Origin of the sequence: Streptomyces coelicoflavus (genome assembly GCF_003112555.1) — a bacterium.
Taxonomy (GTDB): Bacteria; Actinomycetota; Actinomycetes; order Streptomycetales; family Streptomycetaceae; genus Streptomyces; species Streptomyces coelicoflavus.
The window spans coordinates 224,930-311,566 of the sequence record NZ_BEWB01000013.1 but is presented as its reverse complement, the minus strand read 5'-3'; the positions used below and the strand labels follow the sequence as shown (position 1 = coordinate 311,566).

Annotated in this window: 83 protein-coding genes, 1 pseudogene and 1 riboswitch (1 of these 85 running past the window's edge); of the genes and pseudogenes, 47 read left to right on the top strand and 37 right to left on the bottom strand. The window is 72.9% G+C overall.

What is annotated here, in order from left to right; all coding sequences use genetic code 11:
* Positions 1–264: 264 nt before the first annotated feature.
* Positions 265–906, bottom strand: coding sequence for a DNA-3-methyladenine glycosylase (locus Sco07f_RS30580; RefSeq protein ID WP_007388328.1), 642 nt, complete (start codon positions 904–906; stop codon positions 265–267).
* Positions 907–1,053: 147 nt separating this feature from the next.
* Between Sco07f_RS30580 and Sco07f_RS30575 the strand changes: the two genes are divergently transcribed.
* From Sco07f_RS30575 to Sco07f_RS30565, 3 genes are all read left to right on the top strand, one after another.
* On the top strand, positions 1,054–1,836 hold the full coding sequence (locus tag Sco07f_RS30575; protein WP_007388338.1) for a sporulation protein: 783 nt from the start codon (positions 1,054–1,056) through the stop codon (positions 1,834–1,836).
* Positions 1,837–1,900: 64 nt separating this feature from the next.
* A complete protein-coding gene (locus Sco07f_RS30570) occupies positions 1,901–2,440 on the top strand; it encodes a YbhB/YbcL family Raf kinase inhibitor-like protein (RefSeq protein ID WP_108989711.1) in 540 nt (179 codons plus the stop codon).
* Positions 2,441–2,639: 199 nt separating this feature from the next.
* Positions 2,640–3,146: an HNH endonuclease gene (locus Sco07f_RS30565; RefSeq protein WP_007388340.1), complete on the top strand. Its 507-nt coding sequence runs from the start codon at positions 2,640–2,642 to the stop codon at positions 3,144–3,146.
* Between the two features lie 142 nt (positions 3,147–3,288).
* Here Sco07f_RS30565 and Sco07f_RS30560 read toward each other — a convergent pair whose 3' ends face one another.
* The 3 genes and pseudogenes from Sco07f_RS30560 to Sco07f_RS30550 all read right to left on the bottom strand — a co-directional run.
* Positions 3,289–4,242, bottom strand: a complete 954-nt coding sequence (locus Sco07f_RS30560) for an SPFH domain-containing protein (protein WP_087791681.1) — start codon at positions 4,240–4,242, stop codon at positions 3,289–3,291.
* Positions 4,243–4,407: 165 nt separating this feature from the next.
* Positions 4,408–4,839 carry an NfeD family protein gene (locus Sco07f_RS30555; RefSeq protein ID WP_007388330.1) on the bottom strand — a complete coding sequence of 144 codons (432 nt, stop codon included), beginning with the start codon at positions 4,837–4,839 and terminating at the stop codon, positions 4,408–4,410.
* 321 nt (positions 4,840–5,160) lie between these two features.
* A pseudogene (locus tag Sco07f_RS30550) lies at positions 5,161–5,691 on the bottom strand (ABC transporter ATP-binding protein); the annotation flags it as partial.
* A 153-nt stretch (positions 5,692–5,844) separates the two neighbouring features.
* On the opposite strand from Sco07f_RS30550, the gene Sco07f_RS30545 reads away from it, so the two are divergent.
* Positions 5,845–6,633 (top strand): Rv1486c family protein, encoded by a 789-nt coding sequence (locus Sco07f_RS30545; RefSeq protein WP_007388341.1) that lies wholly within the window; start codon positions 5,845–5,847, stop codon positions 6,631–6,633.
* Positions 6,634–6,802: 169 nt separating this feature from the next.
* Here the strand turns inward: Sco07f_RS30545 and chpE are convergent, their stop codons facing one another.
* The 3 genes from chpE to Sco07f_RS30530 form a co-directional block, all read right to left on the bottom strand.
* Entirely contained in the window at positions 6,803–7,051 is a 249-nt protein-coding gene (chpE, locus tag Sco07f_RS30540) for a chaplin ChpE (RefSeq protein WP_007388332.1), read from the bottom strand.
* Positions 7,052–7,206: 155 nt separating this feature from the next.
* Positions 7,207–7,848 carry a response regulator gene (locus Sco07f_RS30535; protein WP_007388333.1) on the bottom strand — a complete coding sequence of 214 codons (642 nt, stop codon included), beginning with the start codon at positions 7,846–7,848 and terminating at the stop codon, positions 7,207–7,209.
* Positions 7,841–8,986: a GAF domain-containing sensor histidine kinase gene (locus tag Sco07f_RS30530; protein WP_087791676.1), complete on the bottom strand. Its 1,146-nt coding sequence runs from the start codon at positions 8,984–8,986 to the stop codon at positions 7,841–7,843. Before Sco07f_RS30530 ends, Sco07f_RS30535 begins: the two co-directional genes overlap by 8 nt.
* Positions 8,987–9,204: 218 nt before the next feature.
* On the opposite strand from Sco07f_RS30530, the gene Sco07f_RS30525 reads away from it, so the two are divergent.
* The 3 genes from Sco07f_RS30525 (at position 9,205) to Sco07f_RS30515 (ending at position 12,073) form a co-directional block, all read left to right on the top strand.
* Positions 9,205–9,900, top strand: coding sequence for an SDR family NAD(P)-dependent oxidoreductase (locus tag Sco07f_RS30525; protein WP_087791674.1), 696 nt, complete (start codon positions 9,205–9,207; stop codon positions 9,898–9,900).
* Complete coding sequence (locus Sco07f_RS30520) at positions 9,900–11,000, top strand: S-adenosylmethionine:tRNA ribosyltransferase-isomerase (protein ID WP_108989710.1); 1,101 nt, start codon at positions 9,900–9,902, stop codon at positions 10,998–11,000. The genes Sco07f_RS30525 and Sco07f_RS30520 overlap by 1 nt, the downstream gene beginning before the upstream one ends.
* A gap of 353 nt (positions 11,001–11,353) precedes the next feature.
* Positions 11,354–12,073, top strand: coding sequence for a transglycosylase SLT domain-containing protein (locus tag Sco07f_RS30515; protein ID WP_087791670.1), 720 nt, complete (start codon positions 11,354–11,356; stop codon positions 12,071–12,073).
* Between the two features lie 123 nt (positions 12,074–12,196).
* On the opposite strand, the gene Sco07f_RS30510 is transcribed toward Sco07f_RS30515, so the two are convergent.
* Entirely contained in the window at positions 12,197–14,791 is a 2,595-nt protein-coding gene (locus tag Sco07f_RS30510) for an ABC transporter ATP-binding protein/permease (protein WP_174855438.1), read from the bottom strand.
* Positions 14,792–15,031: 240 nt separating this feature from the next.
* On the opposite strand from Sco07f_RS30510, the gene Sco07f_RS30505 reads away from it, so the two are divergent.
* Together Sco07f_RS30505 and serB are read left to right on the top strand one after the other, a co-directional pair.
* Entirely contained in the window at positions 15,032–17,131 is a 2,100-nt protein-coding gene (locus tag Sco07f_RS30505; protein WP_244942169.1) for a streptophobe family protein, read from the top strand.
* Positions 17,128–18,372, top strand: a complete 1,245-nt coding sequence (gene serB, locus Sco07f_RS30500) for a phosphoserine phosphatase SerB (RefSeq protein WP_007448113.1) — start codon at positions 17,128–17,130, stop codon at positions 18,370–18,372. Before Sco07f_RS30505 ends, serB begins: the two co-directional genes overlap by 4 nt.
* A gap of 120 nt (positions 18,373–18,492) precedes the next feature.
* On the opposite strand, the gene Sco07f_RS30495 is transcribed toward serB, so the two are convergent.
* From Sco07f_RS30495 to Sco07f_RS30480, 4 genes are all read right to left on the bottom strand, one after another.
* Entirely contained in the window at positions 18,493–19,011 is a 519-nt protein-coding gene (locus Sco07f_RS30495) for a SixA phosphatase family protein (protein ID WP_007448081.1), read from the bottom strand.
* A 92-nt stretch (positions 19,012–19,103) separates the two neighbouring features.
* Positions 19,104–19,310, bottom strand: a complete 207-nt coding sequence (locus tag Sco07f_RS30490; RefSeq protein ID WP_007448083.1) for a hypothetical protein — start codon at positions 19,308–19,310, stop codon at positions 19,104–19,106.
* A 182-nt stretch (positions 19,311–19,492) separates the two neighbouring features.
* Positions 19,493–19,609 carry an SGM_5486 family transporter-associated protein gene (locus Sco07f_RS41145; RefSeq protein ID WP_007448085.1) on the bottom strand — a complete coding sequence of 39 codons (117 nt, stop codon included), beginning with the start codon at positions 19,607–19,609 and terminating at the stop codon, positions 19,493–19,495.
* A 75-nt stretch (positions 19,610–19,684) separates the two neighbouring features.
* Entirely contained in the window at positions 19,685–21,076 is a 1,392-nt protein-coding gene (locus Sco07f_RS30480) for a CynX/NimT family MFS transporter (protein WP_174855437.1), read from the bottom strand.
* Positions 21,077–21,134: 58 nt separating this feature from the next.
* Here Sco07f_RS30480 and Sco07f_RS30475 point away from each other — a divergent pair, with 58 nt between their 5' ends.
* Positions 21,135–21,827, top strand: a complete 693-nt coding sequence (locus Sco07f_RS30475) for a FadR/GntR family transcriptional regulator (protein WP_007448115.1) — start codon at positions 21,135–21,137, stop codon at positions 21,825–21,827.
* 72 nt (positions 21,828–21,899) lie between these two features.
* On the opposite strand, the gene fabI is transcribed toward Sco07f_RS30475, so the two are convergent.
* Both fabI and fabG read right to left on the bottom strand, forming a co-directional pair.
* Positions 21,900–22,667 carry an enoyl-ACP reductase FabI gene (gene fabI / locus Sco07f_RS30470; RefSeq protein WP_007448089.1) on the bottom strand — a complete coding sequence of 256 codons (768 nt, stop codon included), beginning with the start codon at positions 22,665–22,667 and terminating at the stop codon, positions 21,900–21,902.
* Positions 22,668–22,672: 5 nt separating this feature from the next.
* The gene (gene fabG, locus Sco07f_RS30465) at positions 22,673–23,377 is read right to left on the bottom strand and encodes a 3-oxoacyl-[acyl-carrier-protein] reductase (RefSeq protein ID WP_007448091.1); all 705 of its coding nucleotides are present in this window, start codon (positions 23,375–23,377) and stop codon (positions 22,673–22,675) included.
* 275 nt (positions 23,378–23,652) lie between these two features.
* Here fabG and Sco07f_RS30460 point away from each other — a divergent pair, with 275 nt between their 5' ends.
* Genes Sco07f_RS30460 through tyrS form a run of 3 tightly spaced genes read left to right on the top strand, consistent with a single transcriptional unit; the run spans position 23,653 to position 27,884 of the window.
* Positions 23,653–25,176, top strand: coding sequence for a TldD/PmbA family protein (locus Sco07f_RS30460; RefSeq protein WP_108989708.1), 1,524 nt, complete (start codon positions 23,653–23,655; stop codon positions 25,174–25,176).
* The gene (locus Sco07f_RS30455) at positions 25,173–26,570 is read left to right on the top strand and encodes a metallopeptidase TldD-related protein (RefSeq protein WP_108989707.1); all 1,398 of its coding nucleotides are present in this window, start codon (positions 25,173–25,175) and stop codon (positions 26,568–26,570) included. The genes Sco07f_RS30460 and Sco07f_RS30455 overlap by 4 nt, the downstream gene beginning before the upstream one ends.
* 45 nt (positions 26,571–26,615) lie before the next feature.
* Complete coding sequence (gene tyrS, locus Sco07f_RS30450; protein ID WP_108989706.1) at positions 26,616–27,884, top strand: tyrosine--tRNA ligase; 1,269 nt, start codon at positions 26,616–26,618, stop codon at positions 27,882–27,884.
* Between the two features lie 87 nt (positions 27,885–27,971).
* On the opposite strand, the gene Sco07f_RS30445 is transcribed toward tyrS, so the two are convergent.
* Positions 27,972–28,253, bottom strand: coding sequence for a GlsB/YeaQ/YmgE family stress response membrane protein (locus Sco07f_RS30445; protein WP_108989705.1), 282 nt, complete (start codon positions 28,251–28,253; stop codon positions 27,972–27,974).
* Positions 28,254–28,516: 263 nt separating this feature from the next.
* Between Sco07f_RS30445 and Sco07f_RS30440 the strand changes: the two genes are divergently transcribed.
* Together Sco07f_RS30440 and Sco07f_RS30435 are read left to right on the top strand one after the other, a co-directional pair.
* The gene (locus Sco07f_RS30440; protein ID WP_174855436.1) at positions 28,517–28,915 is read left to right on the top strand and encodes a DUF3099 domain-containing protein; all 399 of its coding nucleotides are present in this window, start codon (positions 28,517–28,519) and stop codon (positions 28,913–28,915) included.
* Positions 28,916–29,125: 210 nt separating this feature from the next.
* Positions 29,126–29,404, top strand: a complete 279-nt coding sequence (locus Sco07f_RS30435; RefSeq protein WP_007448125.1) for a hypothetical protein — start codon at positions 29,126–29,128, stop codon at positions 29,402–29,404.
* Here Sco07f_RS30435 and moaA read toward each other — a convergent pair.
* The 3 genes from moaA to Sco07f_RS30420 all read right to left on the bottom strand — a co-directional run bounded on the left by moaA (position 29,401) and on the right by Sco07f_RS30420 (position 32,564).
* Entirely contained in the window at positions 29,401–30,390 is a 990-nt protein-coding gene (moaA, locus tag Sco07f_RS30430; protein WP_007448095.1) for a GTP 3',8-cyclase MoaA, read from the bottom strand. The two genes, Sco07f_RS30435 and moaA, sit on opposite strands and share 4 nt — an antisense overlap.
* A 168-nt stretch (positions 30,391–30,558) precedes the next feature.
* Positions 30,559–32,193, bottom strand: a complete 1,635-nt coding sequence (locus tag Sco07f_RS30425) for a monocarboxylic acid transporter (RefSeq protein ID WP_007448097.1) — start codon at positions 32,191–32,193, stop codon at positions 30,559–30,561.
* On the bottom strand, positions 32,190–32,564 hold the full coding sequence (locus tag Sco07f_RS30420; protein ID WP_007448099.1) for a DUF485 domain-containing protein: 375 nt from the start codon (positions 32,562–32,564) through the stop codon (positions 32,190–32,192). Before Sco07f_RS30420 ends, Sco07f_RS30425 begins: the two co-directional genes overlap by 4 nt.
* Before the next feature lie 345 nt (positions 32,565–32,909).
* On the opposite strand from Sco07f_RS30420, the gene Sco07f_RS30415 reads away from it, so the two are divergent.
* The 7 genes from Sco07f_RS30415 to Sco07f_RS30385 all read left to right on the top strand — a co-directional run bounded on the left by Sco07f_RS30415 (position 32,910) and on the right by Sco07f_RS30385 (position 40,684).
* Positions 32,910–34,448 (top strand): S8 family serine peptidase, encoded by a 1,539-nt coding sequence (locus Sco07f_RS30415; RefSeq protein WP_108989704.1) that lies wholly within the window; start codon positions 32,910–32,912, stop codon positions 34,446–34,448.
* A gap of 148 nt (positions 34,449–34,596) precedes the next feature.
* Positions 34,597–35,604 carry a CopD family protein gene (locus Sco07f_RS30410; RefSeq protein ID WP_108989703.1) on the top strand — a complete coding sequence of 336 codons (1,008 nt, stop codon included), beginning with the start codon at positions 34,597–34,599 and terminating at the stop codon, positions 35,602–35,604.
* Between the two features lie 139 nt (positions 35,605–35,743).
* Positions 35,744–36,736: a DEDDh family exonuclease gene (locus Sco07f_RS30405; RefSeq protein ID WP_007448140.1), complete on the top strand. Its 993-nt coding sequence runs from the start codon at positions 35,744–35,746 to the stop codon at positions 36,734–36,736.
* A 98-nt stretch (positions 36,737–36,834) separates the two neighbouring features.
* On the top strand, positions 36,835–37,068 hold the full coding sequence (locus Sco07f_RS30400; protein WP_003976994.1) for a metallothionein: 234 nt from the start codon (positions 36,835–36,837) through the stop codon (positions 37,066–37,068).
* Positions 37,069–37,273: 205 nt separating this feature from the next.
* Positions 37,274–38,065 carry an SURF1 family cytochrome oxidase biogenesis protein gene (locus Sco07f_RS30395; protein ID WP_007448141.1) on the top strand — a complete coding sequence of 264 codons (792 nt, stop codon included), beginning with the start codon at positions 37,274–37,276 and terminating at the stop codon, positions 38,063–38,065.
* Between the two features lie 71 nt (positions 38,066–38,136).
* Positions 38,137–39,924, top strand: a complete 1,788-nt coding sequence (locus Sco07f_RS30390; RefSeq protein WP_087791646.1) for a glycoside hydrolase family 15 protein — start codon at positions 38,137–38,139, stop codon at positions 39,922–39,924.
* Positions 39,925–39,928: 4 nt separating this feature from the next.
* Entirely contained in the window at positions 39,929–40,684 is a 756-nt protein-coding gene (locus Sco07f_RS30385) for an SDR family oxidoreductase (RefSeq protein WP_054101571.1), read from the top strand.
* Between the two features lie 26 nt (positions 40,685–40,710).
* Here the strand turns inward: Sco07f_RS30385 and amaP are convergent, their stop codons facing one another.
* From amaP to Sco07f_RS30345, 8 genes are all read right to left on the bottom strand, one after another.
* A complete protein-coding gene (amaP, locus tag Sco07f_RS30380; RefSeq protein WP_108989702.1) occupies positions 40,711–41,298 on the bottom strand; it encodes an alkaline shock response membrane anchor protein AmaP in 588 nt (195 codons plus the stop codon).
* Positions 41,295–41,963 (bottom strand): DUF6286 domain-containing protein, encoded by a 669-nt coding sequence (locus Sco07f_RS30375; protein WP_108989701.1) that lies wholly within the window; start codon positions 41,961–41,963, stop codon positions 41,295–41,297. The genes amaP and Sco07f_RS30375 overlap by 4 nt, the downstream gene beginning before the upstream one ends.
* Complete coding sequence (locus Sco07f_RS30370) at positions 41,960–42,343, bottom strand: hypothetical protein (RefSeq protein WP_087791640.1); 384 nt, start codon at positions 42,341–42,343, stop codon at positions 41,960–41,962. Before Sco07f_RS30370 ends, Sco07f_RS30375 begins: the two co-directional genes overlap by 4 nt.
* Positions 42,340–42,525: a hypothetical protein gene (locus Sco07f_RS30365; RefSeq protein WP_054101573.1), complete on the bottom strand. Its 186-nt coding sequence runs from the start codon at positions 42,523–42,525 to the stop codon at positions 42,340–42,342. The genes Sco07f_RS30370 and Sco07f_RS30365 overlap by 4 nt, the downstream gene beginning before the upstream one ends.
* Positions 42,526–42,623: 98 nt before the next feature.
* On the bottom strand, positions 42,624–43,106 hold the full coding sequence (locus tag Sco07f_RS30360; RefSeq protein ID WP_007448108.1) for an Asp23/Gls24 family envelope stress response protein: 483 nt from the start codon (positions 43,104–43,106) through the stop codon (positions 42,624–42,626).
* A 172-nt stretch (positions 43,107–43,278) separates the two neighbouring features.
* Entirely contained in the window at positions 43,279–44,082 is an 804-nt protein-coding gene (locus Sco07f_RS30355; RefSeq protein ID WP_054101574.1) for an enoyl-CoA hydratase/isomerase family protein, read from the bottom strand.
* Between the two features lie 168 nt (positions 44,083–44,250).
* Complete coding sequence (locus Sco07f_RS30350) at positions 44,251–44,472, bottom strand: helix-turn-helix domain-containing protein (RefSeq protein WP_003976983.1); 222 nt, start codon at positions 44,470–44,472, stop codon at positions 44,251–44,253.
* 352 nt (positions 44,473–44,824) lie between these two features.
* Entirely contained in the window at positions 44,825–46,423 is a 1,599-nt protein-coding gene (locus tag Sco07f_RS30345; protein WP_054101575.1) for an ABC-F family ATP-binding cassette domain-containing protein, read from the bottom strand.
* Between the two features lie 206 nt (positions 46,424–46,629).
* Here Sco07f_RS30345 and Sco07f_RS30340 point away from each other — a divergent pair, with 206 nt between their 5' ends.
* Positions 46,630–47,043 (top strand): VOC family protein, encoded by a 414-nt coding sequence (locus tag Sco07f_RS30340; RefSeq protein ID WP_054101576.1) that lies wholly within the window; start codon positions 46,630–46,632, stop codon positions 47,041–47,043.
* Between the two features lie 31 nt (positions 47,044–47,074).
* Here Sco07f_RS30340 and Sco07f_RS30335 read toward each other — a convergent pair whose 3' ends face one another.
* From Sco07f_RS30335 to Sco07f_RS30325, 3 genes are all read right to left on the bottom strand, one after another.
* On the bottom strand, positions 47,075–48,493 hold the full coding sequence (locus Sco07f_RS30335) for a hypothetical protein (RefSeq protein ID WP_167468273.1): 1,419 nt from the start codon (positions 48,491–48,493) through the stop codon (positions 47,075–47,077).
* A 208-nt stretch (positions 48,494–48,701) separates the two neighbouring features.
* Complete coding sequence (locus Sco07f_RS30330; protein WP_087791636.1) at positions 48,702–49,832, bottom strand: alpha/beta hydrolase family protein; 1,131 nt, start codon at positions 49,830–49,832, stop codon at positions 48,702–48,704.
* A gap of 107 nt (positions 49,833–49,939) precedes the next feature.
* Positions 49,940–50,650: a class II aldolase/adducin family protein gene (locus tag Sco07f_RS30325; RefSeq protein ID WP_042825881.1), complete on the bottom strand. Its 711-nt coding sequence runs from the start codon at positions 50,648–50,650 to the stop codon at positions 49,940–49,942.
* A gap of 225 nt (positions 50,651–50,875) precedes the next feature.
* On the opposite strand from Sco07f_RS30325, the gene pitH reads away from it, so the two are divergent.
* From pitH to cobI, 9 genes are all read left to right on the top strand, one after another.
* The gene (pitH, locus tag Sco07f_RS30320; protein WP_108989700.1) at positions 50,876–52,132 is read left to right on the top strand and encodes a low-affinity phosphate transporter PitH; all 1,257 of its coding nucleotides are present in this window, start codon (positions 50,876–50,878) and stop codon (positions 52,130–52,132) included.
* 34 nt (positions 52,133–52,166) lie between these two features.
* Positions 52,167–52,388 (top strand): hypothetical protein, encoded by a 222-nt coding sequence (locus tag Sco07f_RS30315; RefSeq protein WP_007448028.1) that lies wholly within the window; start codon positions 52,167–52,169, stop codon positions 52,386–52,388.
* A gap of 149 nt (positions 52,389–52,537) precedes the next feature.
* Positions 52,538–52,679: riboswitch (cobalamin riboswitch) on the top strand.
* 107 nt (positions 52,680–52,786) lie between these two features.
* Positions 52,787–53,773, top strand: coding sequence for a cobalamin biosynthesis protein (locus Sco07f_RS30310; protein WP_054101580.1), 987 nt, complete (start codon positions 52,787–52,789; stop codon positions 53,771–53,773).
* Positions 53,770–55,302: a cobyric acid synthase gene (locus Sco07f_RS30305; protein WP_108989699.1), complete on the top strand. Its 1,533-nt coding sequence runs from the start codon at positions 53,770–53,772 to the stop codon at positions 55,300–55,302. The genes Sco07f_RS30310 and Sco07f_RS30305 overlap by 4 nt, the downstream gene beginning before the upstream one ends.
* Complete coding sequence (cobN, locus tag Sco07f_RS30300; RefSeq protein ID WP_108989698.1) at positions 55,299–58,949, top strand: cobaltochelatase subunit CobN; 3,651 nt, start codon at positions 55,299–55,301, stop codon at positions 58,947–58,949. Before Sco07f_RS30305 ends, cobN begins: the two co-directional genes overlap by 4 nt.
* Before the next feature lie 169 nt (positions 58,950–59,118).
* Positions 59,119–61,137 (top strand): putative cobaltochelatase, encoded by a 2,019-nt coding sequence (locus Sco07f_RS30295; protein ID WP_108989697.1) that lies wholly within the window; start codon positions 59,119–59,121, stop codon positions 61,135–61,137.
* Positions 61,137–61,736 (top strand): cob(I)yrinic acid a,c-diamide adenosyltransferase, encoded by a 600-nt coding sequence (gene cobO, locus Sco07f_RS30290; protein ID WP_108989696.1) that lies wholly within the window; start codon positions 61,137–61,139, stop codon positions 61,734–61,736. Before Sco07f_RS30295 ends, cobO begins: the two co-directional genes overlap by 1 nt.
* Entirely contained in the window at positions 61,733–63,193 is a 1,461-nt protein-coding gene (locus tag Sco07f_RS30285) for a cobyrinic acid a,c-diamide synthase CobB (protein WP_108989723.1), read from the top strand. The genes cobO and Sco07f_RS30285 overlap by 4 nt, the downstream gene beginning before the upstream one ends.
* Positions 63,190–63,921, top strand: coding sequence for a precorrin-2 C(20)-methyltransferase (gene cobI, locus Sco07f_RS30280; RefSeq protein ID WP_054101625.1), 732 nt, complete (start codon positions 63,190–63,192; stop codon positions 63,919–63,921). Before Sco07f_RS30285 ends, cobI begins: the two co-directional genes overlap by 4 nt.
* Before the next feature lie 20 nt (positions 63,922–63,941).
* Here the strand turns inward: cobI and Sco07f_RS30275 are convergent, their stop codons facing one another.
* A complete protein-coding gene (locus tag Sco07f_RS30275) occupies positions 63,942–64,670 on the bottom strand; it encodes a ZIP family metal transporter (protein ID WP_007448032.1) in 729 nt (242 codons plus the stop codon).
* 104 nt (positions 64,671–64,774) lie between these two features.
* On the opposite strand from Sco07f_RS30275, the gene cobM reads away from it, so the two are divergent.
* From cobM to cobC, 5 genes are read left to right on the top strand one after another with little or no spacing between them, the layout of a single operon-like run.
* Positions 64,775–65,587, top strand: coding sequence for a precorrin-4 C(11)-methyltransferase (cobM, locus tag Sco07f_RS30270; RefSeq protein WP_167468272.1), 813 nt, complete (start codon positions 64,775–64,777; stop codon positions 65,585–65,587).
* On the top strand, positions 65,584–66,819 hold the full coding sequence (gene cbiE, locus Sco07f_RS30265) for a precorrin-6y C5,15-methyltransferase (decarboxylating) subunit CbiE (RefSeq protein ID WP_167468271.1): 1,236 nt from the start codon (positions 65,584–65,586) through the stop codon (positions 66,817–66,819). The genes cobM and cbiE overlap by 4 nt, the downstream gene beginning before the upstream one ends.
* A complete protein-coding gene (cobJ, locus tag Sco07f_RS30260; RefSeq protein WP_244942168.1) occupies positions 66,816–68,567 on the top strand; it encodes a precorrin-3B C(17)-methyltransferase in 1,752 nt (583 codons plus the stop codon). Before cbiE ends, cobJ begins: the two co-directional genes overlap by 4 nt.
* Entirely contained in the window at positions 68,564–69,481 is a 918-nt protein-coding gene (locus Sco07f_RS30255) for a sirohydrochlorin chelatase (RefSeq protein WP_108989694.1), read from the top strand. Before cobJ ends, Sco07f_RS30255 begins: the two co-directional genes overlap by 4 nt.
* Entirely contained in the window at positions 69,453–70,562 is a 1,110-nt protein-coding gene (gene cobC, locus Sco07f_RS30250) for an Rv2231c family histidinol phosphate aminotransferase CobC (protein WP_108989693.1), read from the top strand. Before Sco07f_RS30255 ends, cobC begins: the two co-directional genes overlap by 29 nt.
* Before the next feature lie 45 nt (positions 70,563–70,607).
* Here the strand turns inward: cobC and Sco07f_RS30245 are convergent, their stop codons facing one another.
* From Sco07f_RS30245 to Sco07f_RS30235, 3 genes are all read right to left on the bottom strand, one after another.
* Positions 70,608–71,585 carry an SCO1860 family LAETG-anchored protein gene (locus Sco07f_RS30245; protein ID WP_167468270.1) on the bottom strand — a complete coding sequence of 326 codons (978 nt, stop codon included), beginning with the start codon at positions 71,583–71,585 and terminating at the stop codon, positions 70,608–70,610.
* Between the two features lie 197 nt (positions 71,586–71,782).
* Positions 71,783–72,874, bottom strand: coding sequence for an amidohydrolase family protein (locus Sco07f_RS30240; protein WP_108989691.1), 1,092 nt, complete (start codon positions 72,872–72,874; stop codon positions 71,783–71,785).
* 10 nt (positions 72,875–72,884) lie between these two features.
* The gene (locus tag Sco07f_RS30235) at positions 72,885–73,421 is read right to left on the bottom strand and encodes a hypothetical protein (protein WP_108989690.1); all 537 of its coding nucleotides are present in this window, start codon (positions 73,419–73,421) and stop codon (positions 72,885–72,887) included.
* 240 nt (positions 73,422–73,661) lie between these two features.
* Between Sco07f_RS30235 and Sco07f_RS30230 the strand changes: the two genes are divergently transcribed.
* The 5 genes from Sco07f_RS30230 to thpD all read left to right on the top strand — a co-directional run bounded on the left by Sco07f_RS30230 (position 73,662) and on the right by thpD (position 78,432).
* Positions 73,662–74,789: a pyridoxal-phosphate-dependent aminotransferase family protein gene (locus Sco07f_RS30230; protein WP_108989689.1), complete on the top strand. Its 1,128-nt coding sequence runs from the start codon at positions 73,662–73,664 to the stop codon at positions 74,787–74,789.
* A 329-nt stretch (positions 74,790–75,118) separates the two neighbouring features.
* Positions 75,119–75,631 (top strand): diaminobutyrate acetyltransferase, encoded by a 513-nt coding sequence (ectA, locus tag Sco07f_RS30225; protein ID WP_007448158.1) that lies wholly within the window; start codon positions 75,119–75,121, stop codon positions 75,629–75,631.
* A gap of 129 nt (positions 75,632–75,760) precedes the next feature.
* A complete protein-coding gene (gene ectB, locus Sco07f_RS30220) occupies positions 75,761–77,032 on the top strand; it encodes a diaminobutyrate--2-oxoglutarate transaminase (protein ID WP_007448159.1) in 1,272 nt (423 codons plus the stop codon).
* Between the two features lie 98 nt (positions 77,033–77,130).
* On the top strand, positions 77,131–77,529 hold the full coding sequence (locus tag Sco07f_RS30215; protein WP_003976954.1) for an ectoine synthase: 399 nt from the start codon (positions 77,131–77,133) through the stop codon (positions 77,527–77,529).
* Positions 77,530–77,535: 6 nt separating this feature from the next.
* Positions 77,536–78,432 (top strand): ectoine hydroxylase, encoded by an 897-nt coding sequence (gene thpD / locus Sco07f_RS30210; protein ID WP_007448161.1) that lies wholly within the window; start codon positions 77,536–77,538, stop codon positions 78,430–78,432.
* A gap of 80 nt (positions 78,433–78,512) precedes the next feature.
* Here the strand turns inward: thpD and Sco07f_RS30205 are convergent, their stop codons facing one another.
* The 4 genes from Sco07f_RS30205 to Sco07f_RS30190 form a co-directional block, all read right to left on the bottom strand.
* Complete coding sequence (locus Sco07f_RS30205) at positions 78,513–79,607, bottom strand: aminotransferase class V-fold PLP-dependent enzyme (RefSeq protein WP_108989688.1); 1,095 nt, start codon at positions 79,605–79,607, stop codon at positions 78,513–78,515.
* Positions 79,608–79,678: 71 nt separating this feature from the next.
* Positions 79,679–80,392 carry a DsbA family oxidoreductase gene (locus Sco07f_RS30200; protein WP_054101591.1) on the bottom strand — a complete coding sequence of 238 codons (714 nt, stop codon included), beginning with the start codon at positions 80,390–80,392 and terminating at the stop codon, positions 79,679–79,681.
* Between the two features lie 91 nt (positions 80,393–80,483).
* The gene (locus Sco07f_RS30195; protein ID WP_087791606.1) at positions 80,484–81,092 is read right to left on the bottom strand and encodes a DUF1349 domain-containing protein; all 609 of its coding nucleotides are present in this window, start codon (positions 81,090–81,092) and stop codon (positions 80,484–80,486) included.
* A gap of 143 nt (positions 81,093–81,235) precedes the next feature.
* Positions 81,236–82,765, bottom strand: a complete 1,530-nt coding sequence (locus tag Sco07f_RS30190) for an aldehyde dehydrogenase (NADP(+)) (RefSeq protein ID WP_087791604.1) — start codon at positions 82,763–82,765, stop codon at positions 81,236–81,238.
* A 122-nt stretch (positions 82,766–82,887) separates the two neighbouring features.
* Here Sco07f_RS30190 and Sco07f_RS30185 point away from each other — a divergent pair, with 122 nt between their 5' ends.
* The 5 genes from Sco07f_RS30185 to Sco07f_RS30165 all read left to right on the top strand — a co-directional run.
* Positions 82,888–83,661, top strand: a complete 774-nt coding sequence (locus Sco07f_RS30185) for an IclR family transcriptional regulator (protein WP_007448162.1) — start codon at positions 82,888–82,890, stop codon at positions 83,659–83,661.
* A gap of 3 nt (positions 83,662–83,664) precedes the next feature.
* Positions 83,665–84,135 carry a GNAT family N-acetyltransferase gene (locus tag Sco07f_RS30180; RefSeq protein ID WP_007448163.1) on the top strand — a complete coding sequence of 157 codons (471 nt, stop codon included), beginning with the start codon at positions 83,665–83,667 and terminating at the stop codon, positions 84,133–84,135.
* 90 nt (positions 84,136–84,225) lie between these two features.
* Entirely contained in the window at positions 84,226–85,260 is a 1,035-nt protein-coding gene (locus tag Sco07f_RS30175) for a hypothetical protein (protein WP_174855435.1), read from the top strand.
* Complete coding sequence (locus Sco07f_RS30170; protein WP_108989687.1) at positions 85,257–86,531, top strand: sensor histidine kinase; 1,275 nt, start codon at positions 85,257–85,259, stop codon at positions 86,529–86,531. Before Sco07f_RS30175 ends, Sco07f_RS30170 begins: the two co-directional genes overlap by 4 nt.
* Positions 86,528–86,637 carry the beginning of a response regulator transcription factor gene (locus tag Sco07f_RS30165; protein WP_108989686.1) on the top strand. 550 nt of this gene lie beyond the right edge of the window, so only the first 110 of its 660 coding nucleotides appear in the window; the start codon lies at positions 86,528–86,530; its stop codon lies off the right edge, out of view. Before Sco07f_RS30170 ends, Sco07f_RS30165 begins: the two co-directional genes overlap by 4 nt.

The window sequence follows — 86,637 nt, the reverse complement described above, 5'->3', positions numbered from 1 at the left end:
CCTTTTCGATCCGATTCCCTGTCGGCGGGATTTGTCTCCGGCTTTGGGCTTTCGCTCCTCGGCCTTTCGACATTCACTACGTTAGCCGATTTCTCCGCGGACTCATAATCGGGTCCGGCGAGTTCGAATTCGGGCATGCGGGCACGCCGAAATCGCTCCCGCTAAGGGAAGTCGTAGGTAGTGGGTTGGCCGCTTCCGGCTGCTGGCGATTGCCGTACCCGGGTCAAGCGGCTCGGGCTACATTACGCGTCTCCCAAAGGAGAGTCAACTTCGGCGCTTCCTCGGGACATGCGCCCGATACGGGCTGACCGTGGGGTCGTCGGCGACCCAGTAGCGCCAGGGGTGCACGCCGCCCTCGCCGGCCACACCGGTCCGGGGTCCGTTGCGCACCTGTTCACCGGGGACGGGGGCGCCCGTCAGGATGCGCAGCGGGGTGTCCTCGGAGGTGCAGGCGTCCGTGCCGTTCAGCGCGCGGTCCACGCCCAGGGCGGTCGCGAGGCGGGCCGGGCCCTTGGCCAGTTCCTTGTCGTTGCGGGCGGACTGCCGACGGATCCTGGCCAGCTCGGCACCCTCGATGATTTCGCCGGCTCGCAGCAGAACCGCGCTCGCCCGGCCCTCGGGACCGCACACGAGGTTCATGCAGAACCACATGCCGTACGTGAAGTAGACGTACACGTGTCCGGGCGGGCCGAACATCACGTCGTTGCGGGGTGTGCGACCGCGGTAGGCGTGGGAGCCGGGATCGTTCTGACCGTCGTAGGCCTCCACCTCCGTCAGGCGGAGGGCGATCGGACCGTCCGGGGTGTTGCGCACCAGGATGCGGCCCAGGAGGTCGGGGGCCACCTCGAGGATGGGGCGGTCGAAGAAATTCCTGGGCAGGGGCGTACGGTCGGGGCTCGCGATCATGCCGTCCGAGCGTAACGCAGCCGGGGCCGTGCGCGGGGTGGTCGGGGAGCGTCCGCCTTGCCAGGGTGTGGGGCGCGGAACCGGCCACGGCCGGATCGCGTTTGTATGGATCGAGGATCCACACGTAAAGCCTGGAGAGGGAGAGACATGGCGTTCAAGAAGCTGCTCGCGAGCCTGGGGGCCGGCGGGGCCTCGGTCGAGACCGAGCTGCACGAGGTCAACGTCGTTCCGGGGGGTGTCGTCCAGGGCGAGGTGCGGATCCAGGGAGGGTCCGTCGACCAGGAGATCGAGGGGCTGTCGGTCGGGCTCCAGGCCAAGGTCGAGGTGGAGAGCGGCGACCAGGAGTACAAGCAGGACATCGAGTTCACCAAGGTGCGGCTCGGTGGCGCGTTCCAGCTCAAGGCCGGCGTGGTGCACGCGGTGCCCTTCGGGCTCGAAATCCCGTGGGAGACGCCGATCACCATGATCGACGGGCAGTCCCTGCGCGGGATGAACATCGGCGTCACCACGGAGCTGGAGATCGCGCGCGCCGTGGACTCCGGTGATCTGGACGCGATCAACGTGCACCCGCTGCCGGCGCAGAAGGCGATCCTGGACGCGTTCATCGGCCTGGGCTTCCGCTTCAAGAACGCGGACATGGAGCGCGGTCACATCCGGGGCACGCGGCAGCAGCTCCCCTTCTACCAGGAGATCGAGTTCTTCCCGCCGCAGCAGTACCGCGGGCTGAACCAGGTCGAGCTGAGCTTCGTGGCCGACGCGCAGGCGATGGACGTCGTACTGGAGATGGACAAGAAGCCCGGGCTGTTCAGCGAGGGCAGCGACACGTTCCGTTCGTTCAAGGTCGGGCTGAACGACTACCAGGGCACCGACTGGACGGCGTACCTCAACCAGTGGCTGTCGGAGGTCGGCAGCAAGCGCAACTGGTTCTGAGGGATCCGGGGCCGAAGCCCGTAGGCTCGGTCGTCTCTGCACCAGAACATCAGGAGGTACCGAGGTGACCGAGCTGAAGCGGCGTCCGCTCCCCCATGACTTCCACCCGCCCGTGCCGTCGTTCACCGTCACGAGTGAGGACGTGCAGGAGGGCGGGACGCTCAAGGACGCTCAGGTCTACGCGGCCGGGAACACCTCGCCGCAGCTGCGGTGGGAGGGATTCCCGGCCGAGACCAAGAGCTTCGCCGTGACGTGCTACGACCCGGACGCCCCCACGGGCAGCGGGTTCTGGCACTGGGTGGTGTTCGACATCCCGGCCTCGGTGACCGAGCTGCCGGTGGGCGCGGGCAGCGGCGCGTTCGAGGGGCTGCCGCAGGGCGCCGTACAGGCCCGCAACGACTACGGCGGCAAGGAGTTCGGCGGTGCCGCGCCGCCGGCCGGGGACGGCCCGCACCGGTACGTGTTCACGGTGTACGCCGTTGACCAGGAGAAGCTCGGCCCCGACGCGGACGGCACCCCCGCCTTCGTCGGCTTCAATCTGCGGTTCCACACGATCGCGCGGGCCCAGCTGATCGGTGAGTACGAGGTGCCCGCGGACAGCTGAGTGTTCCCGGCGTTCATGGAACGTTTGCCCGCCCCCGGTCTTGGAATGGATCAGGGGCGGGCATTTTTGTTGCGGGGGGTGGCGCGGGGGTATCCCTCGTGGGAGCAGCAGATATTGCGTTGTCCATCCCGGCGTGCCCGGCCAGAGTTGTTCCCAGCCCGCCAGGGGGTGGGCCGGTGCGCACGGGAGGTGGGCTGGTATGCGGGACACGCTGGTACTGAACGCGAGCTTCGAGCCGTTGTCGACGGTGACGTTGAATCGGGCCGTCGTTCTGGTGCTCCAGGACAAGGCCGTCGTCGAGCAGGCCCACCCCTCGCTGCGGATGCGCGGAGCCGCGCTGGACATACCCGCGCCGCGGGTGATCAGGCTGTGCCAGTACGTACGGGTGCCGTTCCGAAGACGTGCCCCGTGGTCGAGGCGGGGGGTGCTGGTCCGGGACCGGCACCGGTGCGCGTACTGCGGGCGGCGGGCCACGACCGTCGACCACGTGGTGCCGCGGTCGCACGGCGGGCAGGACACGTGGCTGAACACGGTCGCCTCGTGCGCGGAGGACAATCACCGCAAGGCGAACCGGACGCCGGAGCAGGCGGGGATGCCGTTGTTGCGGGAGCCGTTCGAGCCGACTCCCGCGGATGCGATGTTGCTGGCGCTGGCCCGGGACGACTTCGCCGCGTTGCCGGAGTGGTTGGTTCTGGACGCTGCGTGACGGCTGCGCCGTCGGGGCTTGGGTGTTCTGCCTCGAGTGCGGGCCGTTCGTGGCTGGGCGCGCTCACGCGGCGGAGCCGCACATCGGTACAGCCCCGCGCCCCTTATGGGCGCGGGGGTCCCCCGGCGGGGTCGAGTGCTCGCTAGTCGATCGACGGCTTCTCGCGGCGTTCCTGGGCCGGGACGCTCGCGCCGCCGTTGCCGCTGCCCGAACCGCCGCCCAGGCCGCCGAGGTTGCCCATGGCGCCGGAGAGGCCCTTGAGGGCGTCGCCGATTTCGCTGGGGACGATCCAGAGCTTGTTGGCGTCGCCCTCGGCGATCTTCGGGAGCATCTGGAGGTACTGGTAGGAGAGCAGCTTCTGGTCCGGGTCGCCGGCGTGGATGGCCTCGAAGACCGTGCGGACGGCCTGGGCCTCGCCCTCGGCGCGCAGGGCGGCGGCCTTGGCCTCACCTTCGGCGCGCAGGATCTGGGACTGCTTCTCGCCCTCGGCGCGCAGGATCTCGGACTGCCGGACACCTTCGGCCTGGAGGATCGCGGCGCGCTTGTCGCGGTCGGCGCGCATCTGCTTCTCCATCGAGTCCTGGATGGAGGTGGGCGGTTCGATGGCCTTGAGCTCGACGCGGTTGACGCGGATGCCCCACTTGCCGGTGGCCTCGTCGAGGACGCCGCGCAGGGCCGCGTTGATCTCCTCGCGGGAGGTCAGGGTCCGCTCCAGGTCCATGCCGCCGATGATGTTGCGCAGGGTGGTGACGGTGAGCTGCTCGATCGCCTGGATGTAGCTGGCGACCTCGTAGGTAGCGGCGCGGGCGTCGGTCACCTGGTAGTAGATGACGGTGTCGATGTTGACGACCAGGTTGTCCTGGGTGATGACCGGCTGCGGCGGGAAGGGGACGACCTGTTCGCGCAGGTCGATGCGGTTGCGGATGGTGTCGATGAACGGGACCACGATGTTGAGGCCCGCGTTGAGGGTCCGCGTGTAGCGGCCGAAGCGCTCGACGATGGCGGCGCTGGCCTGTGGGATGACCTGGATGGTCTTGATCAGGGCGATGAAGACCAACACCACCAGGATGATCAGGACGATGATGACCGGTTCCATCGTGGGTGTCCGTCCCCTTCTCCGCCTCGGCGCTCCGGCAGATCCCGTTGAGCTGTCTGGCTCTGACTACTGCTGATCTTACGGCTGTTGAGGATCTTGCTGGTCGAGTCTGACAGACCGTCGCACGACTCGGGGGCCGTTCGGGCCACTTTCGGCACGTCGGGGTCACATGATGACGGCCGTGGCCCCGTCGATCTCCACGACGTCCACTTCCTCACCGGGCTCGAAGGAACGCCCGGTGTCCAGGGCGCGTGCCGACCAGATCTCCCCGGCGAGTTTGATCCTGCCGCCGGAGCCGTCGACCCGCTCCGTGACGACGGCCTGTCTGCCCTTCAGCGCGTCGACGCCTGAGGCCAGTTGGGGTTGTTGGGCGCGGTGTCGGGCGGCGACCGGCCGTACGACGGCGATGAGGGCGACCGAGACGACGACGAAGACGAGGACCTGGACGACCAGGTCCGCGCCCAGTCCGGAGGCGACGGCGGCGGCGACGGCGCCGACGGCGAACATTCCGAACTCCGGCATCGCGGTCACGACGAGCGGGATTCCGAGCGCTGCCGCGGCGACGAGCCACCACACCCATGCATCGATGTCGTTCACGCTGTCATGGTAGGTCCGTTGGGACCGTCGGGGACAGGGCGCACGGGGGGCGGGTCAGGTCAGCGGGAGTCCCTTCGCGGTCCAGCGGTCCCCGGCCTGCTCGACGATGAGCGGGAGTCCGAAGCAGAGGGACAGGTTGCGGGAGGTGAGTTCCAGTTCCAGCGGTCCCGCGGCCATGACCTTGCCCTGACGGATCATCAGGACGTGCGTGAAGCCCGGGGCGATCTCCTCGACGTGGTGGGTCACCATGATCATGGAGGGTGCGATGGGGTCGCGGGCGAGCCGTCCGAGGCGGCGGACGAGGTCCTCGCGGCCGCCCAGGTCGAGGCCGGCGGCCGGCTCGTCGAGGAGGAGCAGCTCAGGGTCGGTCATCAGGGCGCGGGCGATCAGGGTGCGCTTGCGCTCGCCCTCGGAGAGGGTGCCGAACCTGCGGTCCAGGTACTCGGTCATGCCGAGGCGGTCGAGGAAGGCGCGGGCGCGCTGTTCGTCGATGTCCTCGTACTCCTCCTGCCAGCCGGCGGTCATGCCGTACGCGGCGGTCAGGACGGTCTGCAGGACGGTCTGGCGCTTGGGCAGCTTGTCGGCCATGGCGATGCCGGCGACGCCGATGCGCGGGCGCAGTTCGAAGACGTCGGTGCCCGGCCTGCCGAGGGTCTCGCCGAGGATGGTGGCGGTGCCGCTGCTCGGGTAGAGGTAGCTGGACGCGACATTGAGGAGGGTGGTCTTGCCGGCGCCGTTGGGGCCGAGGATGACCCAGCGCTCGCCCTCCTTGACCGACCAGGAGACCTGGTCCACCAGAGCCCGGCCCTCGCGGACCACGGATACGTCCTGAAGCTCCAGAACATCGCTCATGAGCGCGTTGTCTCCCCTTGCATTGTGGCCGGTCTCGGCTGTCGCGTACACCTGTTGCTCGGGCCGCGGCGCCGGTGGGCGCAGGCCCCTCCAGGAAATCTACGCCACCGGTCGGCTTCACCGTTCCATCGGTCCGGTCCTTAGGGTGGGGGCATGCTCTCGGAACCACGCGCAGGGCGCCTTGCCGCCTGGGGAAATGCCCTTATTGCCGGAATGGTCTCACCGGACGACGCCGCGGTCGCCATCGTGGGCGCGGACGCGGTGCACCGGGTGGAGGGGCTGCCGGGTGAGGACGCGCCGGTCGGTCTCACGCTGGCGCTGGGGCGGCTGCGGGCGCTCGGGGCGAGTGGGCTGCGGGTCGCGCTGCCCGCGCCGGGGCATCCGCTGGGGCTGAGCGGGCCGCCGGAGTTCAACGCGCGGGCGTTGGAGGCCGAGCAGGCGGTGATCTGCGAGGGGGCGGCGCTGGGGCTGGTGCCGGAGGTGTACGAGGCGGGGCCCGCGGGTGACGTGCACGTCGAGGTGGTGTGGCACTGCCTGGTGGTGCGGGAGGCGCCGCCGGCGGACGTGCCCTCGCTCGGGGAGGCGGAGCGGGAGCTGGCGGAGGCGCTGCGGGACGCGACGGAGGTGCTGACGCGGCTGGACGTGGCCGGGTCGGGGCCGGTGGCGGAGGCGGCGGTCGCGGCGTACCGGGCTCGTGCGGAGCGGTCGTCCGGGCGGGAGGTGCTGGCGCCGGGGTATCCGCCGCGGGCGGTGCGGGTGCTGGAGTTGGCGCAGCGGGTGGGGGTGCTGGTGTCGCTGGCGTCCGAGAACGGGCACGGGGGTGCGGTGAGCGCGTCCGAGATGGCCGCGCGGGGGGATGCGCTCAGGCCGGTGGAGCGGGTGGCTCGGCGGGCGCAGGTCGCGGCGTACAACTCCGTTGTGGTGGAGCGGGGGATGCGGTGACCGTTTCTCCGGTCTGTGCTCCGTGCTGGTGTCACCGTCCCGGAGGCTGCGCCCCCAGACCCCCGCATTCGGCCTGAACGGCCTCGTCCTCAAACGCCGGACGGGCTGGATGATGCCGATGCGGCCTCCCAGGAGCCCGGGAGGCCGCAGGCATCGTTCGCGACCGGGGTCAGTGGTTGACGCCCAGGTTGCCGAAGGCCGGGTTCAGAACGCCGATGACGTTGACGCTGTTGCCGACGGCGTTGACCGGGATGTGGATCGGCGCCTGGACCAGGTTGCCGGAGACGACGCCCGGGGAGCCGATGGCCTCGCCGTGGGCGTGGGAGCCGCCGTCGGTAGCGGAGGCCATGCCCGCGCCGGCGGCGATCAGCCCGCCGGCCACCATCGTCACGGCCGCTGCCTTCTTCAGGTTCTTCACTTACAAGCCCTCCTTGCGGTCGCCGCGGCAGTCGCCGCGGCACGCACTGGAGAACGGCCGGGCCCCTCGAAGGATGCGCCATATGGGGGACATTCCCACGACGGTATGAATCTCCGACCGGAGGGGAACCCTCCGCCACGGTGGTGCGTACCCGGTCAGCCGGCCACACCGTGTCGTACGGCCCACAGGGCGGCCTGGGTGCGGTCGGCAAGGTCGAGTTTCATCAGGATGTTCGAGACGTGGGTCTTCACCGTCTTCTCGGAGAGGACGAGCGCACGCGCGATCTCCCGGTTGGAGCGGCCGTCCGCTATCAGGCCCAGCACCTCGCGCTCCCGTTCCGTGAGGGAGCCCGCCCTGCCCGGCCCGGAGCTGCTCTCCTCCTGGCTCAGCAGGGCGCCCGCGACCTCGGGCTGGAGCAGGATGTGACCGGCGTGGACGGAGCGGATGGCGCCGGCCAGCGCGTCGGGGTCGACGTCCTTGTAGACGTATCCGGCCGCGCCCGCGCGCAGGGCCGGGACCACGGTGCGCTGCTCGGTGAAGCTGGTGACGACGAGCACGCGCGCGTGGTTGTCCAGCTCGCGGAGCCGGCGCAGCGCGTCGACGCCGTCCATGCCCGGCATCTTGACGTCCATGAGGATCACGTCGGGTTTCAGCTCCTGCGCGCGGTCGACTCCCTCGGCGCCGTCGGCGGCCTCGCCGACCACCTCGATGTCGTCCTGTACCTCCAGGAAGGTGCGCAGTCCCCGGCGGACCACCTGGTGGTCGTCGACGAGCAGCACCTTGATCGTTTCAGCCACCGGGAACCTCCATCTCGATCGTGGTGCCCTCGCCGGGCGCGGACCGCACGGTCAGCCGGCCGCCGGTGCCGTTCGCCCGGTCGCGCATGGAGACCAGGCCGAGGTGGCGTCCGGCGCGGCGGACCGTGCGCGGGTCGAAGCCGCTTCCGTCGTCGGTGATCCGCAGGACGGTTCCGGTGTCCCGCCGGTGCAGGGTCACCTCGACGTGTTCCGCCCCCGAGTGGCGCAGGGCGTTGTGCAGTGCTTCCTGGGCCACGCGCAGCAACGCCTCCTCGTGGGCGGCGGGCAGGGCCTTGACGCCGTGGCCGGTGAAGGTCACGCGGGCGGTGTGGGCGCGGTCGAGGACCTGGATCTGGGTGCGCAGGGTGGCGACGAGGCCGTCCTCCTCGAGGGCGGCGGGGCGCAGCTCGACGACGGCGGCACGCAGTTCGTCGGCCGCCTCGGCGGCGAGCGTGGCGACCTGGTGCAGCTCGTCCTTGGCGCGCGCGGGGTCGCGGTCGACCAGGGCGGTGGCGGCCTGGGCGGTCAGGCGCAGGGAGAACAGCTTCTGGCTGACCGCGTCGTGCAGTTCGTGGGCGAGGCGGGAGCGCTCCTCGGCGATGGTCAGCTCGCGGCTGCGCTCGTACAGGCGCGCGTTGGTGAGGGCGATCGCGGCGTGCTGGGCGAGGATGCCGAGCAGTTCCTCGTCGTCCTGGGTGAAGCCGCAGGTGCCCGTGGGTTTGGGACAGTTCTTGTTGGCGAGGAACAGGGCCCCGATGACCTCGTCGCCGTCGCGGATCGGCAGGCCCAGGAAGTCGACCAGGTCGGGGTGGGCTGCGGGCCAGCCCCCGAAGCGGGGGTCCTTGCGGACGTCGCCGAGGCGCTCGGGGGTGGCCTCCTGGAGCATGGCGGCGAGGATGCCGTGCTGGCGGGGCAGGGGGCCGATGGCCTTCCACTGCTCGTCGCTGACGCCGTCGACCACGAACTGGGCGAAGCCGCCGTGGTCGTCGGGGACGCCGAGGGCGGCGTACTGCGCGTCGAGCAGTTCGCGGGCGGAGGCGACGATCGTCTTGAGGACGTCGCGCACCTCGAGGTGTCTGCTCATGGCCAGCAGCGCGGAACTCACCGCGGTGAGGCCGGACCGGGGGCCGTGACTCATGTCCTCACGGTACCCGCGGGGGGTGGAGGCGGGATCGGCCCGGTGACGGGCGTCGCCTAGGCCGGTGGGACTAGGTCCGGAGTCCCGCCCGCCGGGCCTAGGGCGAAGGGCCCTCCCCGGTCGGGACCCGTGCCCGAGGTGGCCGGCGGGGCCGGGTTCCTACGTTGGGGATCACGCCGGCCGAACGGACGGCGGGGACGACGAAGGGGACGTGCGTCATGCCGGTTGCGATCATCACGGGAGCGTCGAAGGGGCTGGGCAGGGCGCTCGCCGAGGCTCTGGCGGCACGGGGGTGGGACCTGGTGCTGGACGCCAGGAACCCCGAGGTGCTCGGGGAGGCGGCGACGGCGCTCGAGGCGTACGGCACCCGCGTGACGGCGTTGTCCGGCGACGTCACGGACTCCTGGCACCGCACGGCGCTGGTGGCGGAGGCCGGGCGGCTGGGCGGGGTGGATCTGCTGGTCAGCAACGCGAGCGCGCTGGGCGCCGAGCCGCTGGTGCGGCTGGAGGAGCTGCCGCTGGACGGGCTGCGACGGGCCCTGGAGGTGAACGTCGTGGCCGCGCTCGGCCTGGTGCGGGAGGCGCTGCCGTCGCTGCGGGCGGCTCCCGCGGGCGCGGTGATGACGGTCAGCTCGGACGCGGCCGCCGAGGCGTACGAGACGTGGGGCGGCTACGGGGCTTCCAAGGCGGCCCTGGACCAGCTGGCGGCGGTACTGGGCGCCGAGGAGCCGGGGCTGCGGGTGTGGGCGGTCGATCCGGGGGACATGGCCACGGATCTGTACGCCGCGGCCGTGCCGGACGACGACGATCCGCGACCGGATCCGGCCAGTGTCGTGCCGGCGCTGCTGCGGCTGCTGGACGAGCGGCCGGCGAGCGGACGCTACGGGGCTCCGGCGCTGCTGGAGGCGCGGTGATGCGGGCGCCGGCGGTGAGGGTGCCGGAGGAGTTGTCGGCCCGGGTGCCGGTGGAGCAGCGGGGGCCGGGCCTGGACCGGGACGGTGTGCGGCTGCTGGTGTCGCACGGCACCGAGGTGTCGCACCACGTCTTCGGGGAGCTGCCGGGGCTGCTGCGGGCCGGCGATCTGCTGGTCGTCAACACCTCGCCCACGCTGGCCGCCGCCGTGGACGGCCGGGTCGGGCACGCGCGCGTGGTGGTGCACTTCTCCACGCGCGGGGACGACGGCCGGTGGGCGGTGGAGCTGCGGGAACCGGACGGAAGGGGCACCACGCGCGCGCGTGCGGACGCGGCGGGCACCACGCGCGCGCGTGCGGATGCAGTGGAGGGGCGTGGGTGCGGTGGCCCGGCGGGGACGAAGGTGCGGCTGCCGGGTGGTGCGCGGCTGGTGCTGGAGGAGCCGCTGAGTGCGCGCGGGGAGCGGTTGTGGTGGGCGCGGGTGTCGCGGGCGGAGGTGCCCGCGCTGCTGCGCGAGCACGGGCGGCCCATTCGTTACTCCTATACGGAGCGGGACCAGCCGCTGTCCGTCTACCAGACGGTCTTCGCGGTTCCGCCCGGGGACGGGACGGGCAGTGCGGAGATGCCGAGCGCGGCGCGGCCCTTCACGGCGCGGCTGGTGGCGGAGCTGGTGAGCCGCGGGGTGCAGTTCGCGCCGGTGACGCTGCACACCGGGGTGGCGTCGGCGGAGTCGCACGAACCGCCGTATCCGGAGCGGTTCGCGGTGCCGGAGGCGTCGGCGCGGCTGATCAACGCCGTGCGCGCCGGTGACGGGCGGGTGGTGGCGGTGGGGACGACGGCCGTCCGGGCGGTGGAGTCGGCGGTCGGTTCCGACGGGGTCGTACGGGCGCGGGCCGGGTGGACCGATCTGGTGGTGACCCCGGAGCGCGGGGTGCGGGTGGTGGAGGGGCTGCTGACGGGGCTGCACGAGCCCGAGGCCTCGCATCTGCTGATGCTCGAGGCGGTGGCGGGGCGGGCGGCGATCGACCGCGGGTACGACGCGGCGGTGCGGGGGCGCTACCTGTGGCACGAGTTCGGGGACGTCCATCTCCTGCTGCCGTAGGAGAGCGTCGCCAATCCACTCACACATCGCATTGCTTCAGCAACCAACAGTGAGAAAGGCGGGGGGCCGATGTGAGCCCGCGCATAGGGCGCACGTCACGTACGAAGGGGAGTAGGAGAACGACTCGCCCGTTTTGAGCGGGGCAGATGGTCAAATCTGCCCCGCTTTGCCGTTCCCTGATCCACTATCCCGGATCGTACGTCACACCTTTGCCTCCGGATTTTGCGGTCGCTAAGAATTGCTCTCGTCGCTCAGCGCCGTGGGTTCTCCCCCGCGGCGTTTGTGCCGGAAGCACCAACTGTCCCCACCGGACGAGAGCGACCTCCGCGCTATTCGAAGAGGTCTATCCCGCCATGCTCAAGAACATCCTTCCCCGTGGTCGCAGTCGTTCCCTGACCCGCACGCACAAGGTCGCGATCGCCGGTGTCGGCACGCTCGGCGCCGCCGCCGTCGCCCTCACCGCCGTCCCGGCCAGCGGTCAGACGTCGACCACGAGCGAGGCCGCTCCGACGGCCAAGGTGGCGTACAGCACCAAGCAGATCCAGGACGTGCACGCCGGTGTCACCGGCCAGCTCGCCGGCGCGAGCCAGAAGGTCGCCGCCATCGAGGCCAAGAAGGAGGCGGCCGCCAAGAAGGCGACCGCCGAGAAGAAGGCCGCCGCCGAGAAGGCCGCCTCCAAGCGTGAGGCGAAGGAGACCACCAGCCGGTCCGCCCAGCGCACCGAGGTCAAGAAGGCCGCGCCGAAGTCCTACCCGGACAACCTGGACGGCTGGATCCGCGAGGCCCGGGCCATCATGAAGAAGCACGACATACCCGGCTCCTACGAGGGCATCCACCGCAACATCATGCGGGAGTCGTCCGGCAACCCGATGGCCATCAACGACTGGGACATCAACGCCATCAACGGCATCCCGTCGAAGGGCCTGCTCCAGGTCATCCCGCCGACGTTCAAGGCCTACCACGTGCCCGGCACGTCGAAGAACATCTACGACCCGGTCGCCAACATCGTCGCCGCGTGCAACTACGCCGCGGACAAGTACGGCACCATGGACAACGTCGACAGCGCGTACTGAGGTCGGCGCGGACCTCTTCACGACGTCGCCGACGCCGCACCGTACGCCGAAGGGCGGCACCCTCCTGACGGGGTGCCGCCCTTCGGGGCGTGCGGGGGCCTTCGGGACCCGCCGGACGTCGGCCTACTTGCGCATGACCTCGGGCTCGTGCCGGCGCAGGAAGCGGGCGACGAAGAAGCCGCAGATCACGCCGAGAACGATCAGCGCGGCCATGTCCATGCCCCAGGCGCCCACGGTGTGCTCCCACAGCGGGTCGGCCTCGGCGCCCTTCTCCGGCGGGCTGATCTTGTTGAAGTCCAGCGTGGCACCGGCCGCGGCGACCGCCCAGCGCGAGGGCATCAGGTACGAGAACTGGTTGACGCCGACCGCGCCGTTCAGGGCGAAGAGGCAGCCGGTGAAGACGACCTGGATGATCGCGAACATCACCAGCAGCGGCATGGTCTTCTCGGCGGTCTTCACCAGCGAGGAGATGACCAGGCCGAACATCATCGAGGCGAAGCCGAGGGCCATGATCGGCAGGGACAGCTCGACCAGCGTCATCCCCCCGAGGACCAGCCCCTCCTCCGGGATCTCGCGGCTGGCGAAGCCGATCACGCCGACCAGCAGGCCCTGGAACACGGTGATCAGGCCGAGCACGAAGACCTTGGACATCAGGTACGCGGACCGGGACAGGCCGGTGGCGCGTTCCCGCTCGTAGATCACCCGTTCCTTGATCAGCTCGCGGACCGAGTTCGCGGCACCGGCGAAGCAGGCGCCGACCGCGAGGATCAGCAGGACCGTGGTGGCGGTGCCGTTCGGGATGATCCGGCCGGTCTGCGGGTTGGCGGGGTTGGGCAGCAGGCCCTTGTCCGGGTCGATGAGCAGGCTCACCGCGCCCAGCACCGCGGGCAGGATCACCATCAGGGCGAGGAAGCCCTTGTCGGAGGCGATCACCGACGTGTAGCGCCGCACCAGCGTGACGAACTGCGACATCCAGCCCTGCGGCTTCGGCGGCCGCATCGCCTGCATCGGCGGCACCTGTACGGACTGCGGCGCGACGGCGTCCAGGTCCGCGGCGTACATCTGGTAGTGCTGCGAGCCCTTCCAGCGGCCCGCCCAGTCGTAGTCGCGGTAGTTCTCGAAGGCGGAGAAGACGTCGGCCCAGGTGTCGTAGCCGAAGAAGTTCAGTGCCTCCTCGGGCGGGCCGAAGTAGGCCACGGAACCGCCCGGCGCCATCACGAGGAGCTTGTCGCAGGTCGCCAGCTCGGCCACCGAGTGGGTGACGACGAGGACGGTGCGGCCGTCGTCGGCGAGGCCGCGCAGCAGCTGCATGACGTCGCGGTCCATGCCCGGGTCGAGACCGGAGGTCGGCTCGTCCAGGAAGATCAGCGACGGCTTGGTGAGCAGCTCCAGGGCGACGGAGACGCGCTTGCGCTGACCGCCGGACAGGGACGTGACCTTCTTGTCCTTGTGGATGTCCAGCTTCAGCTCGCGCAGCACCTCGTCTATCCGGGCGTCACGCTCGGCGGCCGTGGTGTCGGCCGGGAAGCGCAGCTTCGCCGCGTACTTGAGGGCCTTCTTGACGGTCAGCTCCTTGTGCAGGATGTCGTCCTGCGGGACCAGACCGATGCGCTGGCGCAGCTCGGCGAACTGCTTGTACAGGTTCCGGTTGTCGTAGAGGACCTCGCCCTGGTCGGCCGGCCGGTAGCCGGTGAGCGCCTTGAGCAGGGTCGACTTGCCGGATCCCGACGGGCCGATGACCGCGATCAGCGACTTCTCGGGCACGCCGAAGGAGACGTCCTTGAGGATCTGCTTGCCGCCGTCGACCGTGACGGTCAGGTGACGGGCGGAGAAGGAGACCTCACCGGTGTCGACGAACTCCTCGAGCCGGTCGCCGACGATCTGGAACGTCGAGTGGCCGACACCGACGATGTCGGTCGGGCCGAGCAGCTGGGTGCCGCCCTTGGGGATCGGCTGGCCGTTGACGTACGTGCCGTTGTGCGAGCCGAGGTCGCGGATCTCCATGCGCCCGTCGGGCGTCGAGTGGAACTCCGCGTGGTTGCGGGAGACCTGGAGGTCCGAGACGACCAGGTCGTTCTCCAGGGCACGGCCGATGCGCATCACCCGGCCGAGCGAGAACTGGTGGAACGTGGTCGGGCTGCGGTCCCCGTAGACCGGTGGCGCCCCCGCCGCGCCGCCGGATCCCTGCTGCTGGGGGAAGTGCGGCACGGCCTGCTGTTGCGGCGGCGCCGCCTGCTGCGGTGGCTGACTCTGCTGCCAGCCGGCCTGCTGGGCCTGGTGCTGCTGCCCGTGCTGCGGTGCCTGCTGCGGCGGTGCCTGCTGCTGGAACGGCTCCTGCGCGGGCGGCGCCTGCTGCGCCCAGCCCGCGTTGGCGCCCTGCGCGGCGTACGGCTGCTGTTGCTGTTGCGGCGTGCCGGCCGGGGCCTGCGCGCCGCTCAGGCTCACCCGCGGTCCGTCGGTCGCGTTGCCCAGGTTCAGCACCGTGCCGGCGCCGAGCTCCATCTGCTGGACCCGCTGCCCGTGCACGAACGTGCCGTTGGTGCTGCCGTGATCGTCGACCACCCAACTGCGGCCGTTGAAACTGATCGTGGCGTGCCGCCAGGAGACCCTGGCGTCGTCGAAAACAAGCTCCCCCTGCGGATCGCGTCCTAGCGCGTATGACCGGGACGGATCGAGCGTCCAGGTACGTCCATTGGATTCCAGTACGAGTTCCGGCACTCCATGCCCCACTGAGTTGTCCCCCGATGTGCTCCCGTCGCGGGGAGTCTAGGGATGTCGAACATCGGGGGGAACTATTTCAGGCTCGCCCCCCTGACCGAAAGTCGGGCCTTGTGAAAAGTGCGTAGGCACCCGGCGGCCGCTCCCGCCGACGGGGTTGATACCTGCCCGAAAAGTGGTATTCCACGTGAGGGGGACATGCGCGGCAACCCGACCGCGCAGCGGATCGGGGGGTCTGCCATGGGCGCGTCCACGAGCGTGGGAACCGAGGGCCACGGCGCCCGTGTGCCGTGGGGCGACGTGCTGCTGTCCGCCATCGCCTCCGTGAGCTGGGCGTTGATCGGCATGGCGGGCACGGCGGCGCTCGGCCTGCGGCTGCTGGACGCGGACGCGGCGGGCTCGCTGGGGCCGATGACCGCGGCGGTCGTGGCGCTCGGGGCGGGTGGTTCGGTCGCGCCGGCCGGTGATGTGTCCGTGTTCGGGCTGGAAGGGGCCCAGGCGCACTCGGCCGTCGAGATCACGCCACTGGGGGTGAGCCTGGTCGGTGCGCTGTTCCTGTCGTTCTTCTTCCTGCGGTCCCTGCGGGCGGCGGGAGTTGTGGTCGCCCCCGCCGAACTCCTGGCGCGCGCGGGCTCGGTGATCGCCCTGTTCGTGGCGATGACGGGTGGTCTGGCCTGGGCGGGTCACGACCTCATCACGATCGACGGCAGCTCGCTCGGGCTCGACGACCTGCCCGGCGGGGGCGGGGGCGGGGACGGCCGGCTGGAGGTGCCGGGGCTCGGTGAGGTGGGCGACATCGGCGGGCTGCTGCCCGACCGGGTCGGTGACCTCGCCGACGCCCGGGTCGCCGTCGGGTTCGGCGTCGACACCGCGCCGACGTTGCTGGGCGGTCTCGTCTGGTCCGCCGGGGTGCTGCTGATCGCGTTGCTGGCCTCGCGGCGCACTCCGCTGCCGCGTGGGTGGGAGGCCGTGCACCGGGTGGTGCGACCGGCCGTGTCCGCCCTGGTCACGGTGGCGCTGACGGCGGTGGCGGCGGGTTGCGCGGCGGCGGCCTGGGCGGCGGTCGGCGACGACCGTCCCCGGCGGATCGCGGGAGCCGCGCTGCTGGGCGCGCCGAACGGGGTGTGGTTCGGCGTCCCCGTCGGCCTGTTCGTGCCGTGGGACGGGCGGGCCACCGGCGCCCTGACCGGCGTCCTCCCGGCGCCCCTGGACGACCTGCTCGGTTCCGGCACCGAGGAGCCGGTCACGCTGGGGCGGCTGGCGGAGCTGGACGGGCGGGTGTGGCTGCTGGGAGTGGCCGCGGCACTGCTGATGCTGCTGGCCGGGGTCCTGACGGCGGTACGGACGCCGGTGGGGCCCGGCGACGCACGTCCCCTCGCCTTCGCCGGGCGCTGTGCGCTGCGGCTGGGCATCGCCACCGCGGTGACGCTGCCGCTGTCGGCCCGGCTCACGGAGGCCTCCGTGACCGCCTCCCTGTCGGTACTCGGCATCGACGCCTTCGGCACGGGCATCGACCTGCACGGACACCTCGGTGCGGCCCTGCTGCTGGGCGCCGTCTGGGGGGCGGGGGCGGGGGCCGCCGGGGCGCTGTCGGCGTGCGCGAGCGGGGCGGCGGGGGCCCGGGCGACGGGCTTGGCACGCAGTGCCGGGGCGGTGAGGGAGGCGGGACGGGTGCGGGCCCGGCCTGGGGGCCGCCGTACCGGGCGGGTACGCCGCACCGGCCCGGCCCGGGCGCCGATCCCCGCCCGCGGCCGTGGGAGTCGTGGGAGGGGGCGGCGCGGCCGGAGTCGGGCCCGGCACCGGGAAGGGGTGAACCCGAGGACGCCCGCCCGGCGGAGGCGCCCCCACCACCGCGCGGTGCCTGGTCCCTGCCGGGACCCGGGCACACGGCGTCCGGGGCCCAGCCGCCCGGCAGCACGGGACAGGGACAGGGGCAGGGGCGGCAGGGAGGCGGCGGGGGCCGTCCGAGCTGTGGCCCCGGGCAGTACGACTACGACGGGGCGGGCCGGGAGGAGGGCGGGACGGATCGCCGGCCCGACGACGACGTGTACGACGCCCCCACGGTGGCCGGGCCGCTGGGTCCGCCCCCGGGAACGCCGCGCCGGCCGCCGGGGCCGGAAGAACGGCCCCCACGGCCCCGGACCCGGACCCGGCCCTGGTACGAGGTCCCTCCTCCCCCACCGCCCCCGCCACCCGCACCCCCTCGGCGGCCCCGCGACGGGTAGCCACGGTCCGGTCCACTCCGCCACCGCCCGGGCGGAAAGGGGTGCCGTTCCTGTCCGCCAGTCGGACCGGGGGCGCGGGCGGCACGGGGTGCCGGATACGGTTGGAGCACCATGAGCGCTACGCAGACCTCTGACGTTCCCACGCTTCTCGTCAAGATCTTCGGCAAGGACCGGCCGGGCATCACGGCCGGCCTGTTCGACACCCTCGCCGCCTACTCCGTCGACGTCGTCGACATCGAGCAGGTCGTCACCCGTGGCCGGATCGTGCTGTGCGCGCTCGTGACCGAGCCGCCCCGCGGCCTGGAGGGCGATCTCCGGGCGACCGTCCACAGCTGGGCGGAGTCGCTGAAGCTACAGGCGGAGATCATCTCCGGCATCGGCGACAACCGGCCGCGCGGCCTCGGCCGCTCCCTGGTCACGGTGCTGGGTCACCCGCTCACCGCGGAGGCGACCGCCGCCATAGCGGCCCGGATCACCGAGTCGGGCAGCAACATCGACCGTGTCTTCCGGCTGGCCAAGTACCCGGTGACCGCCGTCGAGTTCGCGGTGTCCGGTGTCGAGACCGAGCCGCTGCGCACCGCGCTGGCCACCGAGGCCGCCGCGCTCGGCGTGGACATCGCGGTCGTCGCGGCGGGGCTGCACCGGCGGGCGCAGCGCCTGGTCGTGATGGACGTGGACTCCACACTGATCCAGGACGAGGTCATCGAGCTGTTCGCCGCGCACGCCGGGTGCGAGGACAAGGTCGCCGAGGTGACGGCGGCCGCGATGCGCGGGGAGCTGGACTTCGAGCAGTCGCTGCACGCGCGCGTGGCGCTGCTGGCGGGGCTGGACGCGTCGGTGGTGGACAAGGTACGCGCCGAGGTGCGGCTGACGCCGGGCGCGCGCACCCTGATCCGCACACTGAAGCGGCTCGGCTACCAGGTGGGCGTCGTCTCCGGCGGCTTCACCCAGGTCACCGACGCCCTGAAGGAGCAGCTGGGGCTGGACTTCGCGCAGGCCAACACGCTGGAGATCGTCGACGGCCGGCTGACCGGCCGGGTCACCGGGGAGATCGTGGACCGGGCGGGCAAGGCCCGGCTGCTGCGCCGGTTCGCGGCCGAGGCGGGTGTGCCGCTGTCGCAGACCGTGGCGATCGGCGACGGCGCCAACGACCTGGACATGCTGAACGCGGCCGGGCTCGGCGTCGCCTTCAACGCCAAGCCGGTGGTGCGCGAGGCGGCGCACACGGCGGTGAACGTGCCCTTCCTGGACACGGTGCTGTACCTGCTGGGCATCACCCGCGAGGAGGTCGAGGCCGCGGACACGCTGGACGAGGGCCTCGGCGAGGGCCTCACCCCGCCCGCCGAGCGGGTCTGACCCGGCGCGGGAGCGAACGGAGGTACGGGGGGGACGGGCCCGGGACGGGACCGGGCCGGGGCGCGCGACGCGGCGAGGGCCCGGACCACGTGGGTACCGGGCCCCCTGTCACGAGTGCGGTCAGTCGGTCGGCGCCCAGTAGTCGACCAGGGCGGCCGTGCCGGGCTCCACGTCCTTCCAGGAGCCCGTGAAGGTCAGGACGGCGAAGGCGGCGGTCGGGAAGCCCCGACGGCCGATCCGCTCACGGACCTCGTCCTCGGCCGAGCCGGCCAGGATCTCGGTGAGAGCCTCCATGCCCGGGTTGTGGCCGACCACCACCACGTTCCGCAGGTCGTCCGGGGTCTCGTTGAGCACGGCGATCAGCTCGCCGGGCGAGGCCTCGTAGATCCGCTCCTCGTAGACGGTTTTCGGCCGGTGCGGGAACTCCTGGACGGCCAGCTTCCAGGTCTCCCGGGTCCGGGCCGAGGTGGAGCACAGTGCCTGGTCGAAGGGCACGCCGGTATCCGCCAGCCGGCGCCCGGCCTCCGCGGCGTCCATGCGGCCCCGGTCGGCGAGCGGCCGCTCGTGGTCGCTCACCTGTGGCCAGTCGGCTTTCGCATGCCGGAAGAGAACAATCCTGCGGGGTTCTGCGACGCTCATGGCATCCAGCTTCGCATGAAACAGGCCACGGGGCTCTGAGAGTTGACATGCGGACCCACCACGGGACACGGGTGGGAGGAAACGGTCGGCGCTCAGCGTGCCGTCAGCTGCTCCACCCGCTCCAGCAGGTGGGCTATCGCGGGCTGCTCCGCGGCCGCGTGGGCGTCGGCGGGATTGAGGATGAGCAGGAGCAGCGCGACGAAGGCGAGCACGGGCAGGGCCAGTGCCCACCAGGGCAGCCGGGTGTCGGCGCCGCCCCGCGTCGCCTGGGGAGGCCGGGTGTGGGTAGTGGCCGACATGAGTGCCTCCGCTGGTCTTCGGGCGTCCCGGTCCGTGCTCCGCGGCCCGCCTGTCGCGGGCACATCTCGAAGTTACGGACTCGGCGGGGCCCGGCCCATCCGGAGACCCACCCACTTGACCCTGACCCTCGCCCCCTAGGGGACGGGGGGTTAACCCCACCATCCGCCCGGCGAGGGCGGTGTCACGGCGAGGCGATCGTCGCGATGACGCCGATGATCACGAAGATCGCGAGGAAGGAGCCGAAGACGATCAGCATCTTCTTCTGGCCGTTCTGGGGATTCGGATCGAGGACTGGCATGGGGCAAGTCTCGCATCCCCGGCACGGGACGCTTCCGGCGGGCCACCGGCCCACCGGTACGCCGCCCGCCGGGGCTCAGCGTGCCGCCTCGTCCTCCACCGTGCGGTCGCGTCCCGCCAGGACGCCCACCACGATCTGCGGCACCATCAGCGCGCTCATCAGCGCGATCGGCAGCCCCCAGCCGCCGCTGTGCTGGTAGAGCACGCCCACCAGGAGCGGACCCGGGATGGAGATCAGGTAGCCGGTGCTCTGCGCGAAGGCGGACAGCTGGGCGACGCCCGCCCCCGTCCTGGCCCGCATGCCGACCATGGTCAGCGCGAGCGGGAAGGCGCAGTTGGAGACGCCGAGCAGCAGGGCCCAGGCCCAGGCGCCGCCGACCGGGGCGAAGTACAGACCGGCGTATCCGGCGAGCCCGCACACACCCAAGACCAGCACGATCGGGCCCTGGTGGGGCAGTCGGGTCGCCACGCGCGGAATGACGAAGGCGAGCGGCACACCCATCACCATGATGACGGCGAGCAGCAGCCCGGCGGTGCCGGCGGACACGCCCGAGTCACGGAAGATCTGCGCCATCCATCCCATCGTGATGTAGGCGGCGGTGGCCTGGAGGCCGAAGAAGACGGCGAGCGCCCAGGCCGTACGGCTCCGGGTGATGCGCAGCGGCGGCTGTTCCGCGGGCTTCTCGGCGCTCTGCCCGCCCTCCGGCCGCGGCGACGTCGCGGCCTGCGCGGTGGATGCCGGCGCGGCGGACGTCGGCGCCTTGCGGTTGCGTACGAACGGGATCCACGGCAGGACGGCCAGCGCCGGGAGCACGGCCCAGACCGCGAGACCGGGCTGCCAGTGACCGCCCAGCGCGTTCGTGACGGGCACGGTCGCCGCGGCGGCGACGGAGGTGCCGAAGGCCAGGGCCATCGAGTAGAGGCCGGTCATGGAGCCGACGCGGTCGGGGAAGTAGCGCTTGACGATGACCGGCATCAGCACGTTGCTGACCGCGATGCCCATGAGTGCCAGGGCGGTGGCGGCCAGGAAGCCGCCCGTGCCGCCGACGTACGGGCGTATCAGCAGGCCGGCGGTGATGGCGACCATGCCGGCGCAGACCACCGCGCCGGGCCCGAAGCGGCGGGCCAGCCGGGGGGCGGTGACCCCGAAGACGGCGAAGCAGAGCGGCGGCACGGAGGTGAGCAGTCCGGCGACGCTGCCGCTCATGCCGAGCCCGTCGCGGACCTCCTCCAGCAGCGCGCCGAGGCTGGTGATGGCGGGGCGCAGGTTCATCGCGGCCAGGACGATGCCGACGATGAGCAGCCGGGTCGTCCACGTCGTCCACGCGCGCGCGGCGGGCGCCTCGGCGGACGTCTCGCGGGCACCGCCGTCCACGCGCGCGTGGGTACGCGTCTCGGCGGGCGCCTGCGCGCCGGTCTCCGTCCGGGTTTCCGTCCGGGTTTCGTCACTAGCCATGAGCCCCATCATAGAATCATGGGATGATTGGTTGTCCACTTGCTCGTCCACCCGTGTGCGAAGGTGAGCCATGCCACTGAGCCATCCCCGTCGTTCGGCACTGTCCGAGCAGGTCATCACGGCGCTGCGCCAGCAGATCGCCTCGGGCGAGTGGCCGGTCGGCTCCCGTATCCCCACGGAGCCGGAACTGGTCGAGCAGCTCGGCGTCGCGCGGAACACGGTCCGCGAGGCGGTCCGCGCGCTGGCGCACAACGGTCTGCTGGACATCCGCCAGGGCTCGGGCACGTACGTCGTGGCGACCAGCGAGCTCGCGGGCGTGATGCAGCGCCGCTTCGCCGGGGCCGCTCCCCAGCACATCGCCGAGCTGCGCTCCACGCTGGAGTCGGCCGCCGCGCGCCTGGCCGCCGAGCGGCGTACGGAGAAGGACCTCAAGCAGATCGACGGCCTGCTGCTGCGCCGGGAGGAGGCCTGGGAGTCGGGTGAGGCGGAGGCCTTCGTGGCGGCGGACGCCACGTTCCACCTGGCGGTCGTGGCCGCCTCGCACAACGACGTGATGACCGCGATGTACGCGGACCTGAGCGAGGTGCTGCGGGACTGGCTGCGCGGCGACGTGGGCGAGGGCATGTCCCCGGCGATGCACATGGACCACGGCCGGCTGGTGGACGCGATCCGCGTGGGCGACGCGGCGACGGCGGCCGAGGAGGCCGCCGCCTATCCGTTCGTGTGCCGCCCGGGGCTGTTCGGCCCGTCCTCGGCCGGCTGACCCGCGCCGGTGACGACGCGAGGGCCCGCACCCCCGTACGGGATGCGGGCCCTCGGCGGCACAGGTGTCCGGTCAGGCGCCGATGGCGTGCAGACCGCCGTCGACGTGGACGATCTCGCCCGTGGTCTTCGGGAACCAGTCGCTGAGCAGCGCGACGATGCCGCGGCCGGCCGGCTCCGGGTCCTTCAGGTCCCACTCCAGCGGGGAGCGGCTGTCCCACACGGCGGCCAGGTCGCTGAACCCCGGGATGGACTTGGCGGCCATGGACCCGATCGGGCCCGCCGAGACCAGGTTGCAGCGGATGTTCTGCTTGCCGAGGTCACGGGCCATGTAGCGGCTGGTGGCCTCCAGCGCGGCCTTGGCCGGGCCCATCCAGTCGTACTGCGGCCAGGCGTACTGCGCGTCGAAGGTGAGGCCGACGACCGAGCCGCCGTTCTGCATCAGCGGCAGGCAGGCCATGGTCAGCGACTTCAGGGAGTACGCCGAGACGTGCATGGCGGTGGCGACCGACTCGAACGGCGTGTTCAGGAAGTTGCCGCCGAGCGCGTCCTGCGGCGCGAAGCCGATGGAGTGCACGACACCGTCGAGGCCGCCCAGCTCCTCACCCACGATGTCGGCGAGCCGGGCGAGGTGCTCGTCGTTGGTGACGTCCAGCTCGATGACCTTGGTGGGCTTGGGCAGCTTCTTGGCGATGCGCTCGGTCAGCGTGGGCCGCGGGAAGGCGGTCAGGATGATCTCGGCACCCTGCTCCTGGGCCAGCTTCGCGGCGTGGAAGGCGATGGAGGACTCCATCAGCACACCGGTGATCAGGACGCGCTTGCCCTCGAGAATTCCGCTCATGGTGATCAGTGACCCATTCCCAGTCCGCCGTCAACGGGAATGACGGCTCCAGTGATGTACGAGGCGTCGTCCGAGGCGAGGAACCGCACCGTCGCGGCGATCTCCTCGGGCCGCGCGTACCGCCCCAGCGGCACCTGCGACACGATGTTCGCCCGCTGCTCGTCGGTGAGCACCTTGGTCATGTCGGTGTCGACGAAGCCCGGCGCGACGACGTTGAAGGTGATGTTGCGCGACCCCAGCTCACGGGCGAGGGAACGCGCGAAGCCGACCAGACCGGCCTTGGAGGCGGCGTAGTTCGCCTGCCCCGCGGAGCCGAGGAGTCCGACCACCGACGAGATGAGGACGACGCGGCCCTTCTTGGCGCGCAGCATGGCGCGGTTGGCGCGCTTGACGACGCGGAAGGTGCCGGTGAGGTTGGTCTCGACGACGGAGGTGAAGTCCTCCTCCGACATGCGCATCAGGAGCTGGTCCTTGGTGACGCCGGCGTTGGCGATCAGGACCTCGACGGGACCGTGCGTCTCCTCGATCTCCTTGTAGGCCTGCTCCACCTGTTCGTTGTCGGTGATGTCGCACTTGACGGCCAGGAAGCCCTCCGGCGGCTCACCCGAACGGTACGTGATCGCGACCTTGTCGCCGGCGTCGGCGAAAGCGCGGGCGATGGCGAGGCCGATGCCCCGGTTTCCTCCGGTGACGAGAACCGAGCGGCTCAACGGATCACCCTTTCCCTAGCGGTCGTCCACCCGTCCGGTCACCCGTACGGCGGGCGGCGAGAGCAGGCGGCTTCCTCGAAAATCTATCGGTCCCCCACCTCGCTCAGAGACTCGGGCACCCACAGTGGCTTACGGGGCTGTCTGTCGGGTCCCTACAGAACCGGTGCCGGATGCGAGGGGAAAGGTGTGGTCGCCGAACCGCCGACGCGACATGATGCGGCGCAGCCCCCGGTGTCGCGGCAGACGACCGGTCACGCCGACAGAAAGAGACGCAGGTGCCTCACAGCATCGACCAAGCCTTCACGGCACTCCCCCTACGCGCCCTCGCCGACGCCGCCCTCGCCCGTGCGCGTGCCCTCGGCGCGGAGCACGCCGACTTCCGCCTCGAGCGGGTGCGCAGCGCGTCCTGGCGCCTGCGGGACGCCAGGCCCGCCGGGTCCTCGGACACCACCGACCTCGGGTACGCGGTGCGGGTGGTGCACGGCGGCACGTGGGGCTTCGCGTCCGGCGTGGACCTGACCCTGGACGCGGCCGCCAAGGTCGCCTCGCAGGCGGTGGCGATGGCGAAGCTGTCGGCACAGGTGATCAGGGCGGCCGGGTCCGACGAGCGGGTGGAACTCGCGGACGAGCCCGTGCACGCCGACAAGACCTGGATCTCGGCGTACGAGATCGACCCCTTCACCGTGCCCGACGCGGAGAAGTCGGCCCTGCTGGCCGACTGGAGCGCGCGGCTGCTGGCGGCCGACGGGGTCGACCACGTGGACGCCTCGCTGCTCACCGTGCACGAGAACAAGTTCTACGCCGACACCGCCGGGACCACGACGACGCAGCAGCGGGTGCGGCTGCACCCGGTGCTCACGGCCGTGTCGGTGGACGACTCCAGCGGCGAGTTCGACTCCATGCGGACGCTGGCGCCGCCGGCCGGGCGCGGCTGGGAGTACCTGACCGGGACGGGCTGGGACTGGGAGGCCGAGCTGGCCGTGATCCCGGAGCTGCTCGCGGAGAAGATGCGGGCGCCGAGCGTCGAGGCGGGCCTGTACGACCTGGTCGTCGACCCGTCGAACCTGTGGCTGACCATCCACGAGTCCATCGGGCACGCCACCGAGCTGGACCGCGCCCTCGGCTACGAGGCCGCCTACGCCGGCACGTCCTTCGCCACCTTCGACCAGCTCGGCAAGCTGCGCTACGGCTCCGAGCTGATGAACGTCACCGGCGACCGCACCGCCGAGCACGGGCTGGCGACCGTCGGGTACGACGACGAGGGCGTCGCGGGCCAGTCCTGGGACCTGGTGAAGGACGGCAGGCTGGTGGGCTACCAGCTCGACCGGCGGATCGCGCGGCTCACCGGCTTCGAGCGGTCCAACGGGTGCGCCTACGCCGACTCCCCCGCGCACGTGCCGGTGCAGCGCATGGCCAACGTGTCGCTGCGGCCGGATCCGGGCGGGCTGTCGACCGAGGACCTGATCGGGGGCGTCGAACGCGGGATCTATGTCGTCGGCGACCGGTCGTGGTCCATCGACATGCAGCGCTACAACTTCCAGTTCACCGGCCAGCGGTTCTTCCGGATCGAGAACGGGCGGCTCGCCGGGCAGCTGCGGGACGTGGCGTACCAGGCGACGACCACCGACTTCTGGGGGTCCATGGCGGCCGTCGGCGGCCCGCAGACGTATGTCCTGGGCGGTGCCTTCAACTGCGGCAAGGCCCAGCCGGGGCAGGTCGCGGCCGTGTCCCACGGCTGCCCGTCCGCCCTCTTCAAGGGAGTCAACATTCTGAACACGACGCAGGAGGCCGGTCGATGAGCGTCCGCAGCAGCAAGCCGCACGAGATCGTCGAGCGGGCGCTGGAGCTGTCCCGGGCGGACGGGTGCGTCGTCATCGCCGACGAGCGGTCCACCGCCAACCTGCGCTGGGCGGGCAACGCGCTCACCACCAACGGCGTCACGCGCGGGCGCACGCTGACGGTCGTGGCCACCGTCGACGGGCAGCAGGGCACGGCGTCCGGGGTCGTGTCGCGCTCGGCCGTGACCGTGGACGAGCTGGAGCCCCTGGTGCGTGCCGCCGAGGCCGCCGCGCGGGGTGCCGGTCCGGCCGAGGACGCGCAGCCGCTGGTCCCTGGCGGGCCGGGGTCGCCGGACTTCGCCGACGCGCCCGCCGAGACCTCGTCGGCCGTCTTCGCGGACTTCGCGCCGGCGCTCGGGGAGGCGTTCGCACGCGCGCGTGCGGGCGGCCGGGAGCTGTACGGCTTCGCCAACCACGAGATGACCTCGACCTACGTCGGCACGTCGACGGGGCTCCGGCTGCGGCACGACCAGCCGAACGGGACGCTGGAGCTGAACGCCAAGTCGCCGGACCGGAGCCGGTCGGCGTGGGCGGGGCGGGCCACGCGGGACTTCAAGGACGTCGACCCGGCGGCCCTCGACGCCGAGCTGGCCGTACGGCTGGGCTGGGCCGGGCGCCGGGTGGAGCTGCCCGCCGGGCGGTACGAGACGCTGCTGCCGCCCACCGCGGTCGCTGACCTGCTGATCTACCAGTACTGGTCGGCCTCCGGGCGGGACGCGGTCGAAGGGCGCACGGTGTTCTCCGAGCCGGGCGGCGGCACCCGGCTCGGCGAGCGGATCGGCGCGCTGCCGTTGACCCTCCGCAGTGATCCCCTCGAGCCCGGTCTGGAATGCGCGCCGTTCGTGGTCGCGCACTCCTCGGGCGGGGACCAGTCGGTGTTCGACAACGGGCTGCCGGTGGCGGCGACCGACTGGATCCGGGACGGCGAGCTGCACCGGCTGACGACCACCCGGCACAGCGCCGGGCTGACCGGGCTGCCGGTGGCACCCGCGGTCGGCAACCTGATCCTGGACGGCGGCGACCCCGACCGGTCCCTGGACGAGATGGTCGCGGGCACGGAGCGCGGGCTGCTGCTGACCTGCCTCTGGTACATCCGCGAGGTCGACCCGGCGACGCTGCTGCTGACCGGGCTGACCCGGGACGGGGTCTACCTCGTCGAGCACGGCGAGGTCGTCGGCGAGGTGAACAACTTCCGGTTCAACGAGTCGCCGGTGGATCTGCTGGGGCGGGCCTCGGAGGCGGGGCGGACCGAGAAGACGCTGCCCAGGGAGTGGGGCGACTGGTTCACCAGGGCCGCGATGCCGGCGCTGCGGGTCCCCGATTTCAATATGAGTTCTGTCAGCCAGGGCGTATAACCTCGTACCTGATTTCGCGAGACCACTCAAGGAGACACGAGAACCGTGACGGACATCGTCGACGAGCTGAAGTGGCGCGGGCTGTTCGCCCAGTCCACCGACGAGGACGCTTTGCGCAAGGCGCTCGCGGACGGTCCCGTCACGTTCTATTGCGGTTTCGACCCGACCGCGCCGTCCCTGCACGTGGGGCACCTGGTGCAGGTGCTCACCGTGCGCCGGCTCCAGCAGGCCGGTCACCGGCCGCTGGCGCTGGTCGGCGGTGCCACGGGGCAGATCGGCGACCCGCGTCCGACCGCGGAGCGCACGCTGAACTCGCCGGAGACCGTCGCGGGCTGGGTCCAGCGGCTGCGCGGCCAGATCGAGCCGTTCCTGTCCTTCGAGGGCGAGAACGCCGCGGTGATGGTCAACAACCTGGACTGGACCGAGGGCCTGTCGGCGATCGAGTTCCTGCGGGACATCGGCAAGCACTTCCGGGTCAACAAGATGCTGACCAAGGACTCCGTGGCCCGGCGTCTGGAGTCCTCCGAGGGCATCAGTTACACGGAGTTCAGTTACCAGCTGCTCCAGGCGATGGACTTCCTCCAGCTCTACCGGAGGTACGGCTGCACGATGCAGCAGGGCGGCAGCGACCAGTGGGGCAACCTGACGGCCGGCCTCGACCTGCTGCACCGGCTGGAGCCGGACGCGTCGGTGCACGCGTACGCGACGCCGCTGATGACCAAGGCGGACGGCACCAAGTTCGGCAAGACCGAGGGCGGCGCCGTCTGGCTCGACCCGGAGATGACGACGCCGTACGCGTTCTACCAGTTCTGGCTGAACGTGGACGACCGGGACATCTCGACGTACATGCGCATCCTGTCCTTCCGCTCCCGTGAGGAGCTGGAGGAGCTGGAGCGGCAGACCGGGGAGCGTCCGCAGGCCCGTGCCGCGCAGCGGGCGCTGGCCGAGGAGCTGACGACGCTGGTGCACGGCGCCGGTCAGACGGCCGCGGTGATCGCCGCGTCCAAGGCCCTCTTCGGCCAGGGCGACCTGGCGGAGCTGGACGAGCGGACGCTGGCCGCGGCCCTCTCCGAGCTGCCGCACGTCCGGGTCGCCGAGCCGGCCCCGGTCGTCGACCTGCTCGCCGAGGTCGGCCTGGTGGCCAGCAAGTCCGCCGCGCGCCGCACGGTGAAGGAGGGCGGCGCCTACGTGAACAACGCCAAGGTCACCGGCGAGGACGCCGTCCCCGCCAAGGAGGACCTGCTGCACGGGCGCTGGCTGGTGCTGCGCCGCGGCAAGAAGAACCTGGCCGCGGTGGAGATCACCGGCGCCTGAGCCGGCGCGCACGCGCGAGGGGCGGCCTCCGGGACCATGCGGTCGCCGGAGTCCGCCCCTTCGCCGTACCCGGACGGTCCGGGGCGGTCAGGCCCGTTCGCGCCGCTTGTTGCCGCGTACCGCCGTGTAGGCCGCGTCGCCGAGGCCGACGACGATGATCGCGGCCACCAGCTGGAACAGGTGCCGCCACCAGTCGATGCCGGCCGTCGCCTCGACGCCGGCCGCGCGGGCGATCGCGTTGCCGATGATCGCGCCGATCATGCCGCAGATGGTGGTCAGCCACAGGGGCATGTGCTGCTTGCCGGGAATGATCGCCTTGGCGATCAAGCCGAGCACGAATCCCACGATGATCGCCCACAACCAGCCCATGGCTGCCTCCTCGTCCGGCCCTACGCGAGCATTGCCACCAGTGTTCGGCCGTACCGCGTACGGCGCATGCCGCGTACGGCCGATCGGGTTACCGCTTCCTACGCCGTGCGGCGCACACGGTGCGGCCGAGGCGGTGGTGCCCCGGTCTCGTGAGCGGCGCAGGCGCGGCGTAACGTGGTGAGTTGTCCGGGACCGGTGTCCCCGAGCGGCCGCGGACGAGAGCGGGGCGGGGAGAGTCCGATGCGGGCGGATGGTGGAACCAGATGCGGAATCAGAGCGCCGGCGGCAGTGCCGAGGTGTTCCGGATCACCGGGGCCCGCAGGGGCCTCCAGGAGGACGTGCGCGGGCGGCAGCGCCGGTACGTCATCTCGATGTCGATCCGCACGGTGTCGGTGATCCTCGCCGTCTGCCTGTGGAACGTGGAACGGCACGTCGCGATCGCGGCGCTGATCCTCGGGGCGGCGCTGCCGTACATCGCGGTCGTGATCGCCAACGCCGGGCGTGAGAACGCGCCATCCTTGCCGTCGACGTTCGTGACGGCGCCGACCCCGCCGATGATCACACCGCCGCGGGCCGGGAACGGCGCGGCGGAATCCGTCCCGGAAGGCGCCGCGGCCGATCCGGGGCCGGGCCCGAGCGGTGAGTCACGCGGTCGGCCGTGACCGCGGCACCCCCTTCGGGGCAGCGTCGATTCCACGCCAGGCCGAAGAACTGCTCAGATGAATTCGTGTTGTTCCGGGCCCGGCGAAGGGTGGGCCGTGACATACTTCGTACGCGCTCCGCATCCCCCGTCGGAGCGACGGACCGACGCCGGGCAGCTCCCCCCGTGGCTGCTCGGCGTCGCCTTGTGTGGGGACCTGTGAGAAGAAACAGTGAGTGACGAGACCACCCCGATCTGCTCCGCCAAGGGCTGCCGCACCGCCGCCGTGTGGGTGCTGGCCTGGAACAACCCGAAGCTGCACACCCCGGAGCGCCGCAAGACGTGGATCGCGTGCGACGAGCACCGCGAGTCCCTGTCCCAGTTCCTCGGAGTCCGGGGCTTCCTGAAGGACGTGGTCCCGCTCGCCGAGTGGGAAGCCACGGAGTCCACAGAGGGCTCCGGCGGGACCGGCGGGGCGGGCGGGACCGGCGGGGCGGGCGGGCGGCCCTAACCCCCGATCGCCGACATCGGGCGGTCGGGCTGGACGAAGGTCGGGTCGTCGAGGCCCGCGCCCGCCTTCTTGCCCCACATGGCCAGGCGCCAGATGCGGGCGATCTCCTCGTCGGGGGCGTCGGAGCGCAGGGCCGCGCGCAGGTCGGTCTCCTCGGTGGCGAACAGACAGGTGCGGACCTGGCCGTCGGCGGTCAGGCGGGTGCGGTCGCAGGCCGAGCAGAACGGGCGGGTGACGGAGGCGATGACCCCGACGCGGTGCGGGCCGCCGTCCACGAGCCAGCGTTCGGCGGGGGCCGAGCCGCGCTCCCCGGCGCCCTCCGCGGTCAGCTCGAAGCGGGTGCGCAGGGACGTGAGGATGTCACCGGCGGTGATCATGCCCTCACGCTTCCAGCCGTGCTGGGCGTCCAGGGGCATCTGCTCGATGAAGCGCAGCTCGTAGTCGTGCTCGACGGCCCAGGCGAGCAGGTCGGGTGCCTCGTCGTCGTTGAGCCCCGGCATCAGGACGCTGTTGACCTTGACGGGGGTGAGTCCGGCCTCGCGGGCGGCTTCCAGGCCCTCCAGGACGTCCTGGTGGCGATTGCGCCGGGTGAGGGTCTTGAAGACGTCCGGGCGCAGCGTGTCCAGGGAGACGTTGACCCGGTCCAGGCCCGCGGCCTTCAGGGCGCTCGCCGTCCGCTTGAGGCCGATGCCGTTGGTGGTCAGCGACATCCGGGGGCGCTGGTCGAGGGCGGCGACGCGCTCGACGATGCCGACCAGGCCGGGGCGCAGCAGGGGCTCCCCGCCGGTGAAGCGGACCTCCTCGATGCCGAGGGAGGTGACCGCGATGTCGATGAGGCGGACGATCTCGTCGTCCGTGAGCAGGTCGGGCTTGGCGAGCCACTGGAGGCCCTCTTCGGGCATGCAGTAGGTGCAGCGCAGGTTGCAGCGGTCTGTGAGCGAGACCCTCAGGTCGGTGGCCACTCGGCCGTAGGTGTCGATGAGCACGTGGGCCCCCTCCCTCGACGCGGATCGGCGGAGCACTTCTCTCCTCCGACACCGTCGAGCCTACGTGACCGGTCCGACATCGACAGCCGCCCGAACCCACGACGTGCGGGGCGGCCGCGTCGTAGGGATCTACGAGCGGCCGCGCCGGCAAGGGTCGGACCGGGGGTGTCAGTGCGCTCCGGTGCCGGTCAGGGACCTGACCTCCAGCTCCGCGTACTTCGCCTCGTCGGGCTTCTCCTTCGACAGGACCGTGCCGAGCCAGCCCATCAGGAAACCGAACGGGATCGAGATGAGCCCCGGGTTCTGCAGCGGGAACCAGGCGAAGTCGACGTCCGGGAACATCGCCTTCGGGTCGCCGGAGACGACGGGCGAGAACAGCACGAGCCCGACGGCGACGATCAGGCCGCCGTAGATCGACCACAGGGCGCCCTGGGTGGTGAACCGCTTCCAGAAGAGGCTGTAGAGGATCGTCGGCAGGTTGGCCGAGGCGGCGACGGCGAAGGCCAGGGCGACCAGGCCGGCCACGTTCAGGTCGCGGGCGAGGGCGCCGAGGGCGATGGAGACGATGCCGATGAAGACGGTCGCCCAGCGGGCCGCCCGCATCTCCTCCTTCTCGGTGGCCTGCCCCTTGCGGATGACGTTGGCGTAGATGTCGTGGGCGAAGGACGACGACGAGGCGAGGGTGAGGCCCGCGACGACGGCGAGGATGGTCGCGAAGGCCACCGCCGAGATCGTGGCGAGCAGGATCGCGCCCCACGCCGAGTCGACGCCGCCCACATGGAGCGCGAGCAGCGGCGCGGCCGTGTTGCCCGACGGGTTGGAGGCGATGATCTCGTCCTTGCCGATGAGCGCGGCGGCGCCGAAGCCGAGGGCGATGGTCATCAGGTAGAAGGCGCCGATGATGCCGATCGCCCAGTTCACGGACTTACGGGCGGCCTTGGCGTTGGGCACCGTGTAGAAGCGGATCAGGATGTGCGGCAGACCGGCGGTGCCGAGCACGAGGGCGATGCCGAGCGAGATGAAGTCCAGCTTGGACGTGCCGGTGGCGCCGTACTTCAGTCCGGGCTCCAGGAAGGAGCTGCCCGCACCGCTGTTCTCGGCGGCCTTGCCGAGCAGGTCGGAGATGTTGAAGTCGAACTTCAGCAGCACCAGGAAGGTGATCAGGATGGTGCCGCCGATCAGCAGCACGGCCTTGACCATCTGGACCCAGGTGGTGCCCTTCATGCCGCCGATGGTGACGTACACGATCATCAGGACGCCGACGAGGGCGACGATGAGGATCTTGCCGGCGTCGGAGGTGATGCCGAGCAGCAGCGAGACGAGGATGCCCGCGCCCGCCATCTGGGCCAGCAGGTAGAAGATCGACACGACGATCGTGGAGGTGCCGGCGGCGGTGCGTACGGGCCGCTGGCGCATGCGGTACGCGAGGACGTCGCCCATGGTGTAGCGGCCGGAGTTCCTCAGCGGCTCGGCGACCAGGAGCAGGGCGACCAGCCAGGCGACCAGGAAGCCGATGGAGTACAGGAAGCCGTCGTAGCCGAAGAGGGCGATCGCGCCGGCGATGCCGAGGAAGGACGCGGCCGACATGTAGTCGCCGGAGACGGCGAGGCCGTTCTGGAAGGCACTGAACGACCGGCCGCCGGCGTAGAAGTCGGCGGCGTCCTTGGTCTGGCGGCCGGCCCAGACGGTGATGAACAGCGTCGCGGCGACGAAGACCGCGAAGAGCGTGATGATCAGCGGCCGGTGTTCGCTCGCCTCGTTGGCGGCCAGTTCGGCGGCGAATACGGACTGTGCGGGGCTCATGCGCCGCCCTCCATCCGGGACTTGATGGCCTCGGCCTTGGGGTCGAGCTTCGCGGCGGCGTGCCGCGAGTACCACCAGGCGATGAGGAACGTGGTGACGAACTGGGCGATGCCGAAGACGAACGCGACGTTGATGTTGCCGAAGAGCTTGGTGCCCATGAAGCCGCCGGCGTAGTTCGACAGCAGCACGTAGAGCAGGTACCAGGCGACGAAGGCGACGGTCAGCGGAAACGCGAAGGAGCGGAAGGAGCGGCGCAGTTCGGCGAACTCGGCGCTCTGCTGCACTTCGGAGAACTCCTCGGCGGAGGGGAGTCGGTGTTCCTCTCGCGAGGGGGGCTCCTCTTTCGAGGGGGGCGGTGCGTCGGTGGCCACGGAGTCTCCTCGTACGACGGACATGACGGCTTGGACCTCGGTGTTCTCGCAGGGGGCCGGTCGGGCTCGGGCTCCCTGTCCAACGACACGGAGCCCCGGGGGGACCGGTTCAACACCCCTGGCACTTTCCGAAGTCACCCTCTGCGGGTCATTGCTGGCCAGCGACTTCGGGGATAGCTTCACCCTGCACCACTACGTCATGTACCTGCCCGGTCCGTTACCCGTGTCCCGGGCAGGTGCCGTCTGCCGATGATGTGGAGACCCCATGGATCATCTGCGTTTCCCGGGTGGCCCGCGCTCGGCACGAGTTTCCCGAGCTTTCCCGACGGACTGGAGACACCACGCATGACCGCACCTCACCCGCGTCACCGCCGTGCCCTCGCGATCCCGGCCGGCCTGGCCGTGGCCGCGTCGCTGGCCCTCCTGCCGGGCGCCCCGGCCACCGCGGCTCCGGCCGCCGAGGCCGCCCCCGCGACGGCGACCGACGGGACCTCGCTCAGCTACGTCGTCAACGTCTCCCCCGGGCACCGCCCTTCGGCCACCGTGCGTCGCGCGATAGCCAAGGCGGGCGGCACGATCGTCACGTCGTACGACCGGATCGGCGTGATCGTCGTCCACTCCGCCAACCCGGACTTCGCCAGGACCGTCCGCAAGGTGCGCGGTGTGCAGTCGGCCGGTGCCACCCGCACCGCGCCGCTGCCCTCGGCGGCCACGACCGACACGGGCGCGCCGCAGGTGCTGAGCGGCAAGGACCTGGCCGCCGCCAAGGCCGGCTCCGCGAAGGCCGAGGGCCAGGACCCGCTGGAGTCGCTCCAGTGGGACCTGCCCGCCATCAAGGCGGACAAGGCGCACGAGAAGTCGCTGGGCAGCGAGAAGGTGACCGTCGCCGTGCTCGACACCGGCGTCGACGACACGCACCCGGACATCGCCCCGAACTTCGACCGCGAGGCGTCGGTCAACTGCGTCGCGGGCAAGCCGGACACCACCGACGGCGCCTGGCGGCCGAGCGCGTCCGAGAGCCCGCACGGCACCCACGTGGCCGGGGAGATAGCCGCCGCCAAGAACGGCATCGGCATGACCGGCGTGGCGCCCGGGGTGAAGGTGTCCGGCATCAAGGTCGGCAACCCCGACGGCTTCTTCTACACCGAGGCCGTGGTCTGCGGCTTCATGTGGGCCGCCGAGCACGGCGTGGACGTCACCAACAACAGCTATTACACCGACCCGTGGTACTTCAACTGCAAGGACGACCCGGACCAGAAGGCGCTCGTCGAGGCCGTCTCGCGGGCCACGCGGTACGCGGAGAAGAAGGGCGCGGTGAACGTCGCCGCGGCCGGCAACGAGAACTACGACCTCACCTCCGACGAGATCACCGACCCGTCCTCGCCGAACGACACCACGCCCGGTGACCGGACGGTCGACCCGTCGAAGTGCCTGGACATCCCGACCCAGCTGCCGGGTGTCGTGACGGTCGCGGCGACCGGTGCGAAGGGCCTCAAGTCGTCCTTCTCCAACTACGGCCGGGGCGTCGTCGACATCGCCGCGCCCGGCGGCGACTCGACGGCCTACCAGACGCCCGAGCCGCCCGCCACCAGCGGACTGATCCTGGGCACGCTGCCCGGCGGCAAGTGGGGCTACATGGCCGGTACGTCGATGGCCTCCCCGCACGTCGCGGGCGTCGCCGCCCTCATCAAGTCGACGCACCCGCACGCCTCCCCGGCGATGGTCAAGGCCCTGCTGTACGCCGAGGCCGACGCCACGGCGTGCACCAAGCCGTACGACATCGACGGCGACGGCAAGGTCGACGCGGTGTGCGAGGGCCCGAAGAACCGCAACGGCTTCTACGGCTGGGGCATGGCCGACGCGCTGGACGCGGTGACCTGGTAACCGCTGCCCCGCTGAACGGCACGCGCGCGTGAGCGGCACATGTGTGCAGGACCCGCGAAGACCCTCACGCGCGCGTACAGCGGGCCGGGCGGCCGCCCGGCCCGCTGAGCGACTTGCCCGGATCTGACGACTTGGTGAAGATCCTGGGGTGACCTCGATACGACCCCCTTCCCGGACCACCGGCACCGGACGCCACGCGCGGCCCTCCGGAACCGGCCGGACCGTGGCCGTACTCGTACTGGTGGCACTGGGCGCGCTGATACCCGTGCTCGGCCCGTCCCCCGCGCTGCACGGCACCGGGGAGGCCGAGGCGCCCGGCACCGGCGGCATCGCCCTGCTGCGCACGGTGCTCTTCGCCGCGCTGAGCGTGCCGCTCGGCGAACTCTTCGTGAACCGGCTGGCCCGGAGGCTGCCCGGCGCTCCCCCGGACCGGCCGGGCAGTTGGGCCCCGTACGCGGCCGCCACCGGTTTCGTCGCCGCCCTCGCACTGGCCTCGGTGGTGGCCACCGGCAACCTGGTGCCGGACTCCGCCGCCGACATCGACGTCGGCGGCCTCTACGCGACCCGCGACGGCAAGCTCGCGCTCCTGGAGGTCAACGGGTTCCTCGCGGCCTGGCTGTGCGCGACCTCGCGCCGGCCCGGGCTCCAGGTCTGGCCGCTGGCCGCGGTGATCGTCGCGGACGCGCTGCGCGCCCACCCCACGACCGAGTACAGCCCGCTGCTCGGCTCCGGTCTGACCCTCGTCCATCTGACCTGCGCCTCGCTGTGGGTGGGCGGTCTGCTGTACGCGCTGCGGATCCTGCGGCGTTGGCACGACGCCGAGGCGGGGCCCGCCCTGCTGGGGCTCTACGCGCGCGTGGCGGCCGTTCTGCTGGCCGCCCTCACGGCGACCGGGGTGGGCAGTTCGCTGCGCCGGATGCCGGCGGGCACCGTCCTGGACCAGCTCACGGACACCGCGTACGGGCGTGTCCTGCTCGCCAAGGTGCTGCTGGTGGCCGCCGTCGCCGCCCTCGCGCTGTGGGCCAGGATCCGGCTGGGCCGCGCCGCCGACCCGCTGGCCGCCTGCTCCCCCGCGCGCGCGGAGGTCGTCGCGCTGGGCGTGGTGGTCGCGGTGTCGGGGCTCCTGACGGCGCTTCCGGTGCCGATCCGCTGGTGACCCCGGACGGCCGTGCGACGCGCCGGGCCGGCGGTGGGTGCGCGAGGGGTACCGCAACGCTCCCCGGCCGTCCGGAACTTGACGGAACGGGGTACCTGCGGGACCGGAGTGTCGGTCCCGGCCCGTATCCTCATTGACCATGCTCGAAGACCGCACGACCGCAGCGCCGTCCGCCACGGCGTGGCCGACCGCGTATCCGCAGGGGTACGCGGTCGTCGACGTGGAGACCACCGGCCTGGCCCGCGACGACCGCATCATCTCGGCGGCCGTCTACCGGCTGGACGCCCGCGGCGAGGTCGAGGACCACTGGTACACCCTGGTCAATCCGCAGCGGGATCCGGGGCCGGTGTGGATACACGGTCTGACGAACGACGTGCTCCGGGACGCGCCCCTCTTCCCGGACGTCGCCGAGGAGTTCGCGGCCCGGCTGGACGGGCGGGTCCTCGTCGCGCACAACGCCGTCTTCGACTGGCAGATGATCGCCCGCGAGTACGCGCGCGCCGAGCGCGAGGCGCCGGTGCGGCAACGGCTGTGCACCATCGCCCTGTCCAAGGCGCTGGACCTGCCGCTGCCCAACCACAAGCTGGAGTCGCTGGCCGCGCACTTCGGCGTCGTGCAGCAGCGGGCGCACCACGCGCTGGACGACGCGCGGGTGCTGGCGGAGGCGTTCCGGCCGAGCCTGGTGGCCGCGGCGGCGGGGGGCGTGCGGCTGCCGCTGCACGAGTGCCGGCCGCTGACCGAGTGGTCGGACCGACCCGCCCCCCGGATCGGGCAGCAGGCGGGCTACGGGAGCCACCGGCCGAGCAGTTGGCGCCCCTCCCGCAAAAGGCCCGCATGCCCCCATCCCAACCCGGGCCGGTACGAAGTGGGCAAAAAGCTCAAGCAGGGCATGCGGGTCGCCTTCTCGGGTGACACCTCCGTCGAGCGGGACCTGCTGGAGGACCGTGCCGTCGAGGCGGGGCTGCACGTCGCGACCAGCCTGTCCCGGCTGACCAGCCTGCTGGTCACCAACGACCCGGACTCGGGCACCTCCAAGGTGGTCAAGGCCCGGCAATTCGGCACGCCGGTGGTGGACGAGGCGGCGTTCGGGCAGCTCCTCGCGGACGTCGAGCCCGCGGACGCCGCGTCCTGAGGCGCGCGGCCGGGCGGAGCCGTACGGACGGGTGATTCCGGGCGACTCGCCCGGCGCCCGCCCGCCCGTCTCCGCGGCGACGGCCCACCCTGTGGCGCATGGCGACATGCGAAGTCTGCGGCAACAACTACGGAATGACCTTCGAGGTCCACGCCCAGGGAGCGGTGCACGTCTTCGACTGCTTCTCCTGCGCGATCCACCGGATGGCCCCGATCTGCGAGCACTGCCGGGTGCAGATCATCGGCCAGGGAGTCGAGGTCGACGGCCACTGGTTCTGCGGCGCCCACTGCGCCCGCGCGGAGGGGAGGGCGGGGATCGTCGACAAGGTCTGAGTGCTGCGCGTGACCGCCAGTCGAAGCCATCGTTGAACCCACGCCGCGGCATTGACGTCGGACGTGCTCCCCGCCGAAGCGGGGATGGTCCGCGGTAGACCCCATGCCCGTACAAGCGGGGCATGTGCTCCCCGCAGACGCGGGGCTGCGGCCCTCGTGGGTACCTCCCCGCGAGGGCCGCTCCCGGCCAAGGTACCGTCGATGCGTGTACCGCTTCCTGTTGTCCCGCCAGTGGGTGATCCTCACGCTGGTCGCCGTGCTGCTCATCCCCACGATGATCCAGCTGGGCTTCTGGCAGATGCACCGCTACGAGGAGCGCACCGCCCGGAACGACCTGGTCGCGCGCGCGCTCGAGGCGTCGCCGGTGCCCGTGGAGTCGCTGACCACGCCCGGCAAGAAGATCACCACGCGTGAGCGGTACCGGACCGTCACCGCGAAGGGCCGCTTCGACACGGACCGCGAGGTCGTCGTACGGCGCCGCACCGACGGCGACGACAACATCGGCTACCACGTGCTGACCCCGTTCGTCCTGGACGACGGCAAGATCATGCTGGTCAACCGGGGCTGGATCCCCGCCGACGGGCCGAGCCAGACGGAGTTCCCCGAGATCCCCGCGCCGCCCCGGGGGGAGATCACCGTCACCGGACGGCTGATGCCAGACGAGACGACCGAGGCGAGCGGCATCAAGGACCTCGAGGGCCTGCCGGACCGGCAGATCATGCTCATCAGCAGTGAGCAGCAGGCCGAGCGCCTGGACGCCCGGGTACTCGGCGGGTACGTCGTCCTGAAGACACCGGAGCCGCAGGGCAAGACCCCGGAGCCGATCGGTAAGCCCGGCAACGAGAACGCCGCGCTGAACTTCGCCTACGCGATCCAGTGGTGGCTGTTCGCCGCGGCCGTTCCGGTCGGGTGGTGGTTCCTGGTCCGCCGCGAGAGGCGCGAGCGCGAGACCGCCGAGGAGACGGAGCCGGCGCAGGCGGAACCCGCGGCGGTGTAGCCCTCGGTGGCTTCCGAGCCCGCACGGGCGGATCCGATTGCTCCGTGCTCCGGTCGGGAAGACGAAACCCCGTGCACCCCCACATCGAGGACTACGCGCTCATCGGCGACCAGCAGACCGCGGCCCTGGTCGGCACGGACGGCTCCGTGGACTGGCTCTGCCTGCCCCGCTTCGACTCGGCCGCCTGCTTCGCCCGGCTGCTCGGCGACGACGACAACGGCCACTGGCGCATCGCCCCCAAGGGCGCGGACCGCTGCACGCGGCGCGCCTACCGGCCCGACACCCTCGTCCTGGACACCGAGTGGGAGACCGCGGACGGCTCGGTCCGCGTCACCGACCTGATGCCCCAGCGCGACCGCGCCCCCGACCTCGTCCGCATCGTGGAGGGCCTGAGCGGCGAGGTCACCGTGCACAGCGTGCTCCGGCTGCGCTTCGACCACGGCTCGATCGTGCCGTGGGTGCGCAGGGCCGACGGGCACCGGGTGGCCGTCGCCGGGCCGGACTCGGCGTGGCTGCGCAGCGAGCCGGACGTGCACACCTGGGGCCAGGACTTCGGGACGCACGCGGAGTTCACCGTCGCCGCGGGTGAGAAGGTCGCGTTCGTACTGACCTGGCACCCCTCGCACGAGGCCAGACCGCCGCTGGTCGACCCGTACATGTCGCTGGAGCACAGCGTCGAGGACTGGCGCGAGTGGGCGGCGCGGTGCCGCTACGAGGGCCCGCACCGGGACGCCGTGGTCCGCTCCCTGATCACGCTGAAGGCACTCACGTACAAACCCACCGGCGGCATCGTGGCCGCCCCCACGACCTCGCTGCCCGAGGAGCCGGGCGGGGTGCGCAACTGGGACTACCGCTTCTGCTGGCTGCGCGACTCCACGCTCACCCTGGGCGCCCTGCTGTCGGCCGGGTACCTGGAGGAGGCCGAGGCCTGGCGCGACTGGCTGCTGCGCGCGGTCGCGGGCAACCCGGCGGACCTCCAGATCATGTACGGCGTCGCGGGCGAGCGGCGGCTGCCCGAGTTCGAGCTGCCGTGGCTGTCCGGCTTCGCCGGCTCCACGCCGGTCCGCGTCGGCAACGACGCGGTGAACCAGCTCCAGCTGGACGTGTACGGCGAGGTCATGGACTCCCTGTCGCTGGCCCGGCTGGCGGGGATGCGTCCCCGGCCGCAGATGTGGGAGCTCCAGTGCGCCCTGATGGACTACCTGGCCACGGTGTGGCGGGAGCCCGACGAGGGGCTGTGGGAGGTGCGGGGCGGGCGCCGGCAGTTCGTGCACTCGAAGGTGATGACGTGGGTGGCCCTGGACCGGGCGGTGCGCACGCTGGAGGCGCACCCCGAACTGGGCGGCGGAGACCCCGACGCGTGGCGCGCGCTGCGCGACGAGGTGCACCGCGAGGTGTGCGAGAAGGGCTACGACCCGGAACGCAACACCTTCACCCAGTACTACGGCTCGCGGGAACTGGACGCCTCGCTGCTGCTCGTCCCGCGCGTGGGCTTCCTGCCGCCGGACGACCCGCGCGTCGTCGGCACGGTCGACGCGATCGGCGCGGAGCTGACCCGGGACGGTCTGGTGCGCCGCTACAGCACCGAGGGCCGCCGGGTCGACGGGCTGCCGGGCGGCGAGGGGACGTTCCTGGTGTGCTCGTTCTGGTACGCGGACGCGCTGCACGCCACCGGCCGGACGAAGGAGGCCCGGGAGCTGTTCGAGCGGCTGGTGGGGCTCGCCAACGACGTGGGGCTGCTGGCCGAGGAGTACGACCCGGTGGCCGGGCACCAGCTCGGCAACTTCCCGCAGGCCTTCAGCCACGTCGGCCTGGTGAACACGGCCCTCGCCCTGTTCGGGGAGGAGAAGGCAGGATAGGGCCATGGATCTTGGACTGAAGGACCGGGTGTACGTCGTCACGGGAGCCACCCGGGGCCTGGGCAACGCCGCCGCGCGCGAACTGGTCGCCGACGGGGCGAAGGTGGTCGTCACGGGGCGGGAGGAGAAGAGCGTCGCCGAGGCGGCCTCGGCACTGGGACCGGGCGCGGTCGGGGTGGCCGCGGACAACGCCGACCCGGAGGCCGCCGCGCGCCTGATCGCGACCGCCCGTGAGCGCTTCGGCCGTTTCGACGGTGTGCTGATCAGTGTGGGCGGGCCGCCGCCCGGGTTCGTTGCCGACAACACCGACGAGCAGTGGCAGGCGGCGTTCGAGTCGGTGTTCCTCGGCGCGGTGCGCCTCGCCCGGACGGCGGCGGCCGAGCTGGCGGACGGCGGGGTGATCGGCTTCGTCCTGTCGGGCTCGGTGCACGAGCCGATCCCGGGCCTGACCATCTCCAACGGCCTGCGCCCCGGGCTCGCGGGCCTCGCCAAGTCCCTCGCCGACGAGCTGGGCCCGCGCGGCATCCGCGTCGTCGGCCTGCTGCCGGGCCGCGTCGACACCGACCGGGTGCGCGAGCTGGACGGTCTGTCCGCCGACCCGGAGGCGACCAGGGCGGCCGCCGAGTCCCGCATCCCGCTGCGCCGCTACGGCGCGCCGGAGGAGTTCGGCCGCGTGTCCGCGTTCCTGCTCTCCCCGGCGGCGTCGTACATCACGGGCGTCATGGTGCCGGTGGACGGCGGTGTGCGGCACGGGTTCTGAGCCGGGGGAACGCGGCCCGGCAGCCCTCAGCCGACCCGCTCGGCCCGGTGCTTGACGCCCCGGAGCTGGACCTCCGCCGGGAGCGACGGCAGGTTCGACGAACCGCGGGCGTGGGTCAGGGCGCGGGTGGTGAGCTCGTGCAGGGCGGTGCCGGGGTCCACGTGCGGGGCCAGGAGCAGCCGGACGCGTGCTCTCGGGGCGTCGCGGCGGCCGGTGAGCCGGACGCCGGCCCGTTCGACCCCGTCCACCCGGTCCGCCTCGCCGGCGAGGACGTCCTCGAGCGCCCTGCCGCGCAGTGTGGCGCCCTCTCCGTCCCCGGTGTCGACGAGGACCTCGGTGAGCCTGCGGCGGCGCACCACCGCGACGAGCCACCACAGGGCGAGCAGCAGCAGGACGGCCAGCGCCGCGATGACGACCGGCCACCACCAGCCCGCGTCCCGCCACCGGGTCCGTTCGGCGTTGCTCAGCAGCACGTCGTGCGGCCCCTGGTGGACCCACCAGGAGGGCGCGGGGGCGTCGAACCCGACGGCCAGCACCGCGCCGCCGACGGCCAGCAGGACCAGTCCCGCCAGTGCGGTCAGTACCCGGTTCACGGTCCTGAGCACCGCGCTCACCCCTTCCGTCCGGGACGCTTGACCCGCAGCGACACGGCGGGCGGCCGGGCCAGGCCGAGGCCGCGCACCGCGTCGTCGAGCACACCGTCCAGATCGGCCCGTACGTCGTCCAGTTCCCGGAAGTGCGACAGCGCCCGTACGCGGGCCCGGCGGCGGCGCAGCCGTACGCGGGCCGCCTGCACCCCGGACACCTCCATGGCCCGGTCGCGCAGCACCGTGGCGGCGGCGTCCCGGTGCAGTCCGGCGCGTACGTCGGGGTGGGTGCGCCGCATCGGCAGCACCCGGCGCAGGCCGGGGGTGAGGGCCAGCACGAGCAGCCACAGCCCGAGGGCCGCGGCGACTCCCGCGCCGACGAGCACCCAGGTGTCGTCGACGGGCCGTTCGGCGAGCTGCCGGGCCAGGTCGCGGCGCCAGCCGAGCGCGGACCGGCCGGCGCGCACGGCGACGACGTCGTAGAGGAAGGCCCCGGCGAGGAGCAGGAGCAGGAGCGCCACGAGCCCGGCGGGGAGGCGGCGCGCGGACCAGAAGCGGCCGGCCCGGCCGCTCCCGGCCCCGTCCGGGACGCCGGGCTCACGCTCCTGAGGTGCCGGCTCCGTGCCGCGTTCCACGACGGGCAGGCGCTGGGTGGCGCCCTCGCCCGTCCCCGCGCCCCGGGGCTCGCTCATCGCGTCCTCCCGTGCCTCGCGCCGTACTCCGCCGCCAGGTGCAGCCGCTCCACCCGGACGGCGACCTCCGGCACCGCCATGCCCACCAACGCGCGTACCCGCTGGACGACTTGGTGACGCACCCGGCCGCAGCGGGCGCCGATGTCGCACGGGTAGTCGAGTTCCAGGTGGACGCTGACGCGGGCGCTGTCGTGGTGGACGACGACGGTGGCGTACGGCCGTGCGGCGTCCGGGTGGAGCGGGCCGAGAGCCTCGCGCGCCGCCCGGGCGGCGACCTTGGCGACGACCCGGTCGGCGATCCGGGTGGCACCGCGCTCGCCCGGCGCCACCCGGGCCAGGGGTTCGAGGAGTTCGCCGGCCCCGTCGCTCACGGCGGTCACCGCCGCCGGTCGTCGCGGCTGCGGAAGAAGTCCCCGAGGGCCATGTCCCCCTCCAGGAGGCGGCCGACGACGAACCCGACGGCCCCCAGGGCCGCCACCAGCAGGAAGGCGCCGAACCCGCCGAAGTACCCGGCGAAACCCAGTGCCATGCCGGCGATCATGCCGACCACGGCCATGCTCATGGTGCGCTCCCCTCATTCACCGCTCGGTCCTCCACCCTTCGGTCCCTCCACCGCTCGGCCCGCCGTCCGTCGCGGCCCGCCGTCCGTCCCGGTCCGCGTCATTTGATCCGGGGCTCCGGTTCCTCGTCCTCCTCGTCGGGCAGCTTCACGTCGCTCACCGCGATGTTGACCTCGACGACCTCGAGCCCGGTCATCCGCTCCACCGCCGCGACCACGTTCTCCCGTACGTCCCGGGCCACGTCCGCGATCGACACGCCGTACTCGACGACGATCTCCAGGTCGAGGGCGGTCTGCTTCTCGCCGACCTCGGCCTTCACCCCGCGCGTCACCCCGGACCTGGTCCCGCCGGGGACCCGGTCGCGCACCGCGCCGAAGGTCCGCGACATCCCGCTGCCCATGGCGTGCACACCGGCGACGTCGCGTGCCGCCATTCCGGTGATCTTCTCCACGACGCCGTCGGCGATCGTGGTCCGTCCCCGGGCTCCGGGGTCTCCGCCGCCGCGCCGCACGGTCGGGGCCTTGACCGCTCCGGGGGTGTCGATCGTGTCCTGTCCGCTCCGGTGGCTCTCCATGTCGCTCATCGCCGTCCGTCCCTTCCGGTCGTGGTCCTGTGACCACGTTAGGCGGGGTCGCGGGGGCGCGCGCCACGGATGTGGCAGGCGGGAGGAACGACGGCGGCGGCCGCGCGCACCGTGCGCGCGGCCGCCGCCGTGGGCCGGTCAACCGGAACCGGACTCCCTCGGGAGCGGGCCCCTACTCCCCGAGGCCCGCCAGGTCGCGCAGGCGGCGTCCCTGCGCGGCGCGTTCGGCGGTGCGCTGGGCTTCGTAGTCCCGCGTGCGGGCGCCCTGGAGCAGCGCCTTCGTCTCGACGACCGCGTCGCGCGGTGCGGCCAGGATCGCGGACACCAGGTCGTGCACCGCCGGGTCGAGCTGGTCGGCGGGCACGGCGAGGTTGGCCAGTCCGGTACTGACGGCCTCCTCGGCCGCGACGAACCGCCCGGTCGCGCAGATCTCCAGCGCGCGGGCGTAGCCGACGAGGGACACCAGGGGATGCGTGCCCGTCAGGTCCGGCACGAGGCCCAGGCTGGTCTCGCGCATGGCGAACTGCACGTCGTCGGCGACGACCCGCAGGTCGCAGGCGAGGGCCAGCTGGAAGCCCGCGCCGATGGCGTGCCCCTGGACGGCGGCGACCGACACCAGGTCGCTGCGCCGCCACCAGGTGAACGCCTCCTGGTACTCGGCGATGGTCGCGTCCAGCTCGGCGTCGCCGCCCCGCGCGAGGTCGATGAACGACGGTTCGCCGTCGAAGCCCTCGGGCGTGAACGCCTGCCGATCCAGCCCGGCCGAGAACGACTTGCCCTCGGCACGCAGCACCACGGCCCGGACGGAGCCGGGCAGCAGCCGGCCGGCCTCGGTGAGCGCCCGCCACAGAGCGGGGCTCTGCGCGTTGCGCTTGGCCGGGTTGGTCAGCGTCACCGTGGCGATCGCGTCGTCGACGGTGAGCCGCACGCCGTCCTGGTCGAGTGCGGGACCGGGGTCGTGGGCGGGCGAAGCCATGGGGCGCCTCCGAAAGGTGCGGTCGTCGTCCCCGCCGCGCGCCGGGCGGTGCGCCGTGCGACGGCAGGGCTAAGTGACTGCACAGTAACCACCCGAGCGGTCGGACGACCGGCCGGGTGGCCACCATCACTTTCGGAACACTTTCGGAGCCGGGGACCGCCCGGGACGTCAGGCCGATGTGGCCTTTTTGCCCCGGGTAGCCCCGCCACGCCCTCGGAGCGTGACGCCCGACTCGCTGAGCATGCGGTGCACAAAGCCATACGAGCGGCCGGTTTCCTCGGCCAACGCCCGGATGCTCGCACCGGCGTCGTACTTCTTCTTCAGGTCTGCCGCGAGCTTGTCGCGCGCGGCGCCGGTAACCCGGCTGCCCTTCTTCAGAGTCTCGGCCACCCGTGCCTCCTCATGGGAAGTGCGCTCTGGTCTTCTCATGATCACCCCTCCCGGCGCTCATGGCCACCCATTCGGCAAGGTCGATGAGACAAGGTTGTGACGACAGGAGCGGGTCCCCACATACGGAATTCGTGATTCCAAAGAATCGGGCCCGTTCGGCCGAACGGGTTTTCCGGCGAAATTCCTGGTCAGAAAGGCGCGGCGGCCGGACCCCCCGGCGATGGGGGCCCGGCCGCGAAATCGATGTAGGACACACCTCTTGATGAGGAGATCTCACACAGATGGTGGATCACCCATCGGCCGAATGATCCACCACCAGTGGATCATCCATTCGATCAAGCGAGGGTGACGCTCAGGCGAGGGCGACGAGGTCCGCGTAGTCGGCGCCCCACAGGTCCTCGACGCCGTCCGGGAGCAGGATGATCCGCTCCGGCTGGAGCGCCTCGACGGCGCCCTCGTCGTGGGTGACGAGGACGACGGCGCCCTTGTAGGTGCGCAGCGCGCCGAGGATCTCCTCGCGGCTGGCCGGGTCGAGGTTGTTGGTGGGCTCGTCGAGGAGCAGCACGTTCGCCGAGGACACCACGAGGGTGGCCAGCGCCAGACGGGTCTTCTCGCCGCCGGAGAGGACACCGGCGGGCTTGTCGACGTCGTCGCCGGAGAACAGGAACGAGCCCAGCGTCTTGCGGACGTCGACGAGGTCCAGGTCCGGGTTGGCCGAGCGCATGTTCTCCAGGACGGTGCGCTCGGGGTCGAGGGTCTCGTGCTCCTGCGCGTAGTAGCCGAGCTTGAGTCCGTGCCCCTCGACCACCTGGCCGGTGTCGGGCTTCTCGACGCCGCCGAGGAGGCGCAGCAGCGTGGTCTTGCCGGCGCCGTTGAGGCCGAGGATGACGACCCGGGAGCCCTTGTCGATGGCCAGGTCGACGTCGGTGAAGATCTCCAGGGAGCCGTACGACTTGGACAGGCCCTCGGCGGTCAGCGGGGTCTTGCCGCAGGGCGCGGGCTCGGGGAAGCGGAGCTTGGCGACCTTGTCGGACTTCCGCTCGGCCTCGAGGCCGGCCAGCAGCTTGTCGGCCCGGCGGGCCATGTTCTGCGCGGCGACGGTCTTGGTGGCCTTGGCGCGCATCTTGTCGGCCTGCGAGTGCAGCGCGGACGCCTTCTTCTCGGCGTTCTGACGCTCGCGCTTGCGGCGCTTCTCGTCGGCCTCGCGCTGCTGCTGGTAGAGCTTCCAGCCCATGTTGTAGACGTCGATCTGGGAGCGGTTGGCGTCCAGGTAGAACACCTTGTTGACGACCGTCTCGACCAGGTCGACGTCGTGGGAGATCACGATGAAGCCGCCGCGGTAGGTCTTCAGGTAGTCCCGCAGCCAGATGATCGAGTCGGCGTCGAGGTGGTTGGTCGGCTCGTCGAGCAGCAGGGTGTCCGCGTCCGAGAACAGGATCCGGGCCAGCTCGATACGGCGGCGCTGACCGCCGGAGAGCGTGTGCAGGGGCTGGCCGAGCGCGCGGTCGGGCAGGTTGAGCGCGGCGGCGATGGTGGCGGCCTCGGCCTCGGCGGCGTATCCGCCCTTGGTGAGGAACTCGGTCTCCTGGCGCTCGTACTGCCTGAGCGCCTTGTCGCGGGTGGCGCCCTGGCCGTTGGCGATGCGCTGTTCGTTCTCCCGCATCTTGCGGATCAGGGTGTCCAGGCCGCGGGCCGACAGGATGCGGTCGCGGGCGAGCACGTCGAGGTCGCCGGTGCGCGGGTCCTGCGGGAGGTAGCCGACCTCGCCGGAGCGGGTGACGGCACCGGCGGCGGGCTGGCCCTCGCCGGCCAGGACCTTGGTGAGGGTGGTCTTGCCGGCGCCGTTGCGGCCGACCAGGCCGATGCGGTCGCCCTTGGCGACGCGGAAGGTGGCGCTCTCGATGAGGACACGGGCACCGGCGCGCAGCTCGATGCCGGAGGCGGAGATCACGGTCAGACTCCAGGGCAGGTGGATTGGCGGGGTGGGCGGTGGTGGAGGATCCCGCCGTCTAATGCACGAGGAGAATGGCCATGAGGGCCAGTCTAACGGGGCCGTGCAACCGCTTTTCCCCGTGAGCGTTGTCGGTGGCCGGTGCGAGACTGGGCGAAACGGGCCCAAAACAGCACGGGCCACCGGCTCACGAGGAAGTGATCGGCATGGCAGGCAATGCGGGCGGGCGCCCGAGCATCTGCCCGACGCTCCAGTACGCGGACGCCAAGGCGGCGATCAGGCAGCTCACCGAGGCCTTCGGCTTCACCGGGCTCGCGGTGTACGAGGACGAGGACGGCTCGGTCGCCCACGCCGAGCTGGTCCAGGGCAACGGCGTGGTCATGCTCGGCTCGAAGGGCAGGGGCGGCCGGTTCGACGAGGCGATGAAGAGCGGCGGCACCACGGGGGTGTACGTGGTGGTGGCGGACGTCGACGCCCATCACCGGCGGGCCGTGGAGCACGGCGCGGAGATCCTGATGCCGCCGACCGACCAGGACTACGGCTCGCGGGACTACATGGCCCGCGACCTGGAGGGCAACGTCTGGAGCTTCGGGACGTACGCGCCGGAGGTACCCGGGTAGCCTCCGGCGGTTCGCCCGTGGGCCGCGGCGCTCAGCCGCCCCCGGTGTGGACCTGGAAGGCCGCCCGGCGGACCGCCTTGGCCAGGGCGGGGTCGGGGTGCGCGGCGGCGAGGGCGACCAGGACCTGCACCGTGCGGGGGTGGCCGACCGCGCGCACCTCGTCGAGCAGGGCGGGGACGGTGGCCTGCACCGCCGACTCCAGGTGCCGCACGAGCAGCGGCGCCTCCCCGTGGTCGGCGACGGCCGCCGCGGTGTCGACCCACAGCCAGGTGGCCTCCGGACGGGTGAGGACCTCGTGGGCGTCCTCGGGGTCGGCACCGTCGTGCTCGGCCAGCCACAGCAGCGCGTACGGGCGCAGCGTCGGCTCGTCGACGACGCCGCGCACGTCGGGCTCGGCGGGGGCGCCGACGACCCGCAGCGCGTCGAAGGCGAGGCCGCGCAGCAGGGCGTCCTCGCCGCGGGCGGCGCCGAGGAGCTCGGCGACGGCGCTGCCGACGGGACGGGCGGCGAGCCAGGCGCGGTACTCGTCGCGGGCGGCGTTGGGGCGGAGCCGGCCGCAGCCGCGGAGCATGCCTTCGGCCGACTGCTCGATGTTGCCGGCGGGGCTCTGCGCGGCGACGCAGATCTGCTCCAGCTTGACCCAGACCGCCCAGTTGCCCAGCGGGGTGAGCGTGGCGTGTCCGTCGCCGCAGGTGAGGGCGCCGACGGAGGCGAGGGCGTGCAGGGCCCAGTCGAGGAGCGGGGCGAGCGGGGTGTCGTCGGCGGGCTCCGGGGCGGGCGGGACCGCTCCCGCGGTGCCGGGCGCCGGCTGGGGACCGTAGGGCACCTCGCAGCGTTCGGTGCGCAGTTCGGTGACGCGCTGCTCCAGCAGGTCCAGGAGCTGCGTCACGGGGACGGGTCCGGCGGACAGCTGGAGGAAGGAGAGCACCTGGGGCATCGCGGAGACGACCTCGGCGACGACCGCGGGCTCCTCCGCGGGCTCGGGGTGGGCCAGCGACCAGGCGTCGAAGAGGGCGACCCAGCCGCGCAGCACGGCGCTGTCGTCGCGGTTCCAGGCGCGCAGCCGCCAGCCGGGACGGGCGGTGTCGCCGTGCACCTCGATCAGTCCGGCGAGGCGGGCGGTGTCCCAGTCGGCGCGCACCTCGGCCGCGGTGAGGCCCAGTTCGCGGGCCGCGCGGTCGGCGGTGGCGTCGGACAGGGTGGCCTTGCCGTCGGCGGTCGCGCTGCCGCGGCCGGGACCGAGGGCCGAGTCGGCCCAGCGGGCGACGCGGGCCGCGCCGGCAAGACCGGAGCGTGCCATTCTGGCCAGCTCCGACCGGGCCGGGGTGCCCTCCGGGGGGCGCGGCGCGGGGCGGCGCGAACGCCGCTGGTTCATCGCTTGGGGGGCGGCGGCCAGGGGTCGGGAGCGGACGAGTCGAAGCCTGGAGTCGCGCGGGATACGGGACGTCACGGGTGCAGTCTTCCGGTTGACGGTCCGAAAACCCAAACGGAATGCCTCCGGGGCCTCCTGGTACGGCGGGCACGGGGCTCGGGCGTGCCGTCCGGGCACCGGATCGGGCCAGTGGTACGGCGCCAAACGGAACCGCGCCGGCGTTCGCCGGGGCGGGGGCGCGACCGGGCTGTGGCGGGGTCGCACCAGCGGAGTCGCACCAGTGGCGTCACACCAGCGGGGTCATGAAGCGGCGCAGGGTCTCCTCGTAGTCCGCGGGGTCGGCGTTCCACATGGCACCGTGCGGGGCGTCGCGGACGGCGTGGAGGGAGACCAGCCGCGCGTGGGTGTCGGCGAGGCGGCGGGAGAGGTGCCAGGGGGCCACCGCATCGTCGGGGCCGTGGAAGATCAGGGTGGGGACGGCCGGGCGGTGCAGGCCGGCGGTGCCGGTGTCCCGGTCGCCGTGCAGCCCGGCGCGGCCCTGCGCGGCGCGGACGGCGAGGGGCAGGAGCGCGGCGGGGGTGCGGCGGGCGGCGGCCAGGGCGCGCAGGGTGGTCTCCCAGCTGAGCACCGGGGAGTCCAGGACGAGCCCCGCGATGCGGTCGCGCACGCCCGAGAGCGCGGCGGTGCGCAGCGCCATGGTGGCGCCGGTGGACCAGCCGAGCAGGACGACCTGGCGGGCGCCGTGGTCGAGGGCGTAGCGGACGGCCGCGTCGACGTCGCGCCACTCGGTCTCGCCGAAGTGGTGGAGCCCGTCGGGCGAGGGCGGCGCGCCGACGTCGCCGCGATACGCCAGCGCGAGGACCGGGACGCTCCTGCGGTGCAGGGGGGCCATCAGGTTCATGGCGTGCTCGCGGGTGGCGGCCAGGCCGTGCACGGCGACGATCCAGGTCGGGCGGGCGCCGGGCACGAACCAGGCCGGGAGCGGGCCGAGTTCTCCGGGGACCTCGACGTCGGTGTACTCGAGGCCGAGGGCCGTGCCGGGGTTCCCGACGTACAGGTTCGGGGTGAACCAGGCCCGGTCACCGGCCTCGAGGGTGCCGTGGGTGACCCGTTCGAGGCGGCGCACGACGGTGTCGGCGCCGTGCTCGACGGTGCCGAGGACCGGGCCGACGACCGCGTGCGACCCGTCCCCGGCGAGCCCGTACCGGCCGGGGCGCAGTGCGGCCAGGTCCCGGGTGAGGGTGATCTGCCCGGCGGCGGTGCCGTGCACGGTGAGCCGGGGCTCGGTGGGCAGGGGCCGGCCGGGGGGCGCCTTCAGCGCGGCGTCGCTGGCGTACCGGCCGGCGGCGACGCTCGCCGCCCCGGTCGCCAGAGCTGCGGTGACGGCGGCTGCCGTTGCGGTGACAACAGTGCGCATGGGGCCAGTCTCCTGGTGGAGTCCTCGGGCGGCCAGTGGACGCGTGACAGTGGGTGACGGGGAGTTCGTTTCCCGTAGCCGGTACCCGCTGGGCCGCCCGGCACGCGTCAGCTCCGCTGCCCGTATCCGCGCAGGCGTTCCGTCACCTCCGTGAGCTGGTCCGGCGTCAGCAGGGACGGCGAGTGGCCCGGCACCGAGGAGGCCGTCAGCCACAGGCGGCACATCCACTCGAGCTGGGCGGTCCGGTCGTAGGCCTGGTCGAGGGAGGTGCCGTAGGTGATGGTGCCGTGGTTGCGCAGCAGGCAGCCGGTGCGGCCGGCGAGGGCGTCGAGCATGCCGCGGGCGAGTTCGGCGGTGCCGTAGGCCGCGTAGGGGGCGACCCGGACGGGGCCGCCGAGGGCGGCGGTCATGTAGTGCACGGGCGGGAGTTCGGGGACGAGCAGCGAGACGGCCGTGGCGTGCACGGCGTGGGTGTGGACGACGGCACGGGCGGCCGGGTCGGCGCGGTACACGGCCAGGTGCATGGGCAGTTCGCTGGTGGGGACCAGCGTGCCGAGGACCTGCCGTCCGTCCAGGTCGACGCCGGTCGCGTCGGCCGCGGTCAGCCGGTCGTAGGGCACGCCCGACGGGGTGACCAGGACCGTGTCGCCGACCCGCACCGAGACGTTGCCGGAGGTGCCGACGACCAGTCCGTCCGCCACCGTCCGGCGGGCGGTGGCGACGAGTTCCGCCCAGGCCGCCTCCGTGGCCGGCTCCCCGGCCCGTCCGCCGGGGGACTCCCCGGTCCCGTCCGCCCCCGCGGCCCGCGAATACGTCACAGTCACCGTCTCCTCCCGGGCGTCCCGGACGCCACTCACGACCCGTCGCCGAACGGCTTTCCGGCGATCCTGCCAGGCGCGTCTCCGGAGAGCACCGGAGCGGCCACGCAGAGGGAGGTTCCGGCACCGCTTCCGGTCACCGTGGCGCCCTGCCCAGTTCATCTTCCGTTCACCCTGGTTACCTACGTTCGACGCGCCAACGACCTCGAACGATTGCCTGGGTAAATGGAAAGCTTCTCGCTGATCCTCGCGATTGTGGTGGTAACCGCACTCGCGTTTGATTTCACGAACGGTTTCCACGACACCGCGAACGCGATGGCAACGACCATTTCGACCGGTGCGCTCAAGCCCAAGGTGGCGGTGGCGATGTCCGCCGTCCTCAACCTTGTAGGCGCCTTCCTCTCCGTGGAGGTCGCCAACACGATCTCCAAGGGTCTCGTCGACGAGACCGGCATCCGTCCCGAGGTCATCTTCGCCGCACTGGTCGGCGCGATCCTCTGGAACCTGCTGACCTGGCTGGTCGGACTCCCGTCCAGTTCCTCGCACGCCCTGATGGGCGGCCTGATCGGTGCCGCCGTCGCCTCGGCCGGCATCGGCGCGGTCAACGGCGACGTGCTCGTCACCAAGGTGCTCCTCCCGGCGATCGCCGCCCCGATCGTGGCCGGCGTCGCGGCGTTGCTCGCGACCCGGATGACGTACTCGCTGGGCCGCAAGGCCGACGGCAAGGCCTCCGCCAAGGGCTACCGCGCCGGGCAGATCGCCTCGGCCGGTCTGGTCTCGCTGGCCCACGGCACCAACGACGCCCAGAAGACGATGGGCATCATCACCCTCGCCCTGATCGCCGGCGGCTCGCTCGCCCCCGACTCCGACCCGCCCGTGTGGGTCATCCTGTCCGCGGGCCTGGCCATCGCGCTCGGTACCTACCTGGGCGGCTGGCGCATCATCCGCACCATGGGCAGGGGCCTGACCGACCTCCAGCCGCAGCAGGGCTTCGCCGCCCAGACCAGCGCCGCCACGGTCATCCTGGCCTCCTCCCACCTCGGCTTCTCCCTCTCCACCACGCACTCGGTCTCCGGTGCGGTGATGGGCGCGGGCCTCGGCCGCAAGGGCGGTGTGGTCCGCTGGTCCACGGCCACCCGGATGTTCGTCGCGTGGGGCCTGACGCTGCCGGCCGCGGCCCTGGTCGCCGCGCTCGCCGAGTGGGTCTGCCGCGCCGGCGACTGGGGCACGGCCCTCGTCGCGGTGTTCCTGGTCGCCTCCAGCTTCGCGATCTGGCGGATCTCCCGCCGCGAGGTCGTCGACCACACCAACGTCGTCGACACGGAGGAGCCCGGGTCCGACGAGCCGGCCGGTGTGGTCACCACGGCGATGGCCGCCGTGTCGCCGCCCCCGGCGGGCGTGACCGAGGACCTGGCGGCCACCGTCCCGGCCCCGGCCGCCACCGCCGATCCCAAGGCCCCGTCGGCCACCACCACCGTCTGAGCCCGCGAACCGGGTACGAAGGAAGCGAACCTCCATGAGCATCGACTGGGCAGCCCTCGGCTCCGTCTTCGGCATCAGCCTCGTGGTCACGGTGGCCCTGGTGGGCCTGTTCACCCTCGGCATCGTCGGCCTCTCCCGCCAGGAGCGGGCCGCCGCCCAGGGCGGCTCCGCGGCCCTCGCGGTCACCGGCGCGTACGCGTGCTTCGCGGCCTGCACGGCGGCGGTGGCGTACGGGATCTATCTGATCGTCGCCTGAGCGCTCCGCGCACCACCGCGCACGCCCCGGGGCGGGGCGCGGAACGGACTCGAACCGTTCCGCGCCCCGCCTCTTCGCGTGCCGGCGCACACCCTCGGGGTGTGGGCCTTCGCACACTCCCCCGTCGCAGGTCAACGCCAGGTTGACGGGTGTTCGCGGGCCGTGGTGGACTTCCGGGGCCATCTACGGCGGCAGGAGAGGAAGCCCGGTGCGAATCCGGCGCGGTCCCGCCACTGTGACCGGGGATCAGGACCCCCGGGAGCCAGGAACTCTCACCGCCGGACTCTTCGAACCAGGGCGTGGACACCCTGAGTGAGGACATGACGCGATGCCCGGCTGCCGCCACCGCTCGACGCCCAGTACCAGGTGCCTTCCTGCCCGTGTGACCGGCTGAGCCCATGCGTGCCGGACGCGTCTTCGCGTACGGCGCCGCCGCCGGCCTCCTCGGTGACCTCCTCCTCGGCGACCCGCGCCGCGGACACCCGGTCGCCGCGTTCGGCCGTGCCGCGGGCGCCGTGGAACGGGTGCTGTGGCGGGACCACCGGGGCTGGGGCGCCCTGCACACCGCCGTGTGCGCCGGTGGCACCGCCGCCCTCGGGCTGGCCGCCTCCCGTGCCGTACGCCGCTCCCCCGCCGCCTCGGTCGCACTGACCGCGGCGGCCACCTGGGCCGTCGTCGGCGGTACGTCGCTCGCCCGCGAGGCGGACGCGATCGGCCGGGCCCTGGAGGCCGGGGACGTCGAGGCGGCCCGGGCCCGGCTGCCGCACCTGTGCGGGCGGGACCCGCAGGCACTGGACGCCGACGGGATCGCCCGGGCCGTCGTGGAGTCCGTCGCCGAGAACACCTCCGACGCGGTGGTGGGCGCCCTGGTGTGGGGCGCCGTGGCCGGGGTGCCCGGACTGCTCGGCTTCCGGGCCGTGAACACCCTGGACGCCATGGTCGGCCACAGGTCGCCCAGGTATCGCCGCTACGGCTGGGCCTCGGCCCGCCTCGACGACCTCGCGGGCTGGCCCGGCGCCCGCCTCACCGCCGTGCTGACCACCGTCGCCGGTGGCGACCCGCGGGGCGCCGTACGGGCCTGGCGTGCGGACGCCGGGCGGCACCCGAGCCCCAACGCCGGGCCCGTGGAGGCCTCGTTCGCGGGCGCCCTGGGCGTGCGGCTGGGCGGGACGCTCTCGTACGGCGGCCGGGTGGAACACCGGCCCGTCCTCAACGGCGCCGCGGGACGCGCCGTACGCGCCGGTTCCGGCGACATCGCGCGGGCCGTACGCCTCTCCCGGCGCGTGGGCGGGCTGGCGCTGGGCGTGTGCGCGGGCGTGCGACTGCTCGCGAGCGGGACCGCCTCCCTGAAGAACCGGGGCGTCACGAAGGGACGTACGTCATGAACGGTGGCCTGCTCGTCGCCGGCACCACCTCCGACGCCGGCAAGAGCGTCGTCACCGCCGGGATCTGCCGCTGGCTGGTGCGCCAGGGCGTGAAGGTGGCGCCGTTCAAGGCGCAGAACATGTCGCTGAACTCCTTCGTGACCCGCGAGGGCGCCGAGATCGGACGGGCCCAGGCCATGCAGGCCCAGGCCTGCCGGGTGGAGCCGACCGCACACATGAACCCGGTCCTGCTCAAGCCCGGCGGGGAACGCAGCAGCCAGGTCGTGCTGCTCGGCAGACCGGTCGGCGAGATGAGCGCCCGCGGCTACCACGGCGGGCGCCAGGAGCGGCTGCTCGGCACGGTGCTCGACTCGCTCGCCGAACTGCGCGGCACGTACGACGCGGTGATCTGCGAAGGGGCGGGCAGCCCGGCCGAGATCAACCTGCGCCGCACCGACATCGTCAACATGGGGATCGCCCGGGGCGCCCGACTGCCCGTCCTCGTCGTCGGCGACATCGACCGCGGGGGCGTCTTCGCCTCCTTCTTCGGCACGGTGGCACTGCTGGCGCCCGAGGACCAGGCGCTGGTCGCCGGGTTCCTCGTGAACAAGTTCCGGGGTGACGTGTCGCTCCTGGAACCGGGGTTGGACATGCTCCACGGGCTCACCGGGCGGCGGACGTACGGCGTGCTGCCCTTCCGGCACGGGCTCGGCATCGACGAGGAGGACGGACTGCGCGTCTCCCTGCGCGGGACCGTGCGGGAGTCCGTCGTCGCCCCGCCGGTCGGCGAGGACGTGCTGCGGGTCGCCGTCTGCGCGGTCCCGCTGATGTCCAACTTCACGGACGTGGACGCGCTGGCCGCCGAACCGGGCGTCGTGGTGCGGTTCGTGGACCGGCCGGAGGAGCTGGCCGACGCCGACCTGGTGATCGTGCCGGGGACGCGCGGGACGGTCCGGGCGCTGGAGTGGCTGCGGGAGCGGGGGCTCGCGGAGGCGATCGTGCGCAGGGTGGCCGAGCAGCGGCCCGTGCTCGGCATCTGCGGCGGTTTCCAGCTCCTCGGGGAGCACATCGACGACGAGGTCGAGTCGCGCGCCGGGCACGTGGACGGGCTCGGGCTGCTGCCCGTACGGGTGCGGTTCGACCGCGAGAAGACCCTCACCCGGCCGGTGGGCGAGGCCCTCGGCGAGCGCGTCGAGGGATACGAGATCCACCACGGGGTCGCCGAAGTCGTGGAAGGTGATGCGTTCATCTCTGATGACAGAGGACGCAGCCTGGACGGCTGCCGGGTCGGCCAGACCTGGGGCACGCACTGGCACGGCTCGCTGGAGTCGGACGGCTTCCGGCGGGCGTTCCTGCGCGAGGTGGCCGCCGCCGCGGGCCGCCGCTTCGTGCCCGCCCCCGACACCTCGTTCGCCGCGCTGCGCGAGGAGCAGCTCGACCGGCTCGGCGACCTGATCGAACACCACGCGGACACCGACGCGCTGTGGCGGCTCATCGAGTCCGGCGCGCCGCAAGGACTGCCCTTCATTCCACCGGGAGCGCCCGCATGAGCACAGTGTTGTTGTTGTCGACCGCCGACACGGACCTGCTGGCGGCCCGCGCGTCGGACGCCGCCTACCGGATCGGCAACCCGACCCGGGTCGACGTCCACGAGGAGCTGCCGGGCCTGGTCGAGGGCGCGGACCTCGCCGTCGTCCGCCTGCTGGGCGGCAAACGCGCCTGGGAGGACGGGCTCGCCGCGCTCAGCGCCGCCGGCATCCCGACCGTCCTGCTGGGCGGCGAGAACGTGCCGGACGCGGAACTGATGGCCGAGTCGTCGGTCCCGGCCGGGGTGGTGGCCGAGGCGCTGCGCTACCTGGTCGAGGGCGGCCCGGGCAACCTCACCCAGCTGGCCCGCTTCCTGTCGGACACGGTGCTGCTGACCGGCGAGGGCTTCGACGAGCCGGAGAAGATGCCGGAGTACGGCGTCCACGGCGAACGCCCCTTCACCGAGGGCCGTCCCACGGTCGGCGTGCTCTTCTACCGCGCCCACCAGCTGAGCGGCAACACCGCGTTCGTCGACACGCTGTGCGACGCGATCGAGGCCCGCGGCGCCAACGCCCTGCCGGTGTACTGCGGTTCGCTGCGCGGCGCGGACCCCGGGCTGTACGAGCTGCTGGGCCGGACCGACGCCCTGGTCGCCACGGTCCTCGCGGCCGGCGGCACGCACGCCTCGCAGGCATCGGCGGGCGGCGACGAGGAGGCCTGGGACATCGGTGCGCTGGCCGACCTGGACATCCCGGTGCTGCAAGGGCTCTGCCTCACCTCCTCCCGGGCCGCCTGGGAGGCGTCGGACGCGGCGCTGTCCCCGATGGACGCGGCGATGCAGGTCGCGATCCCGGAGTTCGACGGGCGGCTCGTCACCGTGCCGTTCTCGTTCAAGGAGCAGGGGCCGGACGAGGTGCCGGTCTACGTGGCCGACCCCGAGCGGGCCGGGCGGGTCGCCGGGATCGCCGTCCGGCACGCGGCGCTCGGGCACAAGGCGAACGTCGACAAACGGGTCGCGCTGGTCTTCACGGCGTACCCGACCAAGCACTCCCGCGTCGGCAACGCCGTCGGCCTCGACACCCCGGCGTCGGCGGTGCGGGTGCTGGACGCGCTCAGGGACGCGGGGTACGGGGTCACCGGGTACCCGTCCGAGGGCGACGAGCTGATCCACCGGCTGATCGCGGCCGGCGGTCACGACGTGGAGTGGCTGACGGAGGACCAGCTGGCCGCGGCGCCCGCGCGGGTGCCGCTGGCCGACTACCGGGCCTGGTTCGAGAAGCTGGACCCGGAGCTGCGGGAGGGCATGCGGGAGGCGTGGGGCGAGCCGCCGGGCTCGCTGTACGTGGACGGCGACGACATCGTGCTGGCCTCCCTCCGGTTCGGGAACGTCGTGGTGATGATCCAGCCGCCGCGCGGCTTCGGGGAGAACCCGATCGCGATCTACCACGACCCGGACATGCCCCCGTCGCACCACTACCTGGCCGCCTACCGCTGGCTGGAGAACAGTTTCGGCGCGGACGCGATCGTGCACATGGGCAAGCACGGCACGATGGAGTGGCTGCCGGGCAAGGGGCTGGGGCTGAGCGCCGGCTGCGCACCGGACGCGGTCCTCGGCGACCTGCCGCTGATCTACCCGTTCATCGTCAACGACCCCGGCGAGGGCACCCAGGCCAAGCGACGCGGCCACGCCACGGTGGTCGACCACCTCGTCCCGCCCATGGCGCGCGCCGACACCTACGGCGACCTGGCCAAGCTGGAGCAGCTACTCGACGAGTACGCGCTCGTGTCCGACCTGGACCCGGCGAAGGCGCCGGCGGTCCGGGCGCAGATCTGGACGCTGGTGAAGGCCGCCGAGCTCCACCACGACCTGCACGTGGACGACCAGCCGGACGACGACGCGTTCGACGAGTTCGTCATGCACATCGACGGCTACCTGTGCGAGATCAAGGACGTGCAGATCCGCGACGGCCTGCACGTCCTGGGCGGTGGCCCGGTCGGCGAGCCCCGCGTCAACCTCGTCCTGGCGGTGCTGCGCGCCTCGCAGGTGTGGGGCGGGCAGGCGAACGCCCTGCCGGGCCTCAGGGCGTCGCTGGCCGAGCACTTCGGGCTGGTCGAGAAGGAGCTGCTGGCCGAGCCGGGCGCCCCGGTGAAGGTGCCGGTGGAGCTGGCTGACCTGGTGGACGGCCCGGCCCGGTCGGCGGCCGACGCGATCGACCTGCTCGAGCAGTTGTGCCGGCGGATCGCGGAGGGCATGGAACTGCGGGCGTGGGACACGGCGGCCGTCCCGGACCTGGTCCGTGACGTGCTCGGCACCGAACTCCCCGACGCGGTCGCGGTGCTGGAGTTCGCCTGCACCGAGGTCGTGCCGCGCCTCGCCCGGACCACGGACGAGATCGGGCACATCCTGCGCGCCCTGGACGGCGGGTACGTGCCGGCCGGGCCGTCGGGCTCCCCGACCCGCGGCCTGGTCAACGTCCTGCCGACCGGCCGGAACTTCTACTCCGTCGACCCGAAGGCCATCCCGTCCCGGCTGAGCTGGGAGGTGGGCCAGTCGCTCGCGGACTCACTGATCCAGCGGTACCTGACCGACACCGGCGAGTACCCGAAGTCGGTCGGCCTCACGGTGTGGGGCACGTCCGCGATGCGCACCCAGGGCGACGACATCGCCGAGATCCTGGCGCTGCTGGGGTGCCGTCCCGTCTGGGACGACGCCTCGCGCCGGGTGACGGGCTTCGAGGTGGTGCCGCTCGCGGAACTGGGCCGGCCGCGCGTCGACGTCACGGTGCGCATCTCGGGGTTCTTCCGGGACGCGTTCCCGCACGTGGTGGGGCTGATCGACGACGCGGTGCGGGCGGTGGCGGAGCTGGACGAGCCCGCCTCGCAGAACTTCGTCCGCGCCCACGCCGACGAGGACACCGCCGAGCACGGCGACCGGCGCCGGGCGACCTCCCGCATCTTCGGCTCCAAGCCGGGCGCGTACGGCGCGGGTCTGCTGCCGCTGATCGACGCGCGCAACTGGCGTTCCGACGCGGACCTCGCCGAGGTGTACGCGGTGTGGGGCGGTTACGCCTACGGGCGCGGGCTGGACGGGCGGGCGGCGCGCGGGGACATGGAGACGGCGTTCCGGCGGATCGCGGTGGCGGCGAAGAACGTGGACACGCGCGAGCACGACCTCGTGGACGCCGACGACTACTTCCAGTACCACGGCGGCATGGTCGCCATGGTCCGGCACCTGACGGGCGAGAGCCCGGAGGCGTACGTGGGCGACTCCGCCACCCCGGACCAGGTGAAGACCCGGACGCTGGGCGAGGAGACCCACCGCGTCTTCCGCGCCCGCGTCGTCAACCCGCGCTGGATGGCGGCGATGCGGCGGCACGGCTACAAGGGCGCCTTCGAGATGGCGGCCACCGTGGACTACCTCTTCGGGTACGACGCCACGGCCGGGGTCGTGGACGACTGGATGTACGAGCGGCTCAGCGCCGAGTACGTCTTCGCCCCGGAGAACCGGGACTTCATGAGGAAGTCCAACCCCTGGGCGCTGCGCGGCATCACCGAGCGGCTGCTGGAGGCCGCCGACCGCGGTCTGTGGGCGGAGCCGGACCAGGAGACCCTGGACCGGCTCCGGGCGACCTACCTCGAACTTGAGGGAGATCTGGAGGGAGACGCGTGATCCCCCTGGAGATCCCCGCGAGTGCGGGGAGCACACCAGCACACCGCCTACCGCTGGTGACACGGCAGGACCATCCCCGCGTCGGCGGGGAACAAGCTTCGACCATGACGGCTCTGCGGCCCCGCCGCGAGTGGTCTTGGCGCGTTTCCCTCGAAGGAGTGATCACCGCGTGAGCACGCCCTATCCCTTTACTGCCCTGGTCGGACAGGAAGATCTCCGCCTGGCCCTGCTTCTGAACGCAGTGAGCCCGGCCGTCGGCGGTGTGCTGGTGCGCGGCGAGAAGGGCACCGCGAAGTCCACGGCGGTGCGGGCGTTGTCCGCGCTGATGCCGGAGGTGGACGTCGTCTCCGGGTGCCGTTTCTCCTGCGATCCCGACTCCCCCGACCCGGGCTGCCCGGACGGCCCGCACGCGCCGGGCGCCTTCGCCTCGCGTGCGGCCCGCATGGTCGAGCTGCCCGTCGGGGCCTCCGAGGACCGGCTGGTGGGCGCCCTCGACATCGAGCGGGCGCTGGCGGAGGGCGTGAAGGCCTTCGAGCCGGGCCTGCTGGCCGACGCGCACCGCGGGATCCTGTACGTCGACGAGGTCAACCTGCTCCACGACCATCTCGTCGACCTGCTCCTCGACGCCGCCGCGATGGGCGCCTCCTACGTCGAGCGCGAGGGTGTGTCGGTGCGGCATGCCGCACGGTTCCTGCTCGTCGGGACCATGAACCCCGAAGAGGGCGAGCTGCGGCCGCAGTTGCTGGACCGGTTCGGACTCACCGTCGAGGTCGCCGCCTCGCGCGAGCCCGACCAGCGGGTCGAGGTCGTCCGGCGCCGGCTGGCGTACGACGACGACCCGGCCGGTTTCGCCGCGCGCTGGGCCGACGAGGAGGCCGCCGTACGGGCGCGGATCGTGGCGGCGCGGGAGCTGCTGCCGTCGGTGCGGCTGGGCGACGGGGCGCTGCGGCAGATCGCGGCGACCTGTGCCGCCTTCGAGGTGGACGGCATGCGGGCCGACATCGTGATGGCGCGCACGGCCACCGCGCTGGCGGCGTGGGCCGGGCGGACGGACGTACGCGCGGAGGACGTGCGGCAGGCGGCGCTGCTGGCGCTGCCGCACCGGCGGCGGCGGAATCCCTTCGACGCGCCGGGGCTCGACGAGGACAAGCTGGACGAGACGCTGGAGGAGTTCGGCGGGCAGGACGGCCCGGGCGACGACGGGGACGGGGACGACGACCCGGACCCGGGGCCCGGAGGCGGCCCCGGTGGGCAGCCCGAGCCCGACGACGCGCCCCAGGGGGACGGGGACGCCGCCGCGCGCCCCGAAGCCGGGGAGGGTGGCGAGCCGCAGCCTTCCGGCGGTGCCGGTGAGCAGTCTCCCGCACGGTCCGCCGAGCCGTTCCGCACCAAGGTGCTGAGCGTGCCGGGGCTGGGTCAGGGTGCGGCCGGGAGGCGTTCGCGGGCGCGGACCGAGCACGGCAGGACGACGGGCGCCCGGCGGCCGCGGGGCGCGCTGACGAAGCTGCACCTGGCCGCGACCGTGCAGGCCGCCGCGCCGCACCAGCGGGCCCGGGGCCGCAGCGGGCCGGGGCTCGTGGTGCGCCGGGACGATCTGCGGCAGGCGAGCCGCGAGGGGCGTGAGGGCAACCTCGTGCTGTTCGTCGTGGACGCCTCCGGGTCGATGGCCGCGCGGCAGCGGATGAGCGCGGTCAAGGGTGCCGTGCTGTCGCTGCTGCTGGACGCCTACCAGCGGCGGGACAAGGTGGGGCTGGTGACCTTCCGGGGTGCGGCGGCCGACGTGGCGCTGCCGCCGACCTCGTCGGTGGACGCGGCGGCGGTACGGCTGGAGTCGCTGCCCACCGGGGGCCGTACGCCGCTGGCCGCCGGGCTGCTGCGCGCCCACGAGGTGCTGCGGGTGGAGCGGTTGCGGGATCCGGCTCGCAGGCCGCTGGTGGTCGTCGTGACGGACGGCCGGGCCACGGGCGGTCCGGAGCCCGTCGCGCTCGCGACGCGTGCCGCGCGGCTGTTCGCCGCCGAGGGCACCGCGTCCGTCGTCGTGGACTGCGAGTCGGGTCCCGTGCGGCTCGGGCTCGCCGGGCAGCTCGCGGGTGAGCTGGGCGGTACCGCGGTGACGCTGGACGAGCTGCGGGCGGACTCCATCGCCGGGCTCGTGAAGGACGTTCAGGGCAGCAGGAGGGCCGCGTAATGCCGCAGGGCAAGCCGAGTGTCGTGCCGGACGACGGGTTGACGACCCGTCAGCGGCGTAATCGTCCGCTGGTCGTGGTGCACACGGGCGTCGGGAAGGGCAAGTCCACCGCCGCCTTCGGGCTGGCGCTGCGGGCCTGGAACCAGGGGTGGCCGATCGGGGTGTTCCAGTTCGTCAAGTCGGCGAAGTGGAAGGTCGGCGAGGAGAACGCCCTGCGGGTGCTCGGCGCCAGCGGCGAGGGCGGATCGGTCGACTGGCACAAGATGGGCGAGGGCTGGTCCTGGGTGCAGCGCGACGCGCAGCTGGACAACGAGGAGAAGGCCCGGGAGGGCTGGGAGCAGGTCAAGCGGGACCTGGCCGCCGAGACGTACAGGCTGTACGTGCTGGACGAGTTCGCCTATCCGATGCACTGGGGGTGGGTCGACACCGACGAGGTGGTGTCGGTGCTGCGCGCCCGGCCCGGGACCCAGCATGTCGTGATCACCGGGCGGAACGCGCCCGGCGCCCTGGTCGAGTGCGCCGATCTCGTCACCGACATGTCCAAGGTCAAGCACCCGATGGACGCGGGGCAGAAGGGGCAGAGGGGCATCGAGTGGTGACCTCCGCCGACTCCCGCTCCGCCGTTCCCCGGCTGGTGGTCGCCGCGCCCTCGTCCGGCAGCGGCAAGACCACCGTCGCCACGGGGCTGATGGCCGCGCTCGCCGGGCGCGGGTTCGCCGTGTCGCCGCACAAGGTCGGGCCCGACTACATCGATCCCGGGTACCACGCGCTCGCCACCGGGCGGGTGGGCCGCAACCTCGACGCGTACCTGTGCGGGCCCGAGCTGGTCGGGCCGCTGTTCCTGCACGGGGCGCGCGGGTGCGACATCGCCGTGGTCGAGGGCGTGATGGGGCTGTACGACGGGGCCGCCGGCGAGGGCGAGCTGGCCTCCACCGCGCAGGTCGCGAAGCTGCTGCGGGCGCCGGTGGTGCTGGTCGTGGACGCGTCGTCGCAGTCGCGGTCGGTGGCGGCGCTGGTGCACGGGTTCGTGTCCTGGGACCCGGAGGTACGGATCGGGGGCGTGATCCTGAACAAGGTCGCGTCCGATCGGCACGAGGTGTTGTTGCGGGAGGCGGTGGACTCCGTCGGGGTGCCGGTGCTGGGGGTGTTGCGCAGGGCCGCGCCCGTGGAGACGCCTTCTCGGCATCTGGGGTTGGTCCCTGTCGCCGAGCGGGGCTCGGATGCGGTGGGTGCCGTGGCGGCGATGGGTGCGCAGGTTGCCGACGGGTGTGACCTGGAGGCGTTGGTCGGGCTGGCGCGTAGTGCCGGTGCGTTGTCCTGTGCGGCTTGGGACGCGGGCGAGGCCGTGGATTTCCCGCCCCCGCCGCCCCTTCCCGTCCCGTCCCCGGGGGCTGCGCCCCCGGACCCCCGCTTTCGGCCTGGACGGCCTCGTCCTCAAGCGCCGGACGGGCTGAAGGCGCGCGTCGCCGTCGCCGGTGGGGCCGCCTTCACGTTCTCCTACGCCGAGCACACCGAGCTGCTCGCCGCCGCCGGGGCCGAGGTCGTCACGTTCGATCCGCTGCGGGACGAGGAGCTGCCCGAGGGGACCGCGGGGCTCGTCGTCGGGGGCGGTTTCCCCGAGGTGTACGCCGCCGAGCTGTCCGCCAACGAGGGGCTGCGGAAGTCCGTGGCCAAGCTGGCGCTCTCCGGTGCTCCCGTCGCCGCCGAGTGTGCGGGGCTGCTGTACCTGTGCCGGGAGCTGGACGGGTTGCCGATGTGCGGGGTGCTGGACGCCTCCGCGCGGATGTCGGAGCGGCTGACGCTGGGCTACCGGGACGCCGTGGCCGTGTCCGACAGTGCGCTGGCCGGCGCGGGGACGCGGATGCGGGGGCACGAGTTCCACCGGACCGTGGTGGAGCCGGGGGCCGGGGCGGCGCCGGCGTGGGGGATGCGGGCGCCCGAGCGGCGCGTCGAGGGATTCGTGGAGCGCGGTGTGCACGCGAGCTATCTGCACACGCACTGGGCGGCCGAGCCCGGTGTCGCCCGTCGGTTCGTGGAGAGGTGCCGGACGTCATGAGCAGCAGGCTGATCGGTGTGGGGGTCGGGCCCGGTGACCCCGAGCTGGTGACCGTGAAGGGCGTCAACGCGCTGCGGGCCGCCGATGTCGTGGTCGTACCGGTGATGGACACCGGGGAACGGGGCCGCGCCGAGGCGACCGTGCTGCACTACGTGGGCGCCGAGAAGATCGTGCGGGTCGTGTTCGCGCTGAACGAGCGCACCGACCGGGCGCGGCGCGAGGCGGCCTGGGACGCGGCCGGGGAGCGGGTGGCCGGGCTGCTGCGGGCGCATGCCGCCGTCGCGTTCGCGACCATCGGTGATCCCAACGTGTACTCGACCTTCACCTACCTCGCCCAGACCGTCGGCGCGCTCGTGCCGGGGACGGTCGTGGAGACCGTGCCGGGGATCACCGCCATGCAGGACCTCGCGGCGCGGTCGGGGGCCGTGCTGACGGAGGGCACGGAGCCGTTGACGCTGGTGCCGGTCACCGCCGGGGCGGCCGTGCTCAAGGAGGCGCTGCACGGGCCCGGCACGGTCGTCGCCTACAAGTTCGGCCGGCAGGCGGCGGAGGTGGCGGAGGCGCTGCGGGAGAGCGGGCGGCTCGACGACGCCGTGTGGGGGTCGGCGCTGGGGCTGCCGGAGGAGTCGGTGCGGCCGGCGGGCGAGCTGGACGGGGCGCCGTTGCCGTATCTGTCGACGCTCATCGCGCCCGCCCGGCGCGAGGGCGGGCGGGGCGGGAAGTTGTGAGCGCCTTCCGTCGCCGGCGCTCACTCCGCGATGCCGACCACCAGCCAGATGAACGCCGCGCCCGCGACCGTGCACAGCAGGGTCGAGCGGGCGGGGTGCTCGTGGTGTGCCTCGGGGAGGATCTCGGCCGCGGCGAGGTAGAGCAGCACGCCGCCGAAGAGGCCGAGGTAGGCGCCGAGCGCTTGCTCCGGGATGGTGAACAGGAGCGTGGAGGACGCGCCGACGACGGGGGCGATCGCGTCGGCGACCAGCATCGCGACGGCGCGGCGGCGGGCGTTGCCGTACAGGCTGGTCAGTGTGTAGGTGTTGAAGCCGTCCGCGAAGTCGTGGGCGATCACCGCCAGCGCGACCGCGGCGCCCATGCCGCCGCCGACCTGGAAGGCGGCGCCGATCGCCACGCCGTCCATCGCGCTGTGCCCGACCATCGCGGCCGCGGCCGTCAGGCCCACCTCGGGCGAGCGGTGGCCGTGCTCGTCGCCCCCGTGTGCGGCGCGGCGGGCCGCCAGCAGGCGTTCCACCAGGTGGGCCAGGAGGAATCCGGCCACGAAGAGCAGCAGGGCCGCGGGGACGCCGAACACCTCGTCACCCGCCGCCTCCAGGGCCTCCGGCAGCAGGTCGAGGCCGACCACGCCCAGCATGAGGCCGCCGGCCAGGCCCAGGACCAGGTGGCGCCGGTCGGTCACCCGCTGCGCCGTCCAGCCGCCGGCCAGCGTCATCAGGAACGCGCCGAGCGCGACGAAGACCGCCATGGGCCCTTGGTATCCGATCACCCCGCGTTCACGCGCGTACGACAGCAGCAACCGCAGTAAATATGCACAGGATGCGCAGGATGCACAGGAGAGGACCGAAAACGATGGATTCCGAGGCCAGGGTGACCTTCGTCGGTGCCGGTCCCGGCGCCGCCGACCTGCTGACGTTCCGTGCGGCGCGTGCCATCGCCGAGGCGGACGTGGTGATCTGGGCGGCGAGCCTCGTCCAGGCGGAGGTGCTCCAGCACGCGCGGGAGGGTGCCGAGGTGCTGGACTCGGCGACGATGTCGCTGGAGGACGTCGTCGCCGTGTACCGGCGGGCGCGGGAGCAGAGGCTGCGGGTGGCCCGTATCCACTCCGGCGACCCGGCGCTGTGGGGCGGCACGCAGGAGCAGCTGGACCGGTGTGCGGAGATCGGCGTGGCGACCGAGGTGGTGCCCGGTGTCTCCGCGTTCTCGGCCGTGGCCGCGCTCGCGCAGCGGGAGCTGACCATCCCGGAGGTCGCGCAGTCGGTGGTCCTCACCCGGCTCGGCGGGGGCAAGACGCCGATGCCGCCCGGGGAGGAGGTCCGCGAGTTCGCGAAGCACGGCACGACCATGGCGGTCTTCCTGTCCGCGGCCCGCAGCGGGCAGCTGGTGCGGGAGCTGCTGGAGGGCGGCTATCCGACCGAGACGCCGGTCGTCGTCGCCTATCAGGCCACCTGGCCGGAGGAACTGGTCGTGCGGTGCACGATCGGGACGCTGGAGGAGACGGTCAAGGAGCACAAGCTCTGGAAGCACACCCTGTTCCTGGTCGGCCCGGCCCTCGACGCGCACGGCACCCGCTCGCACCTCTACCACCCGGGGCACTTCCACGGCTATCGCAGGGCCGACCCCGAGGCGCGCCGGGAACTGCGCTCGCGGGGTGCGAGCACGTGATCACGGTGGTCGGGACGGGGACCGGTTCCCCGCTGCCCGGGGACGTGGCCGTCGGCGCGGAGCTGGTCGTCGGCGGGCGGCGGCACCTGGACGCCGTACGACTGCCGGAGGGCGCGAGGACGGTTGTCCTCGGGGCGCTGGCGCCGGCCCTGGACACGGTCGCGGAGTACGTCGCGAAGGGGCGGCCGGTGACGGTGCTGGCCTCCGGCGACCCGGGGTTCTTCGGGATCGTGCGGGCGCTGGCCGAGCGGTTCGGGCCGGAGCGGCTGGACGTGCGGGCGGGGGTCTCCTCCGTCGCGGCGGCCTTCGCGCGGGCCGGGCTGCCGTGGGACGACGCCGTGGTGGCGAGCGCGCACGGGCGGGACCTGCGCACGGCGGTGAACCTGTGCCGGGCGTACCCGAAGGTCGCCGTGCTGACCGGTCCCGGGGCCGGTCCGGCGGAGCTGGGGGCCGCTCTGCGGTCCGACGGGCGGGTGTTCGTCGTCGCCTCCGCGCTGGGCTCCGACGCGGAGCGCGTGGAGCGGGTGACGCCCGCCGAGGCCGCCGGACGGGACTGGGGCGCGGCGGTGAGCGTGGTGCTGTGCCTGGACGAAGCGCGGGCGCTGGGGCCGGTGCGGGCGGTCGCGGGGCCGCGTCCCGGGCCCGCCGGGTGGGCGCTGGGCGAGGACGCGTTCGCGCACCGGGACTCGATGATCACCAAGTTCGAGGTGCGGGCGCTGGCCCTGGCCCGCCTCGGGCCGCGCCCCGGCGACCTGGTGTGGGACGTCGGTGCGGGCTCCGGGTCGGTGGCCGTGGAGTGTGCGCGGCTCGGTGCCGCCGTCACCGCCGTCGAGAAGACGTCGGACGGGGTCGGGCGGGTCCGCGCGAACGCCGCCGCGCACGGCGTCGACGTGCGGGTGGTGCACGGGGCGGCGCCCGCGGTCCTGTCCGGTCTGGGGGACGACCCCGACGCCGTGTTCGTGGGCGGCGGCGGGCGCGAACTGCCCGCGATCGTCGCCGCGTGTGCGCGGCGGGCCCGGCGCGTCGTGGTCGTCGCCCTGGCCGCGCTCGACCGGGTGCCGGCGGCCCGCGAGGCGCTGCTCGGCGCCGGTCTGGAGTGCGACGGGGTGCTGTTGCAGTCCTCGCGGCTCGCGCCGCTGCCGGGCGACGTGACCCGGCTCGCGGCCGCCAATCCCGTCTTCCTGCTGTGGGGCGTCAGGCCGCACGGCCGTACCGAAGGAGTTGCCCCTTGATCGGCCTCATTTCCGCCACGGCGGCGGGAGCGGCGGCGCGGGACCGGCTGGCCGCGGCCTGGCCGGGCCGCACGCGGGTGTACGGGGGTCCCGTCGGGGACGCCGTGCGGACCGCGTTCGCCGAGTGCGACCGGCTAGTGTGCTTCCTGGCGACGGGGGCCGTGGTCCGGCTCGTGGCGCCGCTGCTGGACGACAAGCGGACCGACCCGGGTGTGGTGTGCGTCGACGAGGGCGGGCGGTTCGCCGTGTCGCTGGTCGGCGGGCACGGGGGCGGCGCCAACGAACTGGCCCGTGCGGTCGGCGAGGTGCTGGGTGCGGAGCCGGTGGTGACGACGGCTACGGACGCCGTCGGCCTGGCCGGCCTGGACACGCTCGGGCTGCCCGTCGAGGGCGATGTCGCCGGGGTGTCGCGGGCCCTGCTGGACGGCGAGCCGGTGGCGCTGCGCGCGGAGGTGGCGTGGCCGCTGCCGCCGTTGCCGGTCGGGGCCGAAGGTGCGTACGGAATCCGGGTGACGGACCGCACGGTGGAGCCGTCGGAGGGCGAGGTCGTCCTGCGTCCGCCGTCCCTGGTCGTCGGTGTCGGCGCCTCCCGGGGCGCACCGGTGGAGGAGGTGCTCGGGCTGGTGGAGGACGCCCTGCGCGAGGCGGGGCTGTCCGCCGCGTCGGTCGCCGAGCTGGCCACCGTGGACGCCAAGGCGGAGGAGCCCGGGATCGTGGCCGCCGCCGGGCGGCTGGGCGTGCCGCTGGTGACGTACCCGGCCGGCGAGTTGGCGGGCGTCGAGGTGCCCAACCCGTCCGACGCGCCGCTCGCGGCCGTGGGCACCCCGTCGGTCGCGGAGGCGGCGGCGCTGGTGCGCGGGGGTGAACTCCTCGTGCCCAAGCGGAAGTCGGCGGCGGTGCCCGCGACGGCGACCTGCGCGGTGGTGCGGCGCCCCGGGCGCGGGCGGCTCGCGGTGGTCGGGCTCGGGCCGGGCGCCCGGGACCTGGTGACGCCGCGGGCGCGGGCGGAGCTGCGGCGGGCGTCGGTGCTGGTCGGCCTCGACCAGTACGTCGACCAGATCCGCGACCTGCTGCGGCCCGGCACCCGGGTGCTGGAGTCCGGTCTCGGCGCGGAGGAGGAGCGGGCCCGGACGGCGGTCGAGGAGGCGCGGCGCGGGCACGCCGTGGCGCTGATCGGCAGCGGGGACGCCGGGGTGTACGCGATGGCCTCGCCGGCGCTGGCGGAGGCGTCCGACGACATCGACGTGGTCGGGGTGCCGGGCGTGACGGCGGCGCTGGCGGCCGGGGCGATCCTGGGCGCGCCGCTGGGCCACGACCACGTGTCGATCAGCCTGTCCGACCTGCACACGCCGTGGGAGGTCATCGAGCGGCGGGTGCGGGCGGCGGCGGAGGCGGACCTCGTCGTGACGTTCTACAACCCGCGCAGCCGGGGCCGCGACTGGCAGCTGCCGAAGGCGCTGGCGATCCTCGCCGAGCACCGTGAACCGTCGACTCCGGTGGGCGTCGTGCGCAACGCGTCGCGCGCCGACGAGTCGAGCCGCCTGTCCACGCTCGCCGCCCTGGACCCGGCGACCGTCGACATGATGACCGTCGTGACGGTGGGCAACACCGCGACCCGGGAGATCGCCGGGCGCATGGTGACACCGCGCGGCTACCGCTGGCAGGCCCGCGACACCGCGCCGCCCGCCGAGAAGACCGACTCGTCCGCAACGGCCGACGTATCCGCTACATCCGAGGAGAACCTGTGACGACCCCGCCCGCCCTGCTCATCGCCGGACACGGCACCCGGGACGAGGCCGGAGCCGAGGCGTTCCGCGACTTCGTGCGCGAGCTGGGCCGACGCCACCCCGAGCTGCCCGTCGCGGGCGGCTTCATCGAGCTGTCCCCGCCGCCGCTGGGCGACGCGGTCGCCGAGCTGGTCGAGCGCGGTGTGCGCCGGTTCGCTGCGGTGCCGCTGATGCTGGTGTCCGCCGGGCACGCCAAGGGCGACATCCCGGCGGCGCTGTCCCGCGAGAAGGAGCGCCACCCCGGCATCTCGTACACGTACGGTCGTCCGCTGGGCCCGCACCCGGCGCTGCTGCGGGTGCTGGAGCGGCGCCTCGCGGAGGCGGTCGACCCGTCCTGGGACCCGTCCGAGGTGACCGTGCTGCTGGTGGGCCGCGGGTCGACGGACCCGGACGCCAACGCCGAGGTGTTCAAGGCGGCGCGGCTGCTGTGGGAGGGGCGCGGGTACGCGGCGGTGGAGACGGCGTTCGTGTCGCTGGCGAAGCCGGACGTGCCGGGCGGCCTGGACCGGTGCGCGCGGCTGGGGGCGCGGCGGGTCGTCGTGCTGCCGTACTTCCTGTTCACCGGCATCCTCCCGGACCGGGTCCGGCACCAGACGGACGAGTGGGCGGCCGCGCACCCGGAGACGGAGGTGCGCTCGGCGGACGTCATCGGGCCCGAGCCGGAGCTGCTCGACCTGGTGTGGGAGCGGTACGAGGAGGCGGTCAAGGGCGACCTGCGGATGAACTGCGACAGCTGCGTGTACCGCATCGCGCTGCCGGGGTTCGAGGACAAGGTGGGGCTGCCGCAGCAGCCGCACTTCCACCCCGACGACGACGGCGACCACCACCACGGGCACCATCACGGGCATGGACACGCACACTCCCACGCACACTGAGGCCCTCGGGCCGCGCCCCGAGCCGTCCGGTCCCGACCTGCGGCACCACGGGGACGCCGAGGTGCGCGACGACGGTTCGGCGCTGGTGGACCTCGCGGTGAACGTCCGCGCGGACACACCCCCGGCCTGGCTGCGTGAGCACGTCGCCGCGTCGCTCGGCCAGCTCGCCGCCTATCCGGACGGGCGGGCCGCACGGGCGGCGGTGGCGGCGCGGCACGGGCTGCCGGTGGAGCGGGTGCTGCTCACGGCGGGCGCGGCGGAGGCGTTCGTGCTGCTGGCGCGGGCGCTGAAGGTGCGCCGGCCGGTCGTGGTGCACCCGCAGTTCACCGAGCCCGAGGCGGCGCTGCGGGACGCCGGGCACACCGTCGGCCGGGTGCTGCTGCGGGCGGCGGACGGCTTCCGGCTCGACCCGGCGGCCGTACCCGAGGACGCGGACCTGGTCGTGGTGGGCAACCCGACGAACCCGACCTCGGTGCTGCACCCGGCGGGCGTACTGGCGTCGCTGGCCCGGCCCGGCCGGACGCTGGTCGTGGACGAGGCGTTCATGGACGCGGTGCCGGGTGAGCGGGAGGCGCTGGCCGGGCGGACGGACGTGCCCGGGCTGGTCGTCCTGCGCAGCCTCACCAAGACGTGGGGCCTCGCGGGGCTGCGTATCGGCTACGTGCTGGCGGACCCGGAGACGGTCGGCGAGCTGGAGCGTGCCCAGCCGCTGTGGCCGGTGTCCACGCCGGCGCTGGCGGCGGCGGAGGTGTGTGTGGCGCCGCGGGCGCTGGCGGAGGCCGCCCACGCCGCCCACCGCATCGCCGCCGACCGGGAGCGTCTGGTCGCCGGGCTCGCGGATTTCGCCGGGGCCGGACTCCGGGTCGTCGCACCGCCCGAGGGTCCCTTCGTGCTGCTCCGCGTCCCGGACGGCGCCGCCGTACGCCACCGGTTGCGCGAGCTGGGGTACGCGGTGCGGCGCGGGGACACGTTCCCGGGGCTCGGCGGGGAGTGGCTGCGTCTGGCGGTACGGGACCGGGCGACGACGGAGGGCTTCCTGCGGGCGCTGGAGCGGGCGGTGGCGGTGCCGGGACCGGCCTGAGGCGTACGTCGTACACCCCCGGCCGGTCCCGCGTGCTCGGCCCGGTCAGCCGCGCCTGCGCCGGGCCAGGACCAGTGCTCCGCCGCCCGCCAGGACCAGGGCCGCGGCGCCGGCCGCGACGTACGGCGTCGACGAGCTGCCGCCCGTCTCGGCCAGGTCGGCCTCGGTGCGGGCGCCCTGGGCCCGCACATCGCCCGCGGGCTCGGCGGCGGGATCGGCGGGGTCGGCCTTCTGGCCCGCGTCCTGGCCGGCGGGGGGCTCGTCGGCCTTCGCCGGGGGCTGCCCGGCCTCGTCCGCCGGGGCGGCCGGGGACTCGCAGGTCGCCTCGGCCAGGGTGACGGTGCCGTCGACCTCGGCGACGTTCAGGTGGAGCGGGTTGACGTGGACCTTGAGTTCCAGCGCGGTCGCGGCGGCCGTGCGGGAGGTGGTCTCCTCCTTCGAGAGGTCGAGCCGCACCTCGCCGACGCCGGGCACCTTCACGTCGGTCGTGCCGCCGGTGGTGAGCGTGACCTTCTTGCCGAGGACGGTCACCGGGCCCAGCAGGTCGGCGTCGGCGACCGGCTTCTTCCCGGCCTCGCAGGTCGCCGTGGAGGTGACCTCCTGGACCTCGATCACCGACAGCAGCGGCAGGCCGGGGACGTGCAGCCGGGCGCGGGCCAGCGTCGTGGTGCCCTCGCTCCCGTCTGCGGTGGCCGTCGCCTTCGCCTCGGCGACGTCGGCGCGCAGGACGCTGAAGGGCTTTCCGCCGTCCACGCCGTCCAGCCGGGCGGTGAGCGCCGTCTTCTCGGCGCTCTCGGGTGCCTGCACCTCGTTGAGGGTGACCGCGAGCGGGACGTTCACGGTCTTGTTGAGCAGGGAGACGTCGAGCCCGGCGCGCAGCACGGTGGCGCTCGCGCGGCCGTGGTCGCCGGTCGCGTGGGCCGATGCCGCGCCGGCCAGGGTCGCGGGACCCGCGGCCAGGGCCGTGGCCGCCGCGACGACGGCGAGACGGCGTGCGGGCATGCGGAAGGTGTTGCCGTTCAAGGTGGTGGGACCCCCAGTGAGACATGCGTGCGGGGCACGCATGAGCGACGTGCTTGGGACCCGGACAGAATGTCCCCGCCTCCGCCGAACCGTCAGCGAACCGGGGGCACTTCACCCCTTCGTGGGGTTTTGGCGAACCTGTTCGAACCTGCTTCGCATCGTTCGGCACGGGTGTTCGCCGGCGTCACTCCCCTTGGTCAACCGACGACCCGCCCGTTGAGCACCACCCGGCGCGGAGTGGTGAGCACGCGCACGTCCGCGCGCGGGTCCTGTTCGTACACCACCAGGTCCGCCGGTGCGCCCTCGTCCAGTCCCGGACGGCCGAGCCAGCGCCGGGCGGCCCAGGTCGTCGCGGAGAGGGCCTCGAGGGGCGGGATGCCCGCGGTGACCAGTTCCGCGACCTCGGCCCCGGCCAGTCCGTGGGCGAGGGCACCGCCGGCGTCGGTGCCGACGAAGACCGGGACGCCGGCGTCGTAGGCGTTGCGCACGGTGTCGTAGCGGCGTTCGTGGAGCCGGCGCATGTGGGCCGACCAGCGCGGGAAGCGGGACTCTCCGCCGTCGGCCAGCGCGGGGAAGGTGGCGATGTTGACCAGGGTGGGCACGATGGCGACCCCGCGCTCGGCGAAGAGGGGGATCGTGTCGTCGGTCAGTCCCGTGGCGTGCTCGACGCAGTCGATCCCGGCCTCCACCAGGTCGCGCAGGGAGTCCTCGGCGAAGCAGTGCGCGGTGACGCGGGCGCCCAGGCGGTGGGCCTCGGCGATGGCCGCCTCGACGGCGCCGCGCGGCCAGCAGGCCGACAGGTCGCCGAGGTCGCGGTCGATCCAGTCGCCGACCAGCTTCACCCAGCCGTCGCCGCGCCGCGCCTCCTGGGCGACGTACGCGACGAGGTCGTCGGGCTCGACCTCCCAGGCGTAGTTGCGGATGTAGCGGCGGGTGCGGGCGATGTGGCGGCCGGCCCGGATGATCTTCGGGAGGTCCTCGCGGTCGTCGATCCAGCGGGTGTCGGAGGGCGAGCCCGCGTCGCGGATGAGCAGGGTGCCCGCCTCGCGGTCGGCCAGCGCCTGCTTCTCGGCGACGTCGGCGGGGACGGCGCCGTGCTGGTCGAGGCCGACGTGGCAGTGCGCGTCGACCAGGCCGGGCAGCGCCCACCCCTCGACCGTGCGGACGTCGGCGGCGCCCGAGGGGCGGTCGTAGGAGATCCGGCCGTCGATCACCCACACCTCGTCCCGGACCTCCTCCGGTCCGACGAGCACCCGACCCTTCACGTGCAGCACCGCGCGATCGCTCATGCCCCGCACCCTAAAGGCTGCCCGTACGGCGGTTCGAGGCCGGTGCCCGGCCGTCGCTCCGCGCCGCCGCGCGGGCGCGCCGCTCGGTCGCGTACCCGGCCGCCACGGCGCTCCCGACGGCGGTGAGCGCCAGGACGGCGACGCCGGGGTTGAGGTGGCCGGGGACGTCGGCGGAGTCGTAGCCGTCGCCGTCGACGGTCTCGCAGCGGAAGCCGAGGGGCAGGTAGGAGACGGAGTAGTCGACGACCTGCCCGGACCGCTCCGGCGGCACCCCGTCCCGGCACGGCCGCAGCGGCACCGAGTCCGTGCCGCCGTCCTCCGCCTCCAGGACCGCACCCCCGACGCACAGCAGGCCCCAGAGGTACAGCAGGGCGGCGGCGCCGCCCGCGACCCCGGCGGCGACCCGGAAGGGCGCGCTCGGCCCGCGCGGCACGCGAGCCGCGGCCACCGCTGCCGCGGCGGGGTGGCGGGGGTAGGTGCCGGCGCCCCGGCGGAGGACGGCGGCCGTCGCCGCCGCGACGAGGACCAGCAGTACAAGAGCGACCACGGGGCCCATTCCACCAGCCGAACGATCACCCGGCTGTGACGGAAGCCATGATTCCGGGCGTGGGGGTGTCGCAACGGAAGCCCTCCGGCGGGAGTGCCGGCGGGCGCCATGGTTACTCTCGATTCCGTACGCGACGTACCCGCGTCCGTACGGGACGTGTGCGCGTGCGTACGAACGTGCGCGCGTCCGTACGCGACGCACCCGCGTCGTACACCTGCCGTTACTGAAGAGAGCACCGCCGTGACCCATCCCTTCCTGGATCTCGCCCCGCTGAGCGCCGGCCGTTTCGCCGCGATCGAGGACCGGGTCGCGCGCCTGCTCGGCACCGGGCAGGACGTGGTGGTCATGCAGGGCGAGGCGCTGCTGCCGCTGGAGGGCGCGATCCGCGCCGCCGCGGGTCCGGGCACCGTCGCGCTGAACGTCGTCACGGGCCCGTACGGGCAGACCTTCGGGAACTGGCTGCGGGACTGCGGCGCGACCGTGCACGACCTCGCCGTGCCGTTCCACACGGCCGTCTCCGCCGAGCAGGTCGGCCGGGCCCTCGCCGAGCACCCGGAGATCGACTTCGTGTCGCTGGTGCACGCCGAGGCGGCGACCGGCAACACCAACCCGGTCGCGGAGATCGGCGAGGTGGTGCGGGCGCACGGCGCGCTCTTCTACCTGGACGCGGTGGCCTCGGTGGGCGCCGAGCCGGTGCTGCCGGACGCGTGGGGCGTGGACCTGTGCGTGATCGGCGCCCAGAAGGCGATGGGCGGCCCGGCCGGGGTGTCGGCGGTGTCGGTGAGCGAGCGGGCCTGGGCGCGGATGGCGGCGAACCCGAACGCGCCGCGGAGGTCCTACCTGTCCCTCCTGGACTGGAAGGAGCGCTGGATCGACGGCGGGCGCCGGGCGCTGCTGCACGCGCCGGCGCAGTTGGAGATGCTCGCGCTGGAGGCGTGCGTGGAGCGCATCGAGGCGGAGGGCGCCGGCACGGTGATGGCGCGGCACGCCTCCGCCGCGGCGGCCACCCGGGCCGGGGCGCTCGCGCTGGGCGGTCTGGAGCCGTACGTGTACGAGGCGAAGGACGCGGCGCCGGTCGCGACGACGCTGCGCACGCCGTCGGACGTCGACGCGTCCGCGCTGGTGGCGCGCGCCCTGGAGGCCGACCCCGCGCTGCCGCTGGCGGCGGGCGGGGGCGCGCTGGCGGGCGAGATGATCCGGGTCAACCACTACGGTCCGGACGCGACGCGCGAAGCCGTGCGGGGATGCCTGGCGGCACTGGGTGCCGCGCTGGCCGAGCGGGGTCGGAAGGCCGATCCGGAGGCGGCCCTGCGGGCCGTCGAGGAGGCGTGGGAGCGGCCGGCCGGAACCGGCCCTTCGGAAGGATGAATTCGAGGGAATTCCCGATGCTCACACAAGCAGAATTAAGGAATTCCACTCAGCGCAGCTTCCCGTATTCTTCTGCCCGCTTTCCCCGGACCTAAACACAACAATTTCACGAGCGCCGATCTTCACATTTCGGACACGTCTCGCGCGGGTTACGCGATTGTGACCCGATCCACATGCTGCCCGTTTTGCGGCTTGCATCCCCCACAAATCGCCCCATAACGCCGTCGCCTCGCGCGGCGGCACGCGCCCGCGTGATAACACATGAGGCGCCCATTCGTAACCCCATCCGGCGATGCAATTTCGAATTTCCCTGGGTAAATTCAATTTGCATGACTGCCGCGCAAGCAGACCTGCAAATCGACCGTCCGAGAGTGGCCGACGGAGCCGCGCTGTGGCGCATAGCGAGGGATTCCGAGGTCCTCGACCTGAACTCCTCGTACAGCTACCTGCTCTGGTGCCGGGACTTCGCCGCCACCTCGGCCGTCGTCCGCGACGGGCACGGCGTGCCGGTCGGCTTCATCACCGGCTACGTACGGCCGGACAGCCCCGACACCCTGCTCGTGTGGCAGGTGGCGGTGGACGGGACGTACCGTGGTCGTGGGCTCGCGGCCACGCTGGTCGACGGACTGGCGGAGCGGGTGGCCCGCGAACGCGGGATCACCATCCTGGAGACAACGATCTCTCCCGACAACACGGCGTCCCAACGACTGTTCACCTCGTTCGCCGAGCGCCGCGGCGCCCGGCTTGAGCGCGAAGTCCTGTTCGACACGGCGGTGTTCCCCGACGGGCCGCACGAGCCCGAGGTCCTGTACCGCATCGGCCCACTGTCCGCCGGCGGCTGATCCCCCGCCGAGCCGCCGGGGCACCCCTGGCCGGCCGGCCCCCAGACTTCCCGGCCGGGACCGCGACCGGTCCCACCGGACCCGTACGACCTTCCTCTCCCACCCTCACCCCACGAGGAGCGATTCGTCGTGACCATCACCCAGCCCGACCTCAGCGTCTTCGAGACCGTCGAGTCCGAGGTGCGCAGCTACTGCCGCGGCTGGCCCACCGTCTTCGACCGTGCGGTCGGCAGCCGCATGTACGACGAGGACGGCCACGAGTACCTCGACTTCTTCGCCGGAGCGGGCTCGCTCAACTACGGGCACAACAACGCCGTGCTGAAACGCGCGCTGATCGACTACCTGGAGCGGGACGGCGTCACGCACGGGCTCGACATGTCGACCACCGCCAAGCGCCGCTTCCTGGAGACGTTCCAGAACACCATCCTGCGCAAGCGCGACCTGCCGTACAAGGTCATGTTCCCGGGCCCGACGGGCACCAACGCCGTCGAGGCCGCGCTGAAGCTGGCGCGCAAGGTCAAGGGACGCGAGTCGATCGTGTCCTTCACCAACGCCTTCCACGGCATGTCGCTGGGCTCGCTCGCCGTGACCGGCAACGCGTTCAAGCGGGCCGGCGCCGGCATCCCGCTGGTGCACGGCACGCCCATGCCGTTCGACAACTACTTCGACGGCACCGTCGAGGACTTCATCTGGTTCGAGCGGCTGCTCGAGGACCAGGGCTCCGGCCTGAACAAGCCGGCCGCCGTGATCGTCGAGACCGTGCAGGGCGAGGGCGGCATCAACGTCGCCCGGGCCGAGTGGCTGCGCGCCCTGGCCGCCCTGTGCGAGCGCCAGGACATGCTGCTCATCGTCGACGACATCCAGATGGGCTGCGGCCGTACCGGCGCCTTCTTCTCCTTCGAGGAGGCGGGCATCACGCCGGACATCGTCACCGTCTCCAAGTCGATCAGCGGCTACGGCATGCCGATGGCGCTGACCCTGTTCAAGCCGGAGCTGGACGTCTGGGAGCCGGGCGAGCACAACGGCACCTTCCGCGGCAACAACCCGGCCTTCGTCACGGCGACCGCCACGCTGGAGGCCTACTGGGCCGACGGGTCGGCGATGGAGAAGCAGACCCGCAAGCGCGGTGAGCAGGTCGAGCAGCACATGATCGCCATCACCGAGGAGAACCTCGCCGACGTCAAGGAGTACCGCGGCCGCGGCCTGGTCTGGGGCCTGGAGTTCCACGACAAGGACCGCGCGGGACGCGTCGCCAAGCGCGCCTTCGAGCTGGGGCTGCTCATCGAGACGTCCGGGCCCGAGAGCGAGGTCGTCAAGCTGCTGCCGGCGCTCACCATCACGCCCGACGAGCTGGACGAGGGCATGAAGACCCTGGCCCGGGCCGTGCGCGAGACGGCCTGACCCGCCCGGCACCACCCGTACTTCCGGCGCCTTCGGCCCGCGCGGCCGAAGGCGCCGGGGACCATTGCACACCCTCACCTAGGAGGCATCGCAACACCGTGATCGTCCGTTCGTTCAAGGAGTTCGAAGGCACCGACCGGCACGTGAAGAGCGCGTCCGGCACCTGGGAAAGCACCCGGATCGTCCTCGCCAAGGAGAAGGTCGGCTTCTCCGTGCACGAGACGATCCTGTACGCGGGTACGGAAACGTCGATGTGGTACGCGAACCACATCGAGGCCGTCGTCTGCACCAAGGGCGACGCCGAGTTGACCGACCGCGAGACGGGGAAGACGTACCACATCACGCCGGGCACGATGTATCTCCTCGACGGCCACGAGCGGCACACGCTCAAGGTCAAGGAGGACTTCCACTGCATCTGTGTCTTCAACCCGCCCGTCACCGGACGGGAGGATCACGACGAGAACGGCGTCTACCCGCTGCTCACCGAGGAGGTGTGAGTCACCGTGACCACGACCACGCACGTCACTGATCTCTATCCCACCCGCGGCGCCACCGAGGTGGCAACCCCCCGGCAGGACCCGGTGGTCTGGGGCTCCCCGGACACGCCCGGTCCCGTCTCGGCGGGTGACCTCCAGTCCCTGGACCGCGACGGCTTCCTCGCCATCGACCAGCTCATCGGTCCCGACGAGGTCGCCGAGTACCAGCGCGAGCTGGAGCGCCTCACCACCGACCCGGCCATCCGCGCGGACGAGCGCTCCATCGTGGAGCCGCAGTCCAAGGAGATCCGGTCGGTCTTCGAGGTGCACAAGATCAGCGAGGTCTTCGCGAAGCTGGTGCGCGACGAGCGCGTGGTCGGTCGGGCCCGGCAGATCCTCGGCTCGGACGTCTACGTCCACCAGTCGCGGATCAACGTCAAGCCGGGCTTCGGGGCCAGCGGCTTCTACTGGCACTCGGACTTCGAGACCTGGCACGCCGAGGACGGCCTGCCGAACATGCGCACGATCTCGGTCTCGATCGCGCTCACGGAGAACTACGACACCAACGGCGGTCTGATGATCATGCCGGGGTCGCACAAGACGTTCCTCGGGTGCGCGGGGGCCACGCCGAAGGACAACTACAAGAAGTCCCTTCAGATGCAGGACGCGGGGACGCCGTCCGACGAGGGCCTGACCAAGATGGCCTCGGAGTACGGCATCAAGCTGTTCACCGGCAAGGCCGGCTCGGCGACCTGGTTCGACTGCAACTGCATGCACGGGTCGGGCGACAACATCACGCCGTTCCCGCGCAGCAACGTGTTCATCGTGTTCAACAGCGTGGAGAACACGGCCGTGGAGCCCTTCGCGGCACCGATCCGACGGCCGGACTTCATCGGCGCGCGGGACTTCACTCCGGTGAAGTGAACCGCGTCTGAATCTCGGGCAGGGGCCTTTTCGTGTGGGACGGGAGGCCCCTGCCCGATGCCGTTCCAGGGCCCCTCCGCTCAGCCCGCCAGCACGTCGAGCAGCCGGTCCACGTCGGCCGCGGTGTTGTACACGTGGAAGGCGGCCCGCAGATTGCCGGCCCGGTCGGACACCTGGACGCCGGCCTCGCCCAGTTCCGCCTGCCGACGGCCGAGCCCCGGCACGGACACGATCGCCGAACCCGGCGCGTCCACCGGCGCGTGCCCCAGCGAGCGCGCCCCCGCGCGGAACCGGTCGGCGAGCGCGGTGTCGTGGGCGTGCACGGCGTCGACGCCCAGCTCCTCGATCAGGGCCAGGGAGTGCCGTGCGCCGGTGTACGAGAACACGGCGGGGGACTCGTCGAACCGCCGGGCGGAGTGCGCGTATTCCTCGACCGGCCCGTAGCAGCTTTCCCAGGGTCGCTCACCGGTCGCCCATCCGGCGAACAGCGGCGTCAGCCCGGCCGCGGCGCCCAGGTCCTCCGGTACGACGAGGAAGGCGACGCCGCGCGGGCAGAGCACCCACTTGTAGCCGACGGCGGTTACGAAGTCGAAGTCGTCCGCGGCCGTCGGCAGCCAGCCGCCTGCCTGGGAGGCGTCGATCAGCGTCCGCGCCCCGTGCGCCCGGGCGGCGTCCCGCAGCCCGGCGAGGTCGGCGATCCGTCCGTCGGCGGACTGCACGGAACTGACCGCGACGAGCGCGGTGTCCGGCCCCACGGACTCGGCGATCCGTTCCAGCGGCACACTGCGCACCTTGAGGTCGCCGCGCGCGTACAGCGGGTTCACCAGGGAGCTGAAGTCGGCCTCCGCGGTGAGCACTTCGGCGCCCGTCGGCAGCGACGCGGCGACGAGCCCGCTGAACGTGGCCACGGACGCGCCGGTAGCGACCCGCGTCGCGGGCACCCCCACGAGGCGGGCGTAGGCGGCGCGGGCCGCCTCGACGTCGGCGAACATGTCGAGCGGCCGCCCGTCCGCCGCCGAGGCCGCCGCGTCCCGCATCGCGACGAGGGTCCGGGCGGGAAGCAGGCCGGTACTGGCGGTGTTCAGGTACGTGGTCTTCGGGGCGAACTCGGTGCGGACGAGATTCTCGAAGCTCTCCATGGCACCACTGTGGGGCCCCGTGACCTCCCCGTCCATCGCGTATTTCTACGCGGTTCCTCCAAGCAACGCTTATGAACGGCCTCTCACCTGGGCCTTCGCCCCGCCCTTCACTCCTGGGGCACGGCGCACCCGTCCGGACCGCACGCCTCTGCTCCCCCGTCGTCGATCAGCTTCAGCGGCGTGCGCTCGCCCCACGCCTGGGTCAGCGCCTGGCTGAAGACCTCGGCGGGCTGGGCTCCCGAGACGCCGTAGGCACGGTCGAGGACGAAGAACGGCACCCCGGTGGCCCCGAGCTGGGCGGCCTCGCGCTCGTCGGCGCGCACCTCGTCGGCGTAGGCGGCGGGGTCGGCGAGGACCGCGCGGACCTCCTCGGCGTCGAGCCCGGCGCCGACGGCCAGCTCCACGAGCCGCTCGTCGTCGTTGAACACGGAGCGCTCGTCGGCGAAGTTGCCCCGGTAGAAGGCGTCGAGCAGTGCCTCGTGCCGGCCCCGCTCCTTGGCGAGGTGCAGCAGGCGGTGCAGGTCGAAGGTGCTGCCGTGGTCGCGGTCCCGGGTGCGGTAGTCCAGGCCCTCGGCGGCGGCCTGCGCGCCGAGGTTGTCCTCACCGGCCTGCGCCTGCGCCTCGCTCATGCCGTACTTGGCGGTGAGCATCGTCAGCACCGGCTGCACGTCGTCCTTGGCCCGTCCGGGGTCCAGCTCGAACGAACGGTGGACCACCTCGACGCCGTCCCGGTGCGGGAAGGCCGCGAGCGCCTTCTCGAAGCGGGCCTTGCCCACGTAGCACCAGGGGCAGGCGATGTCGCTCCAGATCTCGACGCGCATGTCTCGGCTCTTCTCCGGCTCGTATGCGGCGGAGGCCCTCTCCGCCGCATACGTGAACCTTCAACCAGCCCCGCTCATTCCCGCCCCGCGCTCAGCTGCCGTCCCGCAGGTCCGCGGGCCAGCCCGGCCGGAACTCCAGGTGGTCGAACGTCACCGTGCAGCCCTCCCCCGTCGGCGCCTGGGCCAGGAAGCCGACCAGGGCGGCGCCGGTCTCCTCCTCGTCGCCCAGGGTGAAGAGCCGGACGAAGGTCCAGCGCTCACCGTCGAGGGAGGCGTGGAAGGCGAAGGCCCGTCCGCTCCGGCTGACCCGGAACCAGACGGAGTCCCCGTCGACGGTGAAGGAGTTGCAGTCGTCGGAGTGCCCCCGGGTGACCACCGTGCAGACGGTGGCCACGTCCGGGGAGTACTCCAGACACAACTTGGCCCAGGCCCGCTCTCCCACGTGCACGTAGAGCACCCCGGCGTCGAAGGCACCCCGGAATTCGGCGGAGACCCGCGCGATCAGCTGGAAGTCCCCGTCGGGCGCCCCCAGCAACCGCGGCGCGTCGGACACGGACGCCAGCGCTTCCCCGGTCGGCGGCACGAACCGGTCCTGCCGCGCCCCGGCGACCCCGGTGAGCACACCGTCGGCGTAGGTCCAACGGCCGTCGGGCCCGTAGGGACGGAGGGGGAACGGCAGTTCGGGAAGTTCAGGAGTCATGATCTGATCATCGCAGGCTGAGTGAACGCTTCTAAGGGGCGCGGGGCTGTGTCATTCTGCGGCTCCGCCGCGGGGGCGCGACCAGCCACGACGGCGCCGCGCCCACAGAACGACCCGCACCCCTGCGGCGCGCCCGCGGAGCGCTACCGCTCGAGCACCCCGTTGAACCGCCGCGGCAGCCCCAGCGGATTGTCGTCCCGAAGCTCCACCGGAAGCAGCGCCTCGGGCGTCCCCTGATAGGCCACCGGCCGCAACCACCGCTCGATGGCCGTGCCCCCCACCGACGTGGACGTCGACGTGGTCGCCGGGTAGGGCCCCCCATGCTGCTGAGCCGCCGCCACGGCAACCCCCGTGGGCCAGCCGTTGACCAGCACCCGCCCCGCCAGCGGCGTCACCTCCGCGAGGAGAGCCGCCCCGGCACCCTCTCCCGCCACTTCCCCGGCGGAGAGCTGCACCGTCGCCGTGAGGTTCCCCGGCAGCCGCGACAGCACTCCCCGCACCTCCCCCTCGTCCTGATAGCGGGCCACCACGGTGACCGGCCCGAAGCACTCCTCCAGGAGCAGGTCGTGCGCGCCCTCCGCCGCCAGCCGCGCCGCCGGCACCGTGAGGAACCCGGCGCTGACGGTGTGCTCGCCGCCCGCGCCCGGCGTCACCGGCGAGTCCACGTCGGGCAGCGCGGCGCGCTCGGCGACGCCCGCGACGAAGTTGTCCCGCATGCGGTGGTCGAGCAGCACACCGGCGTCGGTGGCGCTGACCGCGTCGGTGAGGGACTTGACCAGGCCGTCACCGGCGTCACCGGCCGGCACGAGCACCAGGCCGGGCTTCACGCAGAACTGCCCGACGCCCAGCGTCATGGAACCGGCCAGCCCCGCGCCGATCGCCTCCGCCCGCTCCACGGCCGCCGCCTCCGTGACGACGACCGGGTTCAGCGAGCCCAGCTCGCCGTGGAAGGGGATCGGCACCGGACGCGCCGCCGCCGCGTCGAACAGCGCGCGGCCACCGCGCACCGACCCCGTGAACCCCGCCGCGGCGACCAGCGGGTGCTTGATCAGCTCGACGCCGGCGTCGAAGCCGTGCACCAGACCGAGGACACCGTCCGGGATGCCGTGGCGGGCCGCGGCCCGGCGCAGCACCTTGGCGACCAGCTCGGACAGGGCCGGGTGGTCGGGGTGCGCCTTGACGACGACCGGGCAGCCGGCCGCCAGCGCGCTCGCGGTGTCGCCGCCGGGGACGGAGAAGGCGAAGGGGAAGTTGGAGGCCGAGTAGACGGCGACGACGCCGAGCGGCACCTTGTAGCGGCGCAGGTCGGGGATGGGCGGGGTGGCGGTGTCGTCGGGGTGGTTGACGACCACGCCGAGGAACTCGCCCTCGTCGACAATGTCGGCGAAGGCCCGCAGCTGGTAGCAGGTGCGGGCGAGTTCGCCGGTGAGCCGGACCGGGCCGAGCGCGGTCTCCGCGTCGGCGACCTCCACGAGGGTGCTCTCGGCCGCCTTCAGCTCGTCGGCGGCGCTCCGCAGGAAGGCCGCGCGGACGGTGCGGTCGGCGAGGGCCTGACGGGCGGCGTGCGCGGCGCGGACGGCGGCGTCCACCTCCTGCGCCGTGGCCTCCACGGCGACCTGTTCACGCTGCTTCCCGGTACGGGGGTCGACACTCCAGACTGGTGCTGCTGCCACCGCGGGTCCCTCCACGTGCTCTGCACAGAAGTTGTTCGATATACTGAACGCTGTCTCTACTGATGAATATGCTGTTCGAGACTATATCTTCAGCTTCTCGTCGAACGAAGGGGTCAGGAGCGATGTCGGCTGTCGAGACGGGGGGCGGAGCGCAGGTCAAGTCCGCGGTGCGGACGGTTGAGCTGCTGGAGTACTTCGCCGGACGCCCAGGTATGCACTCGCTCGCGTCGGTCCAGGAGGCCGTCGGCTATCCCAAGTCCAGCCTGTACATGCTGCTGCGCACGCTGGTGGAGCTGGGCTGGGTGGAGACGGACGCCACGGGCACGCGGTACGGCATCGGCGTACGGGCGTTGCTGGTCGGCACCTCGTACATCGACGGCGACGAGGTGGTGGCGGCGGCCCGGCCGACGCTGGACCGGCTCTCGGACGACACGACGGAGACCATCCACCTGGCCCGTCTGGACGGCACGAACGTCGTCTACCTGGCCACCCGCCAGTCGCAGCACTACCTGCGGCCGTTCACCCGGGTCGGCCGCCGGCTGCCCGCGCACTCGACCTCGCTGGGCAAGGCGCTGCTGAGCACGTACAGCGACGAGCAGGTCCGCAAGATGCTCCCCGAGACGCTGCCCGCGCTGACCGAACACACCATCACCGACCGGGAGAAGCTCATCGAGGAGCTGCGCCAGGTGCGGGAGCAGGGCTTCGCCGTGGACCGCGAGGAGAACACGCTGGGGCTGCGCTGCTTCGGCGTGGCGGTCCCCTACCGCACCCCCGCGCGGGACGCGATCAGCTGCTCGGTGCCGGTGGCGCGGCTGACGCCCGCGCACGAACAGATGGTGAAGGACGCGCTGTTCGACGCGCGGGACCGGCTGACACTGGCCACGCGTAGGCTCTGACCCATGCACATCGCACTGCGCGAGGTTCACGACAGCGATCTGCCCGTCTTCTTCCGGCAGATGAACGATCCGGAGGCCTTGCGCATGGCGGCCTTCACCCCGAGGGATCCCGCCGACTGGGAGGCGTTCGCGACGCACTGGAGCAGGATCCGGGCCTCCCGGGACGTCGTGCGCACCATCCTCGGCGACGGTGACGTCATCGGCAGCACGGCGGTGTACGGGGATCCGGGCGAGCGCGAGGTGACGTACTGGGTGGACCGGGCCTACTGGGGACGGGGCGTGGCCACGGCCGCGCTGCGGGCCCTGCTCACCGAGGTGCCGGACCGCCCGCTGTACGCGCGTGCGGCGGCCGACAACGCGGGGTCGCGGCGCGTGCTGGAGAAGTGCGGCTTCGTGACCAGCGCGCGGGCCCGCGGGTTCGCGCCGGCCCGGGGCGAGGAGATCGACGAGGTCGTCCTGCACCTCGCGGAATGAGCCACCGGGGGCGCCGTCTCCGCCGCGCGGCGGAGGCGGATCGTCGCGGCGCAGGACGTGCCGGGGGCGTGCGCGCGGGAGCGTGGGCGCATGACGCCGACACCCGCCACCGCCACCACCCGGCCGGCCCCGCTCTCCCCGGCTCCGCCCACGGACCCGGGGCCCGCCCGGGGCCGGAGGCTGCTGCGGGCGGTCGCCGTCGTGGCCTGCCTCCCGTACCTCGTGCTCAAGGCCGCCTGGATCGGCGGGAGTCACATCGGCATCCCGGAGGGCAGCACGCTGCTCGACCACCGGGTGGCGATGATCGTCGCCAACGGGGTCTCGGTCCTGCTGGACAGCTGCGTGATCGTGCTGGCGCTGGTGCTGACCCGGCCCTGGGGGCGCCGGGTGCCCGCGTGGTCGCTGGCGTTCCCGGTGTGGGTCGCCACCGGGCTGCTCGCGCCGATCATGGCCGGGTTCCCGCTGCAACTCCTCGCACGGGCGTTCACCGGCGGGATCGCCACGGCCTCCGACCCCCGGCGGGACCCGTTCCTGCACGAGTGGGTGTTCGGGGTCGTGTACGGCGGGTTCATCGTGCAGGGTCTCGCCCTGGGAGCGCTGTTCGTGCTGTACGCCCGGGACCGCTGGGGGCACCTGTGGCGCGGGCGGACGGGGGACCTGCCGTCCGCCGTCACCGGGAGGCACCCGAAGGCAGCCGTCGCCGTCGCCGCCGTGCTCGCGCTGTTTCCGTTCGCCGTCCGGCTGCTGTGGGCCTGCGGCTTCGCCGCCGGGCTCGGCGCCGACCGGGCGGCCGACCGCACCAGCGACTTCTACGTGCTCGAGGGACTGTACGTCGTCTTCCTCGTCCTGGCCGTGGCCGCCGGGGTGGCGCTCGCGTTCCGCCGCGCGCGCGTCCTGCCGGTCGCCGTGCCGCTCGCCACGGCCTGGGTGTGCTCCGGTGCCGTGGCCTGCTGGGGCGGCTGGATGCTCCTCGCCTCACTGCTCGGGCCGGGCGAACCCGCCGACCGTCCGACACTGCTGACGGTCCTCACCTACGCTGCCCAGATGACCGTCGGCCTGCTCCTCGCCTCAGCCTGCGCCCACTTCCTCGTCCGGCGGTCGGCCACCACCGGTACCCGGCCGTGACCGCGCTCGCCCGGTTGCTGTGCGGCCGTCGGGCCCGCCTCAGATGGATCCACCTGATCCTCGGCGGCGCGCTCGCCATGCCGTACGTCCTCGTCGGCTCCGTCGTCGTCGGTCCGATCGCCGGGGACGCGAACGTCTTCGGCTCGCTCCGCCTCCAACTGGCCTCCTTCGCGATCGGGTTGCCGCTCGCGGCCGTGACCTCGCTGTTCCCGCTGACCCGCCCGCTGGAGTCCTGGGTGGTGCGGTCGCTGTGCGGGGTCGAGGCGGAGCGGCTCGCGTACGGGCCGGCCCGGACGAAGGGCGAGAAGGGGCGCACGGCGGCCTGGTTCACCCTGCACCTGGGGGCCGGCGGGATCGTGGCGGGGATGTCGCTGGCGGTGCCGCCGTTCGCGGGCACGCTGATCGTCCTGCCCTTCGTGCCGGCGCTGCGCGAGGGATGGCCGGTGCTGCCCGGCGTCCTGCACCACACGTGGGCGCTCGCGCTGTCGCCGCTCGCGGGCGCCGCCATGCTGGTCGCCCTCGCCGGGTGCGCCGCCGCCGTGGGCACGCTGCTGGCCCGCTGGGCGCCGGCCCTGCTCGGCCCGTCCGCCGAGGACCGGGTCGCGGCGGCCGAGGCGCGCGCCGCCGACCTCGCCGTGCGCAACCGGCTCGCGCGGGAACTGCACGACTCCGTCGGCCACGCCCTGAGCGCGGTCACCCTCCAGGCGAGCGCCGCCCGCCGGGTGCTGGACACCGACCCGGAGTTCGCCCGCGAGGCGCTCGCCGCGATCGAGGACACCACACGTCGTACGGTCGGTGAACTGGACGCCGTGCTGGGCGTGCTGCGCGACGGCGACGCGACCGGTGACGCCTGGGGCGCCGCGCCCGCGCCCACCCTCGCCGCCGACCTGGACGACCTGCTGCGCCGCACCCGCGCGGGCGGACTGCGCGTGGACGCCACCGTCGCCGCGCTCGCCGCCGACCCGCGGGCGCTGCCGGCGCCGGTCTCCCGCGAGGCGTACCGGATCGTGCAGGAGGGGCTGAGCAACGCGCTCAGACACGCGGGTGAGAAGGTCACCGTGGCGCTGCGCGTCGAGGTGCTGGACGGTCACCTGCGGATCACCGTCGAGAACCCGTTCGGCACGCCGGTCTCCGCACCCCGTCCCGGCGGCGGCCACGGCCTGCGCGGTGTCGCCGACCGGGCCCGGCTGCTGGGCGGCGCGGCCGAGGCGGGCCCCGAGGGACCGGTGTGGCGCCTGAGCGTCCGACTGCCGCTGAAGGGAACCGCGTGACCCACCCGCCCGTCCGTGTCGTCGTCGCCGACGACGAACGCATGGTCCGTACCGCCCTGCGCGCCATCCTCTCCGCCGAACCGGACCTGGAGGTCGCCGGTGAGGC

Bases quoted from the DNA above. Each gene is read 5' to 3' on its own strand.
- cobI (WP_054101625.1), top strand. From the start codon at position 63,190: ATGAGCAGCAGGCTGATCGGTGTGGGGGTCGGGCCCGGTGACCCCGAG.
- cobN (WP_108989698.1), top strand. From the start codon at position 55,299: ATGAGCACAGTGTTGTTGTTGTCGACCGCCGACACGGACCTGCTGGCG.
- Sco07f_RS30415 (WP_108989704.1), top strand. From the start codon at position 32,910: ATGACCGCACCTCACCCGCGTCACCGCCGTGCCCTCGCGATCCCGGCC.
- Sco07f_RS30565 (WP_007388340.1), top strand. From the start codon at position 2,640: ATGCGGGACACGCTGGTACTGAACGCGAGCTTCGAGCCGTTGTCGACG.
- Sco07f_RS30315 (WP_007448028.1), top strand. From the start codon at position 52,167: ATGAGCATCGACTGGGCAGCCCTCGGCTCCGTCTTCGGCATCAGCCTC.
- Sco07f_RS30490 (WP_007448083.1), bottom strand. From the start codon at position 19,310: ATGTCGGCCACTACCCACACCCGGCCTCCCCAGGCGACGCGGGGCGGC.
- Sco07f_RS30525 (WP_087791674.1), top strand. From the start codon at position 9,205: ATGCCGGTTGCGATCATCACGGGAGCGTCGAAGGGGCTGGGCAGGGCG.
- Sco07f_RS30355 (WP_054101574.1), bottom strand. From the start codon at position 44,082: ATGGCTTCGCCCGCCCACGACCCCGGTCCCGCACTCGACCAGGACGGC.
- Sco07f_RS30375 (WP_108989701.1), bottom strand. From the start codon at position 41,963: ATGAGCGAGCCCCGGGGCGCGGGGACGGGCGAGGGCGCCACCCAGCGC.
- Sco07f_RS30455 (WP_108989707.1), top strand. From the start codon at position 25,173: ATGAGCGTCCGCAGCAGCAAGCCGCACGAGATCGTCGAGCGGGCGCTG.
- Sco07f_RS30545 (WP_007388341.1), top strand. From the start codon at position 5,845: ATGCTCTCGGAACCACGCGCAGGGCGCCTTGCCGCCTGGGGAAATGCC.
- Sco07f_RS30505 (WP_244942169.1), top strand. From the start codon at position 15,032: ATGGGCGCGTCCACGAGCGTGGGAACCGAGGGCCACGGCGCCCGTGTG.
- Sco07f_RS30365 (WP_054101573.1), bottom strand. From the start codon at position 42,525: ATGAGCATGGCCGTGGTCGGCATGATCGCCGGCATGGCACTGGGTTTC.
- Sco07f_RS30530 (WP_087791676.1), bottom strand. From the start codon at position 8,986: ATGAGTCACGGCCCCCGGTCCGGCCTCACCGCGGTGAGTTCCGCGCTG.
- Sco07f_RS30560 (WP_087791681.1), bottom strand. From the start codon at position 4,242: ATGGAACCGGTCATCATCGTCCTGATCATCCTGGTGGTGTTGGTCTTC.
- Sco07f_RS30305 (WP_108989699.1), top strand. From the start codon at position 53,770: ATGAACGGTGGCCTGCTCGTCGCCGGCACCACCTCCGACGCCGGCAAG.
- Sco07f_RS30385 (WP_054101571.1), top strand. From the start codon at position 39,929: ATGGATCTTGGACTGAAGGACCGGGTGTACGTCGTCACGGGAGCCACC.
- Sco07f_RS30340 (WP_054101576.1), top strand. From the start codon at position 46,630: ATGGCAGGCAATGCGGGCGGGCGCCCGAGCATCTGCCCGACGCTCCAG.
- Sco07f_RS30445 (WP_108989705.1), bottom strand. From the start codon at position 28,253: ATGGGCTGGTTGTGGGCGATCATCGTGGGATTCGTGCTCGGCTTGATC.
- Sco07f_RS30515 (WP_087791670.1), top strand. From the start codon at position 11,354: ATGCTCAAGAACATCCTTCCCCGTGGTCGCAGTCGTTCCCTGACCCGC.
- Sco07f_RS30425 (WP_007448097.1), bottom strand. From the start codon at position 32,193: ATGAGCCCCGCACAGTCCGTATTCGCCGCCGAACTGGCCGCCAACGAG.
- Sco07f_RS30200 (WP_054101591.1), bottom strand. From the start codon at position 80,392: ATGCGCGTCGAGATCTGGAGCGACATCGCCTGCCCCTGGTGCTACGTG.
- pitH (WP_108989700.1), top strand. From the start codon at position 50,876: ATGGAAAGCTTCTCGCTGATCCTCGCGATTGTGGTGGTAACCGCACTC.
- Sco07f_RS30195 (WP_087791606.1), bottom strand. From the start codon at position 81,092: ATGACTCCTGAACTTCCCGAACTGCCGTTCCCCCTCCGTCCCTACGGG.
- Sco07f_RS30275 (WP_007448032.1), bottom strand. From the start codon at position 64,670: ATGGCGGTCTTCGTCGCGCTCGGCGCGTTCCTGATGACGCTGGCCGGC.
- Sco07f_RS30180 (WP_007448163.1), top strand. From the start codon at position 83,665: ATGCACATCGCACTGCGCGAGGTTCACGACAGCGATCTGCCCGTCTTC.
- Sco07f_RS30475 (WP_007448115.1), top strand. From the start codon at position 21,135: ATGCCACTGAGCCATCCCCGTCGTTCGGCACTGTCCGAGCAGGTCATC.
- fabI (WP_007448089.1), bottom strand. From the start codon at position 22,667: ATGAGCGGAATTCTCGAGGGCAAGCGCGTCCTGATCACCGGTGTGCTG.
- ectA (WP_007448158.1), top strand. From the start codon at position 75,119: ATGACTGCCGCGCAAGCAGACCTGCAAATCGACCGTCCGAGAGTGGCC.
- cobM (WP_167468272.1), top strand. From the start codon at position 64,775: ATGGATTCCGAGGCCAGGGTGACCTTCGTCGGTGCCGGTCCCGGCGCC.
- Sco07f_RS30575 (WP_007388338.1), top strand. From the start codon at position 1,054: ATGGCGTTCAAGAAGCTGCTCGCGAGCCTGGGGGCCGGCGGGGCCTCG.
- Sco07f_RS30205 (WP_108989688.1), bottom strand. From the start codon at position 79,607: ATGGACGGGGAGGTCACGGGGCCCCACAGTGGTGCCATGGAGAGCTTC.
- Sco07f_RS30310 (WP_054101580.1), top strand. From the start codon at position 52,787: ATGCGTGCCGGACGCGTCTTCGCGTACGGCGCCGCCGCCGGCCTCCTC.
- Sco07f_RS30480 (WP_174855437.1), bottom strand. From the start codon at position 21,076: ATGATGGGGCTCATGGCTAGTGACGAAACCCGGACGGAAACCCGGACG.
- Sco07f_RS30495 (WP_007448081.1), bottom strand. From the start codon at position 19,011: ATGAGCGTCGCAGAACCCCGCAGGATTGTTCTCTTCCGGCATGCGAAA.
- cobC (WP_108989693.1), top strand. From the start codon at position 69,453: ATGGACACGCACACTCCCACGCACACTGAGGCCCTCGGGCCGCGCCCC.
- cobO (WP_108989696.1), top strand. From the start codon at position 61,137: ATGCCGCAGGGCAAGCCGAGTGTCGTGCCGGACGACGGGTTGACGACC.
- serB (WP_007448113.1), top strand. From the start codon at position 17,128: ATGAGCGCTACGCAGACCTCTGACGTTCCCACGCTTCTCGTCAAGATC.
- Sco07f_RS30440 (WP_174855436.1), top strand. From the start codon at position 28,517: ATGCGGAATCAGAGCGCCGGCGGCAGTGCCGAGGTGTTCCGGATCACC.
- Sco07f_RS30405 (WP_007448140.1), top strand. From the start codon at position 35,744: ATGCTCGAAGACCGCACGACCGCAGCGCCGTCCGCCACGGCGTGGCCG.
- Sco07f_RS30520 (WP_108989710.1), top strand. From the start codon at position 9,900: ATGCGGGCGCCGGCGGTGAGGGTGCCGGAGGAGTTGTCGGCCCGGGTG.
- Sco07f_RS30330 (WP_087791636.1), bottom strand. From the start codon at position 49,832: ATGCGCACTGTTGTCACCGCAACGGCAGCCGCCGTCACCGCAGCTCTG.
- Sco07f_RS41145 (WP_007448085.1), bottom strand. From the start codon at position 19,609: ATGCCAGTCCTCGATCCGAATCCCCAGAACGGCCAGAAGAAGATGCTG.
- Sco07f_RS30185 (WP_007448162.1), top strand. From the start codon at position 82,888: ATGTCGGCTGTCGAGACGGGGGGCGGAGCGCAGGTCAAGTCCGCGGTG.
- Sco07f_RS30175 (WP_174855435.1), top strand. From the start codon at position 84,226: ATGACGCCGACACCCGCCACCGCCACCACCCGGCCGGCCCCGCTCTCC.
- Sco07f_RS30360 (WP_007448108.1), bottom strand. From the start codon at position 43,106: ATGAGCGACATGGAGAGCCACCGGAGCGGACAGGACACGATCGACACC.
- Sco07f_RS30400 (WP_003976994.1), top strand. From the start codon at position 36,835: ATGGCGACATGCGAAGTCTGCGGCAACAACTACGGAATGACCTTCGAG.
- Sco07f_RS30580 (WP_007388328.1), bottom strand. From the start codon at position 906: ATGATCGCGAGCCCCGACCGTACGCCCCTGCCCAGGAATTTCTTCGAC.
- Sco07f_RS30240 (WP_108989691.1), bottom strand. From the start codon at position 72,874: ATGAGCGATCGCGCGGTGCTGCACGTGAAGGGTCGGGTGCTCGTCGGA.